Source organism: Phenylobacterium sp. (genome assembly GCF_022402485.1).
In the GTDB taxonomy this organism is placed as follows: domain Bacteria; phylum Pseudomonadota; class Alphaproteobacteria; order Caulobacterales; family Caulobacteraceae; genus Phenylobacterium.
The window spans coordinates 1-87,297 of the sequence record NZ_JAKRSA010000028.1 but is presented as its reverse complement, the minus strand read 5'-3'; the positions used below and the strand labels follow the sequence as shown (position 1 = coordinate 87,297).

General features: G+C 66.0%; 79 protein-coding genes. 31 read left to right on the top strand and 48 right to left on the bottom strand.

Annotated elements, in window-relative coordinates:
* Positions 1-401: glutathione S-transferase N-terminal domain-containing protein (locus MH112_RS11820; protein ID WP_296567997.1), on the bottom strand; the 401-nt coding region annotated here is incomplete at its 3' end.
* 184 nt (positions 402-585) lie between these two features.
* Here MH112_RS11820 and MH112_RS11815 point away from each other — a divergent pair.
* From MH112_RS11815 to MH112_RS11800, 4 genes are all read left to right on the top strand, one after another.
* Positions 586-1,869, top strand: coding sequence for a cation:dicarboxylase symporter family transporter (locus tag MH112_RS11815; protein ID WP_296567995.1), 1,284 nt, complete (start codon positions 586-588; stop codon positions 1,867-1,869).
* 40 nt (positions 1,870-1,909) lie between these two features.
* The gene (locus MH112_RS11810; protein WP_296567993.1) at positions 1,910-2,701 is read left to right on the top strand and encodes a DUF1295 domain-containing protein; all 792 of its coding nucleotides are present in this window, start codon (positions 1,910-1,912) and stop codon (positions 2,699-2,701) included.
* Positions 2,702-2,769: 68 nt separating this feature from the next.
* Positions 2,770-5,136, top strand: a complete 2,367-nt coding sequence (locus MH112_RS11805) for a penicillin acylase family protein (protein WP_296567991.1) — start codon at positions 2,770-2,772, stop codon at positions 5,134-5,136.
* Positions 5,137-5,199: 63 nt separating this feature from the next.
* A complete protein-coding gene (locus MH112_RS11800; RefSeq protein ID WP_296567989.1) occupies positions 5,200-5,997 on the top strand; it encodes a hypothetical protein in 798 nt (265 codons plus the stop codon).
* A gap of 66 nt (positions 5,998-6,063) precedes the next feature.
* Here the strand turns inward: MH112_RS11800 and MH112_RS11795 are convergent, their stop codons facing one another.
* Positions 6,064-7,068 carry a 2-oxoglutarate and iron-dependent oxygenase domain-containing protein gene (locus MH112_RS11795; RefSeq protein WP_296567988.1) on the bottom strand — a complete coding sequence of 335 codons (1,005 nt, stop codon included), beginning with the start codon at positions 7,066-7,068 and terminating at the stop codon, positions 6,064-6,066.
* A 263-nt stretch (positions 7,069-7,331) separates the two neighbouring features.
* Here MH112_RS11795 and MH112_RS11790 point away from each other — a divergent pair, with 263 nt between their 5' ends.
* Genes MH112_RS11790 through MH112_RS11780 form a run of 3 tightly spaced genes read left to right on the top strand, consistent with a single transcriptional unit; the run spans position 7,332 to position 10,079 of the window.
* Positions 7,332-8,426: a putative urea ABC transporter substrate-binding protein gene (locus MH112_RS11790; protein WP_296567986.1), complete on the top strand. Its 1,095-nt coding sequence runs from the start codon at positions 7,332-7,334 to the stop codon at positions 8,424-8,426.
* 58 nt (positions 8,427-8,484) lie between these two features.
* Positions 8,485-9,309 carry an ABC transporter permease subunit gene (locus tag MH112_RS11785; RefSeq protein ID WP_296567984.1) on the top strand — a complete coding sequence of 275 codons (825 nt, stop codon included), beginning with the start codon at positions 8,485-8,487 and terminating at the stop codon, positions 9,307-9,309.
* Complete coding sequence (locus tag MH112_RS11780; RefSeq protein WP_296567982.1) at positions 9,306-10,079, top strand: ABC transporter ATP-binding protein; 774 nt, start codon at positions 9,306-9,308, stop codon at positions 10,077-10,079. Before MH112_RS11785 ends, MH112_RS11780 begins: the two co-directional genes overlap by 4 nt.
* Before the next feature lie 8 nt (positions 10,080-10,087).
* On the opposite strand, the gene atzF is transcribed toward MH112_RS11780, so the two are convergent.
* The 5 genes from atzF to MH112_RS11755 are packed head-to-tail and all read right to left on the bottom strand — an operon-like array spanning position 10,088 to position 17,477.
* A complete protein-coding gene (gene atzF, locus MH112_RS11775) occupies positions 10,088-11,866 on the bottom strand; it encodes an allophanate hydrolase (RefSeq protein ID WP_296567980.1) in 1,779 nt (592 codons plus the stop codon).
* A gap of 27 nt (positions 11,867-11,893) precedes the next feature.
* Complete coding sequence (gene uca, locus MH112_RS11770) at positions 11,894-15,508, bottom strand: urea carboxylase (protein WP_296567979.1); 3,615 nt, start codon at positions 15,506-15,508, stop codon at positions 11,894-11,896.
* A gap of 14 nt (positions 15,509-15,522) precedes the next feature.
* Positions 15,523-16,155: an urea amidolyase associated protein UAAP2 gene (locus MH112_RS11765; protein ID WP_296567978.1), complete on the bottom strand. Its 633-nt coding sequence runs from the start codon at positions 16,153-16,155 to the stop codon at positions 15,523-15,525.
* 12 nt (positions 16,156-16,167) lie between these two features.
* The gene (locus MH112_RS11760; protein WP_296567977.1) at positions 16,168-16,998 is read right to left on the bottom strand and encodes an urea amidolyase associated protein UAAP1; all 831 of its coding nucleotides are present in this window, start codon (positions 16,996-16,998) and stop codon (positions 16,168-16,170) included.
* On the bottom strand, positions 16,995-17,477 hold the full coding sequence (locus MH112_RS11755) for a CopG family ribbon-helix-helix protein (protein WP_296567976.1): 483 nt from the start codon (positions 17,475-17,477) through the stop codon (positions 16,995-16,997). Before MH112_RS11755 ends, MH112_RS11760 begins: the two co-directional genes overlap by 4 nt.
* 282 nt (positions 17,478-17,759) lie before the next feature.
* Between MH112_RS11755 and MH112_RS11750 the strand changes: the two genes are divergently transcribed.
* The 3 genes from MH112_RS11750 to MH112_RS11740 are packed head-to-tail and all read left to right on the top strand — an operon-like array spanning position 17,760 to position 21,130.
* Positions 17,760-19,058: a dicarboxylate/amino acid:cation symporter gene (locus MH112_RS11750; RefSeq protein ID WP_296567974.1), complete on the top strand. Its 1,299-nt coding sequence runs from the start codon at positions 17,760-17,762 to the stop codon at positions 19,056-19,058.
* A 57-nt stretch (positions 19,059-19,115) separates the two neighbouring features.
* On the top strand, positions 19,116-20,384 hold the full coding sequence (locus tag MH112_RS11745) for a potassium/proton antiporter (RefSeq protein ID WP_296568089.1): 1,269 nt from the start codon (positions 19,116-19,118) through the stop codon (positions 20,382-20,384).
* A complete protein-coding gene (locus tag MH112_RS11740) occupies positions 20,381-21,130 on the top strand; it encodes a Sir2 family NAD-dependent protein deacetylase (RefSeq protein ID WP_296567972.1) in 750 nt (249 codons plus the stop codon). The genes MH112_RS11745 and MH112_RS11740 overlap by 4 nt, the downstream gene beginning before the upstream one ends.
* 6 nt (positions 21,131-21,136) lie before the next feature.
* Here the strand turns inward: MH112_RS11740 and MH112_RS11735 are convergent, their stop codons facing one another.
* On the bottom strand, positions 21,137-21,754 hold the full coding sequence (locus MH112_RS11735; protein WP_296567970.1) for a glutathione S-transferase family protein: 618 nt from the start codon (positions 21,752-21,754) through the stop codon (positions 21,137-21,139).
* 158 nt (positions 21,755-21,912) lie between these two features.
* Complete coding sequence (locus MH112_RS11730; protein ID WP_296567968.1) at positions 21,913-22,401, bottom strand: peroxiredoxin; 489 nt, start codon at positions 22,399-22,401, stop codon at positions 21,913-21,915.
* 141 nt (positions 22,402-22,542) lie between these two features.
* On the opposite strand from MH112_RS11730, the gene MH112_RS11725 reads away from it, so the two are divergent.
* Positions 22,543-23,124 (top strand): YqgE/AlgH family protein, encoded by a 582-nt coding sequence (locus MH112_RS11725; protein WP_296568087.1) that lies wholly within the window; start codon positions 22,543-22,545, stop codon positions 23,122-23,124.
* Here MH112_RS11725 and MH112_RS11720 read toward each other — a convergent pair.
* From MH112_RS11720 to coxB, 12 genes are all read right to left on the bottom strand, one after another.
* Positions 23,121-24,779, bottom strand: a complete 1,659-nt coding sequence (locus tag MH112_RS11720) for a bifunctional diguanylate cyclase/phosphodiesterase (protein WP_296567966.1) — start codon at positions 24,777-24,779, stop codon at positions 23,121-23,123. The genes MH112_RS11725 and MH112_RS11720 overlap by 4 nt on opposite strands.
* A 29-nt stretch (positions 24,780-24,808) precedes the next feature.
* Complete coding sequence (locus tag MH112_RS11715; RefSeq protein WP_296567964.1) at positions 24,809-25,420, bottom strand: GNAT family protein; 612 nt, start codon at positions 25,418-25,420, stop codon at positions 24,809-24,811.
* 72 nt (positions 25,421-25,492) lie between these two features.
* Entirely contained in the window at positions 25,493-26,755 is a 1,263-nt protein-coding gene (locus tag MH112_RS11710) for a pitrilysin family protein (RefSeq protein ID WP_296567962.1), read from the bottom strand.
* 3 nt (positions 26,756-26,758) lie between these two features.
* Positions 26,759-28,150 carry a threonine synthase gene (gene thrC / locus MH112_RS11705; RefSeq protein WP_296567959.1) on the bottom strand — a complete coding sequence of 464 codons (1,392 nt, stop codon included), beginning with the start codon at positions 28,148-28,150 and terminating at the stop codon, positions 26,759-26,761.
* Positions 28,150-28,881: an SURF1 family cytochrome oxidase biogenesis protein gene (locus MH112_RS11700; RefSeq protein ID WP_296567957.1), complete on the bottom strand. Its 732-nt coding sequence runs from the start codon at positions 28,879-28,881 to the stop codon at positions 28,150-28,152. The genes thrC and MH112_RS11700 overlap by 1 nt, the downstream gene beginning before the upstream one ends.
* Positions 28,874-29,233 (bottom strand): DUF983 domain-containing protein, encoded by a 360-nt coding sequence (locus tag MH112_RS11695; RefSeq protein WP_296567956.1) that lies wholly within the window; start codon positions 29,231-29,233, stop codon positions 28,874-28,876. The genes MH112_RS11700 and MH112_RS11695 overlap by 8 nt, the downstream gene beginning before the upstream one ends.
* 90 nt (positions 29,234-29,323) lie before the next feature.
* Positions 29,324-30,196 carry a cytochrome c oxidase subunit 3 gene (locus tag MH112_RS11690; RefSeq protein ID WP_296567953.1) on the bottom strand — a complete coding sequence of 291 codons (873 nt, stop codon included), beginning with the start codon at positions 30,194-30,196 and terminating at the stop codon, positions 29,324-29,326.
* An 89-nt stretch (positions 30,197-30,285) separates the two neighbouring features.
* Positions 30,286-30,918: a cytochrome c oxidase assembly protein gene (locus MH112_RS11685; RefSeq protein WP_296567951.1), complete on the bottom strand. Its 633-nt coding sequence runs from the start codon at positions 30,916-30,918 to the stop codon at positions 30,286-30,288.
* Entirely contained in the window at positions 30,896-31,087 is a 192-nt protein-coding gene (locus MH112_RS14975; protein WP_365787089.1) for a hypothetical protein, read from the bottom strand. Before MH112_RS14975 ends, MH112_RS11685 begins: the two co-directional genes overlap by 23 nt.
* Positions 31,087-32,067: a heme o synthase gene (cyoE, locus tag MH112_RS11675; protein ID WP_296568082.1), complete on the bottom strand. Its 981-nt coding sequence runs from the start codon at positions 32,065-32,067 to the stop codon at positions 31,087-31,089. The genes MH112_RS14975 and cyoE overlap by 1 nt, the downstream gene beginning before the upstream one ends.
* A gap of 98 nt (positions 32,068-32,165) precedes the next feature.
* Positions 32,166-33,821, bottom strand: a complete 1,656-nt coding sequence (gene ctaD / locus MH112_RS11670) for a cytochrome c oxidase subunit I (RefSeq protein WP_296567949.1) — start codon at positions 33,819-33,821, stop codon at positions 32,166-32,168.
* Between the two features lie 16 nt (positions 33,822-33,837).
* Positions 33,838-34,806 (bottom strand): cytochrome c oxidase subunit II, encoded by a 969-nt coding sequence (coxB, locus tag MH112_RS11665; protein WP_296567947.1) that lies wholly within the window; start codon positions 34,804-34,806, stop codon positions 33,838-33,840.
* A 311-nt stretch (positions 34,807-35,117) separates the two neighbouring features.
* On the opposite strand from coxB, the gene tldD reads away from it, so the two are divergent.
* Together tldD and MH112_RS11655 are read left to right on the top strand one after the other, a co-directional pair.
* Positions 35,118-36,548, top strand: a complete 1,431-nt coding sequence (gene tldD, locus MH112_RS11660; RefSeq protein ID WP_296567945.1) for a metalloprotease TldD — start codon at positions 35,118-35,120, stop codon at positions 36,546-36,548.
* Between the two features lie 227 nt (positions 36,549-36,775).
* Complete coding sequence (locus tag MH112_RS11655) at positions 36,776-38,824, top strand: TonB-dependent receptor (protein WP_296567944.1); 2,049 nt, start codon at positions 36,776-36,778, stop codon at positions 38,822-38,824.
* A 49-nt stretch (positions 38,825-38,873) separates the two neighbouring features.
* On the opposite strand, the gene MH112_RS11650 is transcribed toward MH112_RS11655, so the two are convergent.
* Positions 38,874-40,823 (bottom strand): oligopeptide:H+ symporter, encoded by a 1,950-nt coding sequence (locus MH112_RS11650; protein ID WP_296567942.1) that lies wholly within the window; start codon positions 40,821-40,823, stop codon positions 38,874-38,876.
* Between the two features lie 208 nt (positions 40,824-41,031).
* Between MH112_RS11650 and MH112_RS11645 the strand changes: the two genes are divergently transcribed.
* Entirely contained in the window at positions 41,032-41,520 is a 489-nt protein-coding gene (locus MH112_RS11645) for a DUF427 domain-containing protein (RefSeq protein WP_296567941.1), read from the top strand.
* 20 nt (positions 41,521-41,540) lie between these two features.
* Here MH112_RS11645 and MH112_RS11640 read toward each other — a convergent pair whose 3' ends face one another.
* A complete protein-coding gene (locus MH112_RS11640; RefSeq protein WP_296567939.1) occupies positions 41,541-42,899 on the bottom strand; it encodes a glutamate--cysteine ligase in 1,359 nt (452 codons plus the stop codon).
* Between the two features lie 111 nt (positions 42,900-43,010).
* Positions 43,011-43,748 carry a 16S rRNA (uracil(1498)-N(3))-methyltransferase gene (locus tag MH112_RS11635; protein ID WP_296567938.1) on the bottom strand — a complete coding sequence of 246 codons (738 nt, stop codon included), beginning with the start codon at positions 43,746-43,748 and terminating at the stop codon, positions 43,011-43,013.
* A 78-nt stretch (positions 43,749-43,826) separates the two neighbouring features.
* Between MH112_RS11635 and ppk2 the strand changes: the two genes are divergently transcribed.
* Positions 43,827-44,609, top strand: a complete 783-nt coding sequence (ppk2, locus tag MH112_RS11630; protein ID WP_296567936.1) for a polyphosphate kinase 2 — start codon at positions 43,827-43,829, stop codon at positions 44,607-44,609.
* 33 nt (positions 44,610-44,642) lie between these two features.
* Positions 44,643-46,133 (top strand): HWE histidine kinase domain-containing protein, encoded by a 1,491-nt coding sequence (locus MH112_RS11625; RefSeq protein ID WP_296567934.1) that lies wholly within the window; start codon positions 44,643-44,645, stop codon positions 46,131-46,133.
* A 10-nt stretch (positions 46,134-46,143) separates the two neighbouring features.
* Here the strand turns inward: MH112_RS11625 and MH112_RS11620 are convergent, their stop codons facing one another.
* Together MH112_RS11620 and MH112_RS11615 are read right to left on the bottom strand one after the other, a co-directional pair.
* Positions 46,144-47,931 carry an ABC transporter ATP-binding protein gene (locus tag MH112_RS11620; RefSeq protein ID WP_296567932.1) on the bottom strand — a complete coding sequence of 596 codons (1,788 nt, stop codon included), beginning with the start codon at positions 47,929-47,931 and terminating at the stop codon, positions 46,144-46,146.
* Between the two features lie 19 nt (positions 47,932-47,950).
* A complete protein-coding gene (locus MH112_RS11615) occupies positions 47,951-49,744 on the bottom strand; it encodes an ABC transporter ATP-binding protein (RefSeq protein WP_296567930.1) in 1,794 nt (597 codons plus the stop codon).
* Between the two features lie 411 nt (positions 49,745-50,155).
* Here MH112_RS11615 and ubiA point away from each other — a divergent pair, with 411 nt between their 5' ends.
* The 4 genes from ubiA to MH112_RS11595 all read left to right on the top strand — a co-directional run bounded on the left by ubiA (position 50,156) and on the right by MH112_RS11595 (position 53,741).
* A complete protein-coding gene (gene ubiA / locus MH112_RS11610; RefSeq protein ID WP_296567929.1) occupies positions 50,156-51,088 on the top strand; it encodes a 4-hydroxybenzoate octaprenyltransferase in 933 nt (310 codons plus the stop codon).
* Positions 51,089-51,190: 102 nt separating this feature from the next.
* Positions 51,191-52,012 carry a helix-turn-helix domain-containing protein gene (locus tag MH112_RS11605; RefSeq protein ID WP_296567927.1) on the top strand — a complete coding sequence of 274 codons (822 nt, stop codon included), beginning with the start codon at positions 51,191-51,193 and terminating at the stop codon, positions 52,010-52,012.
* 48 nt (positions 52,013-52,060) lie between these two features.
* Positions 52,061-53,011: a fatty acid desaturase family protein gene (locus MH112_RS11600; protein ID WP_296567925.1), complete on the top strand. Its 951-nt coding sequence runs from the start codon at positions 52,061-52,063 to the stop codon at positions 53,009-53,011.
* A gap of 67 nt (positions 53,012-53,078) precedes the next feature.
* The gene (locus MH112_RS11595) at positions 53,079-53,741 is read left to right on the top strand and encodes a methyltransferase (RefSeq protein ID WP_296567923.1); all 663 of its coding nucleotides are present in this window, start codon (positions 53,079-53,081) and stop codon (positions 53,739-53,741) included.
* Here the strand turns inward: MH112_RS11595 and MH112_RS11590 are convergent.
* On the bottom strand, positions 53,707-54,372 hold the full coding sequence (locus tag MH112_RS11590; RefSeq protein ID WP_296567921.1) for a TetR/AcrR family transcriptional regulator: 666 nt from the start codon (positions 54,370-54,372) through the stop codon (positions 53,707-53,709). The two genes, MH112_RS11595 and MH112_RS11590, sit on opposite strands and share 35 nt — an antisense overlap.
* On the opposite strand from MH112_RS11590, the gene MH112_RS11585 reads away from it, so the two are divergent.
* The 3 genes from MH112_RS11585 (at position 54,359) to MH112_RS11575 (ending at position 57,627) form a co-directional block, all read left to right on the top strand.
* A complete protein-coding gene (locus tag MH112_RS11585) occupies positions 54,359-55,357 on the top strand; it encodes an alpha/beta hydrolase (RefSeq protein ID WP_296567918.1) in 999 nt (332 codons plus the stop codon). The genes MH112_RS11590 and MH112_RS11585 overlap by 14 nt on opposite strands.
* A 117-nt stretch (positions 55,358-55,474) precedes the next feature.
* Positions 55,475-57,262 carry a gamma-glutamyltransferase gene (ggt, locus tag MH112_RS11580; protein WP_296567916.1) on the top strand — a complete coding sequence of 596 codons (1,788 nt, stop codon included), beginning with the start codon at positions 55,475-55,477 and terminating at the stop codon, positions 57,260-57,262.
* A gap of 14 nt (positions 57,263-57,276) precedes the next feature.
* The gene (locus tag MH112_RS11575) at positions 57,277-57,627 is read left to right on the top strand and encodes an MmcQ/YjbR family DNA-binding protein (RefSeq protein ID WP_296567914.1); all 351 of its coding nucleotides are present in this window, start codon (positions 57,277-57,279) and stop codon (positions 57,625-57,627) included.
* On the opposite strand, the gene MH112_RS11570 is transcribed toward MH112_RS11575, so the two are convergent.
* Together MH112_RS11570 and MH112_RS11565 are read right to left on the bottom strand one after the other, a co-directional pair.
* On the bottom strand, positions 57,624-57,920 hold the full coding sequence (locus tag MH112_RS11570) for a UrcA family protein (RefSeq protein WP_296567912.1): 297 nt from the start codon (positions 57,918-57,920) through the stop codon (positions 57,624-57,626). The two genes, MH112_RS11575 and MH112_RS11570, sit on opposite strands and share 4 nt — an antisense overlap.
* 145 nt (positions 57,921-58,065) lie before the next feature.
* Positions 58,066-58,293 (bottom strand): hypothetical protein, encoded by a 228-nt coding sequence (locus tag MH112_RS11565; RefSeq protein ID WP_296567911.1) that lies wholly within the window; start codon positions 58,291-58,293, stop codon positions 58,066-58,068.
* Between the two features lie 96 nt (positions 58,294-58,389).
* On the opposite strand from MH112_RS11565, the gene MH112_RS11560 reads away from it, so the two are divergent.
* The 7 genes from MH112_RS11560 to MH112_RS11530 all read left to right on the top strand — a co-directional run bounded on the left by MH112_RS11560 (position 58,390) and on the right by MH112_RS11530 (position 65,051).
* Entirely contained in the window at positions 58,390-59,907 is a 1,518-nt protein-coding gene (locus tag MH112_RS11560) for a UbiD family decarboxylase (protein ID WP_296567909.1), read from the top strand.
* A gap of 261 nt (positions 59,908-60,168) precedes the next feature.
* Positions 60,169-60,570, top strand: a complete 402-nt coding sequence (locus MH112_RS11555; RefSeq protein ID WP_296567907.1) for an MAPEG family protein — start codon at positions 60,169-60,171, stop codon at positions 60,568-60,570.
* Between the two features lie 46 nt (positions 60,571-60,616).
* Complete coding sequence (locus tag MH112_RS11550; protein WP_296567905.1) at positions 60,617-61,948, top strand: TldD/PmbA family protein; 1,332 nt, start codon at positions 60,617-60,619, stop codon at positions 61,946-61,948.
* Entirely contained in the window at positions 61,945-62,742 is a 798-nt protein-coding gene (locus MH112_RS11545; protein WP_296567903.1) for a 3'(2'),5'-bisphosphate nucleotidase CysQ, read from the top strand. Before MH112_RS11550 ends, MH112_RS11545 begins: the two co-directional genes overlap by 4 nt.
* A gap of 19 nt (positions 62,743-62,761) precedes the next feature.
* On the top strand, positions 62,762-63,004 hold the full coding sequence (locus MH112_RS11540) for a DUF4170 domain-containing protein (protein WP_296567901.1): 243 nt from the start codon (positions 62,762-62,764) through the stop codon (positions 63,002-63,004).
* Between the two features lie 214 nt (positions 63,005-63,218).
* Positions 63,219-64,253 (top strand): substrate-binding domain-containing protein, encoded by a 1,035-nt coding sequence (locus MH112_RS11535; protein WP_296567899.1) that lies wholly within the window; start codon positions 63,219-63,221, stop codon positions 64,251-64,253.
* Positions 64,254-64,295: 42 nt separating this feature from the next.
* On the top strand, positions 64,296-65,051 hold the full coding sequence (locus MH112_RS11530) for an A24 family peptidase (protein WP_296567897.1): 756 nt from the start codon (positions 64,296-64,298) through the stop codon (positions 65,049-65,051).
* Positions 65,052-65,096: 45 nt separating this feature from the next.
* Here MH112_RS11530 and gspM read toward each other — a convergent pair whose 3' ends face one another.
* From gspM to MH112_RS11435, 19 genes are all read right to left on the bottom strand, one after another.
* Positions 65,097-65,567, bottom strand: coding sequence for a type II secretion system protein GspM (gene gspM, locus MH112_RS11525; RefSeq protein WP_296567895.1), 471 nt, complete (start codon positions 65,565-65,567; stop codon positions 65,097-65,099).
* Positions 65,567-66,688, bottom strand: a complete 1,122-nt coding sequence (gene gspL, locus MH112_RS11520) for a type II secretion system protein GspL (RefSeq protein ID WP_296567894.1) — start codon at positions 66,686-66,688, stop codon at positions 65,567-65,569. Before gspL ends, gspM begins: the two co-directional genes overlap by 1 nt.
* Positions 66,685-67,665: a type II secretion system minor pseudopilin GspK gene (gene gspK / locus MH112_RS11515; protein WP_296567893.1), complete on the bottom strand. Its 981-nt coding sequence runs from the start codon at positions 67,663-67,665 to the stop codon at positions 66,685-66,687. The genes gspL and gspK overlap by 4 nt, the downstream gene beginning before the upstream one ends.
* The gene (gene gspJ, locus MH112_RS11510; protein ID WP_296567892.1) at positions 67,662-68,243 is read right to left on the bottom strand and encodes a type II secretion system minor pseudopilin GspJ; all 582 of its coding nucleotides are present in this window, start codon (positions 68,241-68,243) and stop codon (positions 67,662-67,664) included. Before gspJ ends, gspK begins: the two co-directional genes overlap by 4 nt.
* Positions 68,240-68,605, bottom strand: a complete 366-nt coding sequence (gspI, locus tag MH112_RS11505) for a type II secretion system minor pseudopilin GspI (protein WP_296567890.1) — start codon at positions 68,603-68,605, stop codon at positions 68,240-68,242. The genes gspJ and gspI overlap by 4 nt, the downstream gene beginning before the upstream one ends.
* A complete protein-coding gene (locus MH112_RS11500; protein WP_296567889.1) occupies positions 68,589-69,086 on the bottom strand; it encodes a GspH/FimT family pseudopilin in 498 nt (165 codons plus the stop codon). Before MH112_RS11500 ends, gspI begins: the two co-directional genes overlap by 17 nt.
* Positions 69,061-69,507 carry a type II secretion system major pseudopilin GspG gene (gene gspG, locus MH112_RS11495; protein ID WP_296567888.1) on the bottom strand — a complete coding sequence of 149 codons (447 nt, stop codon included), beginning with the start codon at positions 69,505-69,507 and terminating at the stop codon, positions 69,061-69,063. The genes MH112_RS11500 and gspG overlap by 26 nt, the downstream gene beginning before the upstream one ends.
* 26 nt (positions 69,508-69,533) lie before the next feature.
* Positions 69,534-70,739: a type II secretion system inner membrane protein GspF gene (gene gspF / locus MH112_RS11490; RefSeq protein ID WP_296567886.1), complete on the bottom strand. Its 1,206-nt coding sequence runs from the start codon at positions 70,737-70,739 to the stop codon at positions 69,534-69,536.
* Positions 70,726-72,219: a type II secretion system ATPase GspE gene (gspE, locus tag MH112_RS11485; protein ID WP_296567883.1), complete on the bottom strand. Its 1,494-nt coding sequence runs from the start codon at positions 72,217-72,219 to the stop codon at positions 70,726-70,728. Before gspE ends, gspF begins: the two co-directional genes overlap by 14 nt.
* A gap of 2 nt (positions 72,220-72,221) precedes the next feature.
* Positions 72,222-74,225, bottom strand: a complete 2,004-nt coding sequence (gspD, locus tag MH112_RS11480; protein WP_296567881.1) for a type II secretion system secretin GspD — start codon at positions 74,223-74,225, stop codon at positions 72,222-72,224.
* Positions 74,222-75,034 carry a type II secretion system protein N gene (locus MH112_RS11475; protein WP_296567879.1) on the bottom strand — a complete coding sequence of 271 codons (813 nt, stop codon included), beginning with the start codon at positions 75,032-75,034 and terminating at the stop codon, positions 74,222-74,224. Before MH112_RS11475 ends, gspD begins: the two co-directional genes overlap by 4 nt.
* Positions 75,035-75,212: 178 nt before the next feature.
* Positions 75,213-77,804 (bottom strand): TonB-dependent receptor, encoded by a 2,592-nt coding sequence (locus MH112_RS11470; protein WP_296567877.1) that lies wholly within the window; start codon positions 77,802-77,804, stop codon positions 75,213-75,215.
* Positions 77,805-77,882: 78 nt separating this feature from the next.
* Positions 77,883-79,370 carry a hypothetical protein gene (locus tag MH112_RS11465; RefSeq protein WP_296567876.1) on the bottom strand — a complete coding sequence of 496 codons (1,488 nt, stop codon included), beginning with the start codon at positions 79,368-79,370 and terminating at the stop codon, positions 77,883-77,885.
* A 317-nt stretch (positions 79,371-79,687) separates the two neighbouring features.
* The gene (locus MH112_RS11460) at positions 79,688-80,491 is read right to left on the bottom strand and encodes an ion channel (RefSeq protein WP_296567874.1); all 804 of its coding nucleotides are present in this window, start codon (positions 80,489-80,491) and stop codon (positions 79,688-79,690) included.
* A gap of 210 nt (positions 80,492-80,701) precedes the next feature.
* Entirely contained in the window at positions 80,702-81,958 is a 1,257-nt protein-coding gene (locus MH112_RS11455) for an SLC13 family permease (protein ID WP_296567871.1), read from the bottom strand.
* 102 nt (positions 81,959-82,060) lie between these two features.
* A complete protein-coding gene (locus MH112_RS11450; protein WP_296567869.1) occupies positions 82,061-82,549 on the bottom strand; it encodes a RidA family protein in 489 nt (162 codons plus the stop codon).
* An 81-nt stretch (positions 82,550-82,630) separates the two neighbouring features.
* Complete coding sequence (locus MH112_RS11445) at positions 82,631-84,229, bottom strand: FAD-dependent oxidoreductase (RefSeq protein ID WP_296567867.1); 1,599 nt, start codon at positions 84,227-84,229, stop codon at positions 82,631-82,633.
* Between the two features lie 254 nt (positions 84,230-84,483).
* Entirely contained in the window at positions 84,484-84,960 is a 477-nt protein-coding gene (locus MH112_RS11440; RefSeq protein ID WP_296567865.1) for a hypothetical protein, read from the bottom strand.
* Positions 84,957-85,556 carry a response regulator gene (locus MH112_RS11435; RefSeq protein WP_296567863.1) on the bottom strand — a complete coding sequence of 200 codons (600 nt, stop codon included), beginning with the start codon at positions 85,554-85,556 and terminating at the stop codon, positions 84,957-84,959. Before MH112_RS11435 ends, MH112_RS11440 begins: the two co-directional genes overlap by 4 nt.
* A gap of 374 nt (positions 85,557-85,930) precedes the next feature.
* Between MH112_RS11435 and MH112_RS11430 the strand changes: the two genes are divergently transcribed.
* On the top strand, positions 85,931-87,297 hold a 1,367-nt coding region (locus tag MH112_RS11430; RefSeq protein ID WP_296567862.1), incomplete at its 3' end, for a methyl-accepting chemotaxis protein.

The following is an 87,297-nucleotide window of genomic DNA, read 5'->3' as shown; positions in this document are numbered from 1 at the left end:
TCGGCGGCCGCAGCGATGGTCCGACGCATCTCGGCTGGGTCTGGACTTTGCCGGCGATAGGCGGTGCGTACTGTCCCGATCACCCGGCCAGGGGCGTTTGACCAGTCCATCCAGGCCTCCGCCTGCCAACGCGCCGCCTCATCAACGGGCCAGAGCCCAGCCTCGGGATGACGGGTCGCCAGCCAGCGGATGATGGTGTTGGATTCCCACAGGCTGAAGCCGTCCGTCCCGGTGACGGCGGGGATGCGGCCATGGGGGCTGAGGGCGCGATAGGCCGGATCATCGCCGCCGCCAAACGCCCCGCCCCAGTCCCGCCGCTCATGTGACGTGCCCGTCTCGCCCAAGGCCCACATGACCCGCGCCGTGGCCGATGAGTCCGCACGTCCCCAAACCGTCAGCATGTCGTCTCCCTGGTCCTGCCGGGAAACCTGTCCTCCGATCCTGCGACAGCCCCCTTGGCGCAGAGCGTTTGAGCAGATGGACAAGGGCTGGCCCTGTCGGGGGTCTTGGGATTTGACCCGCAGGGTTTCGATGGCGCTTTGGCTTCAGGCCGTGACATGTTCCCCGACCAGCCGGAGATTCCTGATGTACAGATCCCTCAGCCTGTTTGTGCTCGCCGCCCTGGTGGGCGGACTGCTTTTGGGCGCAGGCATCCATGCGGCCAATGCGCCGGCCCTGACCAACGGGGCCGAAACCTTCGAGGCCATTGGCGCCCTGTGGCTGAATGCCCTGCGCATGACCATCGTCCCCCTGGTCTTCTCTCTGCTGGTTACCGGTGTGGCTTCGGCCGCCGACGTGGCCGCCACGGGCAAGCTGGCAGCGCGGGCCTTCATGATCTTCGCCGCGGTCCTGCTCACCGCAGCCCTTTACAGCACAGGCGCCATGAATGGCCTGCTGGCGCTCTGGCCCATTGACCCGGCGGGCGCAGCCGCCCTGACCAGCGCGGCCCAGCCTGGGGAAATTTCAGCCAATCCCACCGGCTTCCGAGACTGGCTGCCGACGCTGGCCCCGGCCAATCCCATCCGGGCGGCGGCCGAGGACGCCATCCTGCAGATCGTCGTCTTTGGACTGATTTTCGGCTTTGCCGCCTCGCGCCTGCCCTGGACTCTCCGCGATCCGCTGATCACCTTTTTCCGGGCCGTGTCGGAGACGATGATCATCATCGTGCGCTGGGTGCTGGTGGCCGCGCCCTTAGGCGTCTTCGCCCTGGCCCTAGGCATCGGCCTGCGGACGGGCCTGGACGCGGCCGGGACCCTGACCCAGTACGTGCTGATGGTCTCAGCCGTGGCCATTGGTGCCCTGATCATTCCCTACACTCTGGTGGCGGTCCTGCGCGGCAAGGATTTCGGTCGATTTGTCAGAGCCTGCGCCCCGGTGCAGGTCCTGGCCTTCAGCACCCAGAGCTCGCTGGCCTGCCTGCCGGCCATGATGGAGCGTACCCGAGATGAGATGGGGGCCTCGGCCCGACTGACCGGCGTGGTCCTGCCCCTTGCTGTGGCGGTGTTCCGCATGACCAGTCCGGTGGCCAACCTGGCGGTCGCGTTCTTCATCGCTAGACTCTATGGGCTGGAGCCCAGCACCGGTCAGATCGTTGCCGCCATCACGGTGGCCCTGGCCGTCAGTGTCGGCACGGTCGGTCTGCCGGGCCAGATCTCCTTCTTCGCCAGCATGGCGCCGATCTGCGTGGCCCTTGGGGTGCCCCTGGAAATCCTGGCCATCCTGCTGGCGGTGGAGGTGATCCCCGACATCTTCCGCACCGTCGGCAATGTCACCGCCGATATGGCCGTGGCCGCTGTGCTGCCAGAGCCCCCGGAGGACCTCGAAGACGAGGAGCCGCGCATCCCTGTAGCTGTGGCCAGCGTAACCTGATCAGCGAGCCCGTTTCGCTGGCCCATCCCGGAGATCGCCTGTGCCCCTCTGGCAACTGCTCGCCCTCAACGCCCTGATCCTGACCGCCATCTATGGGGTGCTTTGGGCCCTGGCCATCCGCCTGCGGGATGTGAGCTTCATCGACGCCTGGTGGCCCACAGGCATGGCCCTACTGGCCTGGACCAGCCTGGTGTTCAGCGGCGGGTCTGGTCTGCATGGATGGCTGCTGGCCCTTCTGGCCACGGCCTGGGCCCTGCGTCTGGGACCTCACCTTTTGCGCCGCTGGCGGGCGCACGGCCCGGACCGTCGTTATGAGGAGATGCTGGCCGATGGCCACCGCCGCGGCTGGAGCTTTCCAGTCTCAGCCCTGATCTTCGTCTTCGCCCCACAACTGCCCCTGCAGCTGCTGGTCGCCCTGCCTGTCCAGATGGGCCAGGTGGAGCCCGCGCTGAGCTTTGGGGCCCTGGCAGCGGTCGGCGTCGCCCTGGCCCTGTTTGGCCTGGTCTTCGAGGCCGTGGGCGACATGCAGCTCGATCGCTTCAAGGCCGACCCCGCCAACCGGGGCAAGGTGCTCGACACAGGCCTATGGCGCTACACCCGTCACCCCAACTATTTCGGCGATGCCTGCCTGTGGTGGGGCCTCTATCTGATCGCCGCTGAGACCGGACTCGGTCTGTGGTCATTCATCGGCCCGGTCATCATCACCTTCCTGCTGACCAAGGGCAGCGGCGCCCCGACGGTGGAAAAGGGCATGGAGACCCGTCGCCCGGAATACGCCGCCTATATTCGCAAAACCTCCGGCTTCATCCCCTGGCCGCCCCGCAGGGACTGAGCCTCGCATTGCCACCGCCCCCAACTGCCGATTAGCTGGCCCTAACAAGACAACAAGGGAGCGGGCGCATGGGACGGTTTGCAAAAGGCTATGTGGGACGCAGCCTGCTCGGGTTGGCGCTGGCCGGGATCACCCTGCACGTCGCCGCCGCAGAGCCGGCCCGCCAGACCCAGACCGTGGCGGGGCTGGAGGCACCGGCAGAGATCCTGATCGACCGCTGGGGCATCTCTCACATCTATGCCCAGAGCGTCCGCGACGCCTTTTTCCTGCAAGGCTACAACGTCGCCCGAGACCGGCTGTGGCAGATCGACCTCTGGCGCAAGCGTGGCCTGGGCCTGCTGGCGGCGGACTTCGGCCCGGACTATGCCGCCCAGGATCGGGCCTCACGCCTGTTTCTTTATCGCGGAGATATGGACGCCGAATGGGCGGCCTATGGGCCCCTGGCCAAAGGCTATACCGAAGCCTTCACCGCCGGAATCAACGCCTATGTCGCTGAGATCACCGCCGGCGACCGACCCTTGCCGGAAGAGTTCCAGATCACCGGGACGACACCGGACCTCTGGACCCCTGAAGATGTGGTGCGCATTCGCAGCCATGGGCTGACGCGCAACGCCGCCGCCGAGGTGGAGCGGGCCCGCATCACCTGCGCCGCCGGCCTGGAGGCCAACGCCCTCAACCGCCGCCTGGAGCCCGCCCACAGCCTGTCCATCCCCGAGGGTCTCGATCCCTGCACCATTCCTGCCGAGGTGCTTGGCGACTATCGCCTGGCGACCCAAGGGGTGACTTTCAAGGCGGGCCAGGTGGTGGCTATCGCCGAGGACATTCCCGCCGACGCCATCGGATCGAACAACTGGACCGTGGCGGCTTCACGCACGGCCACCGGGCGGCCGATCCTGGCCAATGATCCCCACAGAGCCCATGGCGTGCCTTCCCTGCGTTACATCGTCCACATGGAGGCGCCGGGGTTTTCGGCCATCGGGGCCGGCGAGCCCGCCCTGCCGGGCATCTCCATCGGCCACAATGGAACTATCGCCTTTGGCCTGACCATCTTCCCGGCCGATCAGGAAGATCTCTATGTCTATGAGACCGACCCCAGCGACCCCAACCGCTACCGCTATGGCCAGGGCTGGGCGTCCATGCAGGTGGTCACCGAGACCGTTGAGGTCGCAGGCCAGGCGCCCCGCACCGTCGAGCTGAAGTTCACCCGCCATGGGCCGGTGGTCTTCGAAGACCCGCAGAACCGCCGCGCCTATGTGGTGCGCAGCGTCTGGAGCGACCCGGGGGCCTCGGCCTATTTCGGGTCAGCCGACTATATGACCGCCCAGGACTGGGGGACGTTCTCCGAGGCCATGGGTCGGTTTGGAACCCCAAGCGAAAATCAGGTCTATGCCGACACCTCCGGCAATATTGGCTGGATCGCCGCTGGCCGTATTCCCGTGCGCGAGGGCTGGGATGGGCTAATGCCGGTACCCGGGGACGGCCGGTATGAGTGGAAAGGCTTCATGGCCGCCGCCGATCTGCCCAGTCGCTACAATCCCGCCGAAGGCTGGCTGGCCACCGCGAACCAGTTCAATCTGCCGGCGGACCATCCCGCCGACCGTGTGATCGGCTTCGAGTGGACCAATCCCGCCCGGATGGACCAGATCGCCAGGGTGCTCGCAGCTGATGCCTCGGTCACCCTGGCCGACGCCATGGCCCTGCAGACCGACCCCACCAACATCACCGCTGAAACCCTCGTCCCGCTGCTGGCGGACATCAAGGACCCCGAACCCAGGCTGGCCCAGGCCATCAGCCTGCTGCAGGCCTGGAATGGCCGGACCGAGGCCGACAGCGCCGCTGCGGCTCTCTACGAAGTCTGGCTGGCCAAGCACCTGGGTGAGACGACGGTAAAGGCGGCGGCACCCGCCGCAGTCCAGGCCTTGATCGGCGCCGGCGACCAAATGGCCATCAGCGATTATCTGATCGCTGCACCCCCGCAGGTGCGCGCCCCGATCCTGGCGGACAGCCTGAACGCGGCCCTCGAGGAGGTCAGCCGCCGCCTGGGGGCCGATCCCTCGGCCTGGGCCTGGGGCGATCTGCATCAGGCCCGCTTTGAGCACGCCCTGGCACCTCGCCTGACCACCGCCGCCGCCGCGCGGCTGGCCGTGGGACCTGCGCCCATGGCCGGCACCAGCTTGAGCCCGTTGGCAGCCTCATGGCGGTCCAGTGATTTCCAGGTGGTGTCGGGGGCTTCATTCCGGATGGTTCTGGATGTTGGCGCCTGGGACAACAGCGTGGCGATCAACACCCCGGGCCAGTCCGGCGATCCGTCCAGCCCGCACTACCGCGACCTGTTCCCCCTTTGGGTCCGGGGGGACTATGTGCCGCTGCTCTATAGCCGTCCGGCGATCGAGGCTGCGACCACGACGGTGCTGACCCTAACGCCAGCACCGTGAGGCGCTGTTGAGGCTCATCGATCACCCCCGACACTCGAACCCCCCTCTGGAGATCTGTCCTTGATGAGCGCCAAGGTTCCTGCCGAGGTCACAGGGGTTTGGCGGCGCGAGCAGATCACTGCCCCAGGGGGCGATCTGGACGACACCAGCCGGGTTTTCTGGGTGCAGTCCTGTAGCTGGTACGGAGATATCCGCCTCAGCATCGACATTCCCCGCAGGCGGGACGCCCGCAGCTTCGCAGACTTTACTGATGCGGAACTTCTGGCCCTGGCCGAGGCTCAGGGGTTTGCCGGCCAGCTCACCGTGACGCCGGAGATGTGCGCCTGGCGCCGGGACCTGGACTACCAGCCCCCTGGCCCCGTTCCAGACGAAGGGACTTGGGCGATCAAGGGGGACGTCCTGATCGAGGGGGGCATTCACGTCGAATATGAGGAAATCTGGCGGCATGAGCCCGACAGCCAGGGCCTGCGGGCCGCCTTTGAACAACCGGCAGGGCGGGGTCTGTTGATCCTGGCCGGAGATCACTTTCTGCAGATTGAAGCGCGGGCGGCACCCCTGCCGGAGGGCCAGTCCCTGCCGGTCCTCGTCAGTGCTGCTCTGGCGGCTGGCGACCGAGCTGTCGCCTACGCCCTGCTGGACATGCCGATCTGCTATGGTCGCATTGGCAAAGACTGGCAGATCAGGCACTCAACCCTGCCCTGGCGAGAGGGGCAGAGCCTTTGGTCGACGCCCCCTCAAATCTCCGTCGAACACGGGGAGCTCACCACGGACTACGGCGCGCTCTGGAGTCTGCTGGAGCTGGAAGATCCTGAGGGGCAACTGCCGGGCCTGTTCGCCCCCGCCATCGGCACCATGCCTTGAAACACCCCCTCAAGCGCGACGGGCTGGCAAACCTCAGGTCCCGGCCCCGCCTTTCAGGCCTGCGGCTTAGGGGTGGTCCTGCCGCCCGAAACTTGGGGTCTCCACAGCCATGACCAGTTCTCCCCGGGCCTGGCGGGCTTTCAGATAGCCAAAGGTGCGGGCGGTCTGGGCAAACAGGTGCTCGCCAGACATCAGCCGGCCATAGCGCGCCGGGGTTTCCGGGGTGAGCAGTCGTGGATCGGGTTCGACCACGGTCTCATAGTCGCAGGTGGCAAAGAACGGGAAGCTGTAGCGCTCCTCGGCCACCTTGCGCACACGATGGGTGGTGGCGGTGAAGGCACCATTGGTCCAGGCCTCCAGCATGTCGCCAATATTGATGACATAGCAGCCGGGTCTGGGTGGGGCATCGATCCATTGGCCGGCACCATTCAGCACTTCGAGCCCCGGGGCGGTGCCCCGCAGGATCGTGAAAAACTCATAGTCGGTGTGGGCGCCGATGCCCTCCCGATCCTCGGCGGCCGGGTCGTAGGGATAATGGATCATGCGCAGCTGGCTGGGGGGCCGCCGGCGATAGGGCTCAAAATGATCCTCAGGCAGATCAAGTGCTAGGGCAAACCCCCGGAACAGTCGCTGGGCCAGCTCGGAGACCGCGTCGTAATAGGCGCTGGCTGCGGCCTTGAACCCGGCCTGTTGCGGCCAGAGGTTCGGCCCCAGCATCGGCGTCGCCGCCTCGGCGTCCGGCAGGTCCAGATTGAGGTCGTAGGCCTCCTTGCGGTCAATGGTTCCGCCTGGAAAGACCTCTTCGCCCTCCGGCACATAGCCGCTGTGATTGGTCGAGCCGCCGATATAGCTGGCCATCTTCTGTTCCAGCGGACGGGCGAAGAAGACCTTGGCCTGGGCAAGAAGCGCGTCGAACAGGGTCTCGTTCAGACCGTGACCGGACACATAAAGGAACCCCACCTGCCGGGCCGCGGCCCCCATCAGATCCGCGACCCTCCGCCGCTCAGCCGGGTCAGGCGAGGCGAGGCCCGTGATATCGATCACCGGGATGGCGTCAAAATCCGCGCGCACAGAAGGCCTCCGCTGTCAGGGCGTGGTGATTACGATTTCTGCATTTCGTAATAACTGGTCCGGCGCAAGGCCAGGACCTGCGCCAGCCCTAAGACTGCGCAGGAATTGAGCGCGGGAGGTGTTCGGCGCCTGGAATCCGGGCGTCTGGAACACCGGCGTTTCGCACCGCACCAAGCCGGTTGGAATATTACGAATGCATCTGAATGTAATACTTCTCAGGGGCGCGTCATGCCGGCGTGGCCGAGGATTGAAGGGGAATCCGCATGAAGTGGGTCAAGGGATTACGCACCCTGGCGGTGGCGGCGGCGAGCAGCCTCGCCCTGGCAGCTTGCAGTCAGAGCGCCGAGGAGACGGCCAAGGGTGCCGAGGCCGCCGAGGAGTTCACCATCGGCTGGACCATCTATGCTGGCTGGATGCCCTGGCCCTATGCCGAGCAGGCCGGGATCGTGAAGAAGTGGTCGGACAAGTATGGGGTGAACATCAAGCTCGTTCAGGTGAACGACTACGTGGAGTCCCTGAACCAGTTCACTGCAGGCACCCTGGACGGGGTGACCTCCACCAATATGGACGCCCTGACCATTCCCGCCGCCGCGGGCAAGGACACCACGGTGCTCATCGTCGGCGACTATTCCAACGGCAATGACGGGATCGTGCTCAAGAACGGTGCCACCCTGGCCGACATCAAGGGTCGCTCGGTCAACCTGGTTGAGAACTCCGTCTCGCACTATCTGCTGGCCCGGGGCCTGGAGAGCGCGGGCCTGGCCATGACGGATGTGTCGGTGGTCAACACCTCCGACGCCGACATGGTGGCGGCCTTCACCGCCCCGCAGACCACCGCCGTCGTCCCCTGGAACCCGCAACTGGCGGAAATCAAGAAGCAGCCTGGGGCTGTGGAGGTGTTCAACTCCACTCAGATCCCCGGCGAGATCCTCGACCTGATGATCGTCTCCACCGAAGTCCTGGCAGCCAATCCCAATCTGGGCAAGGCTCTGGCCGGCATCTGGTACGAAACCATGGCCCTGATGAGCGCCGATACCCCTGAAGGTGCGGCCGCCCGTGAAGCCATGGCTCAGATTTCGGGCACCGACCTCGCGGGTTACGAAGCGCAGCTTGCCACCACCTTCATGTACTACACGCCCCAGGATGCCCTGGCGGCGATGATGGGCACCGACATTGTCACAGCCAATGACAAGGTCCGGCAGTTCAGCTTCCAGGCCGGTCTGTTTGGCCAGGGTGCCCGGTCGGTGGATGACATCGGCATCAGCTTCCCCGGCGACAAGATCCTGGGGAATCCTGAGAATGTGATGCTGCGCTTTGATCCGACCTATACCCAGATGGCGGCGGACGGTGCCCTGTAAGCCACCTCGCCTTCTACCACCTGCGTAAACGCGTACCCCTGACCGAGGTGACCGCCCCATGCGCCGACTGCTGAACGCCAGGCCGCGTGGCGGCGGTCGCCTCCTTCTGGGCCTGCTGCCCATCGCCATCCTGGTCCTGCTCTATCTGGTGGCCTCCCAGGCCCGGCACGCTGAAAATCCCCGCGACAAGATCCTGCCGACGCCCGCCGCCATGGCCCAGTCCATGGAGATCATGGCCCTGCAGGAAGACCCCCGGACTGGGGAAATCCCCCTGGTGGCCGACACACAGGCGAGCCTCACCCGACTGGGGATCGCCATGGGCGCAGCCGCCCTCACCACCCTGGTGCTGGGCCTGTCCATCGGGCTCCTGCCCTATGCCCGGGCAGGCCTCGGCCCCCTTGTGGCCACCATTTCGGTGATCCCCCCCATCGCCATCCTGCCGATCCTGTTCATCGTGTTTGGCCTGGGGGAGACCTCCAAGATCGTGCTGATCTTCATCGGCATCACCCCCTTCATGGTCCGTGACCTCGCCTCACATGTGGGGGCCATTCCTGAGGAACAGATCGTCAAGGCCCAGACCCTGGGGGCCTCCACCTGGCTGGTGGCCTTGAAGGTCGCCCTGCCTCAGGCCATGCCACGGCTGATCGACAGCGTGCGATTCTCCCTGGGGCCGGCCTGGGTGTTCCTGATTTCCGCCGAGGCCATCGCCTCCGATGTGGGCCTCGGCTACCGCATCTTCCTCGTTCGCCGTTACCTGGCCATGGACATCATCCTGCCCTACGTCGTCTGGATCTCCCTGCTGGCGGTCGTCATCGACCTGCTGTTGCTCGCCTGGAGCCGAACCGCCTTCCGCTGGGCCCACACCCCCGGAGGCCGTCGATGACCCCGGTCCTGTCCTTCCGCGATGTCTGGGTCGAGTACGGCGATCACGTGGTGCTGGAGAAGGTCAATCTGGAGGTAGCTAAGGGTGCCTTCGTCTCCATCGTCGGTCCCTCAGGGGCCGGAAAGAGCACCTTTCTGCGCCTGGCGCTTGGCCAGGAGGCACCGAGCCGCGGGTCCATCCTGCTGGACGGGGCAACGCTGCCCCCTGAGCCTGGCCCCGATCGCGGGGTGGTCTTCCAGCGCTATTCCGTGTTTCCCCATATGAGCGTGCTGGAGAACGTCATGTTCGGCGCCCGCTGCGAGCAGGCGCCGCTTACGGGCCTCCTGGTCGGGGCGACGCGACGACAGGCGCGAGCTGATGCCGTGGCCATCCTGCAGCAAGTCGGCCTCGGCGCGGCATTGAAAGCCTTTCCCCGGGCCCTGTCAGGCGGCATGCAGCAGCGTCTGGCCATTGCTCAGGCCCTGATCACCCGGCCACGCATCCTCCTGCTGGACGAGCCCTTTGGCGCCCTCGATCCTGGCGTCCGCCTCGATATGCACGAGCTGATCACCGGCCTTTGGCGCGAGCATGGGCTGACCATTCTGATGGTCACCCACGACATCAAGGAAGCCTTCAAACTGGGCACCCGGGTGATCGCCGTGGACAAGCGCCGCCATGACCCCCATGCGCCGCATCGCTATGGCTCTACCGCCGTCTATGACTTCCCCTTGGACGACAAGCGCAAGACCGCGATCCCCAAGGAGATCGCGGCCATGACCAGCGGTGCCTAGGGACCTGTCTAGGCGAGGCTGGCGATGTAGGCGCGCCAGCCCCCCAGGTGCGTGATGTCCTTGGCCCCGGTGAGCGCCCGGGGCTCAGCGACAAACCCCTTCACAGCGGTTCCGTCCTCCAGGCTCACCGTCCCGATGGCCAGGGGTGCCGGCACCTCGGCGGTGAAGCTACCAAACCCTGCCAGGTCCAGTTCATAGACCTCAACCTCGATGGCTGCACCGTCCTCCTCGCCCACATGGATCAAGGCCGGCTTTGGCGGCGTCGTGTCAGCCATGGCGAAGAGCTTGTACGCCGCCGCTGTGCGGGTGCGGGCCACTAGACGGGCATTGCGGGAGGTCAGCTGCCAGTGCAGCGGCATGCCCGCCAGATGCGCGCCCACCACGCTCAGGCGCACAGTCTGGGCAATGCCGGTGGTGTCGAGGTCAGGGGCTGCGGGCATGGGACGGATCTCCTCATAACGGCGGGCAAGGTCGAGCAGGGCGGGGTCGGCGAAGGCTGGACCAATCAAGGTGACCCCAAAGCCCGTGCCATTGTCCCGGTAGCCGGCCGGCACGGCGATGGCGCTCATGTCGAGCAGGTTCACGAAATTGGTGTAGAGGCCGAGATTGGCGTTCAGGGCGAAAGGCTCGACCAGCACCTCGGCGATCCGGTAGATGGTCGGCGCCGTGGGCAGCAGCAGAACGTCAATCTGCGCCCAGAGCGCCTGGGCCGCCCGGGCATGGTCCTGAAGGGCATAGAGGCCCTTGAAGGCCTCCAGGCCCGTAACCCCAAATCCGGTCTGAACAATGGCTCGCACCACGGGGTGAACCGCCGCTGGCCGGGTCCGCAGCAGGTCTTCGATGGCGGCTGTGCGCTCGGCGACCCAGGGGCCGGCATAGAGCAGCTGGGCGGCGGCCAGAAGGGGGGCGATGTCCACCTCCACCAGGGTCGCCCCTGTCGCCGCCAGCCGGGCGATCGCCTCATCGTAGAGCCGCTCGGAGGCCCCATCACCCAGATAGTTGAGCTGATCGCGGCGCGGCACGCCCATCCGGTAGGCGGCACCCAGGGCCGGCGTCTCCGAGGTCAGCTGACGGGAATAGGGGTCTGTTGGATCAAAGCCCGCGGCGACCGAGTCCACCAGGGCCGCATCAGCGGCGGTGGCGGTGAAGACGGTGATGCAGTCCAGGGAACGGCAAGCTGGGACCAGGCCCGTCGTGCTCCAGCTCCCCTTGGTGGGCTTGAAGCCCACAAGTCCATTGAAGGCGGCCGGCACCCGCCCGGACCCTGCGGTATCGGTGCCGAGCGCGAAGGCCACCAGCCCCGCCCCCACGGCGACGGCGCTGCCCGAGCTGGAGCCCCCGCTCACATAGTCACGGTTGAAGACGCATCCCGGGATGCCATAGGGCGTGCGGCTGCCCACCAGCCCGGTAGCGAACTGGTCCAGATTGGTCTTGCCCATCATCACCGCGCCGGCGGCCAGGAGGCGGGCCACCACCGTCGCCGTCGCCTCAGGGACATAGGCAAAGGCTGGACAGGCTGCTGTGGTCGGCAGCCCCGCCACATCGATATTGTCCTTTACCGCGAACGGGACCCCGGCCAGCGGCAGGTCCTCGCCGGCGGCGACCCGGGCGTCCACCGCACGGGCAGCGGCCAGAACGGCCTCAGCCCTGGGACGTTCGATCCAGGTCTGAGGCTGAACCCCATCATAGGCGGCGATCCGCACAAGACTGTCCTGGGCGACAGCTTCAGCGGTGGTGCGACCCGACCGGACCTCGGCGGCGATGGCGGCGGCGGACAGGCGTGACATGAAAACCTCAGCGCAGGAGCGTTCGGATCAGGCGGGTTCGAGGGCGATCATCGGCGCGCCTGGGGCGATGGCCTGGCGCTCCTGGGCATAGACTTCACGGACCACCCCGGTGCTGGGGCTCGTCACATCACACTCGGTCTTCATGGCCTCGATGATGGCAATGACCGCGCCCTTCTCGACCCGGTCGCCGGGCTGGACCAGCATCTTCCAGACGCTGCCCCCCAGGGGCGCTTCGACCAGTTCGGCACCGTCAGGTGCCACAATCGCCTCGGCTTCAGCCACATCATCTGCGGCGCTGGCCAGGGCCTCAACACGGGCGAACTCGCCGCGACGCTCCCAGTCCGCTCGCTCGGCCTTGAAGGCGGCCTCGCGGGTGCTCTGAAAGGCCTCAATGCTGGGGGCGTTGTCGGACAGGAAGCGGCGATAGTCCGACAGGCGAAACGTCTCATGGTCGATGCGGATCTCACGCCGTCCCAGGGGGAAGTCGCGCCGCCACGCGGTCAGCTCCTCATGGCTGACGGGAAAGAACCGGATCTGGTCAAAGAACCGCAGCAGCCAGGGTTTGCCTTCAGTGAATGCCGCAGTCTGGCGATAGGTGTTCCAGATCTGGATCGTGCGGCCAAACAGCTGATAGCCGCCCGGTCCCTCCATCCCATAGACGCACATATAGGCCCCGCCGATACCCACCACATTGGGCGGCGTCCAGGTGCGGGCGGGATTGTACTTGGTGGTCACCAGCCGGTGACGGGGGTCGATGGGGGTGGCCACCGGCGCGCCGAGATAGACATCCCCCAGGCCCATGACCAGGTAGCGGGCATCGAACACGATGCGATGGACGTCGTCCTCGCTGGCCAGCCCATTGATCCGCCGGATGAACTCGATGTTGTCGGGACACCAGGGAGCGTCATCCCGGACAGAGGCCATGTACTTGTCGATGGTCTCGTAGATCGAAGGGTCCTTCCAGGAGAGCGGCAGATGGACCACCCGGGAGGGGATCTCGAAGTCGTCCAGCCCCCCAAGCCGGTCTTCGGCGTCGGTCAGCGCCCGCAGCAGCTCGGTCTGCGAGAGCACCCGGCTGTCATAGTGAACCTGCAGCGAGCGGATCCCCGGGGTGATGTCGATGACCCCCGGCAGCGTCATGGTTTTCAGCTCAAGCATCAGAGCGTGGATGCGTAGGCGCAGTTCCAGGTCGAGCACAATGGGCCCGTACTCCACCAGCAGGTGGCGGTCCCCCTGACGGCGATAGACGGCCCGGGGCCGATGGCCGACGGCTTCGATGACCCCGAGGATCGGGCTGTCGCTGGAGAGCACTGCCGGCGCAGGCATCGGCGTCACGGCCGGCGGCGCAGCACCGGCGACGAAGGCGTCCTGGGCCTTCTCGGCGGCCACCGCCTCGTTGTCACTGACGACATGGAAGGTCACCGTATCGCCCGGTGCCAGCTGACCGGCCTTCCACAGATCGGCCTGGATGATCACGAAGGGGCAGACAAATCCCCCCAGGGACGGGCCGTCCGGCCCCAGGATGATCGGCATGTCACCGGTGAAGTCCACCGCGCCGATGGCGTAAGCGTTGTCGTGGATATTGGAGGGATGCAGCCCCGCTTCGCCGCCGTCGCGTCTGGCCCATTCCGGCTTTGGACCGATCAGCCGCACGCCGGTGCGGTTGGAGTTGTAGTGGACCTTCCACGGGGCGCTGGCGATCATCGCCACGTCGTCCTCGGTGAAGAAGTCCGGAGCCCCGTGCGGACCGGCCAGCACTCGGACCATCCAGGCCTTGGTAAGGGATGGCTGCTGGTCCTGGGGCAGCGCCGCCCGCGGCGGCCCCACCAGGCCGTCGCCGACCCGCAGGACGTCACCGGCAGCCAGGGTTCTGCCAGCATGGCCCCCGAAGCCGCCCAGGGTGAAGCTTGCCCGGCTGCCCAGATAGGCCGGCACGTCGATCCCGCCGCGGACCAGGAGATAGGCCCGAAGCCCTGGCCCCTTCACCCGTCCGAGTTTCAGAGTCTGGCCGGCAGCGATCTGGAATGGGACGTAAGGGGAGACCGGCGCGCCATCCAGGTTCGCCTCCAGCGCCGCGCCGGCTAGGCAGACCGAGGCTGTGCGATTGAACAAAAGGGTCGGACCAAGCGCGGTGATTTCCAGCCCCGCGGCGGTCTCCATATTGCCCAGCAGCCGGTTGCCTAAGCGAAAGGCCACCGCGTCCATCGGCCCCGACGGCGGGACGCCCACATCCCAAAAGCCCTGCCGGCCGGGATAGTCCTGGACGGTGGTGGCGGGACCGCCGCTCAGCACCCGGATGGTCTGGGGCTGGAAGGCGATGTCGGCCAGGGCGCGCGTCGAAACCTGGCCCGACACGAAGGCGTCGCTGCGGGCGACCTGGCGCAGCCACTCCAGATTGGTTTCCAGCCCGGCCAGCCGCGTCTCGTCCAACGCCGTCTGCAGCGCCGCCACAGCGTGCTCCCGATCAGGCGCGGTGACGATCAGCTTGGCCAGGAGTGGATCATAGAAGGCGCTGACCTCGGTCCCGTCCACCACCCAGGAGTCGGCGCGAATCCCGTCGGGGAAGCGGACCTCCGTCAGCACGCCGGAACTGGGCCGATAGTCCTGGCCCGGGTCCTCGGCATAAAGCCTAGCCTGGATCGAGGCCCCCTTCGGTTTGGCCTCAAAGCCCTGCAGGAAACTGTAATCGCCAGCCGCAGCCCGGATCATCCAGGCCACCAGGTCGACCCCGGTGACCTGCTCGGTCACCCCATGCTCCACCTGCAGGCGGGTGTTCACCTCCAGGAAGAAGAAGTCGTCGCGCTCGGCGTCATAGAGGAACTCCACCGTGCCGGCCGATCGGTACCGGGCCGCAGACGTCAGGCGAACGGCCGCAGCGATCAGGGCGTCTCGGGTGGCCGACGGCAGGTATGGGGCCGGGGTCTCCTCGATGACCTTCTGATTGCGTCGCTGCAGGGAGCAGTCCCGTTCCCCAAGGGCGACGACGTGGCCCTTCCCGTCCCCGAAGACCTGCACCTCAATATGCCGGGCCTGTCGCACGTACCGTTCGAGAAAGACCCCGCCATCGGCAAAGTTGCTGCCGGCCAGGCGCGTCACGGCGGCGAAGGCCTCGGTGACCCCCGCCTCATCCTCGCAGACCCGCATGCCGATGCCGCCCCCACCGGCGGTGGCCTTCAGGATCACCGGGAAACCAATCTCACAGGCCGATGACAGGGCCGCCGAGGCGTCCGTCAGCAGGTCGGTGCCCGGCGCCAGGGGCACGCCCTGGGACTGGGCCAGATCCCGGGCCGTATGCTTGAGACCGAAGGCGCGAATATTATCTGGCGTCGGACCAATGAAGGCGATCCCAGCCGCCTCACAGGCCTCGGCGAAGGCCACATTCTCGCTCAGGAAGCCGTAACCTGGGTGGATGGCCTGGGCACCTGTGGCGCGGACCGCCGCCAGAATGGCGTCGACGTCCAGATAGGACTGGGCGGCGGGCGCAGGCCCGATGCGCACGGCTTCGTCAGCCTGGCTGACATGCAGGGAGCCCGCGTCGGCATCGGAGAATACCGCCACGGACGCCACCCCCATTTTCCGGAGCGTACGCAGGATGCGACAGGCGATGGCGCCCCGATTGGCGACGAGGACCTTGGTGAACACAGAAGGAACCCCGCTCAGGCGGCAATGATCATACGCACCGGCGTCGGATTGAAGCCGTTGCAGGGATTGTTGATCTGCGGGCAGTTGGACACCACGGCCACCAGATCCATCTCGGCGCGGATGTCCACATAGAGGCCCGGCGCCGAAATGCCGTCCACAATGCCTAGGGCACCGTCGGCCTCGACGGGGACGTTCATGAACCAGTTGATGTTGGAGACCATGTCGCGCTTGCCCCGCCCGTGACGGGCATTGGCCTGCAGGAAATTCTCCACACAGGCGTGCTGGCCCTTGGTGTGATGGCCATAGCGCAGGGTGTTGCTCTCGCAGGAACAGGCCCCGCCGATGGTGTCGTGATAGGCCACCGAGGTCCCAAGCACCGTGGCCATGGGGGTGCCTTCATTGGACAACAGCACAGATCCTGTACGCAGAAAGATATTGCCCTGAGCGGCGATGGTGTCCTGGGCGCTGTAGCGTTCAGCGTCGTCGGCGAGGGCGTACATCAGGAAGTCGACAGCCTGATTGCCCTCCAGGTCGACGATCCGCAGAACCTGGCCCTGGCGTACCACATGATCCCAGGGGGCGAGGGCCGGCACGATCTCGTCATGCAGGACAGGGCCAGGCAATCCGGCTAGGGCGGCATCGGTCATGTCAGGCCCCTTTCAGCGTCGGAAATAGTCTTCGACGTTCAGGAAGGCCCGCAGCCCCTCCGGCGTCGCATTGCGAATGGGATCGTCTTCGGGCGTCACGGCCCCGCGCCAGGCGCTGACCTGCAGGGGCGTGACGCTATAGGTCTCCCTGGGGTCGCGGACATGGGGGCAGTTGGCCAGCACCACGATCAGGTCCATCTCCGCCCGCAGGGTGAGGCTGCGACCGGGATGGAAAGGTCCAACCTCTGCCTCCACCTCACCCTCTGCGCCGATCTTCACCCCCTTGAACCAGTTGATGCAGGGGTGGATGTCCTTCCGGCCAAGACCAGACTTGGCCACCGCCAGGGAAAAGCGGTCGCGGGCGTTCGGATGTGGGCCCCAGTTATCACCTGTCCCATAGTGGCGGGCGTTGGAGGCCGCATTGGAGGCCCCGCAGAAGGCGTCATGGGTCCCGGCCCCGTCCTCCAGCAGGCTCATCATCACCCGCCCCATATCCGACAGCAGCAGACGGCCTTGGCCCAGATAGGCGTTCCACTGCACCTTGACAGTGTCGGCCACATTCAGCCGCTCCACCGGGCTCTCGGCATTGAACACCAGCATCGAGGCGCAGGCGTCCCCGTCCAGATCGATCAGGCGCAGGCGGGCGCCGCGGTTCAGACGCTTGGTGCCATATCCGCCAGGGCCGATGGTTTCTTCCCACAGCATGTCCTGCGCCAGAACGCCTTCGGGAAGGCTTACGGCCTGGCTGGGCGGCAGGGTCGGCATGGCCGCGATGCGCGTGGCACCCTGGGCCCGGGCATGGGCCTGGGCGCTCCTGGGATCGGCGGTGGAGGTGGCGCTCATGCCGCGCCCCCCGCCAGGGCGGCCTTGCCCCCCCGGCCATGGGCATGCAGGGGCGGCAGCAGGGCGCGGGTGGTTACCAGCCGGATCTGATGCACGCCGCGGATCCGGCGTAGTTCATCGCACAGACTGTGCAATCGCTCCGAAGGGCCTTGGACCAGAAGAACCTCCAGGGACTGATCATCCTCAAGGAAGACGTGCTGGGAGGAAATCACCTCCTTCAGATACGCCCCCTGGGCCTGGGCCAGGGCCTGGCGGACCCGACCGCTTTCGGCGCGATAGATCAGGGTAATCGTCCCGGCGAGAATAGCCCCGTCCCGGCCTTCGCTGTGTTCGGCCAGTTCGTGCCGGATGAGCTCTGCGATCATCTGCGAGCGGCTGGGTAGATCACGCTCGGCCACCATGGCGTCAAGCTGAGCCAGGAGCTCAGCCGGCAGGCTGACACTGAGGCGGGCAAGCTGGGATATCGGTTCCACGGTCATGGGGCGATCCTGGCCTCGTTATTACGTTCGTCAATTTTCGTAATACCGAAAGCCCCGCTGGTCCAGGCCCAGCCTGCGACTTGGGCACCTCTGGCCTTGCTGTGCCTAACCGACGGGCACCGGTCCCTGGACACGGACCGCGCCAAGTGATCTGCATGGGCTATTCCTTGCTAAGGACCAATGCGGGGATCAGTCGGGCAAGGTGATTTGGCGTGAGCCGATAACCCCCCTAACCTTGCACCCTAACGCCGCTCTGGGCGGCGCCTTCACCAAGAGAGTCGCATGACCGATTCGCCGCCGAGCCCCGCCGTTGAGGCCCCCGCCAAGCGCAGCCTGATTCAGCGCTGGTGGTTCGATGTCGTCCTCTGGAAGCGCATCCTGCTGGCCCTGGTCCTGGGTGTGATCGCCGGCCTGCTGCTGGGGGAACAGGTCACCGCCATCAAATGGGTCGGCGACCTGTTCGTGCGGCTGATCCGGATGATCGTTGTGCCTCTGGTGTTCGTCTCCATTGTCGCGGGCGTTGCCGGTATGGGCGATCCAAGGCGTCTGGGCTCCATCGGCTCCAAGACCATCTTCCTCTACCTGCTGACCACCGCCATCGCTGTGGCGGTCGGGATGGGCATGGGTCAACTGTTTGCTCCGGGCCAGGGGGTCACCTTCTCGGGTGTCACGCCTGAGGCGGTCGGGACGGCCCCGCCGGTCCGTGACCAGCTGCTCGGCATCGTGCCGCTGAACCCCATCCAGGCCCTGGCCAGCGGCGACATCCTGGCGGTGATCTTCTTCTCATTCCTGGTGGGCGCTGCGATCCTCGCCCTCGGGGAAAAAGCCGACCCGATCCGCAAGCTGTTCGATGCCGGCGTTGAGGTGGTTCTCTACATCACCCGTCTGGTGATGGAGGTCGCGCCCTTTGGGGTCTTCGCCCTGATGGCCTGGGTCATGGGGACGGCGGGCCTGAGCATCTTCTACAATATCTTCCTACTGGCCGCGGCGCTCTTGCTGGGCTGCCTGCTGCATATCTTTGTGGTCCACGGGGGCCTGATTCGGTTCATGGCCGGCCTGCCCGTTTGGCCGTTCTTCCGTGACATCCCCGACTCCGTGATGGTGGCCTTCTCCACCTCCTCCAGCGCTGCGACCCTGCCGGTCTCCATGCGGGTGGCCGAGAAGAACCTGGGGGTCAGCCACACCGTGGCCTCTACCGCCCTGCCCCTGGGCACGACCGTCTCCATGGATGGTACGGCGCTTTATATTGGTCTCCTGGCCATGTTCACCGCCCAGGCCTTCGGGATTGAGCTGACGCTGACCCAGTACCTGCTGGCAGGTCTGACCACGATCCTGGTCTCGGTAGGCACAGCCCCCATTCCCTCGGCCTCCCTCTTTATGCTGGCCGCCGTTTTGACCACCCTAGGCGTTTCCCCAGAGCAGACGGCCCTGGTGGTAGGCTTTGTCCTGCCCTTTGACCGACTGCTGGACATGACCCGCACCGTGGCCAACGTCACGTCCGACCTGGCCGTCGCCGTCACAGTCGCCAAGTGGGAAGACGAGCTGGACGAAGCCGCTTATCTGGCCAAACCCGTCGAATGAGCCGACGGGGCACCTAAGGCCTTGCAGCGGGACGGCGCATGAACGACCTAGGTGTTCATGCTCTCGCTCTCGCCTGAACTCTTTCTGCTGGTCACAGGCGTCCTGCTTCTGACGACGGTGCTGGCTGGCACACTGTCCAGCCGGTTCGGCGTGCCCGCGCTGATCGGCTTTCTGGCCCTGGGCATGTTGGCCGGATCCGACGGCCCAGGCGGAATCGGCTTTGCCGACTATCAGGTGGCCCAGACCATCGGGGTCGCCTGCCTGATCTTCATCCTGTTCTCCGGGGGACTCGACACCCCCTGGAAGGCGGTCCGGCGGGTCCTGACGCCGGCCCTCGCCCTGGCGACAGTGGGTGTGCTGATCAGCGCGGGCATTGTCAGTCTGTCAGCCGTTCTCCTGCTCGATTTCACACCCCTGCAGGGTTTCCTGCTGGGCAGTGTCATCGCCTCCACCGACGCCGCAGCTGTCTTCGCCGTCCTACGCAATCAGGAGACCAGGATCCGCGAGGACGTCCTGGCCCTCATCGAGCTCGAAAGCGGCTCCAATGACCCGATGGCGATCTTCCTGGTGGGGGTCGCCCTGGCCTTGATCGCAGCGCCAACCACACCCCTGGTGAGCTTTGTGCCCGACTTTATCCTGCAGATGGTGCTGGGTGCCGGCATTGGTCTCTTGGTCGGCTACGCCTTCACCGTGATCCTGGCCAGGGCCAAGCTGCGCCAGGGCGGGTTGTTCCTGGTGATCTCGGTGGCCGCCGCCTTGCTGGCCTTTGGTCTGGCCGGGGTGCTCGCGGGCAGCGGCTTCCTGGCTGCCTATGTGGCCGGCGTCCTGGCTGGCAACCGGGACTATCCGGGCCGCCGGGCGGTCTCTCAGTTCCAGGATGGCCTGGCCTGGCTGGCCCAGGTGGTGATGTTCCTGACGCTCGGCCTGCTGGTTTTCCCCCATCAGTTGCCCGCCGTGGCCCTTGACGGCCTGGCGATCACCGCGGTGCTGATGCTTGTGGCGCGACCGATCAGTGTCTTCGTCAGCCTTGCCCCGTTCGGCCGGTTCGACTGGCGGGCCAAACTGTTTGTGTCCTGGGCCGGCCTTCGGGGCGCAGTGCCCATCGTCCTGGCGACCTTCGGCATCGTGGCCGGGGTGAAGGACGCCCAGGCGATGTTCAATATCGTTTTCTTCGTCGTCCTGGCCTCAAGCATAATCCAGGGGCCAACCATCGGCCTGCTGGCCAAGCAGCTGGGCCTCGTCCAACGCCCCGCCGCCAAGTCATCGCCGCCTGACGACATCGACTCTGCCTTAACCTCGCCCAGCAACGAGGAGTCCCGGCCATGAGCCCCCGCCTTGAGTTGGCCCGCCTGATCGAGGCCGCAAGCAACATCGTTGTGTTCACCGGGGCTGGCATCTCAACGGAATCGGGCATTCCTGATTTCCGGAGTCCTGGTGGCGTCTGGAGCCAGATGAAGCCCATCTACTTCCAGGACTTCATCTCCCGCGAGGATCTGCGCCGGGAGTCCTGTATCTGCGCCTTCTCAGGCCGCGCAGGCTGGACTGGGCGAGAACCTAATGCTGGCCATCACGCCGTCGCCCGCTTGGTTGAGCAAGGCCGGGTCAACGCGGTCATCACCCAGAATGTCGACAATCTGCATCAGGCCTCCGGGGTGCCCCGGGAGAAGATCATCGAACTGCATGGCAATGCGACCTACGCCACCTGTCTGGCCTGTGGACTGCGCCACGAGTTGCCGCAGCTGAAACACGAGTTCGAAGCCACCGGTGACATCCCCACCTGCTACGAATGCGGCGAGCTGGTGAAGACCGCCACGATTTCCTTTGGTCAGCCCATGCCCGAGCATGAGATGCGCCGGGCCACCGCCGCCACCCTCACCTGCGATCTCTTCCTGGTGCTGGGTTCGTCCCTGGTAGTCTATCCGGCTGCAGAGTTTCCCCTGCTGGCCAAGCGACGGGGCGCGCCCCTGGCCATCGTCAACCGGGAGCCCACAGAGAAGGACGAGGCAGCCGATCTGGTCGTCCATGACGAGATCGGCCCCACGCTTAGCGAGATCGTTCTGGGTCGAGGTTAAGGCACATCAGGCCGCGGCGCTGGGCCTGGCCTTCACCCGCTCAAGCCAGGCCGGCAAATGCTTGGCCTCAGGGGGCATGGGCTGACCGACCCGGGCCCCAAAGATCAGGAAGCAGAACAACAGAATATCGGCGAGGGTGAAGCGATCACCACACACGAATTCCTGCCCCTCCATCAGCCCGTCGAGCCACAAAATCTTGTCCCGGGCGATTGCCTTGAGGTCATCAGCCGCCTCGGCCCGGATCAGGCGAAAACGCGATTCAAATATGGCGCGGCCCTCCGCTGCGCGAAAACCGCCCCCTAGGGGTTCAACGATATTGAGGTCGATCCGACGGGTCCACATGCGGGTCTGGGCACGTTCCTCGGCGGTGGTCCCGATCAAGGACGGCTCAGGCGCGATCTCCTCAAGATATTCGCAGATGGCGATGATCTCGCAGATCACCGACCCATCATCCAGTTCCAGGGCAGGCAACTGACCGGAGACGTTGACCTTCTGGTTGAAGGGCGGCTGACGGTTCTCCCCCTTCATCAGGTCCACCTGCTGCATGGGAATTTCCAGGCCCTTCTCGGCCATGAACATTCTCACCACATGAGGATTAGGTCCGGTGGAGTTGTAAAATTTCATGGTGTCGCTTCCCGGCTGATTTTTCTGCTTCAGCCTGAGTTGACGCGCTTCCCCAAGGTTAAGGTCAAGGTGATAGCCGAAAGAGCGCCGATCTCTTTCCACAGGCTATAGGGCGTGGGACGGCGACGAGGCCTACCGGCGCCGTCCCACCGCGCAGATCAACCGCCCAACTGATCCATCAGATATTCTGCCGAAGAGACACGGAATTCGCCGGCTTCCTCGACATTCAGCGACTTCACGACCCCGTCTTCGACAATCATGGAATAGCGCTGCGAACGCTCACCCATGCCGAACTTCGTGGCGTCCATGGTCAGGCCCACCGCACGGGTGAAGTCGCCGCTGCCGTCGGCCAGCATCATGATGTCTTCGCCCACGGCCTGCGACTCGCCCCAGGCCTTCATCACAAAGGCATCGTTTACCGACAGACAGGCGATGAGCTCGACCCCTTGGGCCTTCATCGCCTCAGCCTTATCCACATAGCCGGGCAAATGGCGGGCCGAACAGGTCGGGGTAAAGGCCCCGGGAACGGCGAACAGGGCAACTTTCTTGCCGTTGAACAGATCGTCCGTGGTGACGGGCTTGGGGCCGTCGAGAGTCGCTTGGGTCAGGGTGACAGTGGGCAGCTTATCGCCGATTTTGATGGTCATGGCCGTGCTCCTTATGGGGTCGCCGAGATGGGCGTAAGGCCAGCAGATAGCCTATTGCGCCCCCTCATCAACCTTCCTCAGGCGACTGTGTCTTGAAAGCGCCGCGCTGGACCTCAAACTAAGGCTATGGCCTCCACCCACATGACCCTCAAGCCCTCCGGTGCCTATCTGGCGGGTAAGCTGCTGATCGCCATGCCGGGCATTGGCGACCCCCGGTTCGAGCGGGCGGTCATTCTCATCTGCGCCCATGACGACGCCCACGCTATGGGGTTGACGGTGAACCGCCCGGTCGACGGCCTGATACTGTCTGACCTGTTGGAACGCTTGGAGATCGCTACCGGCCCCGTCGCGGCCGGGGGCCTGGATGACGCGGTGCTGATCGGCGGGCCAGTAGAGCGCGAACGCGGCTTTGTGCTGCACACCGGCGACTATCACACCGAGCACAGTCTGCCCGTCGCCGAGGACATAGCCCTGACCTCCACCCGCGACGTTCTAGAGACCCTGGCGCATGGACAGGGGCCCCGCCGCAGCGTCATGGCGCTCGGCTATGCCGGCTGGGGTGCGGGACAGCTCGAGCAGGAAATCCGTGACAATGTCTGGCTGACCTGTCCGGCTGACGAGGCGCTGTTGTTTGACGACGATCATGACCACAAGTGGTCGCAGGCCCTGGCCAAGCTCGGCATCAATCCGGGCCTGCTCTCAGCTGTGGCCGGCAGGGCCTAGCCGCGGGCCTTCACCGGGGCGGCACCGTCCACATAGCTCTCGTTGAGATAGACCTCAGCCTCCTGGGCGGAGAGGGCCGGGGCATAGCCGAACCCCTGTCCGTAGTCGCAGCCCAGGGCCAGGAGCTGACGGGCCATGGTGGCGTTCTCCACACCTTCTGCGACCACTTCCAGATCGAGGTCCTGACCGAGCTTCACCACCGAGGAAACGATCTTTGTGGAGCCTGGATTGGTGGCCATGGTCCGGACGAAGTAGCGATCAATCTTCAAGGTGTCGAACGGCAGGCGCGTCAGATAGGACAGCGACGAGAATCCAGTCCCGAAGTCGTCAAGGGCGAGCGCTGCACCTGCCTGACGCAGGCCGCGCAGAATCACGGCCGCCCGCTCAGGGTCACGCATGACATCCCCCTCCGTGACCTCGAGCTTCAAGGACCTTGGGGGCAGTCCTGTTTCGCTGAGGATGCGCACCACAGTGGCGATGAGGTCCGGATGATCGATCTCGCCGGTGGACAGGTTGACCGCCACAGTCAGATCACCGGCCGCCCGGTGATTGCGTCGCCATTCGGTCAACTGGCTGGCGGCTTCGCGCATCATGGCCGCGCCCAGGGTGCTCATCAGCCCCATTTCCTCGCACAGTGGCAGGAACTGGTCGGGCATCAGCAGGCCGCGGCGCGGATGGCGCCAGCGCACCAGGGCTTCAAAGCCTGACAGGGCTCCGGTGGAGAGCCGCACGATCGGTTGATAGTAGGCCGTCAGCTCGCCGCGCCCGATCGCCCCGCGAAGATCGCTCTCAAGGGCTAATCGCGACAGGCCATCACTCTCAAGCGCCCGGCCATAGGCTGCAGCGCCCCCCCGACCACCGGTCTTGGCCGACTCGACCGCAAGTTCGGCACGGCGAAGCAGTTCCGCCGCCTCCGGGGCTTCGCCACCGCCCGCGGCGCGGACAGCGCCCACCGACAGGGTAGGATGAATGTCGAACCCGGCGACCCGCAGCGGCCGCTCCAGGGCATTGCGTAGGACCTCGCCGGCGGGAACCTCCCCCACCCGGGCCAGAACCCCGAACTCGTCCTCGCCAACCCGCGCCAGCAAGGCACCCGGCGGAAAGCCAGCCGCCAGCCTGGAGCCCAGGGCCGCCAGAACAAGGTCGGCCCGCTCATGGCCCAGGGCTTCGTTCAGCCGGCGAAGCCGATCCAGATCGGCCACCACAAGTTCATAGTCGCCGGGGACCTGCAGATGTTCCCGGGCCCGCTGAATGAAGCTCTTGCGATCCAGCAGCCCGGTCAGATTGTCGAGGTCAGACGCCGCGAACTTGGTTTCAGCAGCCACAACCCCGGCCGCACGCACCCCATCCTCAAGCCAGACACCGCGCCAGATGCAGACCCCGCCGCCGCGCATTCGCAGGCGCACGGCGATCTCCGAGCCCGGCTCCTGAACCCGCAGCACCTCCTCGGCCCGCGCCCGGTCCTGGGGCAAGGCCAAGGCCCGAATCGCCGCAGAGGAGCACTCAGGGGCCAGCGGGCCCAGACCTAGGGCCCTGGAAGCCCCGGTCAGGCGTAGTCGGTCGCGCTCGGGCTCCCAGTGCCACAGCACCACGTCGGCCGCGCCTAGCGCTTCCAGCGTGCTCGTGGCATCCCATGTCCAACGGTCGCTCGCCATGGCCTCTCGGGGCCGGCGCCAGCCGGCGGCTAAACAGATACAGTCACTTCCGGCCCCTCGTCCCGCGAACGGGGCGTGGTCATGCCGAACAGCACATGATCTCGCCAAACGCCGTTAATTTTCAGATAAGCCTTAGCAAACCCCTCCTCCTCAAAGCCCGCTTTCGCCAGCAAACTGCGGGAAGGCGCATTGGTCGGCAGGCAGGAAGCTTCCAGGCGGTGAAGCCCCAGGGTGTTGAAAGCAAAGCTGTTGAGGGCCCGCGCTGCGGCCAGTGTCAGCCCCCTGCGCGCATAGGCCTGGCTGCACCAGTACCCCACCGTCCCCATCTGGGCCACGCCCCGGCGAATATTGGACAGGGTGATCCCGCCGGTCATGGCCCCATCGGCCTCCTGAAACACCAGGAAGCTGAAAGCGACACCGGCCTCGCGGTCGCGGGCATAGGCGGCAAGGCGGCGGCGGAAGGCCGCACGGGTCAGATCATCAGACGGCCAGGTCGGCTCCCAGGGCTGCAGGAAGGCGCGGGAAGCTGCACGCAGGTCATGCCACTCCGCAAAGTCGGTCGCCCGGGGGGGGCGCAGCACGACCCCCTCCCCGTTTACACGCAGCCCTCCCTCCAGGGCGATCCAGTCCAGCAAAGCCATGGGAGATTGCCGCTCCGAATGATCTGTCCGTCAAGTCGTTGAGAGCGTGAACGGCCTCAAAGCTGCGGGGATTCAGCCAAACAGGGTCTCAGAAAAGGCCTTAGCGGCACTGGCGGCCTGCCGGGGTCCAAGGACCGACACCGCCGCCCGGCGGCTGGCGCAAAGATCGGCACCCAGACGGGCCAGATCGGCCAGGGTCACCGCCTCGATCCCCGCGGCGATTTCAGCGGGCGGCAGGGGACGGTCAAACAGAAGCAGTTGCGCAGCGGTCTGTTCGGCCCGGGCGAGCGGCGACTCCCGCATCATGAACATGGCCCCCTTGATCTGCGCCTTGGCGCGAGCCAGCTCCGCAGCGGTCACAGATTCCCCCAGACCCGCAATCTGGGCAGCGGCGACCTTGGCCAGCTCTGCGGCATCCTTGGCCGCGCAGCCGGCAAACACCCCCAGCACCCCCTGGTCAGCATAGGTTTCGCTATAGGCGTCCACCGCATAGGCCAGGCCCCGCTTCTCCCGGGCTTCCTGGAAAAGCCGCGAGGCCATGCCGCCACCGAGAATTTCGGCAAACAGCCGCAGGGCGAAATAGTCTGGAGAACTGACCCCCACGGTGGGCAGCAGGAAGACCAGATTGGCCTGCTCCAGGGGCTTGGTCTCCACGGCAGCGCCGCCCACAAACACGGCGTCGGCTGCGGTTACGGGCCCGTCTGGCCCCGTCGCCTTTGCGAAGTGCCGGTCGGCGAGATCAAGCAGTTGCGCCTCATCCACGGCTCCAGCAGCGCTGATGACCAGGGCGGCAGGGTCATAAAGGCTGGCCCGCCAGTGGGCGAGGCTGGTCGGGTCGGCGGACTCGATAGACTGCACCGTCCCCAGGATCGAGCGACCCAGGGGTTGGTCGCCATAGGCCGCTGTCTGGGCCATTTCGAACACCAGATCGTCAGGGGTGTCGGCAGCCTCAGCGATTTCCTGGCCGACCACCTGCTTTTCCCGGGCCAGGTCCTGGCCATCCAGCTTGGGCGAAAGGACCAGGTCGGCCAGAACAGCAGCCCCCAGGGCCAGGCCATCGGCCAGACAACGCACCTGGAAGCTGGTGCGTTCGTAGCCCGTGGCCGCGTTGATCTGGCCCCCTTGAGCCTCGATCGCCTCCACGATCGCCATGGCCGAGCGATCACCGGCCCCCTTGAAGACCATATGCTCTAGGAGGTGCGACCAGCCGTTCCGCGCCGGGTCCTCGAACCGCGCCCCCCGGCCCGCCACAACGCAAAGCGCAGACGTCTCAAGGCCAGGAATAGGGTCACAGACGACCCGCACGCCATTGGGCAGATGGTGGACCGACGCCAAGCCCTAGGTCTCGGCGAACGCGCGGACGCAGGCCTTGATGGCCTCGGAATCGGCGGGCAGACGCTCGAAACGTTCGGGGCGGTCAGCCAGGCTCTGGGTCCAGCGCGGCAGATCCGGCGTCACCGCCGTCGCCGCCGTCACGGCCTCCGGGAACTTGGCCGCATGGGCGGTCGACAGCACGATGACCGGTCCTGCGAGATCACCTGCCTTCCGCAGCGCAGCCACGCCCACCGCCGTATGGGGATCAATCAGCTCGCCGGTCTCATTGAGGGTGACCAGCATGGTGCGCCGGGTCTCATCCTCGCTCACCGCCACCCCGATGAACAGCTCGGCCATATAGGCGTGGGCCTGGGGGGGAATGTCGATATGGCCAGCTTCATTGAAGGCGGCGAACGCCCGTGCGGTCTCTACCGACTCCCGACGCACCGCCTCGAAATAAAGCCGTTCGAAGTTCGAGGCCGACTGAATGTCCATGGCCGGGCTGAGGGTCGCGGCGACCTCGCCCCGGGCATAGCGCCCGTCTTGGAAAGCCCGGGCCAGGATGTCGTTTGAATTGGTCGCCACCACGATCTTGGCAATGGGCAGGCCCATCCGGTGGGCCACATAGCCGGCGAAAGCGTCCCCGAAATTGCCCGATGGCACGCAATAGGAGACCGACCGCTCCGGCGCGCCCACCGCCACGGCGGTGGTGAAGTAATAGACGCTCTGGGCGACAATCCGGGCGAAATTGATCGAATTGACCCCCGTCAGGTCCACCGCCTGGCGCAGGCTCTGATCCTGGAACGCCGCCTTCACGATGGCCTGGCAGTCGTCAAAGGTGCCCTGAACGGCCACGCAGCGGACGTTGGATTCCACGGCCGTGGTCATGAACCGCCGCTGCACTTCAGAAATGCGGCCCTCCGGAAACAGGGCACAGACCCGCACATGGGCCCGGCCGCGGAAGGCTTCTACCGCCGCCCCGCCGGTATCGCCCGACGTGGCGCAGAGGATCGTCTGGGTGCGATTCTGGGCCGACAGCACGTGCTCATAGAGCCGCGCCAGCAGCTGCATGGCCACGTCCTTGAACGCCAGGCTGGGACCATGGAACAGCTCGGCCACAAAGGCGTCCGGGCTGATCTGAACCAGCGGGACCACGGCCGCATGGGCGAAGGTGGCATAGGCCTCTTCGCACATGGTGTTCACCGCCTCGCGGGGGATTTCATCGCCGGCAAAACGGGCCAGGACCTCGGCGGCCACATGGGCGTAGGGCTTGCCGCGAAAAGCCGCAATCTCAGCCGTCGTGAAGCTGGGCCAGGTTTCGGGGACATAAAGCCCGCCATCGGGAGCGAGCCCCGCCAGAACCGCGTCGACGAAACCGACCGCCGGGGCCTGACCCCGGGTGGAGACATACCGCATCACGTTTTCCATCTGCGCCAGAGCACGGCGGCATAGACGGCGAGCAAGGCGCCGGCAAGGCCGAACCAGGTCAGGGCATATTCCAGATGGCGGTTGGCGATCTCCCCGGGCAGCGGCGTCGGCTCCAGGGCCGGGAACTCCGGATTGGTCGGTGTTTCCGCCAGGAGGAACACCGGGGCCGGGGCCTGGACGCCCAGGGTGCTCGCCATCAGCGCCACGTCACGGGAGTACCAGACATTGGCGTCGGGGCGATTCTCAGGGGTGACGAAATTGGCGGGATCAGGATTCCGCAGAAGACCCGTTACCGCCACTTGGCGCTCTCCCCCTGGGGAAACCACCGGACGCTCGGTGACCGTGTCAGGGACGAAGCCGCGATCCACCAGCAGGGTCTCATAGCCGCCGCCGGCCACAGGACATGCGGAGATCAGCCGCTGGCCTGCCTGACCATCCTTGATGGCGTAGAGCTGGATGAAGGGTGCGGTATCCAGGCCCGGGCAGGTCAGACTGACCCGATAGAAGCCGAGATCTTCCCCGGAGGCGGCAAGGTCCAGGATTTCACCGGCCGGACGGGGTGGGGCCTCGGCCCGGCTCGCGATCTGGGCCAGCAGTTCGGATTTCCAGGCCAGGCGCTCCAGTTGCCACATCCCCAGGGCGATCAGGATGGCGAGCGAGACAAGCGTCGCCAGGGTTAGGCCAATGGGGACGTTTCGCAGACGCCGGGTATCAGTCATCAGATCGGGCCTCCGCTGCGCGGTTGGCGAACTGTGCGGCCAGCATGAGGCCCTTGAGGGGACGCAGCAGCCCCAAGGAGACGACCACGGTGAGGGGCATCCACAGGGCGAGGTGGAGCCAGATGGGTGGCCTGAAGGCCAGTTCCACATAGAGGGCGGCAAAGGCCACCAGAAATCCGGCGATCAGGATCACGAAGACCGCGGGGCCATCACCGGAATCAGCCCTGGCAAGGTCCTGGCCGCAGGCAGAACAGGCGGGGGCCACCTTCAGGAAGCCCACGAACAGCGGCCCCTGGCCGCAGTTTGGGCATCGCCCCATCACGCCATGGGCCAAGTGGCGCTGGATTGACATGGTCAGAACCTGCGCGGGTCTGGGGATGGACCCTCACCCGCGCAGGAAGATGACAGGGTGAGCCAGCAGAAGCCCTGGCTCGTCATCGACCTAGTGCCCCGCCCCGCCAAACACCACGTAGATGAAGGCGAAGAGGAACAGCCAGACCACGTCGACGAAGTGCCAGTACCAAGCGGCCGCTTCGAAGCCGAAGTGCTTCTGCGGCGTAAAGGCCCCACGCATCAGGCGCATGAGACAGACCGCGAGGAAGATCGTCCCCACCAGAACGTGGAAGCCGTGGAAACCCGTGGCCATGAAGAACGAGGACCCATACAGACCCGAGTTCATCGCCGCATCGTTGTAGAAATAGTCGTGCGACAGGATGTGGTAGTACTCGTAGGCCTGGATGGCGCTGAAGAAGACGCCGAGGATGATCGTCAGGATGAGGGCGAACTGAGCGCCCTTGCGATCGCCCTGCTGCAGGGCATGGTGGGCCCAGGTCACCGTGGTGCCCGACAGCAGCAGGGTCAGGGTGTTCACCAGGGGCAGGTTCCAGGCGGGAATGGTCTCGATGCCCTGGGGCGGCCAGGTCGCCCACGCCAGGCGGACCTCTTCGATATTCGAAAGGGTGCGGGCCTCATGGAAGAGGGCCATTTCGAAGAAGATCCAGAACCAGGCGACGAAGAACATCACTTCCGAAGCGATGAACAGGATCATGCCGTAGCGCAGGCCGAGATTGACCACGGGGGTGTGGTCGCCGGCATGGGCTTCCTTGGTCACGTCGATCCACCAGGCGGCCATGGTGATCAGCACCAGGGTGAGGCCGACGGCGAACAGCCACCAGGTGCCTTCCGGCAGCCCGAAAAGGCCCTTCATCCACATCACAAGGCCGACGGCCATGACGGTAGCGCCCACCGAGGCCACCAGGGGCCACGGGCTCGGATTGACTAGGTGATAGTCGTGCTTGACGCCTGATTGGGCCATATCGGTCCTAACCCCTCAAAATATCGTCCCGCCGACGGGTCGGATCGCGTCCGTCAGCGGTGGTCGTGTTGGTGCTATAGCCCCGGCCCTTACGATCCGCCAAGGGGGGAAGACGCAGTCTTGCCCGATGCGTCAGCCAGCGGGCCTACAGCGCCATCCTCATTGGATGGGAAGTAGGTGTAGGACAGGGTGATCTCGGCCTTGTTTTTCGTCTCAAAGTCCTCCGCGTATTCCGGATCGACGAAGTAGACCATGGGGAACTTGATCGTCTCCCCGGGGCCAATCGTCTGATCGTTGAAGCAGAAGCACTCGAGCTTGCGGAAGTAGGCCCCCGCAGCGGCCGGGACCACATTGTAGACGGCGCGGCCCGTCATCGGGACCGAACTGTTGTTGGTCACTTCGAAGAAGGCGAGACCGGTCTCGCCGATCTTCAGGGTCTGAGCCACATCCTGCGACTCAAAGGACCAGGGCAGGTTCCGGACATTGGTGTCGAAACGGATGTTCAGGGTCTGATTCAGGATGGTGGTCGGGGCGGACTCAGCCTGGCTTACTGTGCCGCCGAACCCTGTTACCTGGCAGAAGGCCCGGTACAGGGGCACCGAGGCGTAGGCCAGGCCGATCATCCCAACAAAGACACCCGTACAGATCAGCCCCAGGCGCAGGTTACGCCGAGCGGCTTCAGGGGTCGGGCGCTGCGGGTCAGAGAGGTCTATCGAGGACATTGGCTCCCAATCTAACAACGGTCACGAGGAAGACGAGAATAGCGAAGGTGATCAGGCCCAGGGCGATGGCGATGTTGCGCCCCCGGCGGGCCTTGAAGATGGGGTCTTGCTGCGGCGGGTTCGAGGGGGGCTTGGCCGGCACATCTTGCGGTGCGTCAGGTTCGCTCATCAGGCCGCTCCAGGCATAAGGTTGAGGAAGGCCGGCAGCCCCATCACCGCTTCCACCAGCAGGGTGGCGAAGATCAGGGTGAGGTAGAGGATCGAGAAGGCAAACAGGTTCCGCGCATCCTTGGCCCCGGCCCGGACATCGTAGAGCCGCCCGTCCAGCCGGGGGTCGGCACTGTCTCCGGCCCGGCTGCGCATGACCCGCCAGGCCAAGACCAGGAAGATCAGGCCGCCCGAAGCGGCCACGGAAAGGTATCCGACCCCGCCGAGACCCGTGAAAGCTGGCATCAGGCAGATCGGGACAAACAGCAGGCTGTAGATGAAGATTTGCCGCCGTGTGGAGGCGGCACCCGCCACCACCGGCATCATCGGAACCCCGGCCTTTTCGTAATCTTCGCTGCTGTAGAGCGCCAAGGCCCAGAAATGCGCCGGGGTCCACATGAAGATAATGGCGCAGAGCAGCCAGGCATTGAGGGGAACCTCGCCGGCGGCCGCGGCCCAGCCGATCACGGGCGGCAGGGCACCCGCCAGTCCGCCGATGACGATGTTCTGCGCCGTCCAGCGCTTCAGCCACATGGTATAGACGACGGCGTAGAAGAAGATGGTGAAAGCCAGCAGGCCGGCGGCCAACCAGCTGACCGCTACCCCCATGAACATCACAGACAGAAGCGAAAGGATAAGCCCCATCGACAGGGCCTCGGCCCCCTTGATGCGACCGGCAGGCACGGGTCGCCCCCGGGTCCGGCGCATCTGGGCGTCAATGTCGGCGTCATACCACATGTTCAGCGCGCCGGACGCGCCGGCGCCCACCGCAATACACAGGATTGCCACCGCGCCCAGCAGGGGATGGATCGGTGCCTGGGCACAGACCAGCCCTGTTGCTCCGGTAAACACCACCAGGGACATAACCCGGGGCTTGAGCAGCTGCAGGTAGTCCTGCCAGCGGGCCGGGGTGTCTGATGTAGCGGTGATGGCGCTCGTCATGGTCGCCAAAGACTTACTCCAAAAGGGACCCGCCAGATTTGCGAAGGGGCGCGGTTCGGTGTGACCGAGCCGCGCCCCCCAGCCGTCGAGCTGGCCGTTTAGTGGTGGCCGTCAGCCTTGATGACCGGCGGTTCGTTGAACTGATGGAACGGCGGCGGCGAAGGCAGGGTCCATTCCAAGGTGGTGGCGCCTTCGCCCCAAGGATTGGCCTCAGCCTTACGGCGCACGATGGCGGCTTCCAGCAGGATCAGCAGGAACCAGACCGTACCCACGGCGGTGATCGCGTAGCCCAGGGTCGAGATCTGGTTCCAGTAGGTGTAGGCGTCCGGATAATCGACGTACCGGCGCGGCATGCCCTGGAGACCCAGGAAGTGCTGCGGGAAGAAGATCAGGTTCACGCCGACGAAGGTGACCCAGAAATGGACCGCGCCGGCCCACTCACGGTACTTCACGCCGAAGATCTTCTCGAACCAGTAGTAGAAGCCCGCGAAGATCGCGAACACCGCGCCAAGGCTCAGGACGTAGTGGAAGTGGGCGACCACATAGTAGGTGTCGTGCAGGCTGTAATCGATGCCGGCATTGGCCAGGACCACCCCGGTGACGCCGCCGACGGTGAACAGGAAGATGAAGCCAATCGCCCACAGCATGGGCGTCTTGAAGCTGATCGACCCGCCCCACATGGTGGCGATCCAGGAGAAGATCTTCACCCCCGTGGGCACCGCAATGACCATGGTGGCGGCCACGAAATAGGCCCGCAGATTGATGTTCATGCCGACGGTGTACATGTGGTGGGCCCACACGATGAAGCCGACGAAGCCGATGGCCACCATGGCGTAGGCCATGGCGAGATAGCCGAACACGGGCTTGCGCGAGAAGGTCGCCACGATGTGGCTGATGATCCCAAAGCCCGGCAGGATCAGGATGTACACTTCGGGGTGACCGAAGAACCAGAACAGGTGCTGGAACATCACCGGGTCGCCGCCGCCGGCGGCATCGAAGAAGGCGGTGCCGAAGTTACGGTCGGTCAGCAGCATGGTGATGGCACCCGCCAGAACCGGCAGGGACAGCAGCAGCAGGAAGGCGGTGATCAGCACCGACCAGGCAAACAGCGGCATCCGGTGCAGGGTCATGCCCGGGGCGCGCATGTTGAAGATGGTGGTGATGAAGTTGATCGCACCCAGGATCGAGCTGGCACCGGCCACGTGCAGCGACAGGATGGCCAGGTCCATGGACGGACCGGTGTGGCCCAGGGTCGACAGCGGTGGGTAAATGGTCCAGCCACCGCCGAAACCACGGCCCGGGCCGCCATCGACGAACATCGACATCAGCAGCAGGACCCAGGCGGCCACCAGCAGCCAGAACGAAATGTTGTTCAGGCGGGGGAAGGCCATGTCCGGGGCGCCGATCATGATCGGCACAAACCAGTTGCCGAACCCGCCGATCATGGCGGGCATGACCATGAAGAAGATCATGACCAGGGCGTGGGCGGTCACAACGACGTTGTAGCCATGCTTGGAAGCATCGATCCAGCCGAGCTGGTCGAGCAGGGAGCCTTCAACGAAGACCTGCAGGCCCGGCTCAGCCAGTTCCCAGCGGATCAGGCCAGACAGCGCGCCGCCCACGATGCCCGCCATGATGGCGAACAGCAGGTACAGCGTGCCGATGTCCTTGTGATTGGTCGACAGGAACCAGCGGGTAAAGAACCCGGGCTTGTGATCGTGGTCGTCGTGAGCGTGTACGGCGGCTTCAGCCATCTTACTCTACCCCTGGTCAGTTCGCGGCCGCTGCGGCCACAGGCGCAGCGGACTCAGGCGGCGTAGCAGCCGCGTCTTGGGTTTCACCTTCGGTGGTCGCGGCATCGGCGGCAGCCGCCTCCACGGCCGGGGCCGCAGCGTCAGCGGCGGCAGCGGCCGCGAGGCCGGCGGGATTGCCGCCCTTGCTGGCGATCCAGGCGTCGAATTCGGCCTGGCTCACCACCCGGATCTCGATGGGCATATAGGCGTGATCAGCGCCGCACAGTTCGGAGCACTGACCGTAATAGATGCCTTCCTTCTCGGCGGTGAACCAGGTCTCGTTCACACGGCCGGGAATGGCGTCGGTCTTCAGGCCGAAGGCCGGCATGGCGAAGGAGTGGATGACGTCGGCGGCAGTGACCAGCACGCGGACTGTCTTGCCGACCGGAACCACCATGGGCTCGTTGGCCGCCAGGAGATAGGGCACGCCAGCGGCACGGGCGTCTTCCTCGGGCAGCATATTGGAGATGAATTCGCCAACCTCGTGGTCGGGGTACTCGTACCCCCAGTACCACTGATAGCCCACGGCCTTCACCGTCAGGTCCGGGCGCGGCATGTCGTGATAGGCAAACAGAAGCCGGAACGAGAAGATGGAGATGAACACCAGGATCAGCACCGGGACCAGGGTCCAGATGACCTCAATGGTGGTGTTGTGGCTGAATTTCGCCGGCACGGGGTTGGCGCGGGCGTTGTAGCGCACGATGACCCAGATCAGCAGCGCGGCCACGAACAAGGTAATGATCGTGATGATCGGCATCAGGATCACATCGTGGAACCAGATCGCATCATGCTTCAGCGGCGCAGCTGCCGGCTGAAGCCCGATCCCCTTAGGCGTGGGCTGGCCCATCAGGTCCTGGGCGAGGGCCTGAACACCCCAGAACGCCGTCATTGCGCCCGCCGCGGTCCCAGCCGCCAACGTCCGCATCCCCTGCAAACTCGACTTCATATCCCCTCGGTCTCTTTGGCGGTTTCGGCGTCCGGGACATCACCCTTGGCCGATCCGCGACTGAAACGAGGCTTACGCAGCGAAAAAGGCGTCCGCCGCCAGGCCCTCAAGGCGCGTGCATACGCGCTCTCCCCCAAATTGCCAAGGCGATAGCCAGCTTCAAGGGGTGGGACACAAAACTGACGATGACGGACCAAGTGACGCACTCCAAAACCTCATCAAAACCCCGTGAAAAGGTCGCCCCCGTGACGGCGGCCCTGGAAGTCCCTATGTCTTGTGAAACTGGCCCGTCGCCCGCCGAAGGATCACCGATGAACGCCCATATTTCCGCGCCCTCCATCCTCGACTCCTGCGGCGTCGCCCCTGAGCGGGCCCGCGAGATTCTTGGGGAGGCCCTGGCCGGTGCCGACGATGGGGAAATCTTCGCCGAACGCTCAGAGAGCGAATCCTTTCTGTTCGACGACGGTCGCCTGAAATCGGCGGCCTATGATTCGACCGAAGGCTTTGGTCTGCGGGTCGTGGCCGGCGAGACCGCCGGCTATGCGCACTCCAGCGAAATCTCCGAGGCCGCCCTGAAACGGGCCGCCGCCTCCGCCGCCCTGGCCAAGCGCGGCTATGAAGGGGTCGCCGCCGAAGGGCCGCGGGCCACCAATGTCCGCCATTATGGGGATGATGACCCCCTTGCCTCGCCGGACTTCGCTGACAAGGTCGCCCTGCTGCAGGAGATCGACGCCTGGGCGCGGGCGCGGGACCCTCGGGTGGTGCAGGTGATGGCCAGCCTCACCGGCGAACGGCGTATCGTCGAGATCCTGCGGGCCGATGGCCGGCTGATCCGCGATGTCCGCCCCCTGTCACGCATCAACATCCAGGTGACTGTGGAGAAAGATGGTCGCCGGGAGGCCGGGTTCTCCGGGGCCGGAGGCCGGGCTGGCTACGAGGCTTGGATCAATCCGCAATCCTGGCGCGATCAGGGCGAGGAAGCCCTGCGTCAGGCCCTGGTCAATCTTGAGGCCGTGGCCTGCCCTGCCGGCGAGATGGATGTGGTCCTGGGCCCGGGCTGGAACGGCGTGCTGCTGCACGAAGCCGTCGGCCATGGGCTGGAGGGCGATTTCAACCGGAAGGGCACCTCAGCCTTCTCCGGAAAGATCGGCCAGCGGGTCGCGGCCCCCGGGGTGACAGTCTTTGACGACGGTGCCCTGCCCGGCCGCCGGGGTTCGCTGACCGTCGATGACGAGGGCACCCCCACCGAGCGCACGGTGCTGATCGAAGACGGCATCCTGGTAGGTTACATGCATGACCGGATGAGCGCCCGACTGATGGGACTGGCCGCCACGGGCAATGGTCGCCGCCAGTCCTATGCCCACATGCCCATGCCGCGCATGACCAATACCGCCATGGAAGGGGGAAATACCCCCCCGGCCGAGATGATCGCTGCCACCAAGCGCGGTCTCTATTGCGCCAATTTCGGTGGCGGCCAGGTGGACATCACCAACGGCAAGTTCGTGTTCCAGTGCACCGAGGCCTATCTGATCGAGGACGGCAAGGTGACGCGGCCGGTGAAGGGCGCAACCCTGATCGGCGACGGTCCCTCGGCCCTGACCCGGGTGACCATGGTCGGCGACGATTTCGACTTTGACCCCGGGGTCGGTGTCTGTGGCAAGTCAGGCCAGAGCGTTCCTGTGGGTGTCGGCCAGCCGTCCCTGAAAATCACCGGCCTCACCGTCGGCGGCACGAGCCTCTAGAGCGTTCTCGCAGCAGCAAGCCCGCATCGCTCGTCGGGTAGAGTTTGTATAATATTCTGATTTAGAAAGATTTTCGCCCGATCTGATTAAGCCATTCAGATCGGACAGGGCTCAAGGGCCCAGCATTTCAAAACTGACGGCGGCACCGCCATATTTCAAGCCGCCATCCAAGATTTAACTGGAGCACAGGGACAACCTGGCTCATCTCCCGCGCAGGAGACGGTCCTATGAAACAGAAACGCCGCTTGGCTGCGCTCATCGCGGCAGGGCCCCTCATGTTCCCGGTTGTGGTCCAGGCCCAGGTGCCGGGGCCTGCTGCGCCCGCAGGCCAAGGGGTTATCAGCTATGGGCCGGAGTTCTTTGCCGACGCCCACCCGACGACGGCCCTGGATATGGTTCAGCGTTTGCCCGGCTTCGTGGTCGAGGGCGGCGACAACGTCCGCGGTTTCGAAGGCGCGGCGGGCAATGTCCTGATTGATGGCCGGCGCCCCGCCTCCAAGGCCGACAATCTGGAGGAAATCCTTAGGCGGCTTCCGGCCTCACAGGTCGAACGGATCGATCTCATTCGCGGCGGCGCCCCTGGCGTCGACATGCAGGGCCGCTCGATGATGGCCAATGTGATCCGCAGTCAGGCCAGCACCATGCAGGGCCTTGTCGCCCTGGCCAATCGCCAGATCTATGACGGTCGCAATGTAACGGGGTTCCGGATCGACGGATCGGGCCGCAGCGGGGACCTGTCGTGGGAAACCAGCCTGGTGGGGGGACAGGGGCCCGACGACGAGGCCGGCGAGGGTCTCCGAACCCGAGTGGATCGCAATGGCGCGCCGCTGATCATCAGTGACGTGGACAGCGAAGGACTCGGAACCAACGCCGCCTGGACCGGGGCACTGGAGCGACCGCTTTGGTCTGGCCTGCTGCGAATCAATGGCCGCCTGTCCACCAATGGTGATGAATATGACGAACTGAACCTTGCCCGAGGGGCCGGTCCCAGGGAAGTTTCCCAAGATGTTTTCGACCGGCTGGGCTCTGAAATCGGCGCCAGCTATTCGCGCCCCTTGAGCCCCCGCACGAGCCTCGAGCTGATCGGCCTTCGGCAGACCTCCAACCAGACGATCGAGTCCAATTTCAGCACCCTGGTCGACCGCGCCCGCTTCGGCCTTGAGAGTGACAGGGTTGAGACGATTGGCCGAGGCGTCGTGCGCTGGCGTCAGACCGACGCCCTCTCCTGGGAGGTGGGCGGCGAGAGCGCGATAAACACCCTGGAGAGCAACACCCGCTTTGCCCGCAATGGCGCAAACGTGGTGCTGCCTGCCGCTAATGTAGAGGTGGAGGAGCGTCGCAGCGAGGCCTTCCTCAAGGTCGCCTGGCGGGTCACCCCGCGCCTGAACCTGGACGGTGCCCTGCGCTATGAGGCCTCTGACATCACCGCCGAGGGCGATGTGCAGTTAGAGAAGTCCCTGGCCTACGCCAAACCCCGGCTTAGCCTCAGCTGGGCGCAGGACCCTCAAACCCAGCTGCGCTTCAGTGTCGAGCGCAACGTAGGCCAGCTGAATTTCGATGACTTCGTCGCCTCATCCTCCCTGAACACGGGCGTGCTGACCGCGGGCAATCCGGACCTCAACCCCGCGCAGGAGTGGCTGTTTGAGGCGGCGTTCGAGCGCCGGTTCTGGACCAATGGCGCGGCCGTGATCAGCCTGCGCCACGCCGAGATCAACGATGTGGTCGACCGGGCACCGGTCCGGCTGGCGTCAGGCAGTGTCTTCGATGCCCCGGCCAACATTGGCGCTGGCACGCGCTCCGAACTGGCGCTCAACCTGACTGTGCCCTTTGATCGGTTCGGCCTGAAGGGCGCCCAGCTGCGCACCGAGGTGCAATGGCGGCGCTCGGAGGTGGCAGATCCCACCACCGGGGAAACGCGAGAAATCTCCGGCCTCAGCCCCGTGGTTTGGGAGACCTTCTTCACCCAGGATCTTCCCAATCTGAAGGCCAGCTGGGGCATCGACGCGATCGGCGGATGGCGTGAAACCGCCTATCGGTTCGATGAAATCTCCACGGTGAAGATGGGGACCTACGTCACGCCCTTTTTGGAGTGGCGACCCAGGGCGGCCTGGGTGCTGCGGTTCGAGGCCCCCAACATCACCGATCGCGGGGTTCGCCGGACCCGCACAGTCTATGCCGGGCCCCGTGACACCGCCCCTGTGGCCTTCATCGAGGACCGTGACCTGAGCTTTGGTCGCATGATCCGCATGCGGGTCAGTCGAACCTTCGGGGGCTGAGCCGGAGCGCTTTCAGGATCTGACGGCGTCCACCCCAACCCCCAAGGTTTCAGCCCGAGCGGCTGTCGCTCAATGTCTGCGGGTTCACCGCCTGGCGCTCACCATCAACGGTCGGGGCGAAGGGTTCAGGGGCTGCGCCCTGGCCCGGACCTGCCCCATGGGCCCAGCCCTTGATGAAGAAGCTGAGCACGATGAACACCGCCCCGGCCGCCAGGCCCCAGTAGCCGAGCATCTGGAAGACCTCGAGGGAACTGCGCAGGGCTGCGGCAGGGTCTAGCACCTGGCCGCCCACGGTCTCCGTGCCGGCCAGGGCGGCGATCCAGCCGCCCACATATTGGGCGATGGCGCTGGAGAGGAACCAGACGGCCATCATGAACGACACCACCGAGGCCAGGGAGAGCTTGGTAATCTCCGAAAGCCCCACCGGCGACAGGAACAGCTCGCCTGTGGTGTGCAGCAGATAGAGCAGGCCGAGCACCATGAGGGGCAGACGGAAGCTAGGGTCGGCCAGGCCCGCGCTCCACACCACCACCATGAAACCGAGACCCGCCTGGGCCAGGGCCAGGCCGAACTTCATGGTCGGATCGGGGTCCAGCCCCCGACGACCGAGGAAGGCCCAGAGGGCGGCGAAGATCGGGGCGAAGATCAGGATGAAGCCCGCATTGAAGGACTGCACCTGGGCGGCACCGAAGCGGGTGTCGATCCAGCTCCACCAGCCGCCTTGCGCCATACCGGCCGCCGCGAGCTGATCCGGAGTCCCCACCGGAATGCCGAAGAAGGTGCTCGCCTGGCTGGTGATGGACAGATCCACATTTCGCGCAGCAAACAGGTTCAGAGAAGTGCCGGCCTGTTCGAACAGGGTCCAGAACACCACCGATCCGAAGATCAGCACCATGGCCAGCATCATCCGCTGGCGCTCGACCTTGGTCTGACAGACCCGCACGATCACATAGGCCACGATCCCCAGGGAAATGACGATGGCGGCAGAGAGCACGGCACCGACCACGGCCTTATGCTGCACCAGCCACCACACCCCCGCGATGGCAGGGATGGTCGCCAGATAGATCAGCCATTCCCGATTCACCGGGCCCACCACGGGCTTGGCCAGCAGTTCGGGATTGGGCGGCTCGCCCTTGCCCTGCAACAGCGGTTTGCCGAGGACGAAGACAATCCAGCCGAGCGCCATGCCGATCCCGGCCAGGCCAAAGCCATAGGACCAGCCGTACTGCTGGCCGAGCAGCCCACAGAGCACCGAGGCCCAGAACGCGCCGAGATTGATCCCGTAATAGTAGAGGGTGAAGCCCGAATCCCGCCGGGGATCGCCCTGCGGATAGAGCTGGCCGACGATGGCGGAGATGTTCGGCTTGAGGAAGCCGACCCCCAGGATGATCAGCGACAGGGCGAGGTAGAAGACATTGATCCCCACGGGATCAGCAGTCTTGATCAGCTCATAGCTGCCCTCGGGCAGGACTGCCGGAAGCGGGGCCGATGCTGGCAGGTCGATGATCTGCAGACCGCCGCCTTCAGCGCGACCGAAGGCGTAAGCCTCGCCGTCCACCATCAGCCGGACCTCACGGTCATCCATGCGGCCCTCCAGCGAGACCTCATAGGCCTGGCCGGCATAGGTCAGGGTCTCACGGGTGGGCTCGCCCTCCACGGCCATCGCCAGATGGCCGGCCACAAGCAGCAGGGCGCCAAACGCCACGGCCTTGCGGGTGCCCAGGTAGCGGTCCGCCAGGATCCCCCCGATCAGGGGCAGCAAATAGACCAGCGAGGTGTAGGAGCCGTACTGGCTGTTAGCGATGTCGTCATCAAACAGCAGGTGCTGGGTCAGATAGAAGATCAGGATGGTCCGCATGCCGTAGTAGGAGAACCGCTCCCACATTTCGGCAAAGAACAGGACGATCAGGCCCCGGGGATGGTTGCGCATCAGCTGCAGCAACACAGGAAGCCCGGTGAGCAGCGTGATGATCACGCCGAGCACAATGACGATGTTCATGGATCGACTTCCGCTTGATCTGCATAGAGCCAGCCACGCAGGCCGACATCCGGGTTCATTCAACCCGGGCGGACCGGGAAAGTGGGGAGAAGATCACGCGACTGCGCGGGAGACAAGCAAGGCTTGCCCAAGGCACCGCAGGCGCAGGGGGATCAGGGAGCCCCAGGACGGGCTGAGGCGTTAAGCCGGGGAGACAGGAGAATCCCCCATGAGCCCTAGAGACTCCGACCAGGTCCTGGAAATCTACCCGGCCCCAACGCGCCTGCGGGCGGCCTATCGGGGACACGTGCTCGCCGACAGCAACGACGTGCTGATCCTCAGTCAGGGGACGCGGACGCCGGTCGCCTATTTTCCCAAAAGTGATGTCGAGCTGGGCTATTTCGCCAGGAGCGACCAGGCAAGGCACTGCCCGACCACGGGCGACGCCGCCTGCTTCACCTTGACCCTGGACGGCGAGGTTCTGGAGCACGTGGCCTGGGTCCATGAGGAGCCACTACCGGCGGCTGTTCAGCTCTCCGACCGGATGGCCTTTCAGGCAGGCCGCATCGAGGTCTATGGCGTCAGCCCAGAGACCGCCCCTGGCGATCGCTTCACCGACGTGGACGCCGTGGTTCAGCACACCGATTCCGGCGGCGGCCAGAGCCAGCAGCCCCATTGGCCGTCCAACGTTACGCCCCGCACCGACAGGGAGTCCTGACGCGCGTTGGCACGCCAGTCCTAGAACGCCATGGTCTTGTAGACCTTGGACAGGTCGCCGCCCCACGGGCCATGGAACTGTTCCAGCAGCCGTTCGGCCGGGGTCACACCGCTGTCGGCGATAGCCTCAAGCTCCGCCAGATAGCCGGTTTCATCGATCATCCCGCCGCTGAGACGATTGCGCGCCTTCAATCCCTGACGGGCGATCGCCACGACATCTTTGGAGACATCCTGCAGGCTGCGACCGGCGATCTGCGCCTTCAGACCCACCCGGGCAGCCTGGCCGCGCAGGACCTCATGGTCCTCCACCGACCAGTCCTTGCAGAGGTCCCAGGCGGCATCGAGGGCAGCCTGGTCGTAGAGCAGTCCGGTCCAGAGGGCCGGCAGGGCGCAGAGGCGGCTCCAGGGACCGGCGTCCGCGCCGCGCATCTCAAGGTAATATTTGAGGCGGACCTCGGGGAACATGGTGGTGACGTGATCGGCCCAGTCCTTGATGGTCGGGCGCTCACCGGGCAGCTCAGGCAGCTGACCCGCCATGAAATCCCGGAAGGACCGGCCGGCCACGTCGATGTAACGGCCCTCGCGCTTGACGAAGTACATCGGCACGTCGAGGGCGTAGTTGGCGTAGGTCTCGAAGCAGAATCCGTCCTTGAAGACAAAGTCCAGCATGCCGGTCCGGTCGGGGTCCACGTCGGTCCAGACATTGGCCCGGGCCGACAGGAAGCCGTTGGGCTTGCCCTCGGTGAACGGCGAGTTGGCGAACAAGGCCGTGGCCACCGGCTGCAGGGCCAGGCTGGTCCGGAACTTTTTGATCATGTCGGCTTCGGACCCGAAGTCGAGGTTCACCTGCACCGTGCAGGTGCGGAACATCATATCCAGGCCCATGCCGCCGACCTTGGGCATATAGGCGCGCATGATCTTGTAGCGCCCCTTGGGCATCACAGGGATCTGATCCCGGGTCCAGGTGGGGGTGAAGCCAAGGCCCAGGAAGCCCAGACCCAGCTCGTCGGCCACGGCCTTGACCTCGGTGAGGTGACCGCCAGTTTCGGCGCAGATCTCGTGCAGGTCGCCGAGCGGCGCCCCTGAAAGCTCGAACTGACCACCGGGCTCGAGGCTGACATTGGCGCCGTTGCGCTCCAGCCCGATGAGGGTCTCGCCCTCATAAACACCAGACCAGCCAAAGCGCATAAGGCCCGTGAGCAGGGCGTGGATGCCTGCGGGACCCTCATAGGGGACCGGGGAATGATCGGTCAGATAGAAGGGAAACTTCTCGTGCTCGGCACCGATGCGCCAGTCCGCCTTGGCTTTGGAGCCGTCGGCGAACCAGGCCACCAGGTCTTCGAACACCAAGGGGCGCTCGTCGCAAATGACGTCGGCCATGACTCTCTCCCCAGCCCGCCAGTGTTTTCGCCATGGCCGAGGCCCTCAGCGGCGGCGATCTTTACGCCGTTCGATGACGTGGGTGCAACGATGAGAAAGTGCAATGGCGCCTCAACACATCAGGTTGCGGTCGTCCCAGTCCCCACAGACGCTTTGCCAGAGGGTGAGGGCGCTGATCGCCGCGGTGTCGGCCCGCAGGATCCTCGGCCCCAGAGTCCCAGGCACGGCCTGATCTAAGCTGCGCAATCTGGCCCGCTCGGCCGGGGAAAAACCGCCCTCCGGACCAATCAGGACTGCCCACGCTCCCTTGGGCTGACCGGCGAGTGCGTCCATCACCGGCGGGGCATCGCCCGCCTCGTCACAGAACAGCAGGCGTCGTTCCGGCGCCCAGGACTCCAGCAGGACAGCCAGGCGAACAGGCTCAAAAATCTCCGGAAGGTCGATCCGCCCGGTTTGTTCTGCGGCTTCGGTGGCAATGGTGTTGAGCCGCGGCAACCGCACATGATCGGGATTGGTGCGCTCGGTCAGCACCAGCCGAATCCGGCGCACACCAAGCTCGCAGGCCTTTTCGACAATGGTCTCCAGCCGCGCGCGTTTGACCACGGCTACGATCAGATCAAGATCTGATCCTTGGGTCTGGGGCCTGGCCTGGGCCTCGACCTGCAGCACCGCCCCGCGCTTGCCACTCTCGGCGACGACGGCACGCCATTCCCCGTCACGGCCATTGAACACCAGCAGGGCATCGCCGGGTGCCCGGCGCATGACGGCGATCACATAGCGGCTCTGGTCGGGGTTCAGGCCAAGCCTCGCCCCGGGGGCCAGATCATGGGTGACAAACAGTCTGATCATGCGCCGCTTTCTAATGGGAGACGGTGGTTCGCGCATAGACCATGGCGCCAAGGCGTGCTCCCGGCGTAGGGTTTGGTCATGAGCAAGTCCGATAAGTCCGACAAGTCCGACGAATCCTATGACGAAGCCCTGCCCCGACTGCAGCTGGCCCTGGTGAAGACCCAGCAGCAGATCCTGGCGAAGGGCGAAAAGGTGCTGGTGATCTTCGAGGGGCGCGATGCCGCCGGCAAGGACGGCACGATCCAGCGGATCACCGAACATCTTTCCGTACGCGGCACCCGGGTGGTGGCCCTGTCCAAGCCTTCGGATGTGGAGCGGACCCAGTGGTACTTCCAGCGCTATGTCAGCCACCTGCCGGCCGGCGGGCAGTTCGTGATCTTCAACCGCTCCTGGTACAACCGTGCCGGGGTCGAGCGGGTGATGGGGTTCTCCACCCCGGCTGAGCAGGAGGACTTCCTGCGGGAGGTTCCGCTCTTCGAGCAGATGCTGGTGGCGAGCGGCATCCGGCTGGTGAAGATCTGGCTGGATGTCAGCAAGGATGAGCAGGCTGCGCGCCTGGCTGAGCGCAAGAATGACCCCCTTAAGGTGCTGAAATCGAGCCCATTGGATGAGTTCGCTCAGCCCCGGTGGACCGACTATTCGGCGGCCCGCGATGAGATGCTCCGCCGCACCGACACGGCCTTTGCGCCATGGGTCTGTGTGCGGGCCGACCAGAAGAAGGCCGCCCGGCTGAATGTCATGCGGCACCTGATTCAGACCCTCGCCGATCGGGGTGTGGCACGCACGGTTGAAGCCCCTGAACCAGAGGTCCTTTATCCCTTCGAGATCTCGGCCCTGACGGATGGACGGCTATGTCCTTGATGGGATCAGGACGTCGGGGAAAGGCTGGTCCTCTTGTCACGCCCTAGGGGCCCCGGAGACGCCCCCCTGGCCTCCCGCCTCGCCCTGCTTCGCGCAGGGGGGGAAACCGGTGCCTTGATCGCTCAGAAGGACTGGTCCGGCAGCCCGATTGGTCCGATCGATCGCTGGCCCCAGAGCCTGCTGACCGCCCTCAGCATTCTGCTCCACTCCCCTACCCCCATCGTCATGCTTTGGGGCCCTCAGGGGATCATGCTGTACAACGACGCCTATTCCATCTTCGCCGGGGCGCGCCATCCGACCCTGCTGGGCAGCCAGGTCCTTGAGGGCTGGCCCGAGGTCGCGGACTTCAACGCCCATGTTATGAGCGTAGGACTGGCGGGCGGGTCCCTGTCCTACAAAAACCAGGAGCTGGTGCTCTATCGCCATGGCGTCGCTGAGACTGTGGTGATGAACCTGGATTACTCGCCGGTGTTCGATGAGGCCGGCGCTCCGGCTGGGGTGATCGCGTTTGTGGTGGAGACCACAGAGCAGGTCCGGGCAGAAGCCGACCTAAAGGCCGAGCGCGACCGAGCCCGCGATGTGCTCGAGGGCATGACAGACGGCTTCCTTCTGCTGGCCCATGATTTCACGATCCTGGAGATTAATGCGGAGGGCGTACGGGTCGATGGTCGCCCGCGGGAGGCCTTCATTGGCCAGGACCATTGGGCGCTCTGGCCCGCAACCGTCAACGCACCCCTGGGACGCCTATACCGAGAGTCGATGCGCGATCGGACCGCCTTTGCCGCTGAGACCCAATTCGTCTCTGCCGCCGGCAAGACCACCTGGCTCGATGTGCGGGGCAATCCGGTGGAGGAAGGACTCGCTGTTTTCTTCCGTGACATCACCGAGCGGAAGCGCGCCGAGGAGCACCTTCGCCTGATGGTGCATGAGCTGAATCACCGGGTGAAGAACTCCCTGGCCACCGTACAGGCCATTGCCGCCCAGACCTTGAGGGGCGGCGGGGCGTCGCTGGAGGTGCGCGAAGCCCTGACCTCACGCCTACTCGCCCTGGCTAAGGCCCATGATGTGCTGACGGACGCCAAATGGTCGGGTGCCCGTCTTGAGGAAATCGCCAGCCAGGCCGCCGCCCCCTATGGCCCCGAGCGGTTCCGGGTGGAAGGTCCAGGGGTGATCCTGCCCCCGCGAACTGCCATCGCCCTGGCCCTTGCCTTTCATGAACTGGCCACCAACGCCGCCAAGTATGGCGCCCTGAGTAATGCCGCTGGCCAGGTCAGACTGGTCTGGCGGCTATCGGAGGATGTCGATCCCCCTCGGCTGCACCTCACCTGGTGCGAGGCAGGGGGTCCCCCGGTCAACCCGCCCGCACGCAAGGGCTTCGGGTCTCGTCTGATCCAGCATGGCCTGGCCGCTGAGTTCGTCGGCGAGGTGCGCATGGACTTTGCGCCCTCCGGTCTTGTTTGCCAGGTGGATGTGGCCCTGCCGCTGGCGGATGCGGGCCAATGGGCCGCCTGGCCGCCCAAGTGATGCTCCGGCCTCAGGCCGTCCCCTCCGTGACGGCATGCAGCCGAGCATAGGCACCGCCCTTGGCCACCAGCTCAGCATGCCGGCCCTCCTCCACCACCCGACCGCCTTCAAAGACCAGGATCCGGTCGGCCCCGCGAATGGTGGACAGCCGGTGGGCGATGACGATGGTCGTGCGGCCCGCCATGAGCTCCTCCATGGCCGACTGGACATCGCGCTCGGTCTCCACGTCCAGGGAGGAGGTGGCCTCGTCCAGGACCAGGATCGGGGCATCCGCCAGGAAGGCCCGCGCCAGGGCCACCCGCTGGCGCTCGCCGCCCGACAGCTTGACCCCGCGCTCACCCACCAGGGTCTCGTAGCCCTTGGGCAGACGCATGATGAAATCATGCGCCCGAGCCCGACGGGCGGCCAGGGCCACCTCCTCGGGGCGCGCATCGGGCCGCGCATAGGCGATGTTCTCGGCGATGGTGCGGTGGAACAGGGCCGGGTCCTGCGGCACCAGGGCGATGGACCGCCGCAGGGAGCCCTGGCTGACCCTGGATATATCCTGGCCATCGATGAGGATGCGGCCAGACTGCACATCATAGAGCCGTTGCAGCAGCTTGACGAAGGTCGACTTCCCCGCCCCGGTCGCGCCCACCAGGGCGACCTTCTCCCCGGGGGCGACAATGAGCGTGAAATTCTCATAGAGCGGACCTGCGGCCGCCTTGTAGCCGAAGGTGACGCGATCAAAGGCGATCTCGCCCCGTTCACCGCGGAACGGAACCGCGTCGGCCAAATCAGCGACCTCCGGCCCTGTGACCGCGTAGCGGGCTACATCCTCCACATCGTCGAGGCCCTTCTGCATCATCCGGATGTTCTCGCCGATATTGCGCAGATAGCCGCTCATCAGCATGAAGGCGGTGATGGCGAACACCACGTCGCCCGCCGTGGCCTCACCCCGCGCCCATAGCCGCAGCAGGAGCCCGGTCAACCCGGCCTGCAGCACCACCAGCATCAGATTGTGCCACAGCCAGACATTGATGAACCGGGTCCAGGTGATCAGGGTCAGGCGCCGCCACAGGGCGGTAATGCCACCGATGCGCGCCTCCTCACGCGCCTCCGCGCCGAAGGCCTTCACCGTCGGATTTGAGCCGATGGAGTCTGAGAGGGCGCCGCCAATCCGCGAGTCGAGTGCCACTGACTTCAGGTTCGCCGGTCGCACATAGATCGTGGTCAGCCAGAGGTTGGAGATCAGATAGGCGATCACCACCGTCAGGGAGAAGATCCCTACCAGGGGCCAGCGGGCGATCATCATCACCGACAGGCCGATCAGCACGATCAGCGCCGGACCCAGCCAAAGGATCACCGCATCGGAGACCATGTCATAGCCCCACATGCCCCGGCTGAGCCGCCGCACGGTGGAGCCCGCGAAGGTGTTGGCGTGCCAGTCGGAGGAATAGGACTGGACCCGCTGAAAGCCCTCGTCGGTCATGTCCTTCATATTGGCCGCCGCCATGGGGTTCCAGAACCGGAAGGCGATGTTGCGCACCACGGTGAAGGCCAGGAACACGCCGATGAACACCGCCCAGGCGCGCCAGGCGAGATCCGCCTGGTCGGGACCTGCGGCCACGATGTCCACCAGACGCCCCGCTGCCCAGGGCAGGGCCAGGTCGAAGCCGATCGCCACCAGGGTCAGGGCGACAGAGGTCCAGAACAGGAATGGCCGCCGGAGCCAGAAGGCACCGATGAAGCCCAGGACCTGGCGGTTGGAGAGGGTCCGCTCTGCCAGGTCGTCGGTATCGTCATAGTGGTCAGTCATGATGGTCTCGATCTGGCGGTCATTCGGCGGCTTCGGAGACGGCGTGCAGGCGGGCATAGGCGCCCCCCCGGGCCAGCAGCTCCCCGTGCCGGCCCTCCTCGATGATGGCACCGCGCTCAAACACCAGGATGCGGTCGGCGCTGCGGATGGTCGACAGCCGGTGGGCGATGACGATGGTGGTGCGGCCGGACATCAGCTCCTCGGTGGCCGCCTGGACTTGACGCTCGGTCTCCACGTCAAGGGATGAGGTGGCCTCGTCCAGAACCAGGATCGGCGCGTCGGCCAGGAAGGCGCGGGCGATGGCCACCCGCTGCCGCTCGCCGCCCGACAGCTTGACGCCCCGCTCGCCCACCAGGGTCTCGTACCCCTGGGGCAGGCGGGCGATGAAGTCATGATCCCTCGCCCGGCGGGCGGCCAGCACCACCTCATCGGGGCTGGCGTCCGGCCGCGCATAGGCGATGTTCTCGCCGATGCTGCGGTGGAACAGCGACGGATCCTGCGGCACCACGGCGATGGCCCGGCGCAGCGAGCCCTGCGTCACATGGGCGATGTCCTGCCCATCGATCAGGATGCGGCCGCCGTCCAGGTCGTGCAGCCGCTGGAGCAGCTTGACGAAGGTGGACTTGCCCGAGCCCGTGGGCCCGACCAGGGCGATCCGTTCGCCCGGCGCCACAGCCAGGCTGAAGTCCTGATAGAGCCGCTCCCCCTGGCCGGCATAGCCGAAGCTCACCCGGTCGAAGGTGATCGCCCCTTCCACGCCCTGGAACGGCCTGGCCGTGGGCTGGTCGGCCAGTTGCGGATCGGTGCGCATGTAGACGGCCACGTCCAGCATGTCGTCCAGACCCTTCTGCAGCATGCGGGTGATCTCGCTGAAGTTCCGCATATAGCCGGCCATCAGCATGAAGGAGGTGATGGCGAAGGCCACATCGCCGGCGGTGGCCTCCCCTTGCGTCCAGGCCCACAGGATCAGCCCGGTCAGCCCCCCCTGCAGGATAACCAGCAGCACGTTCTGCCCCAGCCCCACCAGGTTGAACCGGTTCCAGGTGCGGATCACCGCCACCCGCCAGTCGGCCACGGTATCGGCGAACCGCTGGCCCTCCCGGGCCTCGGCACCGAAGGCCTTGACCGTCGGGTTGGCGCCGATGGCGTCGGCCAGCGAGGCGCCGATCTTGGCATCCAGGCCGTTGGAGACCAGGTTGACCGGCCGGACGTAATAGGTGGCGGTCAGGACGTTGTAGAGCGCGAAGACAATGACCACCGTGGCCGTGAACAGGCCCGCCAGGGGCCAGCGCACGGTCATGGAGACCGCAAGCCCTGCCAGCACGATCAGGGTCGGCATCAGCATCAGCAACAGGGCATCTGAGGCGCTGTCATAGCCCCACATGGCCCGTGACACCTTGCGCACTGTGGCTCCGGCATAGTTGGAACCGTGCCAGTCGGCCGAGAAAGACTGCACCCGCTCAAAGCCCTGGGTCACGATCCGCTCCATGATCCGGGCATAAAAGCCATTCAGGATGCGAAAGCCGACCGTTCGGACACCGTAATAGATGACGTAGAGACCGGTCAGGAACGCCCAGGCGGTCCATGCCGCCTGCGTCAGCCGCTCCGGCGAGGACACCGCGTCCACCAGGGCGCCCGCCGCCCAGGGGATGGACAGGTCGCAGGCCGTGCCCACCAGGAACAGGGACGCGGCGGTGAAGAACCGCGGCTTGTCCACCATCCAGTGGCGCCACATGAAGCCAATCACGGCCATGTTGCCCAAGGGACGGGGCCGGGTGACACCTTCGTCTTCGTCGTAGAATTCGCTGGTCATGGGATAGGCCAAAAATCCGGGCCGCAGGCCCGTGGGCCGGCGGACGAGCCGCAGCGCCGGTTGCGCACAAAGGGCGCGCAGTCAGGGGCGGCGTAATGAGAGAGCCGGAAACACAGGTTCCAGCGGGTGCGGGCGAACACGGGGACATTCCTGAAGAGCGGGAGCCAAGAAAGGCGCCGGCCCGGGAAAATCCGCTCGAGACGAGCTCTGAGCTAGGTTCGGGACGCGGCGACGCAGCGATGGAGGTTCGGTGCAAACAGCAATTTCATGCGAACCCTCCTATCTGGTCGCGGGGTTGTGAGTGGCGGGAAGCTAGGCGGGGCGGGAATCCTCGTCAACCGCCCGTTGAACATCGATCCGCCAACCGCTTTCACTGAGGCGCCGAAGACACGATCTGGTAGGAGGAGGGGCATGATCGCCCCCCTGCCCGACGCCGCGCCGACCAATTGGGTCGACCGCCATGCACCGCCCGCCCTTGCGCCTTGGCTGAAACTCGGCCGCTTCGACCGGCCTACGGGAATCTGGCTGCTGATGCTGCCCGGGTGGCAGGGCATCGCCCTGGCCGGGGCCATGGCGGGAGAGCTGCCTGACTGGCGCTGGCTGATCGCGTTCTTCGTCGGCGCGGCCCTCATGCGCGCGGCCGGCTGCGCCTATAACGACATCATTGACCGGGACATTGACGCCAAGGTCTTCCGCACCGCTGGCCGACCTATCGCGTCGGGCCAGATCACCGTGCGCCAGGCCTGGGCCTTCGTCATCGCCTGTTGCCTGATCTCCCTGGCCATCCTGCTCACCATGCCCCCCATCGCCATCGCCCTGGGCGTCGGGTCGCTAGCTCTGGTGGCGGCCTATCCGTTCATGAAGCGGATCACCTGGTGGCCGCAGGCCTGGCTGGGCCTGACCTTCAACTGGGGCGCGCTTCTGGGCTTCGCCGCCGTGACGGGCGACCTGCAGGCCCCGGCCCTGCTGCTCTATGCCGCCGGGGTTTTCTGGACCCTGGGCTATGACACCATCTACGCCATCCAGGACCTGGAGGACGACGCCCTGGCCGGGGTGAAATCCTCGGCGCGGCGCCTGGGCGCGGCCACGCCCAAAGCGGTGCTGGCCTTTTATGTGGTGGCGTTCGCTTTGGCCCTGACGGCGGCGTGGGTCGGCGGCCTTGGCCCGCTCTTCCTGCCCCCGGCCGCGCTGTTTGGTCTGCATCTGTCGCGGCAGGCCGCCCAGGTGCGCGTGGAAGACCCCGCCGGTGCCCTGGCCCTGTTCAAGTCCAACAGCCTCGCGGGGGTGGCGCTGTTTCTGGCCCTGGCCGCTGGCGCCTGGGGGGGTCCCCAGGGCTTGTTCTGAAGCTGTGATGACCTGCTAGGTCATTGAGGGGTGCCGTCGCCTCGGCCACGGTGAGCCCTCGGTTCCAGCGACCCGTCAGGGCCGCCCCTGCCCGGAGACCCCATGGCCCTCCTCGCCGCCAAGCCCGTGGCCGACTTTCCCGCCATGCTGGCCCGCCTGCGCCGTCAGCGGGGCCTATCTCAACTGGGCCTCGCCCTGGCCGCCCAGGTCTCGCAGCGCCACGTCTCCTTTCTGGAGACCGGCCGCACCCGCCCCTCCCGGGACATGGTCGGCCGGCTCGCCCTGGCCCTGGAACTGGCCCTGCAGGACGCCAACGCCCTGTTGCTGGCCGCAGGCTTTGCCCCGGCCCATCGAGAAAGCGTCTATACCGACGAGGCCGCCGCCATGATCCGGCGGGTGACGCAGCTGGCCCTGGCGGCCCATGAGCCCTTTCCGGCCTTTGCCGTCGACCGAGCCTGGCGGCCCCTGGACGCCAATGGCCCCGCCGCCCTGCTGTTTGGTGCCCTGATCGGCGAAAGCGCCCTCGATCCCAAGGTCAGCCTGCTGCGGGCGGCCTGCGAAAGTGCGGCCTTTCGCGGTGCCGTGGCCAACTGGAGCCAGTTGGTCGCCCATTTCCAGGCCCTGGCTGAGGCCGAGGCCTGGCGGGCACCGCCGGGGCCCATGCGCGCCGAGCTCGACGCCACCATAACAGCCCTGAAGGCCCAGGCGCCCGACGGCGCGTCGGTCCATGCGGCGCCGGGTGCCGCCCTGATCCTGCAGGTTCGCACCCCAGACCTCCGCCTTGACCTGGTGTCCACCGTGGCCCGGTTCGGCGCCCCGTCTGACACCGCTGCCGATGATCTGAGGATCGAGTTCTTCTACCCCGCCGACGCCGCCAGCGAGCAGGTGCTGCGGGGACTGGCCGCTGGTGCCAACAGCCCCTGACCCTGGGTCATTCTACCCGACCGTCAAAAACCGTGGCACAGTGAGGTCATGGCCGTCGCACCTCGAATTGATCCCAAGGACCTGTTCACGCCACAGGAATGGGCCAGCATCTCCAACCGCTCCAGCTGGCGGGGTCTTGCCCTCATCGCCCATGCCTGGATGGTGATCCTGGCGGCGGGCACCATGGCCGTGATCTGGCCGCTAACCCTGCCCCTGGCCATCATGATCATCGGCGGGCGGCAACTGGGACTGGCGGTCCTGATGCATGACGCCACCCATGGGGCACTGCACAGCCACCAGGGCTTCAATGACTGGGCCGGCGAGTGGCTGACCACCGGCGGTCTCGACCGCTATCGCCCCTATCACCTGACCCACCATAAATATGTCCAGCAGGCCGAGGACCCTGACCTGGTCCTTTCGGCCCCTTTCCCGATCACGGCCACCTCCCTGCGGCGCAAGCTCGTCCGCGATCTCACGGGCCAGACCTGGTTCAAGCAGCGCTTTGGCCACCTGCGCAGCCAACTGGCCGCCCGCAAGGCCGGCGAGCCCCTGGCACCGATCCTCAAGGCGGAGCTCTATCGCAAACGCCGCATGCTGATCGGGGCCGCTGTGACTATCGCTGTGACCGCGCCGTTCGGGCTCTGGTGGGTGTGGTTCGTCCTGTGGCTTTTGCCCCAGGCCACCTGGACGCAGATGATCACCCGCCTGCGCAATATCGCCGAGCATGCAGGGGTAGCCAAGGACGAGCGTGACCCCTTCCGCTGCGCCCGCACCACCTATGCCGGACCCCTGGAGCGGGCCATGGTCGCCCCCTACTGGGTCAATTATCACTGCGAGCATCACATCTTCATGCACCTGCCCTGCTACAACCTGCCCCGGGCGCACAAGCTCCTGCTGGCCAAGGGACTGGGCCCACAGATGGAAATTCGGGGCAGCTATCTGGAGGTGCTGCGCATGGCCGCCTCCAAGGGTGCGCCCTCAGGCCTGGCACCCGCCTGATCATTCCCCTTGCGTACGGCGATGATCTTCGTCACTCGCCGGGGATGCAAGGTGGCAGGAGCGCGGCGTGATCGAGCAGACCCCCGAGGGCCGCCGTGCCTTCATCCTGGCCAATACCCGCCAGCAGGTGCCTCCGCACACCCCAGAACTGATCCTGTATCTGGCCGATGAGATCACCCCGATCTGGAAGATGACCGAGGAAGCCCTGGAGGAGATCGGTCTGCCGCCGCCCTTCTGGGCGTTTGCCTGGGCCGGCGGCCAGGCGCTCGCCCGTTACATCCTCGACCATCCCGACATCGTCGCCGGCCAGCGGGTGATCGACTTCGCCTCAGGCTCCGGCATCGTCGCCATCGCCGCGGCCAGGGCCGGGGCAACCCATGTCCTGGCCGCCGACATCGACGCCTATTGCGGAGCGGCCCTGGCCTTGAACACAGAGGCCAATGGGGTGGTCTGCGACTTTACCAGCGCCAACCTGCTGGACGCCGCCCCGCCGTCCGTCGATGTGATCCTGGCCGGGGACATCTGCTACGAAAAGCCCCTGGCCGCCCAGGTCATGGCTTGGCTGGGACTGGCCAAGGCCGCCGGTGCCACCGTCCTGATCGGCGACCCCGGTCGCAGCTACTTCCCCCGCGAGGGCCTCGTGAAGCTCGCCGAGTACCAGGTCGCCACCACCCGCGAACTGGAAGACATGGAAGTCAAGAAGACGGCGGTATGGGCCTTGCCGGGTTAGCGCCTCGGACATCCAGCAGATACGCCTCCAGCATACGGTGCAGCTCTGCGGCCATCACCGCCTCCGAGGCGGGCAGGCCGGCCTCATCCACCAGCCAGCGGTGAGACAAGGCCTCAGCAGTATCCACAACCAACGTCGCCCTGATGTGCGGCGCTTCGACATGGGGCGCCAGGGCCGCCGCGACGATCTGGATGATCGAAGCCCGCAGACCCTCCACACGGGCCCGCTGATCAGGGCTGAGGGGGGCCTCACTGGACAGGACGCGGTGAAGCCTCGGATCGTCTTGGTGCAGGCTGACAAATCCGCCCACCAAAAGTCCGACAATGGCGGGAAGGTCCGGTCGCTCCTGCAGTCTCAAGGCGCCCTGGGCCAACAGCGCCTCGCCCCGGCTCAGATGCGCATCGAGAATGGCGTCGACAATGGCACCCTTGTTGGGGAAGTACTCATAGACTGAGCCGATCGAGACCCCAGCTCGCCTGGCAATCAGATTGGTGTTCAGCGCGCCCCAGCCCCCTTCGGCCAGAATCTGAGCAGCCGCCTCGACGATGGCGTCAACCGTCGCCTGGGCGCGGGCCTGACGTGCCCGCCGGACGGGCCTTCTCGGGGCTTTCGAAGCGGTGCTGGCCGGCATCCTAAAACCCGAATTCAGTTATGTGAGCAATTGCTCGATAATCAGCGCCATGAGACGCTTTGACAATCACCCCTCCTGGACCCGCTACCGGGACATCCTTGCCCAAGCCTTTGGCATCACGTTCCACACAGAGCCCACGGAGCGCCAACGGCAAGTCCGCGGGCATTTGATCCGATACGATGACTGGCGCCCCGCCGGACCGCCGGTCGGCGTTCTGATCCTGGTTCACGGTGGCGGCGGCCACGGGCGCATACTCGCCCCTTGCGCACTCCCGGCCCTTGCCGCCGGGTGGCGGGTCCTGGCCCCCGACCTCCCCGGCTATGGATTGACGACCCCGGCTCCGGGTTTCGATGGAGACTATGCCGAGTGGCCCGCGGTGATCGCAGAATTGGCCGATCAGGTTGAGGCCGGACCGGTCGTGCTCATGGGACTTTCCCTGGGCGGGATGACGGCGGTGAGCGCTGCTCAAAAAAGCACTCGCGTTCGCGGTGTCATCGTCACGACCCTTCTGGACACGTCAGATCCGGAGACCTTTGTCGGGGCCGCTCGGTGGCGCTGGTTGGGGCGACTCAGTCTTGGGTTCATGCAAAGGGTGCCGGCGCTTTTCGACCGGCTGATCATGCCCCTAGGCTTGGTGACGCCCCTCAGGGCCATGAGCAGCCACCGGGCCATGCAACGTTACTTCGAACGTGACCGATTGCTCGGCGGCAGATGGGTGCGGGCGAAATTCTTCCGAACCCTGCAACAGCATCGTCTCTCCGACCCACGGCTGGATTGCCCGCTTCTGCTCGTTCACCCGGGTGCTGATGACTGGACGCCCGTCTCAATGAGCCTGCCAACCTACGCGCAGATTACTGGGGCCAAGTCATTCCAGCTCCTGAGCAACGGCGCACACCTGCCCGCTGAGAGCCCCGCCTTTGCGGAGTTGGGCCAGGCAATGCAGGCGTTCTTAGGCTCGCTCACCGCCCCATCGGCTTCGGATTGAGGCCGCCGCAGGTGGAGACCTGAGTCTGCGGGATTTTCTGTGTCTGGGACTAGCCTTGGCAGCAGCTCACGCGCCTATAGTGACGCCCCAGTGACATTGCCCCTCCGGAGTCTGCCCATGCGTCGCCGCACCTTCCTGGCCGCCCTGCCCGCCGCCCTGCCCGCCTCCATGGCAGGGGCGCTGCTGGCCAGCGGTGCCGCAGCCCAGAGCCGGCTGGCGACCCCCAACCGTGATCGCCCTGATGTGGGTCCAGGTGACCGGATCGACGGGGCGCGGTTCGCCAGCCGCAGTGCGGCCTGGGGAACCCACGGGGCCGCGGCCACAGCCCATCCCCTGGCCACTCTGGCAGCCATCGACATCCTGCGGGCCGGTGGCTCGGCGGTGGACGCCGCCATCGCAGCCAATGCGGTGCTGGGCTATGCCGAGCCCATCGCCTGCGGAATCGGCGGCGACTGCTTCGTCATGCTCTGGGACCCCAAGACCAAGCAGGTCGTGGGCCTGAACGGCTCCGGCCGCAGCCCCCGGGGCCTGTCGCTTGAGACCGTGCGCAGCCGCGCCAAGGACGGCCTCATTCCTTCCCACGGGGCGATATCGGTCAGCGTACCTGGCACCGTGGACGCCTGGTGGGCGCTGCATGAGCGCTATGGCAAGCTGCCCTGGAAGGACCTGTTCGCCCCGGCCATCGCCCACGCTCAGGACGGCGCGCCGATCAGCCAGAACGTGGCCTTCTATCTGCAGCGCAGCTACAACAACTTCACCCGCGGCACCCTGGGGATCGAAGAGGTCGACAACTTCAAAGCGGTCTGGGCACCTGGCGGAGCCACGCCGAAGGAAGGCGAGGTGTTCCGTAATCCCGGCCTCGCCCGGACCTATAGCCTGATCGCAGAAGGGGGCCGCGACGCCTTCTACGAAGGTGAGATCGCTGAGACCATCGAACGCTATTTTGAGCGGATCGGCGGCTGGATGACCAAGGCCGACCTTGCCGCCCATCGGGCAGAGTGGACCAAACCCTTTGCGAGCCCCTATCGCGGGGTGGACGTCTACAGCCTCGGCCCCAACAGCCAGGGTCTGGCGACCCTGCAGCAGCTCAACATCATGGAGCAGTTCGACATCCGGGGCATGGGCTTCCAGTCGGCCGCCGCCATCCATCATGGGGTGGAGGCCAAGCGGCTCGCCTTCGAGGATCGCGCCCGCTACTACGCCGATCCGGCCTTCTATGACGTGCCGGCCGAGTGGCTGATCTCCAAGGCCTATGCCGCCGAGCGGGCCAGGCTGATCCGCCCGAACGCCATCCTGCAGACCGTCTATGCCGGCCAGGCGCCAAGCCAGGGCGATACCACCTATTTCACCACCGCCGACAAGGACGGGATGATGGTTTCGATCATCCAGTCCAACTATCGCGGCATGGGATCAGGCCTCGCCCCGGACGGCCTGGGCTTCATGTTGCAGAATCGGGGCGAGATGTTCGCCCTCGCCGACGGCCATCCCAATGTCTATGCCCCTGCCAAACGGCCCTTCCAGACCATCATCCCGGGCTTTGCGGTGAAGGACGGGGCACCGTGGCTCTCGTTCGGCGTCATGGGCGGCGACATGCAGCCGCAAGGCCAGGCCCAGATCATCTCCAACATGGTCGATTTTGACCTGGGGATTCAGGAAGCCGGCGACAGCCCGCGCTGGCGCCATGGGGGCGGGTCGGAGCCCACCGGCGAAGTCACCCCAGGGACAGGCCTGCTACATCTGGAAGGCGGCGTTCCCGCCGCCACCCGCAAGGCCCTGGCCGATCTGGGCTGGACGCTGGGCCCCAGCGACGGCAGCTTTGGCGGCTATCAGGCCATCGAGCGCTGGCCCGGCCGCTACGCCTCGGCCACCGAAATGCGCAAGGACGGGGTGGCGCTCGCCTACTGACCTCGGAGGGAGCCATGACCGAAACCGAGATGCGCGCCATCATCCTGGCCTTTCCCGGTGCCGAGGAGGGCACGTCCTATGGCTACCCATCGTTCAAGGTGCGGGGAAAGTTCTTCACCCGCCTGAGAGCGGAGGACGCCAGCCTGGTGCTGGGTGAGGTGGGCTTCGATGAGCGCGAGATGCTGATGGCCGCCGAGCCGGCCACCTTCCATCTCACGCCGCATTATCAGTCCTCAGCCATGGTGCTCGCCCGGATCGAGAGCCTCGATCCGGGGTCACTGCACAGCTTCCTGGAACGCCGCTGGCGCAGGCTCGCCACCAAGACGATGGCGAGGGCCTTTGATGCGGCGAAGAGCCCCGACTAGCGGGCGGCGTACTGCAGCCCCACGCCGACGGCGCTGCGGGCCTCAGCCAGGGTCTCCTGATAACACTCGGACGTTCTCACCGTTTGCTTGAGCATCCGAACGCTGCCCTCGTGCCCGCCACAGGCGGTGAAGGCGGCGCGCTCAACCCGGCGCTCCAGGCGCTTGGCGTCCTGGGCGTTGGCGGGATCAAGATTGCTGACGATGACGGTGGCGGTGCCTACGCGCGCGGGTTCGGCCAGGGCCGGCGCAGCAACAAGGGCCGCGACGAACGCGGCTGACAAAAGCTTGAACATGGTCGTCTCCCTAATGACAGACCCTGCGGGGGCAGCTCTGACGGCCGCTCGTATTCCGCAAGGTCACCTGACGAACATGGGGCGCAATTGGGGCCAGGGGAAGGCATTGGCTCTGCGACCATAAGGCGCGCAGGTCGCCCGTCGCCTAGAACTCGTCTTCCACCACCGAGCGGAACTGCTCGAAAATCTCGGCGGCCCGCTGGTTGTTGTAGGGCTCGGGCTCTTCCTCAACGGCGGCCTCGGCCGGGGCGCCGCCGTGCAGGCGCCCGGCCACTGCGCCGTCTTGCACGAGGATCAAGACTTCGCCCTCGGCGAGGCCGGTGAGCAGCTGGGCGACCCTAGGCGGCAGGTCGTCGAGGTCGAGGCGCTTCATGAGGGCGAAATCTAGCGGCAAGCGCGTCCGGCGCAAAGGGTGACAGCAGGCCAGCGCCACCCTAAGTCCTGGGATCAGATCACCCTGGGAGGGCTCATGGCCTATCGGTCGCTGCGGGAATTCATCACCAAGCTGGAAGCCGCCGGGGAACTGGTGCGGGTGTCTGAGCCGGTCTCCACCGTCCTGGAGATGACCGAGATCCATCGCAGACTGCTGCGGCAGGGTGGCCCGGCGGTGCTGTTCGAAAACGTCATCCGCGCCGATGGCGAGCGCTCGCCCATGCCCTGCCTTGTCAACCTGTTCGGCACGGTCAAGCGGGTGGCCATGGGCGTCACCCTGGAGGGCCGGGAGCGAACCACAGCGGCTGACCTGCGCGAGGTCGGCGAACTTCTGGCTTTCCTGCGCGCCCCTGAGCCCCCCCGGGGGCTGAAGGACGCGCTCGACATGCTGCCGCTCGCCAAGACGGTGATGGCCATGCGCCCGGCGACGGTGAAGAAGGCACCGGTGCAGGAGATCGTCTGGACGGGCGACCAGATCGACCTGACCAAGCTGCCCATCCAGACCTGTTGGCCTGGCGAGCCCGCGCCCCTGATCACCTGGCCGCTGGTGGTCACCAAGGGCCCGTCCACGGAGCGGGAGGACGACTATAATCTCGGCATCTACCGCATGCAGGTGCTGGGCAAAGATCGCACCATCATGCGCTGGCTGGCCCACCGGGGCGGCGCCCAGCACCACCGGCGCTGGAAGGCGGCGGGCAAGCCTGACGCCCTGCCCGCCTGCGCTGTCTTAGGCGCTGATCCCGGCACCATCCTGGCGGCGGTGACCCCGGTGCCCGAGACCCTGTCAGAGTACCAGTTCGCCGGACTTATGCGCGGGGCCAAGGCCGAGCTGGTGGCGGCCAAGACTGTGCCCTTGATGGTCCCTGCCGAGGCCGAGATCGTGATTGAGGGCCATGTTCTGCTGGATGAGTACGCCGACGAGGGCCCCTACGGCGACCACACCGGCTATTACAATTCCGTCGAGAAGTTCCCGGTCTTTCAGGTCAGCGCCATCACCATGCGCCGCGACCCGATCTATCTGACCACCTTCACCGGCCGGCCGCCCGATGAGCCCAGCGTGCTCGGCGAGGCCCTGAACGAGGTGTTCATCCCCCTGCTGCGCCAGCAGTTCCCGGAGATCATCGACTTCTGGCTGCCGCCGGAGGGCTGCTCCTACCGGATCGCTGTGGTGTCCATGAAGAAGGCCTATCCCGGCCACGCCAAGCGGGTGATGATGGGGGTCTGGAGCTACCTTCGACAGTTCATGTACACCAAGTGGGTGATCGTCGTGGACGACGACATCAACGCCCGGGACTGGAAGGATGTGATGTGGGCGCTGTCCACCCGGATGGACCCGGCCCGGGACATCACCGTGATTGAGGGCACCCCCATCGACTATCTGGACTTCGCCTCGCCTGAGAGCGGGCTGGGGTCCAAGATCGGCCTCGACGCCACCAACAAGTGGCCCCCGGAGACCCACCGCGAATGGGGCGAGAAGCTCGACATGGACGAGGCCACCATCGCCCGGGTCACCGATCGGTGGGCGAGCCTTGGCCTGCCGGCCTTGAAGGGCTGACGGGCGCGCCGAAGGCGGTGGAGAGATCAACCAAGAAGAGCACAAAGGTCGGTACCGATCCTAGGTGTGCTTCGTGCTCTTGGTGGTGAACGATCTCTGCGCTGCGCGTAGGGGTCAGGTGCCGGCTGGGGCGGCGGTGCCCCGCAGCGAGGGTCGGAGGGTGCTGAGGACGAGGTGAGGCCTTAGCCCTTGCCCTGGCGCCCATTTCGCAGTCCAACTGCGGCCCTTGCGCGGGGGCGCGGGCGTCCGGGAAGGTCTTTCATGAATCTGGTGACATCGGGACATGCGGCGGCGCTCTGGACGGGCCTGCATATCTTTCTGCTGCTGACGCTCTCCCTGCTGGTGGTCCGCCAGCGGCAGCGCCACAAGGTGGCGTTTGGCGATGACGGCATTCCCGAGCTGGCCCAGGCCATCCGCGCCTTTGGCAACGCCACCGAGTACATTCCCGCCGGCCTGATCGCCATTGGCGTTCTGGCCCTGGTGGAAGCCCCCCCCCTGGCGGTGCACCTGGCGGGCCTGGTGCTGTTTGCTGGCCGGGTGATGCATGCCGTCGGCCTGTCGCAGAGCGGCGGGGCCTCCTTCCCCCGGGCGATTGGCGTGACCCTGACCTGGATTTCCTATGTCTTCGCCGGGGTCGCCCTGCTGTTCTACGCCATCGCCTGACCGCCCTGCGCTTGCTCGACGAGACGAGGTTCGCCATATGGCTGGCATGGATCAAAACCTGCTCGCTGACCTGATCGCCACAGCCCTCAAGGCCGGCGCCGATGCGGCTGAGGCCGTCACCGCCGAACGCCAGTCCCTCTCCATCTCCGTCCGCGCCGGCGCCCTGGAGGAGGTCGAACGCGAGGAAAGCCGGGACCTCGGCCTGCGGGTCTTTGTCGGCCAGCGGCAGGCTACGGTTTCAGGCTCCGACCTGTCGCCAGAGGCGCGGGCCAAACTGGTGGACCGCGCCGTGGCCATGGCGAAGCTGGCACCGGAAGACCCCTATGCAGGCTTCGCGCCCGCCGACCGACTGGCCAAGGGTCCGCATCGCAATCTCGACCTCTATGATCCCACCGAGCTGTCGCCCGAGACCCTGGAAGACCGGGCCCGCGCCGCCGAGGCCGCTGCCCGGGCTGTGGAGGGCGTGGTCAATTCCGACGGCGCCACCGCCGGCTGGTCCACGGCCAAGTGGCTGATTGCCACCAGCCATGGCTTTGTCGGCGCTCACCAGGCCTCGGGCTTTTCCCTCGGTGCCTCGGCCATCGCTGGGGATGGTCAGACCATGGAGACCGGTTATGAGGGCCGTTCCGTGCGCTGGCACGGGGACCTTCCCGGCCCTGAAGGCATCGGCACCGAGGCCGGGCGTCGGGCGGCAGCAAGGCTCGGGTCGCGCAAGATCGCCTCGACCACCGCGCCGGTGATCTTCGAGAACCGCCTGGCCATGTCGATCATCAGCCCGATGATCGGCGCCATAGCCGGCCCCGCGATCGCCCGGGGCTCATCTTTCCTGAAGGACAAGCTCGGCCAGCCGGTTTTTGCCCCCAGCGTCACCATCACCGATGATCCCCACCGCCCAAGGGGCCTCGGCTCCAGCCCCTTCGACGATGAGGGGGTCGAGACCCACGCCATGGACCTGATCGACAAGGGCGTGCTGACCACCTGGCTGCTGAATTCCAGTTCGGCGCGGCAGCTGGGCCTGGAGACGACGGGACATGCCTCCCGGGGTCTGGCCGGTCCCCCTGGCGTTGGGGTTTCAAACCTGACCCTGCAGCCCGGCACCGAGGATCAGGCCAGCCTGATGCGCAGCGCCGGAACGGGGCTGCTGGTGACCTCCATGTTCGGCCCATCCCTGAACGGCAATACCGGCGACTGGTCGGTGGGCTGCTCAGGCTTCTGGTTCGAAAACGGGGAACTGGCCTATCCGGTCAGCGAGATCACCGTGGCGGGCAATCTGATTGAGATGTACGCCCGCCTGGTGCCTGGATCGGATCTGGAGATCCGCGGTGCATCCAACGCCCCATCTATCCTGATCGACGCCCTGGCGATCGCCGGTAAGTGAGCCCGAGCCCCGCCCAGGACCTGGAGCTTCTGGTCGCCGCAGCGGTGGAGGCCGGGACCCTGGCCCTGGACCTTCGGGCCCGGGGACTGAAGATCGCTTGGAAAGAAGGCGACTCGCCGGTCACCAATGCCGACTTCGCCACCGACACCCTGCTGAAGACCAAGCTCGGTCAGGCCCGTCCCGACTATGGCTGGCTGTCGGAGGAGACGGCTGACGACCTTGTGCGCCTGCAACGACGCCGGGTCTTCGTGGTCGACCCCATCGACGGCACAAGGGCCTATATGAAGGACAAGCCCTGGTGGGTGATCTCGGTGGCCGTGGTGGAGGATGGTCAGCCCATCGCTGGCGTCGTCTATGCCCCCCAGGTGGGTGAGGTCTATACCGCGCTGGCCGGCGGGGGGGCCAAACTCAACGGCTCTCTGATCGTGCCGGCCCAGACCCTGCGCCTGGACGGCTGCGGCATGGTCGGCGATCAGCGAATGTTCGACCATCCCTCCTGGCCCCAGCCCTGGCCCAGGATGCGGGTGGAGTCGCGCAACTCCACCGCCTACCGCATGTGCCTGGTGGCTTCAGGCCAGTTTGATGCAGCCCTCGCCCTGGTGGCCAAGGCCGACTGGGACCTGGCCGCAGCCGATCTGGTGGCCCGTGAGGCCGGTGCCTATTGCGGCGACCATCTCGGGCGCGGGTTCGCCTATAATGGACAGAATCCGGCCCAGCTGAGTCTGCTTTGCGCGGCGCCGCGATTGGCCCCATTGATCCTGGAGCGCGTCTCGCATATCGCCCTTCCAAACTAAGCCCTCATCTGAGGATTCCATGCCCGATAAACAGCTGTTGCACATCGTCATTGGCGGAGAACTGGAGGAAGTGGAGCATGTTCGTTTCCGCGACCCCTCCAAGATCGATCTGGTCGGTGCCTATCCCACCTATGAAGAGGCCTTGACCGTTTGGCGGTCCAAGGCCCTCGCCACGGTGGACAACGCCCTGATGCGCTACTTCATCATTCACGCCCACAAGCTGCTTGATCCGCACCTGGACGGCGAAAAGCCCGGCGGCTGATCGTCACAGCCCGACAGCTGAGGCGGTTGTCTGAAAACTGTCATCCGCCGACGGCACAATATGGATCTTGAAGGCTTGGCTGCAAGGGCAAGGCGATCTCGCGGGCGCAAGCCGGTGTAGCTTGATCCGGCTCGCCGACGATGAGACTGGCGGCTAGTATCGGCCACCAGGACCGCCTGGCCCGCCTTTCCCTGATGATTCGAGGAGATTGACGATGAAGAAGCTTCTGGGCGTTTGCGCGGCTCTGGCCCTGCTGGGCGGCGCGGGTCAGGCGCAGGCCGCACGGGACTACGTCTGGGCGGCCGGCTCCTCCACCGTCTTCCCGTTCACCACCCGGGTGGCGGAAAACTACAGCCGCAAGTCCGGGATGAAGGCGCCGAAGGTCGAGGCCCTGGGCACCGGCGGCGGCATCAAGCTGTTCTGCAGCGGCGTCGGCGACAACTATCCCGACATCGCCAATGCCTCGCGGCCCATGACCCGCACGGAGTTTGACACCTGCGCGGCCAATGGCGTCGACGACATCGTCGAGCTCAAGGTCGGTTTCGATGGCATTGTCATCGCCGCAGACCGGAACGCCCCCGACTATGATTTCAAGCTGCCGCAGCTCTATCTGGCCCTGGGGGCCAATGTTCTGCGGGGCGGCAAGTTCGTCCCCAACCCCTACACCAACTGGAACGAGATCGGCCCGGGTCTGCCCGACAACCGGATCCTGGTCTATGGCCCGCCGCCGACCTCCGGCACCCGCGACGCCTTTGTGGAACTTGGCATTGAAGCCTCGGCGCTGGCCTACCCGACGGCCCGCGCCCTGAACGAGCGCGACTCCGACGAGTTCAAGCAGATGGTCCATCCCCTGCGCCGGGAAGGCTGGGTCGATTCCGGTGAGAACGACAACGCCATCGTCCAGACCCTGACCAAGACCCCCGGGGCGCTGGGGGTGTTTGGCTATTCCTTCCTTGAGGAAAATGGCGACAAGGTGAAGGCCATGTCGATCGATGGCGTCGCCCCGTCTGTGTCCACCATCGCCCAGGGCAGCTACCCCCTGTCCCGCTCGATCTTCATCTATGTGAAGAAGGCCCATGTGGGCGTTACGCTTGGTCTGCAGGAGTTCGTCAATGAGTTCGTCTCCGACGCCGCCACGGGCCGGGGCGGGTATCTGCAGAGCCGCGGTCTGATTCCGCTGCTGCCCCCCGAGCATGAAGCGATCAAGGCCACCGCCAGCAAAATGACCGTCATGGGTCGGCCCGACTAAGCTGGGTTTCGGCGGGGGTCAGACCCCGCCGACCCCGTGCCCATGGCCCCCCAAGCCGATCTCATCTGGCTGATCGCCGCGATCCTCCTCGGCCCCTTTGTGGGCAGTTTCCTTGGCCTGCTGAGCCTGCGTCTGCCGCAGGACCTGCCAGTGGTCTGGTCCCGCTCAGCCTGCCCGGCCTGCGGGCGGACGCTAGCCCCCCTGGACCTGGTTCCCATCCTGTCCCACCTCTGGCTGCGCGGTCAGTGCAGATCCTGCGGCGCGACAATCCCCCGCCGCTATCTGGCCCTGGAGCTCGCCTGTCCGGCCCTCGCCCTTTGGGCCGGGCTGGTCCACCCGTCCGCCGCAGGCTTTCTCGGTGCCGTGCTTGCCTGGCAACTCCTGCTGCTGGCCCTCCTGGATGCTGAGCACTTCTGGCTGCCCCGACTGCTGACAGTTCCCCTGATCGTCTCAGGCCTGGCGGTCGCCGCAGCCCAAGGGCTTCTGGTGGAGCACGCCCTGGGCGCAGCCCTGGGCTTTGCAGGGTTTTCTCTGCTGGCCCTGGCCTATCGCCGGCTGCGGGGCCACGAGGGTCTGGGGGGCGGCGACGCCTATCTGGTGGCCGGCGGGGGAGCTTGGTGCGGGGCCTTGGCCCTGCCCAGCATTCTTCTGATCGCGGCCGTGTCAGGTCTGACTTTCGTGCTCATCCAGCGGTGGCGTGGAAAGCCCGTCGGCGGCGCACTGCCCCTGCCCTTCGGAGTCTTTCTTGCCGCCGGCATCTGGGTGACCTGGCTCTATGGCCCCCTGGGGCTCAGCTAGATGTTGATGCTCAACAGATGGTCCGCTGTGGGGTGAAGGGCGAGCTCACCGCCCTGGGCCAACGAAAGTGGCGTCCACATCCAGCTGCCCCACATCGCCCTTTAGGAGCGTCAGATGACGGGCGGCGATGGCATGCTCGCTCTGCAGCTTGGCGATCCAGGGCAGGACCTGAGTGCTGGGACCGCTGACCACCGCCTGGACGGCGCCATCCGCCGTAGCCTCGATGCGGATGATCTTCAGCCCGGCCTCTGCGGCCGTATCAGTCACCAGTTGGTCCAAGGGTCCGGCCGAGGGCGGCGAGGGCGCGGCCTCGCCCAAACGGGCAATCTCCGCAACGGCAGCGTCCACCACCGCCTCGTCCCCCAGGGCCCGGGTCAGGTGCGCCGAGGCGTCCTTGGCGGCGGTTCGCAAAGGTGCTGCCACCCCGAACCACAGCAGGAAGCCCAGCAACAGGGCGGCCATGACCCCGAGCATGATCTGCTCGCGGCGGCTGCGTGTCGTCCACCAGTCGACCATTACCGAACTCCCAGAATGATATCGCTGATCACCCGTCCGCCCTCGTCCCGGGAGCCCTCGACCTGAACGCGCAGTCCCTGGGCCTGCAGCGTCTGAACCAAACTCTCCCCGTCGGAATGGGTGGCATGGCTGAGGGCGGCGCGGGCCGTACCGTCGGGCATGACGATCAGGCTTTCGACCTGGACCTGGTCCATCGGTTCCACGGCGGCGAACAGCCGAGCCGCCAGGCCGCTGGCACCGCCCCCAGACGCCAGGCTCAGGGCGTCCAGTCTTGCCTGGGCTTGGGCGGCGGGATCGGTCACCGCTTCGCCCGGCGACAGCAAGGCGGCAACCTTGGCCTCCGCCCTGGCCTCGGCCTGACGGGCCCGGATGTGGTCGGCGGCGCCCGCGGCGGCCCAAAGCGCCAGGGGGCTGAGCATCAGAACTGCGGCCAGCACGGCGGCCCGGCGAAGATCCCGGAGACCCACGGGCACGCGGCGGTGCGGATCAAAGGCCCCCTGCAAGAGGTTCACCGCCGGACGGCTGGCCGTGTCGGCCAAGGCGCGCTCAAGGGCTGGACCGGCTAGGGCCTGGGCCGCCGCCTGGTTGACGATCGTGTCCACAAGATCCGGCTCGCCGGTAAAGGCCAATCGCGCACCTCGCACGGCGGTGAAGGGCCCGAATGCCGCAGTGAAGACCTGTTGCAGACCTTCCTGATCCTCACCCGGTGTCGGTAAGGCCAGACAGTCGGGGATGACCAGATCTGGGGTCACTCCGTGCAGGCTCGCACTGTCGAGCCAGGCCTGCATCCGCGCGGCGCTGAGGACGGCGATCAGGCGCTGGCCATCGGCCTCGACCGGGCCCAGGGCCACATGGGCACCTTCGACACTGGTCAGCTGGTCCTCCAGCAGGGCCAGCGCCGCCCCCCGGGCCTGAGGCTCGGACCCCGCCTTGACCATGGCCCAGCGCACCAGAACCTCAGCGCCCGGGATCACCAGCACATTGTGCATGGGGGTCAGGGCCTCGGCGTTCTGAATGGGCAGAATGCCACGCCCGACCACGGACCCCAGTTCATCCAGGATCAGATAGGTAGGCTCAGCCTCCGGGGCGGGGCCGGCGATGACGATGCGGATTCGGTTCATTCGTCGTAGGTCCATCGGCGGGCGGCCAGGCGGACCTGACCGGAGGGGTCGACCTCGAACAGGCTGCTGGCGACCACCTCAGCGTCGAGATAGGTCACTTCAGTCTGCAGGGTAAAATAGCGGCTTGTGGCCTTGATCTGGCCGGGATCGGCGGGGATGTGCTCCACAAGCTGAGGCAGCGCCCAGAATTCCTCGACGCTCCAGCCCCCGGCGGGCCTCGCCTCGATCACCCGGCGGGCCACGGGCGGGGCGACAGCGCCCTCGGTGAGCATGGTGATCAGCACGCCCTGGTCCGGAGTCAGAGTGTTCACGTTGATCGGTGACAGATCGCTGATCGGCAGGGCGCAGACATGCGGCCGCAGTCGCTCATAGACCGCCGGGGTGAAGCCACGGATGGCGCGGATCTCGCTGACCTCGGCCAGCAGAGTCCCACCGGTGCGATAGGCCGGGGTCCCGGCCAGATAGGCTTCATCCTCGGCCCCGCCGCTTTCCCGCACCCCATCGCTGTCGATCCAGTCGACCAAGGCCGCAGCGAGCATTTCGGTCTCCCGCGGTGCCTGACCCAAGGCCGCCAGGAGGGCGCGGAACTGGGCCACGCCAACCTCCCGCCGGGTCAGCACCTCCCCGGTACCCTGGACCACACTATTGAGATTGAAGCAGGCGGCACCATCGGCGAGCTGGCCCTGGATCAGGCCGTTCTCCACCGGAAAGCTGAATGGACGGTCCGCCCAGCCGCCGTCCCGGGTCAGCCGCTGGCTGGCCTGCGACAGGCGACCGATCTGGCTGGCCGCCAGGGACTCGGCGCCCAGGGCGTACCACCGGGCCTGACCGACAGCCTCGGCATTGGCCGTGCGACGCAGGCCAAAGCGGATGTCATCCAGCACCACAGCCGCCAGGGTCGCCAGCACCGCCACCAGCAACAGCACGGTCAGGAGCGCGACGCCGCGCTCAGACGATCGGGAGAAACGCCGGCTCATGTGCCGCCATCCGGCAGCAGCACCAGTTGGGTAACCTCCCCAAAGGCCTCCAGGTCCATCTCCAGGCGAACAGCCTGCGGCAGGGGACGGTCTGGCGAAGGCGCCCAGGCTGGCGTCCAGGCCCCCCTCGCATAAAAGGCCACGCCCAGGCGGCGTACCCCGCGCAGCATCACCTGCGGCTCGCCCAGCGCCGCCCCGTCCAGGGCCAGGCGCGCCTGTCGCTCCAGGCGATCCTCTACCAGGCGATACTCCACATATTGCAGAGCGGCCCGCGGCGCGGCGTCGGGATTGTCCCAGCCCCTGCGGGTGAAGGCCAGCACTGGACCTGCCGGGCTCTCGCCGCCCATGAGGCTTCGGGTCGGACCGCCGCCGTCGGCGCGGGTCCGCCGATCGGCCACCTGTTCCAGGTCGGTCTTGATCAGGGCCCGGGCGCTTTGCAGGGCAGCGATCTCGTCCATGCGTTCGCGCACCACGGCCCGGTTGTCCGCCGCAAATCCCAGCACCGCGACGCCGGCGGCCGAGAGCAGGCTGAAGACCAGCAGGGCCACCAGCATCTCCACCAGGGTGAAGCCCCTCATGCGCCCCCCCGGAACACGGTGACCTCAGCCAGGGTTTGCGGCCCATCCCACCCCTGCACGCGGATCTCGATGCGCAACAGCCCCTGATCGGCCGGCGAGGTGGTGCGCCGCCAGATCCAGGCCTGGTCGCCAAGCTGTACCTGGCCCTCCGTCTCCCCGAGGGCGGGGGGCTCGGGGGCAATCAGGGCGTCGATGGCCGCGTTCTCCGCCACCATGGCCGCCAAGGTGCGAGCCTCCAGCAGCTGAGCTGTCCGGGTGTTCTCGCCGGCCAAATTCAGCAGGGCCAGCACCACCAGGCTGAACACGGCCAGGGCGACCAGAAGCTCGATGAGGGTGAAACCCTGCTCAATTGGCCGGCGCATCGAGCCGCACCTCGCCGGTGACATCGACGGACACCGTCATCTTCTGAGTCGCCTGCGCCAGGGTCACCCGGGCCGGGTCCGCCGATCCGGTGGGATCAAACCGTACTGCGTCCCGCCCCGGCGAAGCCTCAAGCTCTGCCCGCAGGCCCTCGGGCCAGGCATGGGCCTCAAAGGGGCTCTCCTCCAGCGGGGTCCAGGCCCCCCGCCGCAGAACGCGGAAGTCATAGCCTTCCGCCCCTACGCGCACCTCCACGGCACGGTTGGTCAGCAGGGCTTCCTCCCGCGCCCGGACGAAGCGACCGGCCAGGTTCTCAGCCTCCCGCCGGACCTCGCCGCGGCCATCGGGCACGGTCATCACCACGGCGGTCCCCATCAGGCCCAGGATGACAAGCACCACCATCAGCTCCACCAGGGTGAAGCCGGCCTCAACCCGGTAGGACGCCCTGGGGACGGCCTCAGTTCCAGTTGCCGATATCCGCATCCTCGCCTTCGCCGCCCTGGGCCCCATCTGCGCCGAAGGAATAGACATCGAACCGCCCCCGCTCGCCGGGATAGGCGTACTGATAGGGATTGCCCCACGGGTCCTCGGGCAGGCGTCGGATATAGCCCCCGTCCCGATAGCGGTCGGCCCTGGGGACGCCGGCGGGGACCTGGGTCAAGGCCGCCAGACCCTGGCTGGTGGTAGGATAGGCCAGCATCTCCAGGCGATAGGTGTCCAGGGCCTGTTCCAGGGTGGAAATGTCGGCCTTAGCCTTTTCACGCATGGCGCGGTCCTGGCTCGGCAACACATTGATCATCACCACGGTGGCCAGGAGGCCGAGGATCACCACCACCACCATCAGCTCCACCAGGGTGAAGCCGGCTTCCGAGGCCGGGCGGGCGCGCAGCTTGCGTCGGGTCATGACGGCTCCTTTGAACGCGAGTAACCCTAGCCCAGGGCCAGGGTGTTGATCTGAAGGATGGGCAGCAGGATCGAGAGCACGATCACCGCCACCAGCCCCCCCATGAGAATGATGATGGCCGGCTCCAGCAGGCTCAGCGCCACGGCGGTGAAGGTGGCGAACTCCCGCTCCATGTACTCCGCCGCCCGGCCCAGCATCAGCTCGACCCGGCCGCTGTTTTCCCCGCTGGCGGTCATGTAGACGAGCAAGGGGGGGAAGACCGCCACCTTGCGCATGGCCGAGGACAGGGCACCCCCCTCGCGGATCATCTCGGCCATGTCCAGGGTCGCCTGGCGCAGGACGTGGTTGTGGATGGTGGGGGCGGTGATCTGCAGGCCCTCCAGGATCGGCAGGCCGCTGGCGATCATGGTCGAGAGTGTCCGGGCCAGCCGCGCGGCATGGAGGTCGCGGGTCAGGCGGCCCAGGATCGGCAAGCGCAGCAGCAAGGCGTCGGCCTGCATCCGGATTTGGGGCCGGCGCAAGGCCCGGGCCGCTGCAAACCCCGCCAACAGCAGAACGAGCAGCATGATCAGGCCATGGCTGCGGAGGGCCTCGGAGGTCCCGATCACCAGCCGGGTGAGCAGGGGTAGGGTCTGCCCCATGGACTCGAACTGATCGACCACCTTGGGGACCACAAAGGTCATCAGCGCCAGCACCACCAACAGGGCGGTGACCGCCAGCACGGCGGGATAGACCAGGGCGGCGGTCACCTTGCTCTGGGCCTGTTGGTCCCGCTCAAGGAGGTCTGCCAGACGCTCCAGAATCGAGGGCAAGGCGCCGGACCCCTCGCCGGCGGCGACCATGGCCCGGTACAGGAGCGGAAACGCCCGGCCCTGTCGCGCCATGGCCTCGGACAGGCGATAGCCCTCCAGAACGCCTGCATGCACGCCCATCAGGGCATGGCGTACCGCAGGCTTCTCCGCCTGAACGGCGATGGTGCGCAGAGCCTCTTCCAGGGGGGCGACAGCGACCAGGGTGGCGAGCTGGCGGGTCACCAGGGCCAGGGACCGGGCGTCCAGGCGCCCGCCAAACAGGCCCATGGCCGGGGCCTTGGACTTCGCGATCGACAGGCGCAGAGGCGCCAGATTGCGGCCTTCCAGGGTCTGGCGGGCGGCGGCTTCGTCCGGTGCCGTCACTTGGCCAGAACGGCTCCGGCCGGCCAGGTCGAGGGCGACATAGTCAAAGCTGGCCATGACCGCCACCTTCCTGTCGAGTGACCCGCAGCGCCTCCTCCACGGTGGTCAGGCCCTCCAGAACACAGGTACGGGCTTCCGCCGACAGACTGCCGCCGCCAGTCGCGCGGCCCGCCTCGGCAATGGTCGCCTCATCGGCGTTCTCGCCGATCAGCCGGCGCACATGATCGTCGATCCAAAGGGCCTCATAGATGCCCACCCGCCCCGCATAGCCGGTCTGGCCGCAGGCGGCACAGCCCTGGGCGCGGTAGAGGACCTGACCCTCGTCCACACCGGCCTGCCGGGCGGTGACCGCGTCGGCAGCCTCCGGCCGTCGGCACGACGGGCAGAGCCGGCGCAGCAGCCGCTGGGCCAGGATCAGCCGGACGGTGGACGCCAGCAGGAAGGGTTCTACCCCCATGTCGCGCAACCGTGTCACGGCCCCGGCAGCGTCATTGGTATGCACGGTGGACAGCACCAGATGCCCGGTCAGGCTGGCCTGGACCGCGATCTGGGCGGTCTCCACATCGCGGATCTCGCCGACCATGACCACGTCGGGATCCTGGCGCAGCACCGCCCGCAGACCGGCGGCGAAGGTCATGCCCACCTTGGCATTGACCTGGGTCTGGCCAACGCCGGGCACGGCATACTCTACCGGGTCCTCGATGGTCAGGATGTTGCGGCTGGCGTCGTTGAGCAGGCTGAGGCCGGCATAGAGCGTGGTGGTCTTGCCCGATCCCGTGGGCCCGGTGACCAGGACCACCCCATTGGGCTCGGCCAGGGCCCGCTGAAACGCCGCCAGCACCGCCGGGCGCATGCCCAGCTCCGGCAGGGGAATGCCGGCCTGCTCCTGGTCCAGGATCCGCATCACCACCCGCTCGCCGGCCCGGGACGGCAGGGTAGAGACCCGGACATCCAAGGTCCGACCGCCCAGGGCCAGGGAGATGCGACCGTCCTGGGGCACCCGCCGCTCGGCGATATCCAGCCGACCCATGACCTTGATGCGGCTGACGATCAGGGGGCTCAAACGCGGCGACAGGCTGAGCACCTCCCGCAGGACGCCATCGATCCGCAGGCGAATGATCAGGGCGGTCTCGTAGGATTCGATATGCACGTCCGAGGCACCCCGGCGGATGGCCTCGGCGATAACCCCATTGATCAGACGGATGATCGGCGCGTCGTCCTGGCTGTCCAGCAGGTCAGCCGCAGCCGGGATGTCCTCGGCCAGGCTGTCCAGTCCGCCGGGCATGTCCAGGTCATCGGCCCCGCCCGCCGATAGGCCATCGTCCGCATAGGCCTCCGACAGGCGGCGCTCGAACTCTGCCCGGGGCAGGGTCTTGACGCTCAGGGCTCGGCCCAGGGCCCGACGGGCCTCCACCAGGGCCAGGGGATCGGCCCCGTCCCGCAGGCCCACATGGGCGACCTCATCAAGGCCCAGGAGCACCACGCCATGACGCTTGGCGAAACCATAGGGCAACAGGGGCGGACCGGCGCGCTCCACCTTTAGAGCCCCGGCGCTGGCGCAGTGATCGGGGCGGCCTGCATATAGTCGCGGACCAGGGCGTCGAGGTTGCTGAACCCATCAGCGCTGCGCGCGGCCTCCAGATCGCGGATATAGCCATATCGCGGCGCCGTCAGGGCCTGGGCGTCAGCGGCGCTGTTGATGATGGTCGGCCGGATGAAGACCATCAGATTACGCTGGACGTTCTGGCGGGAGGTGGCCTTGAACAGGTTGCCCAGCCCCGGGATGTCCCCCAGAAAAGGCGTGCGCTCCACCGTGCTGCGCTCATTACGGTCCAGCAGGCCGCCGAGGACGACAATGGCACCGTCGTCCACGGCGACGGTGGTCTCGATCGCCCGCTTGTCCAGGATCAACTCGCCGGACGCCTCGCTCACTGGCCCGGAGATCGAGGAAACCTCCTGGCGCAGATAGAGGGTGATGGCCCCGCCGGCGTTGATCTGCGGCTTCACGTCCAGCTGGATACCCACATTCTGGCGCTGGATGGTGCGGAACGGATTGTTGTTGGAATCTCCCAGCACCTCGCCGGTGGTGATGGGGATTTCCTGGCCCACCAGGATGCTCGCCTCCTGGTTATCCAGGGTCATCACCGAAGGCGTCGAAAGCAGGTTCGACGCGGTGTCGTTTTTCACCGCATTGATGATGAAACCAAACAGGGCGTCACCGCTCTGGCCATAGCCGCCGGTGATCACGCCCCGGGCGCCCAGGACAGACTCAAGGGCGGCCTGACGCAGGGCGGCCAGGGCCGAAGAGTCCTCGGGCAGGTTACGCTCGCCGGCCGCTGCAGCGGCCAGGCCGAGGATGTTGGGGGCGGCGTTGGAATAGTTGGTGGCCGAGAAGGGAATGCTGGAGCCGTTGATCCCGGCCAGGGCGAACTGGACCCCCAGTTGCTGGGCGGCATTATCGGAGAGCTCCACCACCACCGCCTCCACCAGCACCTGCCTGCGGCGGGTGTCCAGCTGCCGGATCACCTCTCCCAGTACCCGCTGGGTGTCAGGGTCGGCGGCGATGACAATGGCATTCGCGCCTGGATAGCGGGCGATATTGGCCCGTCGGCCCATGCCCCCCGCCGTCGCGGTCTGGCCAGGTTGTGCGGCAGCGGCGGCGGCGGCGGTCTCGCCCTCCGGCGCATTGGGGGTCTGACCCACCAGCTGTTGCAGGACAGGTAGAAGTTGTTCGGCGCTGGCGTGTTGCAGGTTGATCACCCGCACATCGCCACTGGCTTCGGCCCGGCCATCCAGGTCGGCGATCAGGTCGAGCATAGGCCGCACAGCCTCGGGCTCGCCACGCAGGATCAGGGAATTGCTGCTTTCAACCACCACCAGGGAGACAATGGCGTTGCGGGCGGCCGGCTCGGCACCGGGGGGATTGAGCACCTGATTGACCACCCCGGCGATCTCCCGGGCGGAGCTTGATTTGAGCGTGATGGTCTCGGTGAGGGTGCGATCCTGGTCCACCTGGGCCAACAGGTTGCGGATCCGGGCCAGGTTATCGGCATAGTCAGCCACCACGAGCAGATTGCCCCGGGGACTGGGCATCACCACGCCCTGTCGCCCGATCAGGGGCTTCAGGGTTTCGGCCGCCGAGACTGCATCGATATTCCGCAACCGGAAGACCTGGGTCGAAAACCCGTAACCCCCGGCGCCGCTGAGGCTGGAGGGCTGAGCCGCCGCCCCGTCCTCAGGGGTGATCCGGTAAACCCCAGAGCCGGCGGGCACCGCCACTAGGCCATTAGCCCGCAGGGTCGACAGCATCACCTCGAACAGCTCGTTGCGCGACAGGGGCTCGCGGCTGCTGATGCTGACCTTACCCTGCACCCGGGGGTCGATGATGAAGGTCTGGCCGGTGGCCTGGGCCACGTCCTGGATGAACACCCGGATATCAGCGTCCTGCAGGTTGAGCACCTGGGACTGGGCGAGGGCCATCGGCGCCGGGACAAGGCCCACGCCCAGACTGAGCACGAGGAACAGAGCGATCAGCTTCTTCACGGGGCAGACATCCGCAGTCGGGTGGTCAGGGTCTGGCCGCCGCGCTCATAGCTGAGGTCGACATGGGTGGCGGCGGCGAGGATCTGGGGCAGTTCGCTGAGGCGCTCGCGGTTAAGCTCGGATCCGTCCAGGGTCAGCAGCACATCGCCGGGCTGTAGCCCCGCCTGGGCGAGCACAGCGGCGCCGGCAGCGCCCCGGGGCGAAACAGTAAAGCCCACAGGCCGTCCCAGCCGCAGGCGAGGGGTCAAGGCCAGGGCGGCCATCAGCTGAGCGCCGGTGAAGGTCGGGGGGGCCTCAGTCGGGGTTTGCGGGGCCGCGGCTTGGGCGGTAGGCGGTGTGACGGCCCCTTGGCCTGCCGGACCAGGGAACCCGATCCGGCGGCGGGCCGCGCCCTGGGCGATCACCACATGGTCCAGGGACACCTCGATCAAGGTGATCCCGTCAGGCCCCTGCTCGCCGATCCGGTAAAGGGTTTGAACGCCACCAGGGGGGCCAAGAATGGCCGTGGCTGCAGCGCCGCCGCTGCGAACACCATAGAGGTGGAGGTCGCCAGCTGGACCCGCGCTAAGGGCGGGGTCGGACTGGGCAAGGCGAAAGAACGGGTCGAAGCGCGTGAGGACTTCGGTTTGAGCCGCAGGCACCGTCGCGGGTGGACCAGGCTGGCTGGCTGGCCCAGTCGCCGGCGCTGCGACAAGCCAGAGCAGCCGCCCCGCCTGCAAGGCGAGCAGCGCCACAAGGGCCATCTCCGCCAGCCCCACCAGGGTGCGAGGGCTTAAGGGGACGCCGCGACGAACGGCGGCTAGATTCACGAGGAAGTCTCCGAAGTCCCAGGGCTCTGCGGGAAAAGCCTCTCAAGGCCAGACCCGCCGGGGTCTTCATGTAAACTTTCCATGACAGATGCATGACAGCGTCGGGATTTGATGACGCTTTCAAGCACCGCCTGAAAGTTCAGGCGGGAGCGACCGTTGGGTCACTCCCGCCTGTGGTTCAGAAGCTGGCCGAAAGGCTGACCGAATAGCTACGGCCCAGCTCGTACTGGTTCAGGATGATCTTATCGCCGCCCTGGGCCTGGAATTCATCGAACTCCTCACCCAACAGATTGCGGGCTTCGAAGCCGAAGGTGAACTCGGGGCCCCAGAGCTCGAACTTCTGCCGGAAGGTGAAATCCAGCTGGACACCGGGCTCCTGCAGGAAGTCCGCAGCGCCAGACCCGCCCCGAGCCGTGGTCCGCTCGCTGGCATAGTTGGCCAGGATCGTGGCCTGGGTGTCGCCGGTCAGGCTCTCAAAGCCGAACTGCAGGTTAGCAATGTGCTCGGATGTGCCCTGCAGGCGGCTGCCGTCGATCACGAAGTTGGCGGCGGGCGCAGGCTGGCCAAGACCGGTCAGCGGGAACACCCGATCCCCAGCGCTCGCCTGCACCTCAGCCTTGGTCCAGGTGTAGTTGGCACCGATCAGCCAGCGCTGATTGTCGACGAAGGCCACCCCCAGCTGCGGCTCGAAGGTCTTCTTGAACTCGGCTTCGAGGCCGTAGAGGATCGCCCGCGGGGCGTTCAGGAAGGTCTGCTGCAGACCGCCGCCCGTCTCGTTGACCACCGACTCGATGGGCTTGTCGATGTCCTTGTAGAAGGCCCCGACAGTGGCGAACTGGCCACGGTCGAAGTAGCGCTCATAGCGCAGGTCGATGTTCAGCAGCTCGCTATCCACCAGATAGGGGTTGCCGATGAAGGTCCGGTCGGATTCCGGATCGAGGTAGAGCTGCGGCGCCTGTTCGCGGAACTGCGGCCGGGCGATCGTTTTGGAGACGCCGAACCGCAGCTGCTGATCGTCAGCAAAATTCCAGGTGACGGTGCCGGCGGGCAGCACATACTCGTTCACCAGCCGCACGGGTGCCGGATCGTTGGCCGAGAACAGGTCCAGAGCCTGGACCGACTGCTCACCATCCTCGTAACGCAGGCCGAGGCTGGCGCGGACCGCGGGCAGGATCTCGCCTTCGCCTTGGATGTAGAAGGCGTTGGTGGTCAGACCAGCCACATAGGCCGCAGCGCCTTCCGAACCGGTCACTTCCCGCAGGAAGAGGCCATCGGTGCGGATGTTGAAATTCGAATAGAGGTAATCAACCCGCTGCAGCTGGAAGGCCAGCGACGGGGTCTGGTCCATGGTGAAGCGGAACACCCGGTTGTCGGAGGTGCGCTCGTTCTCATAGAACGCGTAGCCGGCCGAGACCGTCAGATCGACGATGAGCGGATTATCCCAGCGATAGCGAACATCGACACCGGCCCCGTAGGTGGTGTCTTCCAGGTTGCTGAACCGCAGGAAATTCGCGTCAGACTGGGGGTTATGATAAAAGCGGTTGTCGGGCAGACGCCGGTAGCGGATCTGAGTCTCGTAGGGCGCATCCCGGGTGGTGTTGGCGTAGGAGCCGCGCCAGTCGATTTCCAGATCCCCAAACTCATGGGCCCCAGTCAGCTGGGTGTTGAACAGCTCGCGCTCATACCAGGCGGTATAGTCGTCCCGGATGAAGTTGCTCGACAGGGTGCTCTCACCCTCCACCGAGCGGGCTTCCTTGGTGACGTTGCGGACATAGAAGTTCGTCCACTGGAACTTGTGGGCGTCCAGGTCGAGGGCGACGCTGGCCAGGCCGTGCCATTCCACATCCATCTCAGTGGTGTTGGAGACCAGGTTCTCGGTCAGGGCCAGGCCCCCGAGGCTGACCACGCCAGCCTGCTGGATCGCACGCTTGGTGTCCCAGCCGCGGTCATATCCGCCGACCACCACGACGCCCAGCGAGCCCCAGTCCTGATTCCAGCGGGTTCCCGCCGACAGGCCGCCGCTGCCATTGATCGGAATGTCGTCTGTAGACTGCAGCAGCCTGATGTTGGCGTTCTGGAAGCTGCGGCCCATTTGAACGAGCGTGTTGGCGTCAAAGTTCGCCTGATCGATCCGCTTGCCGGTGGCGATGGCCTGGCTGATCAACCCGGGCAGTTCACGGGTGTTGTCATCAAAACCGGTCAGGTCGTAGTCGCCGCCGTAATAGGTCAGGCCCTGCTTCAGCGAAGTCTCGTCATTGACCCCAAGGCCAAAGCTCATGGAGACGAAGGGCGCATCCGGCACGCCGATGGTGCGCAGATCGATGACGCCGCCGCCGAACTCGCCAGGATAGTTCACCGAGTAGGACTTCTGAACGTTGACGCTCGACAGGATGCCGCTCGGGAACAGATCCAGAGGCACAACCCGCTGCAGGGGCTCAGGGCTCGGCAGGGGCGATCCGTTGAGCAGGGCCGAGGAGTAACGCTCACCCAGGCCGCGCACATAGACAAAACGACCGCTGACGACACTGAGGCCGGTCAGGCGCGTGAGCGCCTCGGCAGCCGTTCCGTCGCCCTGGCGCACCAGGTCCTCGGCCGTGACGATGGAGGCCACCTCGGCGGTCTCGCGCATCACCTCGGGGATGTAGCGACCGCGGACGACCAGTTCCTGAACTTCCGGCCCGTCAGCGGCCTGGGCGAAAACCACCGCCGGCGCCATCAGCGCGGTGGTGCAGAGAAGAAGGCCCGAAAGCGGGCGGAGCAGGGTGTTCATTGAGGTTCGCCTCGGATTGTCGACGGACGCGGAGAAATCGGGGCGGCCCTGTTCAGGACCGCCCCGCCTTGGCTCAGATCAGCAGCTGCTGCCGCTGGCCAGACCGCAGGTCCAGCCCTGCCACCAGGTGTCGTTCGCATCGCGGACGGCACCGATATAGTTGGTGGTGTCGAAGAAGGCGTAGACCGCCTTCGGGTCGGCCGCCGCGCGAGCGGCTTCGTTCGGACCATTGATGAACCGGCTCACCAGGCTCGAGGTGAAGGCCGAGTTGTTGTTGGTACCGGCGTTGAACAGGGTGGCGGTGGCCGCCCCATCCACGTCGCTGTCGTTGCGGAAGGCGGTGGCGCAGGAGAAGACCACCGAGTCCCAACGGGGGGCCGCAGCCACGGTGGAAGCGGTGTCAATGTCGAGACAGGCGACGGAGGGGTTGGTCGAAACGTGGATGCCGTTGATGAAGCGGCCGCCGGTGCCGGTGTTCAGGATCTGCACATCCCCCGCGCCGGTCCGGGTGGAGCCGATGACAGTGTAGTTGGCGATCTTCGGCTGGGAGTTCAGCGAAGCCTGCACGCCGACCGAGCTCATTTCAAAGACGCGGTCGCCGCCATTGGGACGCTGGATGACGATCAGGTACTGGATACCGCCGCGATAGCCTTCATCGGTGTCGACGCTGTCGTCGTCGGCCCCGGTGACAACCACGCGCTTCATGTTGGCGGTGCCGCCGAAGAACTCGATGCCGTCGTCGGAACCGTTGTGAACCTGGATGAACTCCAGGGTGGTGCCTGCGCCAACGCCGTTGAAGGTGATACCGTTCAGCTCACGGTTCGGCTGCAGCTCAAAGCCGGCGTAGCGGACCTGGACGTACCGCAAACGGCCGGAATTGTCGTTCGGGCTGTTGCCACCATAGAGGGCCACGCCGCCTTCAAAGGTGGCCACGCAGTTGACGTTCGGCGGGGTGGTGCCGGCCGGGCAGGATGCGATGGGCGCGCGGCCGGAGATCACGAGACCGCCCCACTGACCGATGGAGTCAGCACCGGTGGTGCCTTCGATGTTCTGGCGGCTGGTGAAGATGATCGGCTGGGTCGAAGTGCCCTCAGCGAAGATCTGCGAGCCGCGCTGCACGTTGATGTAGTCCAGGCCGGCCGAACCGAAGATCCGGACGCCGGGCTCGATGGTCAGGACGCCCGCCTGGGCACCGGCAATGGGCGCGTTCGGGTCAGCGCCGCGGTCGTCGCCCACATCGGTGCGGCCGCTGATGGAATAGATGGTTCCGGCGCGGGCCGGAACGACCACATTGCCGACGATCTTGGAGGGCAGCTGGCAGTTACGCAGGGTGCCGTTCAGGATGATGCCCACATTGGTGAAGCCTGCGGGGCAATCCGCCGCGGCCGTGCCCGTGGTGGGGGTGGTCGGCGTGGTCGGGGCCGTCGGCGCGGTCGGGGCGGTCGGCGGGAACGCGCCGACGCCCGGCGAGGCCACATTGTCAGCGCCGCCGCCGCAGGCGGCCAGGGCCATGGCGCTGATCGAGGTGATCAGCAGGTTTCTGAGGGTGGTGGTGCCGGTCATCATGCTCTCCGCCGTCGCGTTGAATTGCGCAGCCGCCGGCTATCCTCAGAACTCACCGTGAGGTCTGAACGCCCGCTTGCCCGACCGTCCTTCTAGGTAGGCTAAGTGACAGGTCGGGAACGCATTCATGACACTTTCATGTAAGTGAGGCGGCGCGACCTTTGGGTCACGCTGAGGGTCAAAATTATGTAATCGTTGGAATAATGTCTGAAATCGAGCGGTGTTCGCTGAGCCGTCAGGCCTGCCCCCAGGGTGAAATTTTGTGGGGGAGTCGCAGATTCATATAGCCCCCCCTACGGCGACTTCGGGGCGCTTAGGCTTCAATCCTCGTTGGGAATGTTCAGCAGGACGCCGCAGGCCTTGCAGTGGACGGCGTCAGGCTCATGCCGGATCAGACCGCACACATGGCAGGCGAAACGGACCTTGTAGGGTCGAAAGAGCGCCTGCGCGAACCGAACGAACAGGGTGATACCGGCGATCATGATCACGATGGACACCAGCCGTCCGGTGATCCCCGGCAGGATGATGTCGCCATAGCCGGTCGTGGTCAGGGACGTCACAGTGAAATAGAGGGCATCGACATAGCCGCTGACACCGCCCTCCTCGCCCACGAACAGGGTGTAGACAAAGCCGGTGGCCACAAACAGGAAGGTCACCAGGGTGGCCGCCGCCCGGGTCACATCCTCCCAGCGGGTGTCGTCGAAGCGATGTCCCACCGTCTCCCAGAAGAAGTCGCTGTGGAACAGGGTCCAGATGCGCAGCACGCGCAGGAAGGCCAGGTTGATCAGGATGTGGGGGAATAGCAGGGTCAGAAGAACGAACAGATCGACCATCACGATCGGTCGGGTGATCCAGGACTTCAGACTGCGCCACGCAAGGGCCCTGGCCGTCATATCCGCAGCAAGAATAGCCGCCACCGCCAGATCCAGAGGCAGAAACGCCGAGGTGTCTCTGAGAAACGGGGCGGCGATGAAAAACCCGATCAGCACCAGATCGACGCCGATCACGCCCAGCCGGAAACGCACCGCCCCGGGACTGTCCCCATGATAGAGCGCGCGCAACTGCGCACGCAGGCGCCAGAAGGCTCTCTGGCGAGGCGAGGGCTTATGGGGCTCAGAGGTCAAGACGCCGTCGCGCCCAGGTCGTGGATGGTCATTATCCCCGCTCCGCCCCAGTCGTCATCGCGCAGGCACCCCAGGCAAAGGCCGCGATCGCTCACCTTTCATCCTTAGCCGACCTGGCAGGGCGAGGTGAACCCAAAACCTGGTGACGCCCATCTGAGATGTGTCTTTGGAGTGCCTAGACGCGAGTGGCCCTGGCCCCGGCGCAGGGTTCTAGAACGGGAAGAATTTCGGGATGACCCAGACAGCCACGAGCGCCGAAAGGACGTTGAGCGGCAAGCCCACCCGTATGAAGTCCATATAGGCGTAGCCCCCCACCTGATGGACGATGGCGTTGGTCTGATATCCCACGGGCGTGGCGAAGGAGGCGCTGGCGGCCATCATCACGGCGACCACGAAGGGGCGGGAATCGATCCCCAGATTTTCCGCCAGCCCGATGGCCAGTGGTGTGATCAGCACCGCCACAGCGGCGTTGGACATGATCTCGGTAAGGATCGAGGTCGCCACATAGATGATCGCCAGGGCGGCGATTGGCCCCAGTGGCTGGGTCCAGGCCGCCACCGCATTGGTGGCCTGGAATGCGAGACCGGTCTTCCCGAGGGCCTCCCCCACCACCAGCATGCCGCCGATCATCAACAGAACCTGCGGCCGCAGACCCGAATAGGCCTCCTCCGGCTTCATCACCTGGAACGCCAGCAGCGCCACCGCCCCAACAAAGGCCACCACCGCGATGGGCAACCCCCCTGCCGCCGCGCCCAGGACGAAGGCGAACACCGTCACGCTGACCAGCGCCGGGACGAGCCGCAGGGGCGGCGGGGCTTCAGGCAGGGTCCCGGTGCCCCCCGTATCTGGTCCCTCATCGGTCGGCAGCAGGCGCGGGGCGACCAGGGCGAGATAGACCGCACCAACCGCAGCGATCGACAGCCCCACCCCGCTGATCTCGAACAGGGTGAACGGCGCCAGATGCTGACGCTGAGCCATGTCGTCCACCAGCAGATTGGTGGAGGTGCCGATCAGGGTGCACGCGCCCCCCATGATCGAGGCATAGGACAGGGGGATCAGCAGGCGTTTGGGTGAGATACCCAGGCGGCGGGCAGAATCCTGCATGATTGGCGCGGCCAGGATCACAAGGGGCGTGTTGTTGAGGAAGGCCGAGAGGCCGCCGCACAGGGCGATGATCACAGGTGCCGACGCCGCCCCGATCCTGTCGGTCATGCGGGCCGCAGCACGGATGATCACCCCCATGCCGCCCGTCACAGCCAAGGCCTGGGCGATTATGAACAGGGAGGCCAGCGCCACCAGGGCTGGGCTGGCCAACCCGCGCCCCAGGTCCTGGAGCGACACCACCCCAAGGCCGAGCAGGGTCGCCGCGGCCACCATGGCGGCGACATCGGCCCTCACCTTGTCGCTCAAAAGGGCGAGAACGACCGCGGCCAGGACGGCCAAGGTGGCAAGTTGCTCAAAACTCAAGATGGACCTTTCCCGGACGGGCGGGGCCGTCGCAGCACCAACCGACGGCACCGCTGACGAAGGGCAAGCCTAGAGGTGCCCCGCCCTCGGGGGAAGTCCGACTTACTTCGGTTTTACCGCCGCCTGGACCTCAATCTCCACCATCATGCCTGGGGCCACCAAGCCGGTGATCTGCGAGGTGATGCGGGCTGGGCGGTTGGGCTGTTCGGCGTTGGCAAAGAACTGGCGATAGCCTTCCATCATGCCGGCAAAGTCCATCTGGCCCCCAAGAGCCGGGTCGCCCACCAGCAGGACCCGCATCATCACCACGTCCCCCAGGCTGGCACCTTGTGATTCCAGGATCGCCTTGATGCGTTCGATGACGCCGATGGTCTGGGTCTTGGTGTCGCCGAACTCACGCGGGGTCCCGGCTGGCGCATCGGGATTGATCACCGGGGGGACGATGCCGCTGACATAGATCATGTCATAGCCGGCAGGCACCACCACGGCGCTGGAAATGGGCGAGGTTTCGGGGCCTACGCGCTTGATCTCCGCAGCGGCGGGGGTGGCGGCAAGCGCCGCCAAAAGGGTGGCCAGGGCAAGACGGCGCATGGGCGTTTCCTTAGTCTTGTGAAGGTTTTCAGAGGTAGGTGTGGCGAAGACAAAAGCGCGATCCAAACCTAGATGCATGATCTAGGACGCTGCGGCGCGGGTCGATGCAAGGGCGGCGGCCTGGACCTGGGCGGCGAGGGTCTTGATCGTCCGGTGCGCCGACAGAACGGCCCCTTCCTGCCAGCCAGGCATCTGGCTGAGATGACCGCCGGTGAAATGGAAGGGCCCGTCGGGCTGGTTGAGCAGGCGATAGGCGGGCATATCCATGTGCCCCTCCTGGCCCGCCTGTCCCCCCCAGTTGGGCCAGGGCCCAAGACTGAACGGGATCTTGCTCCAGTTGACCACCACCGGCTTGGTCAGGTCGGCCTCATGACCAGGGTGAACCCGGCCCACCGCAGCCCGGGCTTCGGCGATCTGAGCCTCCAGCGGTAAGGCCGCAAAGCCCTCGGCCCTCGGCCCGGCCCCGTAGCAGGCCAACAGCATACCCCGCTCGGTATGGAGCCCATTGCTCGGATACCAGATCAGCGAGGTGTCGCCACCGACCCAGGAAATCCCCCCGTAGATCTGTGACTTTTCCCAGAAACGCGGGGATTCGAAGCCAATCTTGTTGGAAAACGCATTGGGAACGCTGGCCACGGCGGTTTTCACCGCCGGCGAGAAGTCGTTCTCGATCCCCGCCAAAATGGCCAGGGGAATGGTGATGATCGCGTAGTCGGCGCTCACCGTGCGGCGGACACCCCCCTGTTCAAAGGCCACCTGTACCCCAGCCCCGGATCGGGCGATGGCGCTGACTCGGGCGTTGCGGATCACCGGGCTGGTGATGGCCCGTTCAAAGCCCGCCACGATCTGATCCATGCCCCCCGCAGGCTGGAACATGGTCGCCTGCATATTGATGTTGTCTTCAAACACCGTGGCGCGGATCTGCGGATTGGCCAGCAGATCGCGCAAGGGCACAGGCGGGCGGCGCTGGCTGAACTGGTCGGCGGCACCAGGTGCCTGAAGGAAGCCCGAGCGCTCGGTGCCCTGGAAACTCATGTCCTCTGACAGGTCGCCGTAGGCCCGTAGAAAGGGCAGCAGCTTTTCCTTGTCCTCCAGGGTCAGCTCCCCATCCAGGGCCCCCTTGTTGATGGCCTTGGCCAGCAGCTCCGAGACATGGCCCCGGGTGTCGTTGATCCCCTGGCGCATCTGGATCGGCTTACCCCCGTGCGCGCCCTCCCCCCAGATCAGCGCGCTGCGGCTGACATTGATCTCCACTTCGAGGGGTACGCCGAGCCGGCGGCAATAGCCGAGCAGGCCCTCGTGATGGCTGGGAATACGGGCGGGACCGGCATTGAGATAGACGTCCTTCTCAAAGGCCACCGTCTGGTCAGCCTCGCCCACCATCTCCACCTTGTCGCCGCCACGCAGGGTCCAGTTGCGGCCGCCCAGGCGACTGCGCCCCTCCAGAACCGTGACCTCAAAGCCGGCCCGCTCCAGTTCGTAGGCCGACACCAGGCCTGCGATCCCGGCGCCTAGGATCACCACCTTGCGACCCTGGCCCAGTTGCGGGGACAGGGTCGGCGGAGTGGCGGCGGCCGCCGCGTTCAAGCCAAGGGCCGTCATGGCACCATAGGCCGCACCCAACCCGCCAACCGCCCCCAGGTGATGCAGAAAGAGCCTGCGACTGACACCCATGGTCATGCCCCCCAAGACACCGTACCTGTCTTAGAGCGACCGGGTTTGCGGACCTGGCAAGGTAAGGAGCCTTGTGTGGCCACAGTCCACCCCAAGCGCGCGGATTGCAGGCGTCCTGCCTCAACCCCCGCCCGGATTTTCCGCAGCTTGCCCTAGGGTGCTGCACCCTCTGGTCGGTGCCCTTTGGCAGCGACCGTGATGCCTATGGCCCGCCCGGCAGGGGCGGCCTGGTGCGACTGCCGCTCTGAGACGCTAGCGCCTCAGTTTGAGGACTGGATCGCGTGGCGTTCCCGGACCTTGCGCAGGCCATCCAGGACAGGCTCAGCCACGGCGTCTGTCCCTGGCGGCAGGTTCCGCAAAAGGCGAAGGGCCTGGATATGCACCCGAACGCCATCCCGGTCCCAACGCCCGGTGGTTCCGAGCCGATCCAGCAGGTCACAAAGGCTGTGCGCCGCATTTTCCAGGGCGTCCAGACCACACAGGCTGGGCAGACCGATCAGGTTCACAGCCACCCCGTAATGCTCTGCGACGAGGTCACGATCGAAGGTGTCACCATAACGTGCGAACAGGGCATCCATTTGCGCCAGACCGGCATCAAGCTGTGCGCTACCGGCTTCCTGCAACCCCTCAAGATTGGCGGTGGCCTGCTCGACAGCCTGGGCGACGGTGGTTCCCCCAGGTTTTCGCAACATGGTGGCCAGGGCGTACTTCGGACGATGGATGCGTACCGCGCTCACAGGGTCACCTTTCGGGAGGAGAACAGATTGTCGACCTGATCCTGGCTCAGGTTCGGTTCTTGGGCATCGCCAACTTCCGGAGGAAGGTCGTCACGCCGACGGGGCACCCCATTGGGCGGGCCTTCGTTCTTGTGGCGCCGCTCTGGGCCGACATAGACATCACACTCGATGAAGGGCCGACTTTCCCGGGCAATCCAGAGAATGCGTTCCAGCATGACCACCGGGGTCAGGGGCTTCTTGACAATGTAATGGGCACCGCAGTCGCGGGCATTCTGCACCATCGTCACAGGGGTATGAGCGGCGGTGACCACCACCGGCGCAAAGCAGTTGGGCTCTCCGCCCTCCCGACGCAGCCAGGATACAAACTCATAGCCTTCGCCAGATGGTGTGAGCGCGTCGGCGATCACCAGGTCGATGGTATTGCGCTTAACCGTGTCGCGCGCTTCGTCCACCGTCTGGCAACGGTGAAGCGCCTTTGCGCCCAGTCCGGTGACAATCTGAACAAGAATGTCCATGCCCATGCCGTTGGTCTCCAGCATGAGAATGGAGGCCTTCTCCAGATTGAAGCGGCCCTTGGATGTGGGTTCGAGGGCCATACGGCGCTCCAGTGGGAAACCCGTCGGCAACGAACGTGGCCGCAAGGCAGGGCCAACACTGCCCTGGCCTTAGACAAACACATCTAGCCCTTAAAAAAGACTTTCGCCGCGCTCCAACGCCATCGCCGGGCGATCCCTCGCATGCCGCATGTCTAGGCGCGATAGAATGTCGCACTTGGATAATTTCCCTGAATTACAAGCCTTTGTCGTCGTCGAACAGACACTCGGGCCGCAGGGAGTAACTCTTTCTTCAACGCTAAACCCTGATGTCGAAGCAGAGTTAATGGGACGGGCTCAAGGTTAACACCCTGAGCGCATCTCTCTGAAGCCAACGCATTGGGCGGCGACCGCTTGCGGCGCAAATGAAGACTGGGATGGCTGACGTGTCGTTGAACGACTGGAAAATTTCTCGAAAGCTGGCGGCGGGCTTCACCTTGATGGTGCTGGTGATCGTCGCCACGGGTGGGATCACGTTTTACAACATGGGCCAGCTGACGAAGGCGCGGAGTGATTACTCCGAAGCCCAGGACGCCTTGGCGTCGATTGCCCAGGCCAACTTTCTCTTGTCGCGCCAGGAGAACAGCTTCCGCGGCTACCTGATCACCCTTGATCCCTATTATCTTGAGCGGGCGGCCGCTCATCGGGCGAACTTTGGCAAGGCGATCGGTACGCTTCGTACCCAGCTGGGCGACAACACCGAGCAGGTGGCGCTGGTCGATGCCGCCGAGGCCGCGGCCAATGACTGGTTCGTACAGATTGTCGACGGCGGCGCCGCCCTGGCCAGCAACCCCATGACCTATCAGGACGCCACCGACCTCATCGGGTCGGGCGGCATAGCTGACGGCCTGATGGCCAAGGTTGAAGAGCCCCTGGAAGGCGTCTTCACCTATGAAACCAAAGAGACCGAGGACCTGAAGGCGCGGCTGGCCGCGATCAACCAGCAGACCACCCTGCTGATTGCCGGCGCCCTGCTGCTGGCCACCCTCGCCGCCATCGCCATCGGCTGGCTGCTGGCCCGGATGATCGGTGCGCCGATCAGCGCCATGACCACCGCCATGCGCCGCCTGGCGGAGGGCGACGCCTCCGTCGAGGTGCCCGCCCGCGGCCGCAAGGATGAAGTCGGCGAGATGGCCGATGCCGTTCAGGTGTTCAAAGAAGCCGCCATTGAGAAGACCCGGCTGGAAAGCCAGACCGACGAGCAGCGCCGCGTGACCGAAGCCGAGCGCGCCCGTAACGAGGCCGAGCGCGCCGCCATCGCCCAGGAGCAGGCCAAGGTTGTCGCCGGCCTCGCGTCTGGCCTCGATCACCTGGCCCGCGGCGACCTGACCTTCCGCATCACCGAGCCCTTCCCGGGCGACTACGTAAAGCTGCGCGACGACTTCAATGCGGCGATCAACCAGCTGCAGGAGGCCATGACGGTGGTGGCCACCAACGTTCGGGCCATGCGCTCAGGTGCCGGTGAGATCAGCCAGGCCGCCGATGATCTGTCGCGGCGCACCGAACAGCAGGCCGCCAGCCTGGAAGAAACCGCTGCGGCCCTGGACGAAATCACCGCCACGGTCCGCAAGTCCGCCGAGGGTGCCAAGCAGGCCTCTGCTGTGGTCGCCACCTCCCGTGGGGACGCCGAGAAGACCGGCCATGTGGTGGGCGACGCGGTCCAGGCCATGAGCCAGATCGAGAAGTCTTCAGAGCAGATCACCCAGATCATCGGCGTGATCGACGAGATCGCCTTCCAGACCAA

Bases quoted from the DNA above. Each gene is read 5' to 3' on its own strand.
- MH112_RS11815 (WP_296567995.1), top strand. From the start codon at position 586: ATGTACAGATCCCTCAGCCTGTTTGTGCTCGCCGCCCTGGTGGGCGGA.
- MH112_RS11805 (WP_296567991.1), top strand. From the start codon at position 2,770: ATGGGACGGTTTGCAAAAGGCTATGTGGGACGCAGCCTGCTCGGGTTG.
- MH112_RS11800 (WP_296567989.1), top strand. From the start codon at position 5,200: ATGAGCGCCAAGGTTCCTGCCGAGGTCACAGGGGTTTGGCGGCGCGAG.
- MH112_RS11790 (WP_296567986.1), top strand. From the start codon at position 7,332: ATGAAGTGGGTCAAGGGATTACGCACCCTGGCGGTGGCGGCGGCGAGC.
- MH112_RS11785 (WP_296567984.1), top strand. From the start codon at position 8,485: ATGCGCCGACTGCTGAACGCCAGGCCGCGTGGCGGCGGTCGCCTCCTT.
- MH112_RS11780 (WP_296567982.1), top strand. From the start codon at position 9,306: ATGACCCCGGTCCTGTCCTTCCGCGATGTCTGGGTCGAGTACGGCGAT.
- atzF (WP_296567980.1), bottom strand. From the start codon at position 11,866: ATGTCACGCCTGTCCGCCGCCGCCATCGCCGCCGAGGTCCGGTCGGGT.
- MH112_RS11765 (WP_296567978.1), bottom strand. From the start codon at position 16,155: ATGACCGATGCCGCCCTAGCCGGATTGCCTGGCCCTGTCCTGCATGAC.
- MH112_RS11760 (WP_296567977.1), bottom strand. From the start codon at position 16,998: ATGAGCGCCACCTCCACCGCCGATCCCAGGAGCGCCCAGGCCCATGCC.
- MH112_RS11755 (WP_296567976.1), bottom strand. From the start codon at position 17,477: ATGACCGTGGAACCGATATCCCAGCTTGCCCGCCTCAGTGTCAGCCTG.
- MH112_RS11750 (WP_296567974.1), top strand. From the start codon at position 17,760: ATGACCGATTCGCCGCCGAGCCCCGCCGTTGAGGCCCCCGCCAAGCGC.
- MH112_RS11745 (WP_296568089.1), top strand. From the start codon at position 19,116: ATGCTCTCGCTCTCGCCTGAACTCTTTCTGCTGGTCACAGGCGTCCTG.
- MH112_RS11740 (WP_296567972.1), top strand. From the start codon at position 20,381: ATGAGCCCCCGCCTTGAGTTGGCCCGCCTGATCGAGGCCGCAAGCAAC.
- MH112_RS11735 (WP_296567970.1), bottom strand. From the start codon at position 21,754: ATGAAATTTTACAACTCCACCGGACCTAATCCTCATGTGGTGAGAATG.
- MH112_RS11730 (WP_296567968.1), bottom strand. From the start codon at position 22,401: ATGACCATCAAAATCGGCGATAAGCTGCCCACTGTCACCCTGACCCAA.
- MH112_RS11725 (WP_296568087.1), top strand. From the start codon at position 22,543: ATGACCCTCAAGCCCTCCGGTGCCTATCTGGCGGGTAAGCTGCTGATC.
- MH112_RS11720 (WP_296567966.1), bottom strand. From the start codon at position 24,779: ATGGCGAGCGACCGTTGGACATGGGATGCCACGAGCACGCTGGAAGCG.
- MH112_RS11715 (WP_296567964.1), bottom strand. From the start codon at position 25,420: ATGGCTTTGCTGGACTGGATCGCCCTGGAGGGAGGGCTGCGTGTAAAC.
- thrC (WP_296567959.1), bottom strand. From the start codon at position 28,150: ATGCGGTATGTCTCCACCCGGGGTCAGGCCCCGGCGGTCGGTTTCGTC.
- MH112_RS11700 (WP_296567957.1), bottom strand. From the start codon at position 28,881: ATGACTGATACCCGGCGTCTGCGAAACGTCCCCATTGGCCTAACCCTG.
- MH112_RS11695 (WP_296567956.1), bottom strand. From the start codon at position 29,233: ATGTCAATCCAGCGCCACTTGGCCCATGGCGTGATGGGGCGATGCCCA.
- MH112_RS11690 (WP_296567953.1), bottom strand. From the start codon at position 30,196: ATGGCCCAATCAGGCGTCAAGCACGACTATCACCTAGTCAATCCGAGC.
- MH112_RS11685 (WP_296567951.1), bottom strand. From the start codon at position 30,918: ATGTCCTCGATAGACCTCTCTGACCCGCAGCGCCCGACCCCTGAAGCC.
- MH112_RS14975 (WP_365787089.1), bottom strand. From the start codon at position 31,087: ATGAGCGAACCTGACGCACCGCAAGATGTGCCGGCCAAGCCCCCCTCG.
- cyoE (WP_296568082.1), bottom strand. From the start codon at position 32,067: ATGACGAGCGCCATCACCGCTACATCAGACACCCCGGCCCGCTGGCAG.
- ctaD (WP_296567949.1), bottom strand. From the start codon at position 33,821: ATGGCTGAAGCCGCCGTACACGCTCACGACGACCACGATCACAAGCCC.
- coxB (WP_296567947.1), bottom strand. From the start codon at position 34,806: ATGAAGTCGAGTTTGCAGGGGATGCGGACGTTGGCGGCTGGGACCGCG.
- tldD (WP_296567945.1), top strand. From the start codon at position 35,118: ATGAACGCCCATATTTCCGCGCCCTCCATCCTCGACTCCTGCGGCGTC.
- MH112_RS11655 (WP_296567944.1), top strand. From the start codon at position 36,776: ATGAAACAGAAACGCCGCTTGGCTGCGCTCATCGCGGCAGGGCCCCTC.
- MH112_RS11650 (WP_296567942.1), bottom strand. From the start codon at position 40,823: ATGAACATCGTCATTGTGCTCGGCGTGATCATCACGCTGCTCACCGGG.
- MH112_RS11645 (WP_296567941.1), top strand. From the start codon at position 41,032: ATGAGCCCTAGAGACTCCGACCAGGTCCTGGAAATCTACCCGGCCCCA.
- MH112_RS11640 (WP_296567939.1), bottom strand. From the start codon at position 42,899: ATGGCCGACGTCATTTGCGACGAGCGCCCCTTGGTGTTCGAAGACCTG.
- MH112_RS11635 (WP_296567938.1), bottom strand. From the start codon at position 43,748: ATGATCAGACTGTTTGTCACCCATGATCTGGCCCCCGGGGCGAGGCTT.
- ppk2 (WP_296567936.1), top strand. From the start codon at position 43,827: ATGAGCAAGTCCGATAAGTCCGACAAGTCCGACGAATCCTATGACGAA.
- MH112_RS11620 (WP_296567932.1), bottom strand. From the start codon at position 47,931: ATGACTGACCACTATGACGATACCGACGACCTGGCAGAGCGGACCCTC.
- MH112_RS11615 (WP_296567930.1), bottom strand. From the start codon at position 49,744: ATGACCAGCGAATTCTACGACGAAGACGAAGGTGTCACCCGGCCCCGT.
- ubiA (WP_296567929.1), top strand. From the start codon at position 50,156: ATGATCGCCCCCCTGCCCGACGCCGCGCCGACCAATTGGGTCGACCGC.
- MH112_RS11605 (WP_296567927.1), top strand. From the start codon at position 51,191: ATGGCCCTCCTCGCCGCCAAGCCCGTGGCCGACTTTCCCGCCATGCTG.
- MH112_RS11600 (WP_296567925.1), top strand. From the start codon at position 52,061: ATGGCCGTCGCACCTCGAATTGATCCCAAGGACCTGTTCACGCCACAG.
- MH112_RS11590 (WP_296567921.1), bottom strand. From the start codon at position 54,372: ATGCCGGCCAGCACCGCTTCGAAAGCCCCGAGAAGGCCCGTCCGGCGG.
- ggt (WP_296567916.1), top strand. From the start codon at position 55,475: ATGCGTCGCCGCACCTTCCTGGCCGCCCTGCCCGCCGCCCTGCCCGCC.
- MH112_RS11575 (WP_296567914.1), top strand. From the start codon at position 57,277: ATGACCGAAACCGAGATGCGCGCCATCATCCTGGCCTTTCCCGGTGCC.
- MH112_RS11570 (WP_296567912.1), bottom strand. From the start codon at position 57,920: ATGTTCAAGCTTTTGTCAGCCGCGTTCGTCGCGGCCCTTGTTGCTGCG.
- MH112_RS11565 (WP_296567911.1), bottom strand. From the start codon at position 58,293: ATGAAGCGCCTCGACCTCGACGACCTGCCGCCTAGGGTCGCCCAGCTG.
- MH112_RS11560 (WP_296567909.1), top strand. From the start codon at position 58,390: ATGGCCTATCGGTCGCTGCGGGAATTCATCACCAAGCTGGAAGCCGCC.
- MH112_RS11555 (WP_296567907.1), top strand. From the start codon at position 60,169: ATGAATCTGGTGACATCGGGACATGCGGCGGCGCTCTGGACGGGCCTG.
- MH112_RS11550 (WP_296567905.1), top strand. From the start codon at position 60,617: ATGGATCAAAACCTGCTCGCTGACCTGATCGCCACAGCCCTCAAGGCC.
- MH112_RS11540 (WP_296567901.1), top strand. From the start codon at position 62,762: ATGCCCGATAAACAGCTGTTGCACATCGTCATTGGCGGAGAACTGGAG.
- MH112_RS11535 (WP_296567899.1), top strand. From the start codon at position 63,219: ATGAAGAAGCTTCTGGGCGTTTGCGCGGCTCTGGCCCTGCTGGGCGGC.
- MH112_RS11530 (WP_296567897.1), top strand. From the start codon at position 64,296: ATGGCCCCCCAAGCCGATCTCATCTGGCTGATCGCCGCGATCCTCCTC.
- gspM (WP_296567895.1), bottom strand. From the start codon at position 65,567: ATGGTCGACTGGTGGACGACACGCAGCCGCCGCGAGCAGATCATGCTC.
- gspL (WP_296567894.1), bottom strand. From the start codon at position 66,688: ATGAACCGAATCCGCATCGTCATCGCCGGCCCCGCCCCGGAGGCTGAG.
- gspK (WP_296567893.1), bottom strand. From the start codon at position 67,665: ATGAGCCGGCGTTTCTCCCGATCGTCTGAGCGCGGCGTCGCGCTCCTG.
- gspJ (WP_296567892.1), bottom strand. From the start codon at position 68,243: ATGAGGGGCTTCACCCTGGTGGAGATGCTGGTGGCCCTGCTGGTCTTC.
- gspI (WP_296567890.1), bottom strand. From the start codon at position 68,605: ATGCGCCGGCCAATTGAGCAGGGTTTCACCCTCATCGAGCTTCTGGTC.
- MH112_RS11500 (WP_296567889.1), bottom strand. From the start codon at position 69,086: ATGCGGATATCGGCAACTGGAACTGAGGCCGTCCCCAGGGCGTCCTAC.
- gspG (WP_296567888.1), bottom strand. From the start codon at position 69,507: ATGACCCGACGCAAGCTGCGCGCCCGCCCGGCCTCGGAAGCCGGCTTC.
- gspF (WP_296567886.1), bottom strand. From the start codon at position 70,739: ATGGCCAGCTTTGACTATGTCGCCCTCGACCTGGCCGGCCGGAGCCGT.
- MH112_RS11470 (WP_296567877.1), bottom strand. From the start codon at position 77,804: ATGAACACCCTGCTCCGCCCGCTTTCGGGCCTTCTTCTCTGCACCACC.
- MH112_RS11465 (WP_296567876.1), bottom strand. From the start codon at position 79,370: ATGATGACCGGCACCACCACCCTCAGAAACCTGCTGATCACCTCGATC.
- MH112_RS11450 (WP_296567869.1), bottom strand. From the start codon at position 82,549: ATGCGCCGTCTTGCCCTGGCCACCCTTTTGGCGGCGCTTGCCGCCACC.
- MH112_RS11445 (WP_296567867.1), bottom strand. From the start codon at position 84,229: ATGACCATGGGTGTCAGTCGCAGGCTCTTTCTGCATCACCTGGGGGCG.
- MH112_RS11435 (WP_296567863.1), bottom strand. From the start codon at position 85,556: ATGGCCCTCGAACCCACATCCAAGGGCCGCTTCAATCTGGAGAAGGCC.